General features: G+C 63.6%; 89 protein-coding genes and 1 pseudogene (2 of these 90 cut by a window edge). 29 read left to right on the top strand and 61 right to left on the bottom strand.

Annotated features, from left to right (window positions below; all coding sequences use genetic code 11):
• The 5 genes in view from L0U84_RS24500 to L0U84_RS24480 are tightly spaced (at most 10 nt apart) and all read right to left on the bottom strand, a layout consistent with a single transcriptional unit that may run on beyond the window.
• Positions 1-485, bottom strand: the 5' portion of a protein-coding gene (locus tag L0U84_RS24500) for a peptidylprolyl isomerase (RefSeq protein ID WP_233853488.1). The gene continues 304 nt to the left of window position 1, outside the view; only the first 485 of its 789 coding nucleotides appear in the window; the start codon lies at positions 483-485; its stop codon lies beyond the left edge, outside the window.
• A gap of 10 nt (positions 486-495) precedes the next feature.
• Positions 496-1,179 carry a respiratory nitrate reductase subunit gamma gene (narI, locus tag L0U84_RS24495; RefSeq protein ID WP_129959274.1) on the bottom strand — a complete coding sequence of 228 codons (684 nt, stop codon included), beginning with the start codon at positions 1,177-1,179 and terminating at the stop codon, positions 496-498.
• Entirely contained in the window at positions 1,172-1,924 is a 753-nt protein-coding gene (gene narJ / locus L0U84_RS24490) for a nitrate reductase molybdenum cofactor assembly chaperone (RefSeq protein ID WP_233853485.1), read from the bottom strand. The genes narI and narJ overlap by 8 nt, the downstream gene beginning before the upstream one ends.
• A gap of 1 nt (position 1,925) precedes the next feature.
• Positions 1,926-3,452 (bottom strand): nitrate reductase subunit beta, encoded by a 1,527-nt coding sequence (gene narH / locus L0U84_RS24485; protein ID WP_233853484.1) that lies wholly within the window; start codon positions 3,450-3,452, stop codon positions 1,926-1,928.
• Entirely contained in the window at positions 3,449-7,225 is a 3,777-nt protein-coding gene (locus L0U84_RS24480) for a nitrate reductase subunit alpha (RefSeq protein ID WP_233853482.1), read from the bottom strand. The genes narH and L0U84_RS24480 overlap by 4 nt, the downstream gene beginning before the upstream one ends.
• 246 nt (positions 7,226-7,471) lie before the next feature.
• On the opposite strand from L0U84_RS24480, the gene L0U84_RS24475 reads away from it, so the two are divergent.
• From L0U84_RS24475 to L0U84_RS24460, 4 genes are all read left to right on the top strand, one after another.
• Entirely contained in the window at positions 7,472-8,305 is an 834-nt protein-coding gene (locus L0U84_RS24475) for a class II glutamine amidotransferase (protein ID WP_233853477.1), read from the top strand.
• Between the two features lie 184 nt (positions 8,306-8,489).
• Entirely contained in the window at positions 8,490-9,782 is a 1,293-nt protein-coding gene (locus L0U84_RS24470) for an NRAMP family divalent metal transporter (RefSeq protein WP_233853471.1), read from the top strand.
• Positions 9,783-9,994: 212 nt separating this feature from the next.
• A complete protein-coding gene (locus L0U84_RS24465) occupies positions 9,995-11,356 on the top strand; it encodes a metallophosphoesterase family protein (RefSeq protein WP_233853470.1) in 1,362 nt (453 codons plus the stop codon).
• 145 nt (positions 11,357-11,501) lie between these two features.
• Positions 11,502-13,898 (top strand): EAL domain-containing protein, encoded by a 2,397-nt coding sequence (locus L0U84_RS24460; RefSeq protein ID WP_233853468.1) that lies wholly within the window; start codon positions 11,502-11,504, stop codon positions 13,896-13,898.
• Here the strand turns inward: L0U84_RS24460 and L0U84_RS24455 are convergent.
• The 9 genes from L0U84_RS24455 to L0U84_RS24415 form a co-directional block, all read right to left on the bottom strand.
• Positions 13,879-14,790 (bottom strand): LysR family transcriptional regulator, encoded by a 912-nt coding sequence (locus L0U84_RS24455; RefSeq protein WP_233853464.1) that lies wholly within the window; start codon positions 14,788-14,790, stop codon positions 13,879-13,881. The two genes, L0U84_RS24460 and L0U84_RS24455, sit on opposite strands and share 20 nt — an antisense overlap.
• A gap of 97 nt (positions 14,791-14,887) precedes the next feature.
• Positions 14,888-15,325: a type II 3-dehydroquinate dehydratase gene (aroQ, locus tag L0U84_RS24450; RefSeq protein WP_233853459.1), complete on the bottom strand. Its 438-nt coding sequence runs from the start codon at positions 15,323-15,325 to the stop codon at positions 14,888-14,890.
• A gap of 49 nt (positions 15,326-15,374) precedes the next feature.
• On the bottom strand, positions 15,375-16,208 hold the full coding sequence (gene aroE / locus L0U84_RS24445; RefSeq protein WP_233853456.1) for a shikimate dehydrogenase: 834 nt from the start codon (positions 16,206-16,208) through the stop codon (positions 15,375-15,377).
• Positions 16,208-17,428 (bottom strand): CaiB/BaiF CoA transferase family protein, encoded by a 1,221-nt coding sequence (locus L0U84_RS24440; RefSeq protein WP_233853451.1) that lies wholly within the window; start codon positions 17,426-17,428, stop codon positions 16,208-16,210. Before L0U84_RS24440 ends, aroE begins: the two co-directional genes overlap by 1 nt.
• The gene (locus L0U84_RS24435) at positions 17,428-17,889 is read right to left on the bottom strand and encodes a MaoC family dehydratase (protein ID WP_233853447.1); all 462 of its coding nucleotides are present in this window, start codon (positions 17,887-17,889) and stop codon (positions 17,428-17,430) included. The genes L0U84_RS24440 and L0U84_RS24435 overlap by 1 nt, the downstream gene beginning before the upstream one ends.
• A gap of 2 nt (positions 17,890-17,891) precedes the next feature.
• Positions 17,892-18,284, bottom strand: coding sequence for a VOC family protein (locus L0U84_RS24430; protein ID WP_233853444.1), 393 nt, complete (start codon positions 18,282-18,284; stop codon positions 17,892-17,894).
• Positions 18,281-19,231, bottom strand: a complete 951-nt coding sequence (locus L0U84_RS24425; RefSeq protein ID WP_233853440.1) for a ketopantoate reductase family protein — start codon at positions 19,229-19,231, stop codon at positions 18,281-18,283. Before L0U84_RS24425 ends, L0U84_RS24430 begins: the two co-directional genes overlap by 4 nt.
• Before the next feature lie 197 nt (positions 19,232-19,428).
• Positions 19,429-19,749 carry a DUF4148 domain-containing protein gene (locus L0U84_RS24420; RefSeq protein ID WP_233853438.1) on the bottom strand — a complete coding sequence of 107 codons (321 nt, stop codon included), beginning with the start codon at positions 19,747-19,749 and terminating at the stop codon, positions 19,429-19,431.
• 171 nt (positions 19,750-19,920) lie between these two features.
• Positions 19,921-20,676 (bottom strand): hypothetical protein, encoded by a 756-nt coding sequence (locus L0U84_RS24415; RefSeq protein ID WP_233853436.1) that lies wholly within the window; start codon positions 20,674-20,676, stop codon positions 19,921-19,923.
• Between the two features lie 205 nt (positions 20,677-20,881).
• On the opposite strand from L0U84_RS24415, the gene L0U84_RS24410 reads away from it, so the two are divergent.
• On the top strand, positions 20,882-21,124 hold the full coding sequence (locus L0U84_RS24410) for a hypothetical protein (RefSeq protein WP_233853434.1): 243 nt from the start codon (positions 20,882-20,884) through the stop codon (positions 21,122-21,124).
• A 59-nt stretch (positions 21,125-21,183) separates the two neighbouring features.
• Positions 21,184-22,944, top strand: coding sequence for a tannase/feruloyl esterase family alpha/beta hydrolase (locus L0U84_RS24405; protein WP_233853432.1), 1,761 nt, complete (start codon positions 21,184-21,186; stop codon positions 22,942-22,944).
• Positions 22,945-23,096: 152 nt separating this feature from the next.
• On the opposite strand, the gene L0U84_RS24400 is transcribed toward L0U84_RS24405, so the two are convergent.
• From L0U84_RS24400 to tssA (L0U84_RS24295), 22 genes are all read right to left on the bottom strand, one after another.
• On the bottom strand, positions 23,097-24,566 hold the full coding sequence (locus L0U84_RS24400; RefSeq protein ID WP_233853428.1) for a serine/threonine-protein kinase: 1,470 nt from the start codon (positions 24,564-24,566) through the stop codon (positions 23,097-23,099).
• Between the two features lie 40 nt (positions 24,567-24,606).
• Positions 24,607-25,485, bottom strand: coding sequence for a c-type heme family protein (locus L0U84_RS24395; RefSeq protein WP_233853427.1), 879 nt, complete (start codon positions 25,483-25,485; stop codon positions 24,607-24,609).
• 55 nt (positions 25,486-25,540) lie between these two features.
• The gene (locus tag L0U84_RS24390; protein WP_233853426.1) at positions 25,541-26,560 is read right to left on the bottom strand and encodes a hypothetical protein; all 1,020 of its coding nucleotides are present in this window, start codon (positions 26,558-26,560) and stop codon (positions 25,541-25,543) included.
• 433 nt (positions 26,561-26,993) lie between these two features.
• A complete protein-coding gene (locus L0U84_RS24385; RefSeq protein WP_233853422.1) occupies positions 26,994-27,545 on the bottom strand; it encodes a DNA/RNA non-specific endonuclease in 552 nt (183 codons plus the stop codon).
• Positions 27,546-27,612: 67 nt separating this feature from the next.
• Positions 27,613-28,572 (bottom strand): hypothetical protein, encoded by a 960-nt coding sequence (locus tag L0U84_RS24380; RefSeq protein ID WP_233853421.1) that lies wholly within the window; start codon positions 28,570-28,572, stop codon positions 27,613-27,615.
• Between the two features lie 21 nt (positions 28,573-28,593).
• The gene (locus L0U84_RS24375; RefSeq protein ID WP_233853417.1) at positions 28,594-29,199 is read right to left on the bottom strand and encodes an OmpA family protein; all 606 of its coding nucleotides are present in this window, start codon (positions 29,197-29,199) and stop codon (positions 28,594-28,596) included.
• Positions 29,200-29,386: 187 nt separating this feature from the next.
• On the bottom strand, positions 29,387-30,088 hold the full coding sequence (gene tagF / locus L0U84_RS24370; protein WP_233853414.1) for a type VI secretion system-associated protein TagF: 702 nt from the start codon (positions 30,086-30,088) through the stop codon (positions 29,387-29,389).
• The gene (gene tssM, locus L0U84_RS24365; RefSeq protein ID WP_233853406.1) at positions 30,085-33,630 is read right to left on the bottom strand and encodes a type VI secretion system membrane subunit TssM; all 3,546 of its coding nucleotides are present in this window, start codon (positions 33,628-33,630) and stop codon (positions 30,085-30,087) included. The genes tagF and tssM overlap by 4 nt, the downstream gene beginning before the upstream one ends.
• A 46-nt stretch (positions 33,631-33,676) precedes the next feature.
• Positions 33,677-34,966: a DotU family type VI secretion system protein gene (locus L0U84_RS24360; RefSeq protein ID WP_233853402.1), complete on the bottom strand. Its 1,290-nt coding sequence runs from the start codon at positions 34,964-34,966 to the stop codon at positions 33,677-33,679.
• Between the two features lie 24 nt (positions 34,967-34,990).
• The gene (tssK, locus tag L0U84_RS24355; protein WP_233853401.1) at positions 34,991-36,325 is read right to left on the bottom strand and encodes a type VI secretion system baseplate subunit TssK; all 1,335 of its coding nucleotides are present in this window, start codon (positions 36,323-36,325) and stop codon (positions 34,991-34,993) included.
• A gap of 20 nt (positions 36,326-36,345) precedes the next feature.
• Positions 36,346-38,115 carry a type VI secretion system-associated FHA domain protein TagH gene (gene tagH / locus L0U84_RS24350; protein ID WP_233853392.1) on the bottom strand — a complete coding sequence of 590 codons (1,770 nt, stop codon included), beginning with the start codon at positions 38,113-38,115 and terminating at the stop codon, positions 36,346-36,348.
• Between the two features lie 31 nt (positions 38,116-38,146).
• Positions 38,147-40,138 (bottom strand): type VI secretion system Vgr family protein, encoded by a 1,992-nt coding sequence (locus L0U84_RS24345; RefSeq protein ID WP_233853390.1) that lies wholly within the window; start codon positions 40,136-40,138, stop codon positions 38,147-38,149.
• A 1-nt stretch (position 40,139) separates the two neighbouring features.
• Positions 40,140-40,529 carry a DUF4280 domain-containing protein gene (locus L0U84_RS24340; RefSeq protein WP_233853383.1) on the bottom strand — a complete coding sequence of 130 codons (390 nt, stop codon included), beginning with the start codon at positions 40,527-40,529 and terminating at the stop codon, positions 40,140-40,142.
• A 27-nt stretch (positions 40,530-40,556) separates the two neighbouring features.
• Positions 40,557-43,349: a type VI secretion system ATPase TssH gene (gene tssH / locus L0U84_RS24335; RefSeq protein ID WP_233853378.1), complete on the bottom strand. Its 2,793-nt coding sequence runs from the start codon at positions 43,347-43,349 to the stop codon at positions 40,557-40,559.
• Between the two features lie 4 nt (positions 43,350-43,353).
• A complete protein-coding gene (gene tssG, locus L0U84_RS24330; protein WP_233853371.1) occupies positions 43,354-44,433 on the bottom strand; it encodes a type VI secretion system baseplate subunit TssG in 1,080 nt (359 codons plus the stop codon).
• On the bottom strand, positions 44,418-46,313 hold the full coding sequence (tssF, locus tag L0U84_RS24325; protein WP_233853369.1) for a type VI secretion system baseplate subunit TssF: 1,896 nt from the start codon (positions 46,311-46,313) through the stop codon (positions 44,418-44,420). The genes tssG (L0U84_RS24330) and tssF (L0U84_RS24325) overlap by 16 nt, the downstream gene beginning before the upstream one ends.
• A 4-nt stretch (positions 46,314-46,317) precedes the next feature.
• A complete protein-coding gene (gene tssE, locus L0U84_RS24320) occupies positions 46,318-46,830 on the bottom strand; it encodes a type VI secretion system baseplate subunit TssE (protein ID WP_233853367.1) in 513 nt (170 codons plus the stop codon).
• The gene (locus tag L0U84_RS24315) at positions 46,823-47,659 is read right to left on the bottom strand and encodes a type VI secretion system accessory protein TagJ (protein WP_233853365.1); all 837 of its coding nucleotides are present in this window, start codon (positions 47,657-47,659) and stop codon (positions 46,823-46,825) included. Before L0U84_RS24315 ends, tssE (L0U84_RS24320) begins: the two co-directional genes overlap by 8 nt.
• A 95-nt stretch (positions 47,660-47,754) precedes the next feature.
• On the bottom strand, positions 47,755-48,243 hold the full coding sequence (locus L0U84_RS24310) for an Hcp family type VI secretion system effector (RefSeq protein WP_233853364.1): 489 nt from the start codon (positions 48,241-48,243) through the stop codon (positions 47,755-47,757).
• 45 nt (positions 48,244-48,288) lie between these two features.
• Positions 48,289-49,785 carry a type VI secretion system contractile sheath large subunit gene (tssC, locus tag L0U84_RS24305; protein ID WP_233853362.1) on the bottom strand — a complete coding sequence of 499 codons (1,497 nt, stop codon included), beginning with the start codon at positions 49,783-49,785 and terminating at the stop codon, positions 48,289-48,291.
• 25 nt (positions 49,786-49,810) lie between these two features.
• On the bottom strand, positions 49,811-50,317 hold the full coding sequence (gene tssB, locus L0U84_RS24300) for a type VI secretion system contractile sheath small subunit (protein ID WP_211193434.1): 507 nt from the start codon (positions 50,315-50,317) through the stop codon (positions 49,811-49,813).
• Positions 50,318-50,404: 87 nt separating this feature from the next.
• A complete protein-coding gene (gene tssA, locus L0U84_RS24295) occupies positions 50,405-51,436 on the bottom strand; it encodes a type VI secretion system protein TssA (protein WP_233853356.1) in 1,032 nt (343 codons plus the stop codon).
• 793 nt (positions 51,437-52,229) lie between these two features.
• Between tssA (L0U84_RS24295) and L0U84_RS24290 the strand changes: the two genes are divergently transcribed.
• The 3 genes from L0U84_RS24290 to L0U84_RS24280 are packed head-to-tail and all read left to right on the top strand — an operon-like array spanning position 52,230 to position 54,678.
• Positions 52,230-53,006 (top strand): hypothetical protein, encoded by a 777-nt coding sequence (locus L0U84_RS24290; RefSeq protein WP_442794045.1) that lies wholly within the window; start codon positions 52,230-52,232, stop codon positions 53,004-53,006.
• Between the two features lie 33 nt (positions 53,007-53,039).
• Entirely contained in the window at positions 53,040-53,834 is a 795-nt protein-coding gene (locus L0U84_RS24285; protein ID WP_233853354.1) for a PP2C family protein-serine/threonine phosphatase, read from the top strand.
• A gap of 34 nt (positions 53,835-53,868) precedes the next feature.
• On the top strand, positions 53,869-54,678 hold the full coding sequence (locus L0U84_RS24280; protein ID WP_267939953.1) for a glycosyltransferase family A protein: 810 nt from the start codon (positions 53,869-53,871) through the stop codon (positions 54,676-54,678).
• On the opposite strand, the gene L0U84_RS24275 is transcribed toward L0U84_RS24280, so the two are convergent.
• The 3 genes from L0U84_RS24275 to L0U84_RS24265 form a co-directional block, all read right to left on the bottom strand.
• Positions 54,675-59,255: a beta strand repeat-containing protein gene (locus L0U84_RS24275; RefSeq protein WP_233853351.1), complete on the bottom strand. Its 4,581-nt coding sequence runs from the start codon at positions 59,253-59,255 to the stop codon at positions 54,675-54,677. The two genes, L0U84_RS24280 and L0U84_RS24275, sit on opposite strands and share 4 nt — an antisense overlap.
• 76 nt (positions 59,256-59,331) lie before the next feature.
• Entirely contained in the window at positions 59,332-61,005 is a 1,674-nt protein-coding gene (locus L0U84_RS24270) for a ShlB/FhaC/HecB family hemolysin secretion/activation protein (protein WP_233853350.1), read from the bottom strand.
• Between the two features lie 19 nt (positions 61,006-61,024).
• Positions 61,025-63,289, bottom strand: a complete 2,265-nt coding sequence (locus tag L0U84_RS24265; protein WP_233853347.1) for a CHAT domain-containing protein — start codon at positions 63,287-63,289, stop codon at positions 61,025-61,027.
• Positions 63,290-63,567: 278 nt separating this feature from the next.
• Here L0U84_RS24265 and L0U84_RS24260 point away from each other — a divergent pair, with 278 nt between their 5' ends.
• The 3 genes from L0U84_RS24260 to L0U84_RS24250 are packed head-to-tail and all read left to right on the top strand — an operon-like array spanning position 63,568 to position 68,206.
• Complete coding sequence (locus tag L0U84_RS24260; RefSeq protein WP_233853344.1) at positions 63,568-65,568, top strand: serine/threonine-protein kinase; 2,001 nt, start codon at positions 63,568-63,570, stop codon at positions 65,566-65,568.
• 47 nt (positions 65,569-65,615) lie between these two features.
• Positions 65,616-67,463, top strand: a complete 1,848-nt coding sequence (mltA, locus tag L0U84_RS24255) for a murein transglycosylase A (RefSeq protein ID WP_233853338.1) — start codon at positions 65,616-65,618, stop codon at positions 67,461-67,463.
• Positions 67,464-67,468: 5 nt separating this feature from the next.
• The gene (locus tag L0U84_RS24250; RefSeq protein WP_233853332.1) at positions 67,469-68,206 is read left to right on the top strand and encodes a lytic transglycosylase domain-containing protein; all 738 of its coding nucleotides are present in this window, start codon (positions 67,469-67,471) and stop codon (positions 68,204-68,206) included.
• A 51-nt stretch (positions 68,207-68,257) separates the two neighbouring features.
• Here L0U84_RS24250 and tssJ read toward each other — a convergent pair whose 3' ends face one another.
• The 12 genes from tssJ to L0U84_RS24190 form a co-directional block, all read right to left on the bottom strand.
• A complete protein-coding gene (gene tssJ, locus L0U84_RS24245) occupies positions 68,258-68,779 on the bottom strand; it encodes a type VI secretion system lipoprotein TssJ (RefSeq protein ID WP_233853326.1) in 522 nt (173 codons plus the stop codon).
• Positions 68,780-68,805: 26 nt separating this feature from the next.
• A complete protein-coding gene (tssG, locus tag L0U84_RS24240) occupies positions 68,806-69,954 on the bottom strand; it encodes a type VI secretion system baseplate subunit TssG (protein WP_233853316.1) in 1,149 nt (382 codons plus the stop codon).
• Positions 69,951-71,765, bottom strand: a complete 1,815-nt coding sequence (gene tssF, locus L0U84_RS24235) for a type VI secretion system baseplate subunit TssF (protein ID WP_233853313.1) — start codon at positions 71,763-71,765, stop codon at positions 69,951-69,953. The genes tssG (L0U84_RS24240) and tssF (L0U84_RS24235) overlap by 4 nt, the downstream gene beginning before the upstream one ends.
• A gap of 15 nt (positions 71,766-71,780) precedes the next feature.
• Positions 71,781-73,367, bottom strand: a complete 1,587-nt coding sequence (tssA, locus tag L0U84_RS24230) for a type VI secretion system protein TssA (protein ID WP_233853310.1) — start codon at positions 73,365-73,367, stop codon at positions 71,781-71,783.
• Positions 73,368-76,904 carry an ImcF-related family protein gene (locus tag L0U84_RS24225; RefSeq protein ID WP_233853307.1) on the bottom strand — a complete coding sequence of 1,179 codons (3,537 nt, stop codon included), beginning with the start codon at positions 76,902-76,904 and terminating at the stop codon, positions 73,368-73,370. It lies immediately after the preceding gene.
• Positions 76,905-76,929: 25 nt separating this feature from the next.
• Positions 76,930-78,189: a hypothetical protein gene (locus L0U84_RS24220; protein ID WP_233853306.1), complete on the bottom strand. Its 1,260-nt coding sequence runs from the start codon at positions 78,187-78,189 to the stop codon at positions 76,930-76,932.
• A 1-nt stretch (position 78,190) separates the two neighbouring features.
• Entirely contained in the window at positions 78,191-78,448 is a 258-nt protein-coding gene (locus tag L0U84_RS24215) for a PAAR domain-containing protein (protein WP_267939952.1), read from the bottom strand.
• 287 nt (positions 78,449-78,735) lie between these two features.
• Complete coding sequence (locus L0U84_RS24210; protein ID WP_233853304.1) at positions 78,736-79,254, bottom strand: hypothetical protein; 519 nt, start codon at positions 79,252-79,254, stop codon at positions 78,736-78,738.
• A gap of 5 nt (positions 79,255-79,259) precedes the next feature.
• Positions 79,260-79,868, bottom strand: coding sequence for a hypothetical protein (locus L0U84_RS24205; RefSeq protein ID WP_233853303.1), 609 nt, complete (start codon positions 79,866-79,868; stop codon positions 79,260-79,262).
• A gap of 12 nt (positions 79,869-79,880) precedes the next feature.
• A complete protein-coding gene (locus L0U84_RS24200) occupies positions 79,881-81,602 on the bottom strand; it encodes a LysM peptidoglycan-binding domain-containing protein (protein WP_233853297.1) in 1,722 nt (573 codons plus the stop codon).
• Between the two features lie 12 nt (positions 81,603-81,614).
• The gene (locus tag L0U84_RS24195; RefSeq protein WP_233853289.1) at positions 81,615-82,166 is read right to left on the bottom strand and encodes a hypothetical protein; all 552 of its coding nucleotides are present in this window, start codon (positions 82,164-82,166) and stop codon (positions 81,615-81,617) included.
• 2 nt (positions 82,167-82,168) lie between these two features.
• Complete coding sequence (locus tag L0U84_RS24190; protein WP_267939951.1) at positions 82,169-83,518, bottom strand: type VI secretion system Vgr family protein; 1,350 nt, start codon at positions 83,516-83,518, stop codon at positions 82,169-82,171.
• 121 nt (positions 83,519-83,639) lie between these two features.
• Here L0U84_RS24190 and L0U84_RS24185 point away from each other — a divergent pair, with 121 nt between their 5' ends.
• Positions 83,640-84,770, top strand: a complete 1,131-nt coding sequence (locus L0U84_RS24185; protein WP_233853284.1) for an IS110 family transposase — start codon at positions 83,640-83,642, stop codon at positions 84,768-84,770.
• 292 nt (positions 84,771-85,062) lie between these two features.
• Here L0U84_RS24185 and L0U84_RS24180 read toward each other — a convergent pair.
• From L0U84_RS24180 to tssB (L0U84_RS24170), 3 genes and pseudogenes are all read right to left on the bottom strand, one after another.
• Positions 85,063-86,493: pseudogene (locus tag L0U84_RS24180) on the bottom strand (type VI secretion system Vgr family protein); the annotation flags it as partial.
• 83 nt (positions 86,494-86,576) lie between these two features.
• On the bottom strand, positions 86,577-88,133 hold the full coding sequence (gene tssC, locus L0U84_RS24175) for a type VI secretion system contractile sheath large subunit (RefSeq protein WP_233853275.1): 1,557 nt from the start codon (positions 88,131-88,133) through the stop codon (positions 86,577-86,579).
• Between the two features lie 73 nt (positions 88,134-88,206).
• On the bottom strand, positions 88,207-88,719 hold the full coding sequence (gene tssB, locus L0U84_RS24170) for a type VI secretion system contractile sheath small subunit (RefSeq protein WP_233853273.1): 513 nt from the start codon (positions 88,717-88,719) through the stop codon (positions 88,207-88,209).
• A 610-nt stretch (positions 88,720-89,329) separates the two neighbouring features.
• Between tssB (L0U84_RS24170) and tssK (L0U84_RS24165) the strand changes: the two genes are divergently transcribed.
• The 13 genes from tssK (L0U84_RS24165) to L0U84_RS24105 all read left to right on the top strand — a co-directional run bounded on the left by tssK (L0U84_RS24165) (position 89,330) and on the right by L0U84_RS24105 (position 103,701).
• Entirely contained in the window at positions 89,330-90,682 is a 1,353-nt protein-coding gene (gene tssK, locus L0U84_RS24165; protein WP_233853270.1) for a type VI secretion system baseplate subunit TssK, read from the top strand.
• Positions 90,679-91,410 (top strand): DotU family type IV/VI secretion system protein, encoded by a 732-nt coding sequence (locus tag L0U84_RS24160; RefSeq protein WP_233853262.1) that lies wholly within the window; start codon positions 90,679-90,681, stop codon positions 91,408-91,410. The genes tssK (L0U84_RS24165) and L0U84_RS24160 overlap by 4 nt, the downstream gene beginning before the upstream one ends.
• The gene (locus tag L0U84_RS24155; RefSeq protein WP_233853260.1) at positions 91,407-93,152 is read left to right on the top strand and encodes an OmpA family protein; all 1,746 of its coding nucleotides are present in this window, start codon (positions 91,407-91,409) and stop codon (positions 93,150-93,152) included. Before L0U84_RS24160 ends, L0U84_RS24155 begins: the two co-directional genes overlap by 4 nt.
• Positions 93,153-93,330: 178 nt before the next feature.
• Positions 93,331-93,816 carry an Hcp family type VI secretion system effector gene (locus L0U84_RS24150; RefSeq protein ID WP_184062887.1) on the top strand — a complete coding sequence of 162 codons (486 nt, stop codon included), beginning with the start codon at positions 93,331-93,333 and terminating at the stop codon, positions 93,814-93,816.
• 156 nt (positions 93,817-93,972) lie between these two features.
• Positions 93,973-96,714, top strand: a complete 2,742-nt coding sequence (tssH, locus tag L0U84_RS24145) for a type VI secretion system ATPase TssH (RefSeq protein WP_233853258.1) — start codon at positions 93,973-93,975, stop codon at positions 96,712-96,714.
• 14 nt (positions 96,715-96,728) lie between these two features.
• On the top strand, positions 96,729-97,154 hold the full coding sequence (gene tssE / locus L0U84_RS24140; protein WP_233853256.1) for a type VI secretion system baseplate subunit TssE: 426 nt from the start codon (positions 96,729-96,731) through the stop codon (positions 97,152-97,154).
• 381 nt (positions 97,155-97,535) lie between these two features.
• A complete protein-coding gene (locus L0U84_RS24135; RefSeq protein ID WP_233853255.1) occupies positions 97,536-98,360 on the top strand; it encodes a transporter substrate-binding domain-containing protein in 825 nt (274 codons plus the stop codon).
• 117 nt (positions 98,361-98,477) lie between these two features.
• Positions 98,478-99,125 carry an amino acid ABC transporter permease gene (locus L0U84_RS24130; protein WP_233853253.1) on the top strand — a complete coding sequence of 216 codons (648 nt, stop codon included), beginning with the start codon at positions 98,478-98,480 and terminating at the stop codon, positions 99,123-99,125.
• Positions 99,126-99,135: 10 nt separating this feature from the next.
• On the top strand, positions 99,136-99,798 hold the full coding sequence (locus L0U84_RS24125; RefSeq protein ID WP_233853252.1) for an amino acid ABC transporter permease: 663 nt from the start codon (positions 99,136-99,138) through the stop codon (positions 99,796-99,798).
• A 14-nt stretch (positions 99,799-99,812) separates the two neighbouring features.
• Positions 99,813-100,673 carry an amino acid ABC transporter ATP-binding protein gene (locus tag L0U84_RS24120; RefSeq protein WP_326491199.1) on the top strand — a complete coding sequence of 287 codons (861 nt, stop codon included), beginning with the start codon at positions 99,813-99,815 and terminating at the stop codon, positions 100,671-100,673.
• Positions 100,670-101,821 carry an aminotransferase class I/II-fold pyridoxal phosphate-dependent enzyme gene (locus L0U84_RS24115; RefSeq protein WP_233853251.1) on the top strand — a complete coding sequence of 384 codons (1,152 nt, stop codon included), beginning with the start codon at positions 100,670-100,672 and terminating at the stop codon, positions 101,819-101,821. Before L0U84_RS24120 ends, L0U84_RS24115 begins: the two co-directional genes overlap by 4 nt.
• A 71-nt stretch (positions 101,822-101,892) precedes the next feature.
• The gene (gene hutH, locus L0U84_RS24110; RefSeq protein WP_233853248.1) at positions 101,893-103,455 is read left to right on the top strand and encodes a histidine ammonia-lyase; all 1,563 of its coding nucleotides are present in this window, start codon (positions 101,893-101,895) and stop codon (positions 103,453-103,455) included.
• Between the two features lie 18 nt (positions 103,456-103,473).
• Complete coding sequence (locus L0U84_RS24105; RefSeq protein ID WP_233853247.1) at positions 103,474-103,701, top strand: hypothetical protein; 228 nt, start codon at positions 103,474-103,476, stop codon at positions 103,699-103,701.
• 11 nt (positions 103,702-103,712) lie between these two features.
• On the opposite strand, the gene L0U84_RS24100 is transcribed toward L0U84_RS24105, so the two are convergent.
• The 3 genes from L0U84_RS24100 to L0U84_RS24090 all read right to left on the bottom strand — a co-directional run bounded on the left by L0U84_RS24100 (position 103,713) and on the right by L0U84_RS24090 (position 105,934).
• The gene (locus tag L0U84_RS24100; RefSeq protein ID WP_233853246.1) at positions 103,713-104,126 is read right to left on the bottom strand and encodes a polysaccharide biosynthesis C-terminal domain-containing protein; all 414 of its coding nucleotides are present in this window, start codon (positions 104,124-104,126) and stop codon (positions 103,713-103,715) included.
• Positions 104,127-104,701: 575 nt separating this feature from the next.
• Positions 104,702-105,016, bottom strand: a complete 315-nt coding sequence (locus L0U84_RS24095) for a hypothetical protein (RefSeq protein ID WP_233853245.1) — start codon at positions 105,014-105,016, stop codon at positions 104,702-104,704.
• Between the two features lie 621 nt (positions 105,017-105,637).
• On the bottom strand, positions 105,638-105,934 hold the full coding sequence (locus tag L0U84_RS24090) for a hypothetical protein (protein ID WP_233853244.1): 297 nt from the start codon (positions 105,932-105,934) through the stop codon (positions 105,638-105,640).
• Positions 105,935-106,696: 762 nt separating this feature from the next.
• Here L0U84_RS24090 and L0U84_RS24085 point away from each other — a divergent pair.
• The 3 genes from L0U84_RS24085 to L0U84_RS24075 all read left to right on the top strand — a co-directional run bounded on the left by L0U84_RS24085 (position 106,697) and on the right by L0U84_RS24075 (position 109,529).
• Positions 106,697-107,986 (top strand): cation:proton antiporter, encoded by a 1,290-nt coding sequence (locus L0U84_RS24085; protein WP_233853242.1) that lies wholly within the window; start codon positions 106,697-106,699, stop codon positions 107,984-107,986.
• Positions 107,987-108,439: 453 nt separating this feature from the next.
• On the top strand, positions 108,440-108,718 hold the full coding sequence (locus L0U84_RS24080) for a DUF1488 family protein (protein WP_233853240.1): 279 nt from the start codon (positions 108,440-108,442) through the stop codon (positions 108,716-108,718).
• 19 nt (positions 108,719-108,737) lie between these two features.
• Complete coding sequence (locus tag L0U84_RS24075) at positions 108,738-109,529, top strand: phosphate/phosphite/phosphonate ABC transporter substrate-binding protein (RefSeq protein WP_233853239.1); 792 nt, start codon at positions 108,738-108,740, stop codon at positions 109,527-109,529.
• A 13-nt stretch (positions 109,530-109,542) separates the two neighbouring features.
• Here L0U84_RS24075 and L0U84_RS24070 read toward each other — a convergent pair whose 3' ends face one another.
• The 4 genes in view from L0U84_RS24070 to L0U84_RS24055 are tightly spaced (at most 52 nt apart) and all read right to left on the bottom strand, a layout consistent with a single transcriptional unit that may run on beyond the window.
• The gene (locus tag L0U84_RS24070) at positions 109,543-111,612 is read right to left on the bottom strand and encodes an acetyl/propionyl/methylcrotonyl-CoA carboxylase subunit alpha (RefSeq protein WP_233853238.1); all 2,070 of its coding nucleotides are present in this window, start codon (positions 111,610-111,612) and stop codon (positions 109,543-109,545) included.
• A 52-nt stretch (positions 111,613-111,664) separates the two neighbouring features.
• The gene (locus tag L0U84_RS24065; protein WP_233853237.1) at positions 111,665-112,453 is read right to left on the bottom strand and encodes an enoyl-CoA hydratase/isomerase family protein; all 789 of its coding nucleotides are present in this window, start codon (positions 112,451-112,453) and stop codon (positions 111,665-111,667) included.
• A 49-nt stretch (positions 112,454-112,502) separates the two neighbouring features.
• Positions 112,503-114,110 carry a carboxyl transferase domain-containing protein gene (locus L0U84_RS24060; protein WP_233853235.1) on the bottom strand — a complete coding sequence of 536 codons (1,608 nt, stop codon included), beginning with the start codon at positions 114,108-114,110 and terminating at the stop codon, positions 112,503-112,505.
• 52 nt (positions 114,111-114,162) lie between these two features.
• On the bottom strand, positions 114,163-115,343 hold the 3' portion of the coding sequence (locus L0U84_RS24055; protein WP_233853233.1) for an isovaleryl-CoA dehydrogenase. The gene runs 1 nt beyond the window's last position; the window shows 1,181 of its 1,182 coding nt (coding positions 2-1,182); the start codon is cut by the window's right edge — 2 of its three bases fall inside, at positions 115,342-115,343; its stop codon occupies positions 114,163-114,165.

Below are 115,343 nucleotides of genomic sequence, written 5' to 3'. Positions count from 1 at the left end.
CCGCCCACCGCGCCGGATGGACAGTTCGACACGTCGCGGGCCACCGCTTCGAAGGTATCCGGCGCGGCGAGCACCGCGCCCAGCGTCGCTTCGGCCTTGCCGCGGATCAGCGCGAGCGGCGTGTGCCCGGTCACCGCGAACAGGATGTGGCTCGCGTAGACGATTTCATTGCGGCGAAAGCGCGATTCATGGCTCGCGTAGTAGCGCTCGCAGTCCGCGCGGGTCGCCGCCGGCACCGACAGCTCGCGTTGCAGCAGCCGATCGAGCGCGGCGTCGTCGAGCGCAATGGCGTCCTCGATCAGTTCGAGCGCGCAGGCGCGCTGCCTCAACAGCTCGCGGATCGCGAGCGCGCGCCGGCTCGCTGCGAGGGCATCGGCGGCGTCGGCGTGATGGCCTGCTTCTTCGGCGATCGCCGCGGCATCGATCTCGACGCCATTGACGCTCAGCGTGGGAGCCGCAAGTCCGGAGGTCGGCATGGTGCTCATCTCCGCCGCCTCAACGCTTGCGTACCAGCTGGTACGGACGGATCAGATACGCGAGCGACGCGATCCCGCTCCAGATGTGGACCATCCGCGTGAACGGCGAGACCAGGAAGATCGTGAAGCCCAGCGCGATATGCACCTGATAGGTCAGCGGCACACCGACCAGCAGGCCTGCCACGCCTGGCCGGAACGTGACGATCCCTTTCACGTAGTCGGTCAGTTGCTCGAACAACACGCCGTCCATATGGCGCATCGACAGCGCGACGGTGCCGAGACCCAGCGCGAGCTGCACCCACAGCATCAGCACGATGACGATGTCCCATGTGCGGCTGTTGCGGCGGATGCGCGCGTCGGTCAATCGTCGATGAATCAGGATGGTCAGGCCGATGATCGCCACGAACCCCGACACGCCGCCGGCCACCATCGCCACCAGTTGGTGACCCGTGGCGCTCAGGAACGGCGCCACCATCCAGTGCGGCGCGAGGAAGCCGACGAAATGGCCCATCACCACCACGAGCACGCCCCAATGAAACAGGTTGCTGCCGAGGCGCAGCTGACCGTGTCTCAACAGTTGCGACGTATCGCTCTTCCACGTGTACTGCTCGCGGTCGAAGCGGATCAGACTGCCGAGCAGCAGAACCGCGAGGCAGATGTACGGATAGATTCCGAACAGGAACTGATGGAAGTAGTCATCCATGCCGGTTCTCCTGAGAGCGATTGCGTGACGGTGTCGAGTGGGCGCCATCGCCTGGACGCCGATCGTAAAACTGGATGGGCTCCTGCGCCGGCGCGGGAGCGCCGCCGAAGCGCACCGGCTCGTCGACCCAGGCGGCGTCGAGCGCGTGATAGTCAGCCGGACCTGGCGGCGACTGCGCGTCGTCCTCGCTGATTTCGTGCGGCGTGTCGACCCCACGGATGCCCGCGAGTGCCGCCAGCGCGCCGACCACGAGGCCGTAGGCACTGCCCTTCTTCGTCAGTTGAGCCGCGATCGACTGCAGGATCTCCGCCGTTTCCGCGAGCAATGCGCGCGCTTCGTCGCCCGGCAGACGCGACAGATATTCGAGGAACACGGGCAGATAGTCGGGCAGTTCGCCAGAAGCGAGAAAGAGTCCGTGCCGCTCGTACATCTGCAGCAGGTCGACCATCGCCTGCCCCCGGTCGCGCGATTCGCCGTGCACATGCTCGAACAGATAGAGCGACGTGTTGCGGCCGCGGTCGAACTGCGCGACGTAGTTCTCCTGCAGCGTCATCAGATCGCGGGCTTCGCAGTAGTCGAGGAACCGTTCGAGTCCAGCCTTCGATTCGCGCGTCAACGCGCGTTCGCCGTTGAGCAGTAGACGGGCCTCGGGCAGCGCGGCGAGCAACTGCGCGTCGGGATAGTCGAGCAGTGCGCCCAACACCGAGTAGACGAGCGCAGGCTGCGTGACGGCGGTCGATTTCATGTCAAGGCTCCTGCCGGATGGGGATCGTGCGGCGGCCTTTCTTCGTGCTGAACAGGCTCAGTTCCGACTTGCCGTCCGAACAGCCGTTGCCGAACGAGAAGCCGCACGATGAACGCAGGTCGAACGCATCTTCCGCATACTCCCGATGCGTGGTCGGAATCACGAAGCGGTCTTCGTAGTTGGCGATCGCCAGATAGCGGTACATGTCCTCCACCTGGGGGACCGTCAAGCCGGCCTGGGTCAGCACACCGGGAACCTCGATCTGATCGACGTGGCGCGAGCGCATGAAGGCGCGCATGGCCAGCAGCCGTTCGAGCGCCAGCTTGACGGGCTCTTCCTTGCCGGCGGTCAGCAGGTTGGCGAGATAACGCAGCGGAATGCGCAGCGCATCGACATCGGGCAGATAGCCGTTCATGCCGAGCTCGCCGCTATTGGCCGCCGCGTTGATCGGCGACAGCGGCGGCACGTACCACACCATCGGCAGCGTGCGGAATTCCGGATGCAATGGGAAGGCGATTTTCCAGTCGATCGCCATCTTGTAGATCGGCGAGCGCTGCGCGCCTTCGATCCACGCGGCCGGCACGCCATCGCGCTCGGCCTGGGCGATGACCCGCGGATCGTGCGGATCGAGAAACACCGACAGTTGCGCTTCATACAGATCGCGTTCTTCTTCGACGCTGGCGGCCTCGCTGATGCGATCCGCGTCGTAAAGCAGCACGCCCAGATAGCGGATGCGGCCCACACAGGTTTCCGAGCAGACCGTGGGCTGCCCGACTTCGATGCGCGGATAGCAGAAAATGCACTTCTCCGCCTTGCCGGTCTGCCAGTTGAAGTAGATCTTCTTGTAGGGGCAGCCCGACACGCACATACGCCAGCCGCGGCACTTGTCCTGATCGATCAGCACGATGCCGTCCTCTTCGCGCTTGTAGATCGAGCCGGAGGGGCACGACGCGACACAGCTCGGATTCAGGCAGTGCTCGCACAGCCGCGGCAGGTACATCATGAAGGTGTTTTCGAATTGCCCGTAGATGTCCTTCTGCACGTTCTCGAAGTTGTAGTCTTTCGAGCGCTTCTCGAACTCGCCGCCGAGGATCTCTTCCCAGTTCGGCCCCCATTCGATCTTCTCGAGCCGCTCGCCGCTGATCAGCGAGCGCGGCCGCGCCACCGGCATCGCTTTCGTATCGCCCGAGTCCTGCAGGTTCGCGTAGTCGAAGGTGAAGGGCTCGTAGTAGTCGTCGATCTCCGGCAAATGCGGATTGGCGAAAATCTTGGCCAGCAGCCGCCACTTGTTGCCCTGACGCGGCTCGATCTTGCCGTCGCTGCGGCGCGTCCAGCCGCCGCGCCAGCGCTCCTGGTTCTCCCAGTCCTTCGGGTAGCCGATGCCTGGTTTGGTCTCCACGTTGTTGAACCACGCGTATTCCATGCCCTCGCGGCTCGTCCAGACGTTCTTGCAGGTCACCGAGCACGTATGGCAGCCGATGCACTTGTCGAGGTTCAGCACCATCGCGATCTGCGCGCGCACTTTCATGAGGCTTCTCCTTGCCGCACTGGCTGGACAGGCGGGCTCATCGTGAGCGGCGCCGTGTCGTCGAGCCAGTCGATGCGCTTCATCTTGCGCACGATCAGGAACTCGTCGCGGTTGGAGCCCACAGTGCCGTAGTAGTTGAAGCCATACGCGAGCTGCGCATAGCCGCCGATCATATGAGTCGGTTTCAGCGCCACGCGGGTGACCGAGTTGTGAATGCCGCCGCGCGTGCCGGTAATCTCCGAGCCGGGCGTGTTCACGATCTTTTCCTGCGCGTGATACATCAACACCATGCCGCGCGGCACGCGCTGGCTGACCACGGCGCGCGCGCACAGCGCGCCGTTCGAGTTGTAGCACTCGATCCAGTCGTTATCGACCACGCCGATCGCCTTCGCGTCCGCCTCCGACAGCCACACGATCGGGCCGCCGCGCGACAGCGTCAGCATCAGCAGGTTGTCGGTGTAGGTGCTGTGGATGCCCCACTTCTGGTGCGGCGTAATGAAGTTCAGCACGATCTCCGGGTTGCCGTTCGAGCGCGCCCCCGCCATGTGCTCGTAGCTGCCGGTTTCGATCGGCGGCTTGTAGACACACAGCGACTCGCCGAACGCGCGCATCCACAGATGATCCTGATAGAGCTGCTGGCGGCCGCTCAACGTGCGCCACGGAATCAGCTCGTGCACGTTGGTGTAGCCCGCGTTGTACGACACGTGTTCCGATTCGATCCCGCTCCAGGTCGGCGACGAGATGATCTTGCGCGGCTGCGCCTGGATGTCGCGAAAGCGGATCTTTTCGTCGGCGCGCGCATCGGCGAGGTGCTCGTGTTCGATCCCGGTCATCGCGGAGAGCGCCTCCCAGGCCTTGACGGCCACCGCGCCGTTGGTCTCCGGCGCGAGCGACAGGATCACCTCGGCGGCGTCGAGCGCCGTGTCGATGCGCGGCCGGCCATTCGCGCAGCCCGTTTCGGCGACCCGGTAGTTGAGCTCGCCGAGCATCGCGACCTCGTCCTTCGTGTCCCAGCTGACGCCCTTGCCGCCGTTGCCGAGCTTGTCCATCAACGGCCCGAGCGAGGTGAACTTCGCGTACGTGCCGGGGTAGTCGCGCTCGACCACCAGCACCGAAGGCATGGTCTTGCCGGGCACCGGTTCGCATTCGCCGCGTTTCCAGTCCTGCACGTCGAACGGCTGCGCGAGTTCGGCCGGACTGTCATGCGCGATCGGCGCGAGCACGATGTCGCGCTCGACACCGAGCTGGCCCTCGCTCAACTCTGAGAACCGCTTTGCGATGCCCTTGAAGATCTCCCAGTCGCTTTTCGACTGCCAGGCCGGATCGACGGCGGCCGACAGCGGGTGAATGAACGGGTGCATGTCGGACGTGTTCATGTCGTCCTTTTCGTACCACGTCGCGGTAGGCAGCACCACGTCGGAATACATGCAGGTGGTCGACATGCGGAAATCGAGCGTGACCAGCAGGTCCAGCTTGCCGCGCGGCGCCTCGTCGTGCCACGCGATCTCCTCGGGACGCGGGTGCCCGGACTTGAAGACCTCCTCGCCCTGTACGCCGTTGGTCGTGCCGAGCAGATGCTTCAGAAAATACTCGTGCCCCTTGCCCGACGAGCCCAGCAGGTTAGAGCGCCAGACGAACAGGTTGCGCGGGAAATTGACCGGATGGTCCGGGTCCTCGCAGGACATGCGCAGGCTGCCCGATCTCAGATCGCGCACGACCGTGGTCGCCGCCTGCGCCGGGTCGTTCAGCGCCCGCCCGTAATCGAGCGGGTTGACCGCCAGTTGCGGCGCGGACGGCAGCCACCCCATGCGCTCGGCGCGCACGTTGTAGTCGATTGGCGCGCCATGAAAGCGGCTCGGGTCCGCCAGCGGCGACAGCAGCGCCGTGGGGTTCATCGGGTCGTAGCGCCACTGGTCGGTATGCGCATAGAAGAACGAAGTCGCGTTCATATGACGCGGCGGACGGTGCCAGTCCAGCGCGAAGGCGAGCGCGGTCCAACCCGTTTGCGGGCGCAGTTTTTCCTGCCCGACGTAGTGTGACCAGCCGCCGCCCGATTTGCCGATGCAGCCGCACATGATCAGCATGTTCATGATCGCGCGATACGACATGTCCATGTGGAACCAGTGATTGATCCCGGCTCCGATGATCACCATCGACTTGCCCTGGGTCTTGTGCGCGTTCTCCGCGAACTGGCGCGCCACCGAGATCACATCCGCGCGCTTGACGCCCGTGATCGCCTCCTGCCATGCCGGTGTGTAGGGCACATCGTCGTCGTAGCCCGTTGCGATATCCTCGCCGCCGAGCCCCTGGTCGAGCCCATAGTTGGCAACGAAGAGATCGTGGACCGTGGCGACGAGCATCTCGCCGTTGCGCGTGGCGATCCTGCGCACGCCGATCCGGCGCGACAGTTGCGACGCATGGGTGGTGTGGTGGAAATGCGGGTGCTCGATATTGCCGAAGTATGGGAACAGCACGTTGACCACGTCATCGTGCGCATCGGCGAGCGAAAGCCTTGGCGTGACTGACTCACCCGTAGCCGCTTCGGACTTCAGGTTCCATTTGCCCTGGTCCTCGCCTTCCTTTTGTCCCCAGCGAAAACCCACCGAGCCGACCGGCACGACGAACTCATTGCTCGCCGTGTCGATCGTCACGGTCTTCCACTCGGGATTGTTGGCCTGACCGAGTCCGTCGTCGAAGTCCGACGCGCGTGCGAGCCGTTCGGGCACATAGGCGTCGCCGTGCGGCACGAGGCGCACCAGACACGGCATGTCGGTGAAACGCCGGCAGTAGTCGACGAAGTAGTCGCTTTTCCCGGCCAGGTGGAATTCCTTCAGGATCACGTGGCCCATCGCGAGCGCGAGCGCCGCGTCGGTGCCTTGCTTCGGGTGCAGCCAGATGTCGCCGAACTTGGCGCCTTCCGCATAGTCGGGAAAGATGGAGACGATCTTGGCGCCCTTGTAGCGCACCTCGGTCATAAAATGCGCGTCCGGCGTGCGGGTCTGCGGGACGTTCGACCCCCACATCATGATGAACGTGGAGTTGTACCAGTCCGCCGATTCCGGCACGTCGGTCTGCTCGCCCCAGGTCTGCGGCGAGGCGGGCGGCAGGTCGCAATACCAGTCGTAGAAACTCAGGCAAACGCCGCCGATCAGCGATAGATAACGCGAGCCCGCCGCGTACGAGACCATCGACATCGCCGGAATCGGCGAGAAGCCGATCACCCGATCGGGTCCGTGATGCTTGACCGTATAAACGTTGGCGGCCGCGACGATTTCGTTGACTTCGTCCCATGTGGAGCGAATGAAGCCGCCAAGGCCCCGGCGGCTCTGATAGCCGCGCCGCGCCGCCTCGTCCTCGACGATCGACTGCCAGGCTTGCACGGGATCCAGCGAAGCGCGGCGCTCGCGCCACAGCTTGACGAGCGCGCTGCGCACCAGCGGGTATTTCAGGCGGTTCGCGCTGTATAGGTACCACGAATAGGATGCGCCTCGCGAGCATCCACGCGGCTCGTGATTGGGCATGTCGGGCCGGGTGCGCGGATAGTCCGTCTGCTGCGTTTCCCACGTGACGATGCCGCCCTTGACATAGATCTTCCACGAGCAGGAGCCCGTGCAATTCACTCCATGAGTGGAGCGAACTATCTTGTCGTGCTGCCAGCGCTTGCGGTAAGCATCCTCCCATTGCCGGTCTTCATCTGTGACAGCTCCGTGACCGTCCGAAAACTGCGGACGAGGGGCCGTAAAGTAACGTAACCTGTCCAGGAAGTGGCTCATGTGCGTCCTGCCTCCATCAGATTGGGTCGGCGCAAGGTCGCGAAGGGATTTGAAACGGACCAACTACGGCTGACGTCCGCTTCGTGCCTGGAAGGCTGCCTTGATGCCCGGCACGAACGCAACTTAGCACGCAACTTCTTCGCCAATGGTGACATGCATCAAGTCCTGCTCAATCGGACTTTGGTCCTACAATCGCCGCGCGCAACTGGTGTAGGGTTGTGATGCGCACCCGACAGGAGAGCAATCATGTGCCGCTGGCTCGCATATACCGGCAATCCGCTTCAGCTCGAAACCGTGCTGTTCAACGCCCGGCATTCGCTGATCGACCAGAGCATGCATTCGCGGCTCGGTGCCACCACCACCAATGGCGACGGTTTCGGCATCGGCTGGTATGGACATCCCACCGACATTCCGTTTCGCTACCGCTGCATCCAGCCGGCCTGGAGCGATCGCAATCTACGCGAGGCCGCGCGGGCGATCCACTCTCCGCTGTTCGTCGCGCACGTACGCGCGGCGACCGACACGCCGTCGCAGGAAACCAACTGTCATCCGTTCCGCTATGGCCGCTGGCTGTTCGCGCACAACGGGCTGGTGCGCGACTTCCCGAAGGTGCGCCGCGATCTGATGGTGAAGATCGACCCCGACCTGTTCCCGTCCATCGAAGGCTCGACCGATTCCGAAGTGATGTTTTTTCTCGCGCTGACCTTCGGGCTGGAGCTTGCGCCCGTCACTGCGCTCGAACGGATGGTCGGCTTCGTCGAAGCCACCGGACGCCAACATGGCGTGGCTGAACCGCTGAACATGACCGTGTGCGCGACCGACGGCGAGCAGATCGTCGCGGTCCGCTATTCGAGCGAAGGACAGTCGCGCTCGCTGTTTCACAGCACGTCGTTCCGTCATCTGCACCAGCTGTATCCCGACGACGAGCGCATCATGAGGGCCGGCGAGAATGCGTTCCTCGTGCTGTCCGAGCCGCTCGCGGACTTGCCGGGGTGGTGGCAGGAAATTCCGGAGAGTACCGCGGTGGTCGCGCGCGGCGGCGAGATTGGCCAGTATGAGTTCAAGCCGAAACTTAACTGAACCGCGCGCGTTCATCGCGACAGACAAGCGGTCGCATCGCAAACTCAATTTCCATTCACGCTGAATGGGAACCCGTCGGATCGTCCTCTTCTGCCGAACACAGAGGCAGCCGGCGTGTGATCTTCGACACTGACGCACACGCCCGGGCCCGCAATTTGCTAAATGTTGCCGCGAGGTGACATTTATGAGCGACGAAGAATTAGTCGAGCCGGAATCCGCGGTTTGCGACCCCGTCGAGCGATCCTGGATCAAACGGCTGGGCCCTGGTCTGATCACAGGCGCCGCTGACGACGATCCATCCGGAATCGGCACCTATTCGCAGGCCGGCGCGCAGTTCGGGTTCAATCTGCTGTGGGTGATCCTGATCACCTATCCGTTGATGACCGCGATACAACTGGTGAGCGCGCAGATTGGCCGGGTGACCGGCAAGGGCCTCGCGTCCAACATGCGCGCGCATTATCCGGCATGGATGCTATACGGCGCGGTCGGCCTGCTCGTCGTGGCAAACGTGATCAACATCGCCGCCGATTTGTCGGCGATGGGCGCTGCAGCGGGATTGCTGCTGCCAGGTCCGCAGCACGTTTATGTCGTCGGCATTGGCGTGCTTTCGGTCGTTCTGCAGATTTTCGTCCCCTACGGAAGTTATGCGCGCATCCTGAAGTGGACCGCGCTATCGCTTCTGGCGTACGTGGCGGTCGCATTCATCGTTCCGATCCCTTGGGGTGAAGTCGCACGCGCCATCGTGTTGCCGCGCGTCTCGCTGACGTCGGACTATTTGACCATGGTCGTGGCGGTGCTAGGTACCACGATCAGTCCGTACCTGTTTTTCTGGCAGGCGTCGCAGGAAGTCGAAGAAATGCGCTCGGCGCCGCAACAGGCTCCGTTGCGCCGCGTCCCGCATGCGGCGCCCGCGCAGTTGCGCAGGATCCGTTTCGATACGTGGGTCGGCATGGGGGTGTCCAACTTCGTTGCATTCTTCATCATGTTGACGGCGGCCGCTACGCTTCATCTGCATCACCTCGACGTAAAAACCTCGGCCGATGCCGCGCGGGCGCTCGAGCCGTTTGCCGGACGATTTGCTTACGTCCTGTTTGCGCTCGGGATCATCGGAACCGGTCTGCTCGCGCTGCCGGTCCTCGCCGGCTCGGCCGCCTACGCCGCCGCGGGCAGCTTTCGCTGGCGCAGCAGTCTCGCGTTGCAACTGACGCTCGCGCGCGAATTCTATGCGGTGATCGCGCTGGCGATCCTGGGCGGCGTGGCCATCACCTTCATGCATTTCGACCCGATCCGCGCGCTGTACTGGAGTGCGGTGATCAATGGCGTTACCGCGGTGCCGATCATGGTCGTCATGATGCTGATGGCCCGCAGCCGGCGGATCATGGGACAGTTCGCCGTTACGGGCGTGCTGGCCTGGGGAGGCTGGCTCGCCACGCTTGCGATGGCGGTAGCGGCAGTAGGTGTATTCGTGCCGTCGTAACCAATCCGTGCCACCGCGAACCATGCTTTCGCATGGCACAGCGGTGCTCCGCATTTCGCTGCGATCGCGTTGCGCAACGACCACCGGATCTGAACTTCCTCCTCGCACGTTCGTCTGAACGGTGCACCCGGCCAGCAACAGCACCGTCACATGCTGACGGTTTGCCGACAACCGCGTGGCCGCCCCCGTTCGACGATCAAGGAGAATTGCACATGCCGAAGAAGCGTTCAGACGAATCGTCAGCCGCACGCGGCAATCGCAACGGCAGGATTCTCGCCGCGCCCGTTTTCTCGCAACCGCAACCCACGCCGGACCCGCAAACTTTCGTGGTCAGGCACGCATCCGATACCGCCGCCTACAAGGTCATCGACGAACTGAACCGCGAGCACAAGCTCAAGGCGCTGCCGTTTCCCGCGCCACGCGGCGGCACCGAGCCCCGGCTGACATTCGCGGAGGTGGTGGACAACAACCAGACGCTCCTCGATACGATCAGCGCGAGCGGACAGATCGTCTTTCACGCCACCGGCGATTGTGGCAGTACCAAAGGTCCGGCTACCCAGAATCAGGTCTCGGACAAGATGGTCAGCGACTTCGACGAAGCCGATCCCGCCGAGGTGCCGCAATTCAACTTTCTGCTGGGTGACATCGTCTACAGCTTTGGCGAAGCGCAGTACTACTACGATCAGTTCTACGAGCCGTACCGCAACTATCACGCGCCGATTCTCGCCGCTGCCGGCAACCACGACGGAATGGTTTCGCCGCTGGAACATGAGAAGAGCCTGCAGGCGTTTCTGAGGAACTTCTGCTCCGACTGCTTCCAGGTCTCCGCCGATGCAGGCCACCTTTCACGCACGGCACAAATTCAGCCGGGCGTTTTCTTCACGTTCGAGGCACCGTTCGTGCGCATCATTGCGCTGTACAGCAATACGCTGGAGGACCCCGGTGTCATTGCCGACCGTCACGTCGGCAACAGCCAGCTGAAATTCCTGAAAGCGGCGTTATTGCGAGTCAAGAAAGAGAACTACCGAGGCGCCTTGCTGTTCGCGCATCACCATCCGCCCTATGTGGCGCGCGGCCGTCACGGCTGGAGCGTCGAAATGCAACAGCAGATCGATGCCATTTGCCACGAGGTCGGTATCTGGCCGCATGCCGACCTCGCGGGACACGCGCACAACTATCAGCGTTTTACGCGAACCCGTTCGGACGGCACACATATCCCTTACATCGTTTGCGGGAACGGCGGTCACGAGGTGCAGCCGCTCACCACCAACGGACAGCCGCCCCTTCGGGCGCCGCAACTGATCCAGGCCGCATCGAAAGACACGGATGCCGTTGTCCTTGAAAGCTACGACGACCGTAACTACGGGTATTTACGGCTTGTCGCCAACGCAAAGCAACTGCGTATCGAATACCATCCCGCCATCGACGGACCCAACACGAAAACCCCCGACGATCAGGTGACCATCGATCTGGCCACCCGGCAGGTCGCGCACTACGTCGCACGCGACTCGGGAATACCCGCACTTGCCGAGCGCATCCGGCAGTTCACGCAGATCAAGCCCCGCAAAGGCTGATGGCCACCCAATCCGCGCTGAACTCATGTGCTCCTCGGTACCCGCTCGGCGCGGACTAAAGATCTCCGAATTCCTACCGTAATAGTAAAAGTGAGGCGGCTCGCAGCGTTCGAGCCGTTGCTCAACCAGGTAGTCGGAGAACAGCGTGAGATTCAAAGCGGCCTCGTGCCCTAAAAAAACCAGCCCGACTGAGTCCCGGGTCGATCGAGACGCCCACGCCAATGGTTGGTCAGCCCGGAACCAGCAGTTTCTTTCCTATTTCCTATCGCGCTATGGTCAACGCAAGACCATCCCGCTGACGAGTCTCTGCATTGCCGTCGTTGCCGGCGTGGGCGTCGGTGCGCTGGTGCATCAAGCGGCCAGTGAAGCGGCGACTACCGTGCGTATTGCATTGTCGATCGTGTCGGGCATCGCCGGCCTCGCGATAGTCCGTCGAAAACTGGGCGTTGATCACGCCCGGCAAACTGCCGCCACCGCACTGGCGAGTGGGCTTCTGCACGCGAATCGCGACTGCCTGAAGGTGCTCGCTACAGACGGAAAAATGCTGCGGGTGTCGGAGCACGGCGCCGTGTTGATGGACGCGGAGTCACCGGAGCAACTCTACGGCGCGGACTGGCTCGCTTTCTGGACCGGCGAGGACCGCACGGCGGCCGAGAATGCATTGGCGGGCGCCGCGTCGGGCAAGAGCACATCGTTCACCGGAAGCTGCGCGACGACGAGGGGACGTACCAAATGGTGGAACTCCACCCTCACGCCACTGCCTGGCGACGACGGTATGGTCACCGCGCTGCTTTGTGCTTCAGAGGACGTCACCCAGCAATCCGAGCTGTTGAAGAGACTGCGCGAACGCGATGAGCTGATGCACGAGATGGAATTGCATGTCCGGCTCGTGTTCTATTCGTATAGCTCGCATTTTGAACACTGTCATCATGTCAGCGCAGGTGTCGCAAGCGTGTTCGGCATTACGCCTGAAGAGCTCCGCAACAGGCCGTCCGCGTGGCTCGATCTCGTGGTGTCAGAGGATCTGGAGCCTTTGCTCGCCGAGATGAACCGTATCTCATCCGAAGTGGCGGAAGGTCGCTTCGAATACCGAATCCGCCGCCCGGATGGCTGCCTGCGCTGGATCAGAAGCACGGCCTATCCCGTGTGCGATGGCTTCGCGAACGTGGTGCGCATCGTCGGTGTCAGCGAGGACATCACGCTGGAACAGGAACGCCTCGCGGCGCTCGATCATCTGGCCTACACCGATGGGCTGACGGGTTTAGCCAACCGCGGTGCGCTGATCCGCCAGATGAAGACGCTTTGCCGGCAGAACCTCGCCTTCGGTTTGATGTTCGTCGACCTCGACCGCTTCAAGGTCCTCAACGATACGCTCGGCCATACGGCCGCCGACCGTCTGTTGCAGGACATCGCCAAGGTCATTCAGGGCGCGCTTCCGCCGGATGCCTGCGTAGCGCGCCTCGGCGGGGACGAGTTCGCGGTCATCGTCAGGGGTCAGAGCGACAAGGCCACGTTAGCGGCGTTGGCGCAGACTCTTCTGAACCTTTTCTCGAGCGACGTTCGCAAAGATCACGCCGCGCCGTTCGTGACGGCGTCGATCGGCATCTCGATCTTTCCCGAACACGGCCGCGATCACGAGGCGCTGCTGACGAGCGCGGATGTCGCGATGTATGCGGCGAAAAAAGGCGGTCGCAACGGCTTTCGCTTCGCCGATGAAGCATCCAGCGATGTGCTCGGAGATTTCGAACTGGAGTGCAGTCTGCCCACGGCGCTGGCGTCGAACCAGTTCGTCCTCCATTTCCAGGGTATTCATGAGCCAGCCTCTCTGGCGGTGAAAGGCGTCGAAGCACTCGTCCGATGGAATCATCCGGCGCGAGGCATAGTCCCTCCTGGCAGCTTCATCCCGATCCTGGAAGAGAGCGGGTTCATCGTCGAAGTCGGCGCGTGGGTCGTGGACGCGGCCCTCGCTCAACTGGCCGTCTGGCAGTCCGCTGGAAGAAAAGATCTGTCCATGTCGGTGAACGTGTCCGCGCGTCAGTTGAGGGATGACTCGCTGGTCGCGATAGTCGATGAGGCGCTGCGAAAACATCGGGTGCTCCCGAGCTGCCTTCAGATCGAACTGACAGAAAGCGCACTGATGGAAGACCCCTCTCTCGCGCAAGACACGCTGATGGCGCTCAAGCGCCTCGGCGTGCGCATCGCCATCGACGACTTTGGAACGGGGTACTCCAGCCTGCGTTATCTGGCCGATTTTTCGCCGGACATCGTCAAGATCGACCGGTCGTTTACGGCCAGGCTGAGCCGCGACTCGGCGGCCGCGTCGATCGTCCGGGGCATCATTCAGATGTCGCACGAACTCGGCATCAAGGTGACGGCCGAAGGTGTCGAAACGCATCAACAACTGCACGCGCTGCGCGACTCGGGCTGCGACTACGTGCAAGGGTTCTTTTTGACGAAGCCGATGATGGCGGAGAATCTCGCGCTCTGCGAAAGCGCCGTGCCCTTGTCCGCGGTAGGAGCAACTAGCTGCTGCCCCTACTGAGAAACAGATCCGCGACGACCGAGCGCAGCCAGCGATTGCCGGCTTCGTGATGGTACTTCGCGTGCCAGTGTTGGCGCACCGCGAACTTGTCCACCGGAAAAGGACACGAATGGACCGCGACGCCATTCGTCCGCGCCAGCGTTTCGCCGATGTGTCGCGGCAACGTGGCGATCAGATCGGTCGACTTGATGATTGATCCGAGTCCGAGGAATCCGGGCAATTCGAGTACGACGTCGCGTTCGATGTGCTCGCGCAACAACGCCTGTTCAAGCAATTGGCCGCCCGTGCCAGCCGCAATGACGACGTGCCCCTCGGTACCGTATTGCTTCAAACTCAGCCGCGCACGCACGCGGGGATGATTCCGGTTGGCAAGGCACACCCAGTCCTGCAGATACAGCTGTTGCTGGTACATACCGCCCCCGAGCCATGGGACGTGCCCGATCGCAAGATCCGCCTCGCCGGATTCGAGCGCCCGCTCCGTATTGCCGTCGATCCTCGCCGCTTCCAGCCGAACGCCTGGCGCCTGCGCCCGCAAATGCGCCAACATTCGCGGCAGCAGCGTAATGTGGCTCGCGTCCGTCATGCAAATACGGAACCGTCGTTTGGCGGTGGCGGGATCGAAAGAGATCTCCCACGCAGCGAACCGACGCAGCGATTCCAGAATTTCCCTGCACGGTCCGATCAGCGCGTCCGCCTGCGGCGTGGGCGTCATGCCGCCCGGCGTGCGAACGAACAGCGGGTCCTGCAAATGCTCGCGCAAGCGACCCAACCATATGCTGACCGTCGGCTGACTTTGCCCGAGTTGCTCAGCGGCGCGCGTGACACTTCGCACGTCGTAAAGCAGGTCGAAAAGCTGAAGCAGCTTGAGGTCCGGGAGGTCGGTGGTACTCATGGCTGTATTGTCGGATGCAATATCGCCATTGTAGCCATTGCATTCCGTCTATGGACGGACATCCAGCACGGTGCGCGTCACTGCTCGTCGGCGATTCTCAGGCAGCGGCAGATACGGCCGCCCGCAGTCCGAGCAGATAGCTTTCGATACCGAAACCGCAAATCTGCCCCTTCACGATCTCCGCAAAAACCGACTTGTGGCGGAACGCTTCGCGAGCATGGATGTTGGACATGTGAATCTCGATCACGGGTACGGTCAATATCGCCAGCGCATCGCGAATGCCGTAACTGTAGTGCGTCCACGCGCCCGCGTTGATCAGCACACCGTCGACGTTGTCCGTGAAAGCCTGGTGAATCCGTAGACACATGTCGGCTTCGCTGTTCGTCTGGTAGCTCTGCACCGCAACGCCCAGCTCGTCGGCTAGAACCCGCAGTCGAGCGTCGATGTCTTCGAGAGTGACCGTCCCGTACTGAATGGGATCGCGTTTGCCGAACATGTTGTGGTTGATGCCGTGCAGCATCAGAAACTGTTTCATCATGTTGATCCAGACTGGTTGGAAACAGGCGGGCGTCCGCCCGCGTGCGTCAGTTGAGCGGAACGGTCAGCCGGTCGATGATCGCGTGCGTCTGCGGACGAACGCCGCGCCACCACTCGAACGCCTCGGCGGCCTGCTCGACGAGCATGCCGACGCCGTCGGCGATGCCCTGCACCCCCGCATTTCGCGCGAGCCGCAAAAACGGCGTGAGCCCCTTTCCATACGCGAGTTCGTATGCGGTTCCGGCTGGACTGAACACGCCCGGCGCAACCGCAGGCAACTGACCGGTGAGGCTCGCCGAAGTCGCGTTCACGACGAGATCGAACTCCCCCATCTCGTCGAGTTCCCGGTAGCCGCAGGCGATCAATGGGCTCTTGCTTGCCACTTGCGCGACCAGCGCCTCGGCCTTGCGCACATTCCGATTCACGACCACCAGTTGCGCCGGCCGCGCCGCGATGAACGGCAGCAACGCGCCCCGCACCGCTCCGCCCGCGCCCAGCACGAGCACGCGCTTGCCCGCCATCGGCTGACCGAGGTTCACTTCGATGTCCCGCACGAGGCCGACGCCGTCGAAGTTCTCGGCAATGATCCGGCCGTTTTCGAACTTCATCGCGTTGACGGCACCGGCGAGCGCGGCCCGTTCGCTGCGCTCGTCGGCAAGCGCGAACGCTTGCAGCTTGAACGGCGCGGTGACGTTCATGCCTCTGCCGCCCCCTGCGATAAAAGCCTTCACCGTATCTGCGAAGGCTTCCGGCGGCTCGATTGGGCCCTCGATGGCCCGGTAATTGATGTCCTGCCCCGTTGCCTCCGCAAACAGCCCGTGAATCAGCGGGGATTTCGTGTGCCCGATCGGATTGCCGATCACCGCGTATTGGTCGCTCATCACGCACTCCTCTTCGAAAACAGCACGCCCTGGGTCTGCATCGCGTCGATCTGCGCGGCGTCGAAGCCCAGCGACTGTGCGACTTCCACGTTGTGCTGACCGAGGTCCGGTCCGACTTCGCGAATCGACGTGTCGCAGTCGGAGAAGCGGAACGGCAGGTTCGGCAGACGCAGTTTCCCGAAGCGCGGATGGTCATGCTCGATCACCATGCCACGCGCGACGATCTGCGGATCGGCAACCACTTCGTCGATGCGCTGCACTTTTGCGCAAGGCACATCGACACCGTCGAGCAGCGCCAGCACTTCAGCGACCGGCCTGGCGGCAACCCACGGCTTCACGACGGCAAGGATTTCGTCGCGGTGGGCGTTGCGTCCGTTCAGCGAGTGGAACCTCGCGTCGGCGCCGAAACCGGCCGGACCGCCGTGCTGTTCGACCAGCGACGCGAACCGCTTCCACGAGTCATCGACCTGCGCGGCGATCACGAGATCGCCGTCGGCCGCGCGAAACACGCCATACAGCGTCGACGTCGGCATGTCGTGGCCGGTCTGCTCGGGAACGACGCCCTGCATCGTGTAGCACTGCACCGCGTATTCGTGCATCGATACCAGCGTGTCGTACAACGCCATGTCGATGTGCTGGCCGCGACCGCTCTTCACGCGGCCGAGCAGCGCGGCGTTGATCGCGGCCACCGCGTGGATGCCGGTGTACATATCGCCGAGTGAAATACGCATGAGAGGCGGCGGCTCGCCGGGATTGCCGATCATCTGCATGATGCCGCTCTTCGCCTCGGCGATGAGGCCGAAGCCGGCGCGATGCGCGTCGGGTCCGGTATGGCCGTATGCAGAGATAGAGCAGTACACGAGGCCCGGATTGCGCCCGGACAGCGCGGCGTAGCCAAGACCGAGCTTGTCCAGCGCACCCGGTCGATAGTTCTCGATGAACACATCGGCGGAATCGCAAAGACGCTGCATGAACTCCTTGCCGCGCGGATCTTTCATGTCGACGCTCACACCGCGCTTGCCCATATTTAGCTGCAGGAAGTAGGCGCTTTGCTGGTCGTCGAGAATCGTGGCGTGCTGGCGTCCCGCGTCGCCGCTTCCCGGACGCTCCACCTTGATGACTTCGGCGCCGAGCGCCGCGAGGCAGCGGCCCACATAAGGACCGGCGAGAAAGTGGCTGTAGTCGACGACGCGAATACCTTCGAGGGGACGGGCTTGCATCAGTTCGCTCCCGGACGGCGCGGGATCATCAACCGATGTTCGCCACGCTGGACGACCTGGCCGTCCTGATTGATCAACTCCGACGGCAGCACGACGATGCCCCAGCCCGGACGACTCCTGCTCGCGCGCATGTTGCCCACGTGGAACTTGACGTGAAGCACATCGTTGACCTTGATCGGCAGCAGGAAGTCCCACGTCCAGCCGAGCGACATGCCGGGCAGGAAGCGATAGTCGCTCCGCGTCTTCAGCCCGTCGGCGATCGACAATCCGAACAGGCCGTGCGCCACGATCGAGCCGAAATGGCTCGCGTTGGCATATTCCTCGTCGACATGCACCGGCGTGTGATCTCCCGTGAGGTCGGCGTAGGCCAGGATGCGTTCTTTCGTGACGGTGTAGGTCGGGCTCACGCACTCGTCGCCTTCCTGCGCATCGTCCCAATACTTTTCGATGATGGTGCTCATGCTTACGCCTCCGCGCGTGGGTTGATTGCCAGCGCTTGTGCGACGCACGTGGCCGGCTTGGCCTGAATGAGTTCGACGGCAAGCCCGTCGGGCAGACGCAGCCAGTTGCGCCCTTGCGGCATCTCGGTAACGCCGAACGCCTGAGCGGCGGCAATTGCGGCTTCGAGGTCCTCGCACATCACCCCTAGATGGGCGAGCCGGCCCTCAGGTCCCTCATGGCGCGGCTCATTGATGAACTGCAGACCGCCCAACGTCCAGTACTGACGCGGCTCCTCGCGCGTGCCGTCGACTTCGCGCATCGTCATGCCGAGCACCTGCTCGAAGAAGCGGATATGCCAGTGGATGTCCTTCACCCAGATGGCGACGTGCTCCAGATAGGCTTTCGGCGCGCTCATGTTGCGGCTCCTTCTTTCTGCCGGTCCAGCAGCGCGCGTTCGATGCCCTTGATGCAGGCCACGAGCGTCGAGTTCACCGGCGTCGGCACACCGAGGCGTTCGCCCCAACGCACGACCGCGCCGTTGATGAAGTCGATTTCGGTGACGGAGGACTTTTCGAGGCTCTGCAGCATCGAGGTCTTGAATGCGGGCGAGAGTCCTTCGGCGGCCAGCGTCCAGGCTTCTTCCGCTTTCGTCATTGATAGCTGGATGCCGGCGGCCTTCGCGGCTGCCATCGCTTCTTCGATCGCCGCCAGTGCGGCGGCCTTCAGAACGGGCTCTTCGTACAGTTGCCCATATGTCAGACCGGTGATGCCGGTGATCGCGCCCGTCGCAACGTTGATCAGCAACTTGTCCCACATGGTGCCCAGGATGTTGTCGCTGACCGTGGTCATCAGACCGGAGCCGTTGAACGCGTCGGAGATGGCGCGGGCGCGGTCGGTCACCTGACCGTCGAGCTCGCCGATGATCGTCAACTTTCCATTCACGCCCGACTGGATGTGTCCGGGCGCCTTCAGCACGCCTCCGACATAGGTCTTGCCCGCCAGCACGCGCTCCCGACCGACGATTTCGCTGAGCACGTCTTCGTGGCCGAGACCGTTTTGCAGTGACAACACGAGCGTGTCGGGTCCGACGAGCTCGAGCGCGCCGCGCATCGCCGAATCGGTGTGAAAGGACTTGACCAGCACGATGACGAGGTCCACCGGTCCGACTTCGGCGGGGGTCATCGTCGCACGGACTTTCACGCGACGTGAGCCGTTGGCATCGTCGACTTGCAGGCCGTCGCGACGCATGGCCTCGACGTGTGCCGCAAAGCGGTCGACCAGCCACGTCTCGTGGCCACCCTCAGTCAGGGCGGAGCCGATCGCGCAACCCAACGCGCCGGCTCCCAGGAATGCGATCTTCATAGGTGTCTCCGTGATATGGAGACCAAGATACGATTCCGACCTCATGCTGGCAATGCAATGAACGCAATATGATCATTGCGTATCGCAATGTCGCAGTGAGCCACCGCCGGTGAATCCGTGTTTTTGTCTCAGCGGTCAACACCATGGACATCAGTGCGCGCAGCAGCGGGATACCGTTGCGGCTCCCGCTTTGCGCGTCAATGCGTGCGCACCGTCTCCCCGCTCTGTCCCGCGCTCGTCGCCGCCGCTCTTTCCGCTCGATGCATGGCGGCCACCTTCGCTTCCGCGGCCTGAATATCGGCGGGATACGAACCATCATCGCCCAACGACGGGTTGTAGCCGGCCGCCTCCAGCTCTTCGAGTTCGTGCATGACCTCCGCACGCGTGACTTGATGAGGCGCGGGCTCCGACATGGTTTGCGCATTCACGTTTGCCGAACCCGCGATCGACATCACAGCAACGATCACGAGGCTCAGCAGCGGGGTAACCGCGTATTGATTCAACGATTCCGATTTCATGATGTACTCCTTTTGACCTGAAGATGTATTCGCGCATCTGCAATCACCGCGGACCGTCATGTCAGAGCGTGAGTGTTACGCGATGCACATCCGGTAGACGGAGATTGGTCGTTGGATATTCCCGATCTTCAGGTCAAAGAGCACTGTGACGAGAAAAATACTTCCGGATGCCTAAATAGAACTCTCACGCAATTTCCGGCGTTCGATGCCGTTGCGCAATTGACCCGCGACGAACGCGCCGACGATCAGCGCCAGATATAAGGCCACGAGATCGTGACGCCAGGCATTCAGCGCGAGCTGATGCGCAATCAGTTTGGGATCGGGACTCCCGAGGATCGCCCGCTTCGCTTCGACGGTCCGCATCATCCGGACAAAGCCTGCCGCCGACAGCAAAGGAAGCACGATCACCCATGTCAACAGCACGGGCTTCATGCGAAGCGCCAATGGGAAGTGACGCAAACGAAACCAGAGCCCGAGGCATCCGTGTATCCATCCGGGTGCGAGCAGCGCAAGCTGCAAGCCTTGCGTACCCGTCGTCAGCAACTGGATAACGACGCGCTCGTAGTCCGGTTCGAAGCCATAGAGCGACGACGCGAGCCGCGTCGTCACTGCATGACGGATCAACAGCAGCGGCAGGCTCAGTCCTGCCCACAGACGCACCCATTCAGCCGGAGGCAACGCCCAGTGACGGCGCGCGTAGATCGTGCGCAGCGCGAGCGCAAAATGCAGCGCGGCCGCCCCGTACAACGCGATCGTTCCAGGCGCGCTGCGCCAGAGCCGCAGCGCCAGGACCAGACCACGTCCGGCGAGTTCGAGCGACCAGATTCCGAGCGCGTGGTTGAGTAGATGGAGAAAGAGGTAGACCAGCAACACCACGCCGGAGCCGAGTTGCAACCGACGCAGCGCGGCTTGCATCCGCACCGTCATGAGAACGACCCGCTGGTGTCGCGCGCCGTGTGTGTGGCAAACGCAGCCTCGCTGACGACCGCTCCCGATGCGCGGGCCATATCGACGATGTTCATTTGATCACCTATCCACTGTCAGTCTTACCTGCAAGACCGCGGGGATGCGGTGGTTATTCCCGATCCGACTCACGCGCCCTGATAGTTTCGAGCGCGCACGACACTCTGGCGTGCCCGCGATGACGATTCGGCGTGTGTTGCGCGAGTTAGCGACTATGATTGATTGGTTGATTCTGGCCGACCGGAACCACATCGACAGGCCGATGAAAGACTTCTACCAAATCGAAAGCAGGTTCGGATATGCGGTGTCGGGCGGTATTGCGCGCAACGCGCCAGGTAACGTTGCGCAAGCGGTGACCGCGCTGTTGACAAGAACAATAAAGGTCAAAGGTCATGGGTACGCCGCGGCATAGGAGGCTGATGCCGCGACGTCCGGTGCCGTCTCCAGGCCTCATCGGAAGGAGACACGGCGATGAACTTGAGCAGAGAGTTGGGGCGCGTGCATGGGCGCGTGCCGTCGTGGGTGGGGGCGTGCTGCGTGCTGGCGCTGTGCGCGATGTGGGGCCACGGCGCGAACGCGGATTCTCCAGCAGACCGATGCCATGGCGAGGCATGCAAAAAGCACGAGCCACCGCCTCGATCGAAACTCAGCTGTCCGAATCTGAATGGAATGACCATCCGCGCCCACGAGATCGGTCTGCCGACGACTGGCGCGCTCGTCACCTCGACCACACAGGTAGCGGCGAGCGGCAGCGGCGCGACGGCTACCGGGTCGTACTGCCTCGTAGCCGGCGCGATTCATCCTGTCGATCCGTCCGCACCGGACATCCTGTTCAACGTCGCGTTGCCGGACCAGTGGAACGGCAAGATTCTGATGCTCGGCGGCGGCGGCTTCGACGGCTCGATTCCCGCCATCACGGGTAACGTGCCGAGCGCGCCGGCCGATCTGCCGGGACCGCTGTCGCGCGGCTACGCGGTGTTCGCGAGCGATTCCGGGCACGAGGCGACCAACGGTGGGGTGAACGGCGCGTTCTCGGTCAACGCCGAGGCCTACGACAACTTCATGGGCGAAGCGCTGAAGAAGACGCGCGATGCCGCGCTCGAGATCATCGACGCGCACTACGGCACGCATCCGTCCAGGGCGTATTTCGCGGGCGGCTCGACAGGCGGGCGCGAGGCGCTGACCGTCGCGCAGCGCTGGCCGCAGGACTGGGACGGCATCATCGCGTTCTATCCCGCGTATGACTTTACGACGCTGAGCCTGCAGCAATTGCGCGTGACCGAAGGCTTCGCGGCGCCGGGCGCTTATGTCGACACCGCGCAGCGCGCGCTGCTGCTCAACGCGGTGATGCAGGCTTGCGACGGGCTCGACGGCGTCGTCGACGGACTCATCAGCAACGTGCAGGCGTGCAATGCGACGTTCAATCCGGCGACGGCCCGCGTCGACGGCAAGCCTTTGCGTTGCGCCGGCGGTATCGCGCGCGGCGACACCTGCCTGTCGGACCGGCAGATCGACGCGCTGAACACGATGAACACGCCGCTCGTGTTTGCGTACCCGCTCGAAAGCGGCGAAACGCAGTATCCGGGCTATAACGTGTATGGCGCCGATCTCGGGGTGGGCAGCAGTTCACCGCTCGAAGCAACGGTCACGACGCTCGCGCTCGGCACGACGCAGCCGTCGTATCCGCTGCAGAGCACCGCGATGTTCGACGGCCAGATCGCCGACGACTTCGTTCGCTACACGGTGATGGACAACCCGAACGCCGACTCGCTGACGTACAACCCCGCAGTGTCCGGTCGGTGGTCGGGGCGGGTCAGCATGCTGTCGGGGCTCGACGCAACCGACGCGAACCTGACGCCGTTCATGCGGCACGGCGGCAAGTTGCTGATGGCGCACGGCACCGTCGATCAGACCGTCAGCACGCGGGCAACCGAGATCTACTGGCAGCGCATGCTGGTGACGATGGGCTTCGGCGCGGTCGGGTCGTTCGCGCGCTTCTATGAGATCCCGGGGTTGCAGCACGCGGTCGGCACCGAGTTCAATGCGTCGTGGGACTCGCTGACGACGCTGGAGAACTGGGTCGAGCACGGCACGCCGCCGGTGCATCAGGTGGTCACCGACACCGCGGGTGTACCGGGACGCACGCGGCCGCTGTGTCAGTATCCGGCGTGGCCCAGCTATAACGGCGCGGGCGACGTGAACAGCGCGACGTCGTTTACCTGCGTGCAGTGAAGCCCACCATGGAGAGGCTTGAGGGCCTCTCCATCGGTGGTCTGAAAGACGGTCACAGCGTGACCGTCACGCCGCCATCGACCTAAAGAATGTGACCGTTGACGAAGTCCGACGCGCCGCTCGCGAGGAAGATCAGCGTTCGATCCGTGACGCTAACCGGATGCATCGACATCGTGCCTGAATTGACGGCGCTGCTCGGCGTCGGTGATGCACCCTTCGACCCGCTGGACGAACTCGTCGAAATTCGCGGCATGCCGCGCCTCGCGAGTGGCGATCATCTTCGCGATCGGGCCCAGATAGACGGCCAGTTTGACGGCGACGGCATCGATACTGGCCTGATCGATCGCACTGGTCATTGGCGTGCCTGTGGCGGTCGCCGGCGAGACAGCCGATACCTTTGCCGTGGCCGTGGCCGTGGCCGTCGCGGCACGCGCGCCCTGCGTTGACGACGTGATTATCGACATCTCGGGCAAGCCAGCCGTCAAGCGTGCGAAGGCCTGCTCGAATTCGAGCCGTGCGGTGTCCGGCAACACCGCCGCCAGTTGTGCGCCGAGCGCTGGCAGGTCGTTCGCCTGGGTGGCCGCGCGTCGCACCAGCAGGCTCGCGAGCGGGCCCATGTGGATCGCAAGTTGGCGTTCGATGCGCGCGAGCACCTCAGGCGGCCAACTCTGCGGCGCCGAAGGCGCACGCATGGGTGGGTTGCCGCCGCCCGTCGCGAGCGCCGGCGAGAACGAGGACGCGGACAAATAGGCGGACGGCGTCACGATGGTCCGGTCATCGTCGGCCGCGGCCGATGAGACGGCCAACAACCTCAAGCTCGCGAGCCATTGCGCGGCCGAAGCAAAGCGGTCTTCCGGCCGCCTCGCAAGCGCCCGGGCGACCATCGCATCGAGCGCCGGCGGCAACGCGGAGACGATTTCCGATGGCGGGGCCGGCGTATCTTTGATGATCTTCTGCCTGATGGTCGCCGGCGAGCCGACGAACGGCTGACGCCCCGTCAGCATCCGGTACAGCACGACGCCGGCCGAGAACAGGTCCGCGCGGGCATCGACGGATGCGCCCTCGAACTGCTCGGGCGACATGTAGCTCGGCGTGCCGATCATCCACCCGGACGAAGTCGCGGCGGAGCCCACGCGCGCGACGCCAAAATCGGCGACCTTCAGCAACCCCGCCGCCGTGACGAGCAGATTCGCAGGCTTGATGTCGCGATGCACGACGCCGGCTTCATGCGCATACGCGAGCGCCGCGAGCAGTTGCGCCAGCCAGTGAAAAGCCTCTGACAGCGGCAGCGCGTGGCCCGGCACCAGCAAGGTATCGAGGCCATGTCCGGCGACGTACTCCATCACGATATAGGCCGTGTCGCCGTCTTCACCGAAATCGTGGACCGTGACGATGTTCGGATGCGCGAGCCGACCGGCCGCGCGCGCCTCGTTGCGAAAACGCTGCAGCATGTCGCCGCTGCGGTCCTCGCTGGCAAGCAGTTCGCGACGCACGGTTTTCAGCGCCACTGGTCGTTCGAGGTGCGGGTCGAACGCGAGATAGACGACGCCCATGGCTCCCGTGCCCAACACACGGTCGATACGGTATTTGCCAATCTGCGTAGGCGTTGCTTCGTTGCTCATTCGCGTTCCGATCGAGGGCCGCGTGGCCGATCATGCCAGCTTACGCCCCCAGCATCCGCAGCGCTTCGACGAGGCTCGTTTTCATGCGGTTGAACGACACGGCGAGCGAGGCGATCTCGTCACCGCCCCGGGTCGAAAACGACGCCGTGTCGAGCTTGCCGAGACTGACTTCGTCGGCCGCGCGCGACAAAGCCTTGAGCCGCTTGGTCACGAGGAAATGCACCATCAGGTTCAGCGCGATCAGCACGCAGCCGAACACCGCGGCGAACGACAGCATGAACGTGCGCCAGACGCTGTGCGCCTGTCCCAGCGGCAACGACATCGGCACGGACACGACCTGCGCGCCGATCGTTTCATGCAGAGGCCAGTTGAAGCCGTTCGCCGGCCCGTACTTGTCGAGCATCGTGCGCGGCGCCGCGGAGGGCGTGCTGTGGCATTCGAGGCAGGCGGCCGAGTCGATGCGGGTAGGCCGCGCGATGTAAAGGCTCGGGCCCGACGGCGTCGCGCGTTCGCCGATCAGTTCGGGCAATTCGGGGTGGTCATGCAGGCGCCGGATCACATCGGTCTCCCAATCCGTGGCGCGGTCGCGCGGATTGGTCGGATCGAGCATCGCGCTCTTGTACGAGAAGCCCGGAAACTTCTTCTGGATCGCGAGCAGGCTCTCGACGGCCGAATACGCGGGGATCGACTGCGGGACGAACGCGTATTTGATCTGCGTGGCAAGCAGCGGCGTCACCTGTTCGGACGTGTAGTTCTGCGCCGCGGTGGCGGCTTCGATCATCAGGCTCGCGTCGCGCACGGTCGTCTGCACCGCGTTTTCCTGCAACACCCGGTCGGCCACGAAACCGGTCGCGGCGAATCCCGCGGCGAACACGACGAGGAAGGCGAGATTGAACTTCAGAGTCAACGACAGGTTCATGGCGGCTCCACGCGAATGGTGTGCAGGGCGTCAACGCCTGGTGGTGCATGGTATGTCAATGATGTGCGTCTTCGTCCGCCGTGGGTTTGTCCCGGTAGATCGATCCGGGGCCGTATTGCGGACGCGCTGGCGGCGGCGCTTGCGCGGGCTGTTTGTGTGGCTCGCTCGCAGGCCGCGGCGGCGGCGGATGCAAGATCGGCCGCCATTCCGGCAGAACGTCCAGGTGGGCATCGACCTGCGCGCGAAAGGCAGGCGTTTTCAGGCGCGGCACGAAGCGTTTGACGAAGGTGCCGCGCTCGCTGACGCTGCTCGTGAGCCAGTCGGAGACGTCGGCGTAATCGACGGCGCGCAATGGCGCGGCGAGTTCGTGCCTGCTCGCGAGCCGCCCCGCTACCCCGACCAGAGCATCCCGAAAGCCCGGCGGCATCGTGCCGATGAACTCCGCGGACGGCCGGGGCTGCGCACGCAGCGGCTCATCGGCATGTCGTTCGAGGTACTGGCCCGCGCGCAAGGTCAGTTTCGGCGCCTGGGCAGGAGCGCGAACGACGACGATCGCAGCGTCGCCGGACTCCGCGAAGATGGCGGCCCGCTCGGCGGTAGCCATCGTGACGACCGACCACGGGCCATTGCCTGAAGGTTTGATGTCAAGGCCGTGAAGCTCGATCGACAGCGGCGGTTGTGCGGCTGCGCTCACGTTGCAGCCGACCTTGAGCCAGCCGCTCAGCAGCGTGATCCGCAATGGTCCCGCCGCGGCGTTTTGCGGCTGCGCCGGCGTTTTGAGCAGTACTTGCGTCTGCGGCCCGAGGGCGATCAGCGTCCCCGCACTGTCTTCGAGTTGCGCGGATTTGCCGGCGTCGGTTTCGACGATGTCGTCGTCGCGCAGCCTCGCGCCCTCGCCCGTCCGATACAGCGACGCGCCTCGAATCACCGACACGGGACTCTCGGCGAACGCGACGACCACCTCCGCGTGGGCAAGCGGCAGCATCGACGCGAACAGCGCCAATGCGCCGCCAGCGCGTGCGCGCAGCAAGGCTGACGCCAGCATGACGAGGAAACGGCGAGCGGATGGCATCATCAGGGTCCGTTACGTCGGTGTCTGCGGTACTGTCTATCGTAGACGGTCCGATTCGTCGAGGGGTTAACCGACGCTGGCGGACACACAACGTATTTGCCCCAATTGCGGCGCGCTGCTTTCAAAAAGACTACTAGGGCCTGTTCACGCTAATAACGGGCTTGCGAACGTGCCTTTGCGCCTGTAGTGCAAGGAGCGAGGAGCGCCGTTTGGCCGAGCCAAACAAGCGACAACCGACGCCGCAATACGGGCGGAAAGACACGTTCCCCTGTTCGAAAAAAAAATCCATCGCGGGGCTGGCCCGTTATTAGCGTGAACAGGCCCTAGCGACATCGTGCCCGGCAATCGCGTGCAGATCAGAACTATTTTCAAAATCCGCACGGCTGATTCGTCTATTCACCGTGCATGGCGCGCGGTGCGGACCGTCGCGCATGCGTCAATTCCCGAACGTCGCCAGCCTGAACGTGCACGCGGTCGCCCCCGGCATCAGCAGCCCCTGCTCCACGCCGACGGGCACCTGACTATTGCCCGGCCCGTACAGCCAGTAGGTGAAGTAAAGCGCTCCCGCATGACTGACCGCGAGTCGTTCCAACGCCTGGAACGGCCCCGAATTGATCTTGCCCAACTGCGGCACGAGGTTGATATCGGTCGAACCACCGAGCGTGTGCGGAATCGCGTGTCCCCGGTGGTAGGTCCCGCCGTTGGCGAGCGGGTGTCCGCGCATCCGCGTCGCGATTTCCTTGCGCGGCACCGTACTCTTTCCCTGACTGATTCCCCACGCCGCGACGAGGCGTTCGGTCGACATGTCGAACAGATATGAAAACTGGCCCACGGACGTTTCGAGCAATTCGCACGTTGCGACGCGCCGGACATAATCGTCTGCCCATAGCTCCACCAGCAGCGGTGCGATCTCGTCGCTGAACGCGTCGGCCGCATGCGCGTTCGACAAGCGCGGCAAGATGCGGTTGAGTTCTGCGTAATCCGTCATGGGTCACCTCGAAAGCGTGTGTCGCGCCGGCCACGCGGCTCGCTTCGCCCCGCTCGCTTCGTCCTCTTTATCCGCCCGCTTTCGCGACCGCCTGCTGCAAGCGCCGCCGCACCTTGGCGACATCGATGCCGCCAGGGCCCGGCGTGTCGATGATCGGCATATAGCGCGCGGGCGTATGCAGCAGGTAGGCCTGCATCTCGTCGATCACGATCCGGTCGCTCGGGTCGTAGCCGAGGTTCTCCAGTTGCCGGGTCAACTCCGCGCGTTCCTCGTAGCTCAACACCTGCCACCAGAACGCGCGGCACGCGTGCGCGTACGCGGCGTCCGAGAAGTACTGCCAATGGCCCAATTCGTGACTCAGGATCGCGGCCCTGACGGTGGCGTCGATCGTCTCGCCGCCCGGGGCGCGACCGAGGCCGGGAATGGTGATCAGAAAATCGTGTGAGCTCGCCGCTTTCCAGATCCCCTGCTCGTCGCGAATCAGGCGCCATCGCACGAGAATCGTCTGCAACGTGCGCTCGCCCTGGTTCAGCACCACGCCCTGCTCGCGCGCGACTTCGAAGAAGTGCGTCAACTCCGCCGTGCTGAAGTTGTTGCCCGCCGTCAGTCCGGCCGGATCGGTGCCAAAGCGACGCGCGTGAGCCGCGATGGCCGCCGCCGACACCACGCGGTCGCGCGGCATGTCGCGCCGTTCGAGCAATGCCACCACGCGCGCGAACATGGCGCCCTGTTGCTCGAGGCTGGCCGCCTGCATCACATAGAGACCGGGTTGGTCCGTCACGGTGAACAGTTGCAGGCGCGCATCGGGTGCCAATGCGGCGGCGAGGCGGTCAAGCGGCAAGCGCACGGCCCCGGTGTCGTCATCGACGGCCGCGGGCACGGGCTGCGCGTCCGATGCGCGCGGCGCATCGGCGGCATTGTTCGATGTCTGTGGACCGGCGGCGGTGGCGACCGCGATCGTGGCGACGCACGCGAACAGCAGCACCGCGCGCGTCGCCACGTCGCTACACACGCGATAACCTGTCATCGGTGGCAACCTCGCAAACGCCTAGTCCGTGATCGTGACGATCGTCACCCGACGATTCTCCGGCGCCGTCGGATTGCGCTTGTTCAACGGATCGGAAGAACCCTTGCCGAGCGACGATAACCGCTCGGCCGCAATGCCGTCCTTCTGCGTCAGATAGTCGACCACCGCGGCCGCGCGGTCTTCGGAGAGCTTCATGTTGGCATCGGGCGACCCGCGCGGATCGGCATGCCCTTCGACGCGAAACCGGTAGGCCGCGAGTTTCTCCGACTGCAACGCACCGGCGACCTTGTCGAGCGCGGCCTTCGCGCTGTCGGTGAGCGTGGCCGAATTGGTGGCGAACGTAATGAGGATTTGCGCGGAAGGCTTTCTCGCGGGCTCGGGCCGCGGCGCGGCGGACGGCGGCTTGTTCGACAGCACGAAGCCGCGCGTCACGACGTTGTCGCCCGACTCGCTCGACTGGTCGGGCTCGAGCGCGCGCGTGACCGCCTGCTCGTTGATGTCCTTCTCGTTCAGGACCGGCTCGGCTGCGCGCGTGGCCGTGCACAGCAATGCAAGCAGGCACAGCGCGGCGGACAGAGCGCCGCTCGGAAAGCGTCGTGCGGAACACGAATGGGTCAGGCGTGACATACGGCGATCTCCGCGGAAAGGAGTTGCGGTGAAGCCGCCAGCGCCCCGTCACGGACCGTCGGCGAACACCGGCGGGAACCGGCGTATGACAGCCTCATCCTTTAAAGACGAATGATGGGAAGTCAATTTGAAACGCTTACCCTTGTCCTTACCCTGACCCGCGGCGGCCGCGTCAGTCAGGCCGTCGCTACGCGCCCGCGTTCGCAATCACGCCGATCACCGCATCCCACTCCTGCATGCCGACGTCGAGCAGACTCGCGAACTGCGAGCCGGTCGCCGCGCCCGCGGAAATTCTCGCCGAAGCCGCGACCGCTGGCGATCCGTCGCTCCACCAGATCGCGTGTCCCATTGCGACGGTCTGTTCGAGCAAGGCGGCGAATCCGCCGTCGGCCGCATCGGGGATGGCGAGCCGCCACGGCATCGATGCGCGATCCCCGCTGGACAGGCCCTCGGCTCGCAACGCCGCGTCGAATCCATCGAGACCGAATTCCGGCGTCAGTGTCGACAATGCCAGTCCTACCAAACGGTCATACCAGGCCTGCGCATCGGCCAGTCGCCGTGCAAGTTCGGCGCCGTCGACCGCCTGAGCGATCGTGAACGGAAAATAGCGTCCCACACGGTCCACGCCGGGCGTCAGAACGCCCGCCCAGGCGTTCGGGCCATACAGACCCGCGCCGAGTGCGAAACTCCACACAGGGGCGTTCAGATACAGTTCAAGCCACTGCGCGCCAAAGCGCTGCCGCGCCTGCACCATGCCTTCCTGCAAGCCCTGATCCCAACGCGCGACGAACTCGGCCGGCAAGCGCCGTCCTACGAAATCGCCATGCGTGCGCACCTTGCCGAAGAAACCAGGCGCAAGCGTCGGCTCCCGTGCAGGCTCGCCCCTCATAGCCGATCGGGACAGCGGAACTGCTCGAGCATCGCGCGACGGAACGGATTCACGATGCTGCTGGCCGCCAGTTCGAACTCCGCGCGCCGGCCATCGGAGTCGAAGCTCAGGCGGAAGCGGTCGGGTTGCGCGGTTGGTTGCAGATGCGCGTCGTCCATCAGATGCAGCAGTGCCCACGGTCCGTCGGCGCGCGCAGCCGGCGCGCTGCCCGCCGGCGTGAACTCGACGTGCGCCTGGCCGGTGCCCTTGCCGCTCGGCCACTGGAACACCATCGATTGCGGGCTGTCGGGTTTGACGACCATCTGCTGCCCGTCGATGTCGAGCGTGAACTGCGTGATCGACGGATCGATGCTGACCGGCTTCACCGTGAAGCGTACCGACACGTCCCGGCCGCCGGCACGGAAGAACGCATCGCGGATCTGCGCCGCGCGCTGGAATTGCGCGAGCACGTCGACCGGGATGCCGAGCGTATCGACGCCGCTGCGCCATTTCCACTGCGGTCCCGACATGTCGACCATCGTCGCGAGATTCTTCTGGAAGAAGTCGTCGATCAAGCCGCCCGGGCTCAGCAGCCTGCCGAAATCGTCGGGCGCGACGTCGCGGGTGGAGCCGCGCACGAGCGGATAGCGACCGTCGAGCGCCTGCCGGCACAGCTGCGCCACGTTCGCCTGCCACAACGCGTTCAGGCGCGCGCGCTCGCCGCCCACCATCAGCGACCCCGCCCCGCTGGCGACGTTGGTGGCCACCGCCGCGAGTGGCGGCGGCGCCCCCTGGGCCACCAGCTTGAGCTTGTTCAACGCATCGCCGGGCGGCGGCGGCAAGCCCTGACGGCGCGCCGAATCCGCCGCCTCCAGATAGGTCGCGGCGTCCTTCAGCGCGGCGAGTTGCGTGTCCAGCGGAACCGGACCCTGCGCGCCGGGTTTGCCGGCCAGCTCATGCAGCGCCTGGAAATGCGCGTCGACCGGATTGAGTTCGGCCGGCGGGGGCGGCGCCGCGTCTTCCGGCTGATTGCCGAGCGCGCTCTCGAGGCGCTTTTTGGCCGCATCGAGTTTGTTGGTCAATGCGCTCACGCCCTGCTCCGTCAGCGAACCGCCGGTTCTGGTGCTGCCCAGCGTGGTCTCCTGCGCCGCGGCCAGCATCAGCGAGCGCAGTGGCGAGTCGGGCGCCGCAAGCACAGTGGCCACGCGCGCCCCCTGCTCCACGCCGTCGAACGGCACCACGTCGATGTCGTTGAGCAACGCGTCCCATTGGCGGATGTACTCGTCGTAGTAAAGCCGCGTGATGCCGGCCTTCAGATCGTCGATGCCGTTCGGCGTCAATACCGATTCCTGACGGCCGAGCACCCAATCGTCCTTCGCGATATCGATCACCGCCGCGTCGCGCAACTGGCCGAACTTCTGATAGCCGGCTCGCGTGTACGCGCCTGAAACACCGCGCGTCAACGGCGCGCCGCTCTTGCGCACGAGCACCAGCGCGGCATTGCGCCCCGCCGCGTTGGCGACGCTGAACTCCGGCAGTCTGCTCTGTTCGAGATCGCGTTTGACGCGGTTGAACAGGCGCTGCGTCAGCGGCATTTTGGCGAGCGTCGCGCGCGCCTGCGCGATCAGATCCTTGTCGAGCGGTAGCGACGCGTCGAAGCGCGCCGGCTGGAACAGCGCGGCGAGATGGCCGTCGATATCGTTGCGCTGCTCGTCGCTGGCATCGCGCAGCGGCCCGCGCCGCCAATCGACATCGGCCCACAAGCGCACCGAGTCGGCGTCGAAGTGCAGCGAGTCGCCGAGCATCAGATACGCGCGCAAGACTTCGTACTGGAAGTCGGGATTATTCGCGTCGCCGCGGCGCAATTCGTCTTCCATGCGGCTCACGACCAGAGGCAGCAAAGTCTGCCGCAACAGCCGCCGGTAGCTGTTCTGCGCTTCGAGGCCGAGCTTGTCGCCCTGAAAAAGACCAAGGCGCGACAGCCACGGCGCGCTCTTGTCGCGCTCCGCATAACCGCCGGGAAGGTCGCGCGCGGCGTTGAGCAGCGGCAGCAGCGCAAGCGGGTTGTCGCTCTGCTGGGTGGTCTGCGCGAGCTTCTGCAAGTCGGTGACATGCTGCTGAACATCGGCGACGTAGGCGCGATTGCGTTGATAGCTGACGAAGAACAGCACCAGCGCCAGCACCGTGACGACACCAATCGCCGCCAGCGCGGCGCGCTGGAACCACGCGCGGCGCCGCTCCAGCTTCTGGTTCACGCCCGCGAGTCCCGCTTCCTCGAAGATCACGCCGCGCAGCAAGCGCGTGATGAAGTACGCGCGTCCGCTCGCCGGATCGGGCAACACGGCCTGTCGCTGGAAGCCGAGCGCCGAGGCCACCGCGCTCATCACGCGATCGATTGGCCGGCCTTCCTGGGTGCCGCTCGTGAAATACACGCCGCGCAGCAACGCCGACTGCTCGAAGCGCGAGGTGCTGAAGGTTTCGTCGAGAAAGCCCTTCAGCGCGGCTTGCAGACCCGCGAACTGCTGCGGAAATCCATACACCAGCGCGCGCCGGCGAACGTCCGTCTCACGCTGCATGCGGTTCAGCACGCGGGCTTGCAGCTGCTTTGCCAGCGCGTCGAATTCGGCGGGAAACGCGGCCAGTGCGTCGTCGGGCGAACCTTGTTCGGTGAACGGGAACGTCATGCCCCAGACCTGTTCGCGCTCGTCGCGGCCGAGATCGTCGAAGAATTCGGCGAAGCCCGCGAGCAGATCGCATTTGGTCACGATCACGTAGACCGGAAAGCGCATGCCAAGCTGGCCGTACAGTTCCTTGAGCCGCTCGCGCACGGCTTGCGCCTGCTGCGCGCGTTGCGTGTCGGACAGTTGCAGCAGGTCGCTGGTCGACAAGGCCACGATGACGCCATTCAGCGGCCGGCGCGGACGATACTTGCGCAGCAGTTGCAGGAAGCCGGCCCACGCGGCCTGATCGGCTGGGGCGAAACTGTCCTGGGTGGTGAAGCGGCCCGCGGTATCGAGCAGCACCGCATCGTCGGTGAACCACCAGTCGCAATTGCGCGTGCCGCCCACGCCGCCGATCGACTGCTTGCCGAGCCGCTCGGCCAGCGGAAACTTGAGCCCTGAGTTCAGCAGCGCCGTGGTCTTGCCCGTGCCGGGCGCGCCGACGAACATGTACCACGGCAACTGGTACACGTACTGACTGCCGAAACGGCCCTTGACCCGCGCCTTGCGCAAGGTCGCCATGGCGGCTTCGAAACGCTGCTTCAACGCGGCGATGTCGGCCTCGGATTCTTTCTTGCCGGGCTCGGGCTCGGCCGGTCCCTCCGCCACCACGCGGGTGAACTTGATGTTGGCGACGCGCACCGCGATCCAGCGCACGCTCCAGTACACCGCCCACACCAGCAGCAACACGATGATCACGGCCCAGCGGCTGCTGTTGCTTTCGAGCGGCTCGTTACCCGCGTATGAGACGAGCGGCCCCTCGACCCAGACGATCAGCGACAGCGCGAGCACGCCGAGCAACGACAGCACGATGGCTCGTCTCAGCCAGCCAAAGATTTTCATACCCGGCTCCCCTGGGCCACGGGCCACGGACTCGTCAGCGAGGCCTTCACGATGCCGCTCCCGGCGCCAGCACCGTGATATCGACGCGGCGGTTGCGCGCCCGATTCGCGGCGGTGTCGTTCGGCGCGATCGGCTCTGCGTCGCCGCGCCCTTCGGCGCTGAAACGGGCTGGGCTGCCGGCACGCGACGCGAGCATGTCGCGGACCGCTTCGGCGCGCGCCTGCGACAGATGCCAGTTCGATGGAAAGCGCGCGGACAAGACCCGCTGGTTATCCGTATGACCGGCGACCACCACGTTGCCCGGCACTTCCTTCAACGCATCGCCGATACGCTGGATCAGCGGCACGAACCCCGCGGCCAGATCGGCACTGCCCGACGCGAACAGGCCGTCGCCGTTGATCGTGACGACCGTCCGATCGGGCAACTCGGAAACCTGCACGAGACCGCGGGCAATTTCCGGCGCAAGAAACTGCGACAGCTTCGGCGCGGGCTTGGGCGCGGCCGCCAGTTTCGAAGCCAGCACGGGAGCCGGCGCGACGCGGATACCGTGCAGCGCTTCGAACACGCGGTCGGACATGTCGTTGAGCCGGAAGCTCAACACCAGATGAACGATCACCAGTAACAGGCAAGCGATCGCCGCAGCCACCCACAACGGCACGAGTTGCAACAACGGCTTGCGCTCGACCTTGACCGGCAGCCAGTGCGGCGACAGATCGCGCTCGGCCGCGCCACGCTGGCCGCGAATCATCTGGTCGAGGCGTTCGCGGATCGTGTCGAGTTGCGTGCGGCCACCGTCGATCAGACGGTAACGTCCTTCGAAGCCGAGGCCGAGAATCACGTAGATCAATTCGAGCACGTCGATGTTGCCCGCGGGATTCTGCGCGAGACGCTGCAGGATCAGGAAAAAGCGCTCGCCGCCCGAAGCCTCGTTGTGGAACGTCACCAGCAGGCTGCGGCTGCCCCACAAGCCCGCGCCCCACGGCGTGCTGGCGATCGCTTCGTCGAGGAAGGTGCACAGGCAGTAGCGCGAGGCGCCCAGCTTCTCGTCGTCGATACCGTTGGCGCGGCCTTGCGTCTCGAAGTTGCGCACCATTTGCATTAGCTGGCTGCGCAGGTCCTCGACATTCGGATGAGTCGGCAACTGGCGCAGCGGCAGCGCCAGTTCGATCAGCGGGTTGGCCGCGCGCAAGAGCGGATTGAGCCCGCCGCCGGCAGGCAGCATCGGCGCGGGCGTCGCGGCGGCGCCCATGAACGCCGCCCGCGCGCCGCCCGGTGTCGGAATCAGGATCGTCGCGCCGGGATCGTCGGCGGGGCCACGCGGTTCGTCAGGACTCACGATGAACTTCCCCAATCAAATGCGTCAGCGGCGAATTGCCCAGAACTCCATCGTCAGCCCGGGAAACTCGCCGGCGACATGCAACGCCATGCCCGCGGAGGTCGAGAACTGCTTCCACAGTTCGTTGCCGCGATCGAGTTCGAAGTAGGTAAAGCCCGCATGGAACGGCAATTGCCGCGGCGCCACCGGCAACGCGCGCAGCCCGACACCCGGCAATTGCAGATTGACGAGATCGCGAATGCGTTCGATCGGTCCGATCTTCACCTGCGGCGCGAAGCCGGTCAGGATATGCTCGGCCGGCATTTGCGCGCGCACCGCGAGCACGAAGGTGGCGCCGGCGAACAGCGTCTTGTCCGGCACGATCGCCACGCGCAGGCCGAACTTGCGCTCTTCGAGCGGGATCGACACGGCGTGCGGGTCCATCACCATGCTCAGCGACGCGCGAATGTCGTCGATCACCGGTGCGAAGGTTTCGCGCAACCACTCATGGCGATACACCGGATACGCCGGCGGCCGCTTCGACGCCTGGCTGAAGGTCGCCAGCTCGCCGGCCAGCTGCACCGCCACCTGGTACAGCGCTTCGGGATGCAGACCGGTCATCGTCGACAGATGCGCGGCGAGCGGCTCATGGCGATTGATCAGTTGCAGCAACAGGAAATCGGCCACTTCCGCGACACCCGTCACGCCGGGCTGCGCGAGCCGTCCGGCCAGCGCTTCGCCGCGCTGATGCAGAAGACCCACGAGGTCGTCGACGAACGCCGCAAGCCGGCGCGCCACCCGATAGTCGAGACAGGGCGGGCTGTAGTCGTTTTCGAGCACGACGCGGTTGTCGGGCAGACGCTCGAGCACCCGCGCGACGCCGAGAGCCGTATAGGCATTCGCCACTTCCGGCGCGAGCGCGAGACGCACCCGCAGTTTGCCGATCTGCAGCAACGCGGCGCCGGCATTCGGATCGTTGCTGTCGCTGACGTCGAATTCGGCGACACGGTGCCGCGCGAAGTTCTCCTCGCTGGCTTCGTTGCCGGTTTCGGCGACGCCCGGCCTGCGCACCGGCAACGCCAGTTGAACCAGCACGTTGCGGGTGCCTTCGGGAATCTCGAGCGGTTCGGGCAAGTCATCGTCGGCGGGCAGATCGAAGGGCGTGCCGTCCGGCATCACGCCGGAGCACGACAGCAGCGCGAGCTTGCCGAGCTTGAGCAGCGGCTCGTCGATCTCCAGCGCGGTGAAGCCCCAACTGTACGGACGCAGGCCGGCCGCGCGCGTTTCCAGTTGCCGCTGCAGATAACGGTCGTGCTGCTGCAAGTGCTGGGGCTGAAGAAACATCCCCTCCGACCAGATGACTTTGCTGTTCCAGGACATGTTGTCTCGTTCAAATGTTTCTAGGTGGGATCGGCGGGGTGCTTCGGCTGACGCTCGCGGGCCGCGCTCAGTTCGTCGATCTGCGCCTCGTACGCGTCATTGAACGCCTGACCGAAGAGTTTCTGGAAGTCGTCGTCGGCTTCGCGCGTGACGGCGCCCTGCAATTCGACGAACAGATCCCACAGTCTCGCCTTGCGGTTGGACAGGACCTTTTCGAGCGCGCCGGGGTCTTTCAGCCGCGCTTCGATCGAGGCGGGATCGAACCGTCCGAGCACGTGCGCGAGCGCCGCGCGCATCCCGGCGAGGACCGCGAGTTCGTGCGCCTGGATATCGTCGAAGGCACGCCTGAGCGCTTCGTCGGGCGGCAGATAACCGGCCGCGCGACCGGTCAGCATCTGCGCCAGCGCGCTGTCGACGTCGGGGAAGAATTTGAGCGGGTTGTTGTCGCGCGCGACGATCATCGTCGTGTCGAGGCGGGCTTCGCGTTTGGTCATCGAACGCGCGCGCAGCACGTCCATCGTGCCGCGCAGCGCATCGCGCAGCATCGTGCCGATGAGGCGCGCGAACTCCGACTCGGGCAGGTTCGGCGCGCGCGACGGGTCGAGCCCGAGGCCTTCGAGCAGCGCCCGCAGGGTGGCGGGGTTCTGGCTCGCGGCGGGGACGGCGTCGGGGCGTACCGGAGCCGGCTGCGCAAGCGGCGGTGGTGACGCGGAAGGCGGTGATGTGATCGGAGCCGAGGCCGGAGCCGGAACCGGCTGCTGAACCTGCTGCTCAACCTGCTGCTGAACCTGCTGCGGATCGGGCTGCACAACCGGCGAAGGCGAAGGCACCGGCGCCGCCGCCGGCACGGCGACCCGTGAGGTGGCAGCCTGCGGCGCGACCACGGGCACGACCACCGGCACCACCGGAGCCAAAGGGGTCGACGGCGCGAACTGCGTCGACGGCACCGACGGCGACCCGAACAGATCATCGAACGGTGTCACGGCCGAGCCTGCCGGGCCGGGGTCCAGCAATCCCGGCGGCAAGCCGGTCGGGCCGCCCAAAGGCGCGGCCGCCGGGGCGGGCGCGGTGGGCCATCCCGGCAAATCGTGCGCAGGCTGCGCCGCAGCCGGCGACGCACTGCCCGCCTGCGAGGGCGTTTCCCACTGCGCCAACGCATCGGCGAGCGGATCGTAGTCCGCCGGGATGCCGCCCACGGGCGTGGCCGGCCCGGCGGGATCGGGCCGAGGCGCCTGCGGCGGCGCAAACGCCTGCAACTCCGGCGACACATGATCGCTCTCCGAGCCCGCAAAGCCCGGCCGCGACGAGATCCGCTGCGGTTCGCCGAAGCCCGGCTGCCCGAGCGGATCGAGCGCGCCGAGCTGCAACGGGTCGCCTTGCGAATCCGCCGGCAACGGTCCACCGAGCACCTGCGCGGCACGCAGCGGATCATGCCCGCCCGTCAGACCGCGCACGCTCGCGGCCTGCTCGCCGATCGACACTTCGAGCAGATACGGACCGATCAATAACTGGTCGCCATTTGCGAGTCTTGCCTCGCGCGTGCCACCGAGCGCGCGCTGATTCAGCACGCTCGGATTGCTGCCCAGATCGCACAGCAGATAATCGCCGCCACGAAACTCGACGCGCGCGTGAATGCGCGAGATCGCGCGCTGTTGATCGGGCAGCACCAGCGTGCAGTCGTTGGCACGGCCAATCGTGCCTCCGGCGGCGCCGAACGCGACCACGATCGGCTCGGCGAGCGTCTCGTCGTTGAATCGCGCAACCCGCAGCGAAAGAATCGGATAGTTCACTTGGCTCCCCACAACCCTTCAGGTGCATCGCTCAAGATTTGATTTTTTTGGTGCCGTCATCGGCGTCTTTCGGCGCGCTCGGCGCGGTCGGCGACGAGCCGCTGCCGGAGCCCGCCGAGCCGCCCGAATTGAGCAGGATCGGCGTGCCCGACACCGCCACGCTGACCGGGCCCACCACCACGAACGCGCCGCCTGCCTTTAGCGTAATACTCGCGCCCGCTTCGATCACGACGTTCATGCCCGCCTTGATGTGGATATTCATGCCGGCGTCGATCGCATAGTCCATGCCGACCTTCTCCTGCAGCTTCTGCCCGACCTTCAGCGACGCGTTGCCATCGACCTGGGCATTCTGGTCGCCCGTCACGGCGTCGTGGCGCGCGCCGGTGATCGCCACGAACTCGTTGCCGGTCACTTTCAGATGCCGATCGTTGCCGACATTGCTCAGCATGTCGTTCTTGACCCAGGTCTCGTGGTCTTTCTCGGCATGGAAGAACAGTTGCTCGCTGCCCTTGTCGTCGTCGAAACGCATTTCGTTGAAACCGCCGCCGCCCTTGGTCGAATTGCTCTTGAGCGTCGAGAACATCTGGTTCGCCGGCAACGCGTACGGCGGCATCGTGTTCGCGTTGTAGACGCAGCCGGTGACGAGCGGCCGGTTCGGATCGCCCTCGACGAACTCGACGACCACCTCCTGACCGACTCGCGGCAGGAAGAACGTGCCCCAGTTCTTGCCGGCCCAGCTCTGCGACACGCGCACCCAGCAGCGTTTCATGCGCGAGTCTGAATCGGCCGGCGGGGCGAACTGCTCCCAATGAAACTGCACCTTGATGCGGCCGTATTTGTCGGTGAGAATTTCTTCGCCGTCCGGGCCGACCACCATGGCGGTCTGCGGGCCCGCCACGACCGGCTCGGGCGTCAGCCGCTCCGAGCGGAAGTGGTTCTCCTTGCGCAACGCGGTGAACGCACAGTCGAAAAACGGCAGCGAAGGATCGTTGCGCACCGTCGACATATAGACATCCGAATTGATTTCATACTCGGCGCTGACCACCAGGTAGTCGTGATTCTGCGCGTCGCAGGCGTGATTTTCGAGCTTGAACTGACCGCCCGGCCAGATGCCGCGCGCGCTCGAGCGGCCCGAGATGCTGTCGTTGCGCGCCTGACGGATCTCGATGCCGACCTTCGCATAGCGGTCGCCATCGCTCGCCTGCACGTGGCCGCTCAGATGTTCCTGCATCGCGTACACCGGCGGATCGTAGACTTTCGGCCGCGTCGCGCGCGAGAGCAGGCCTTGCTGGTTGCTCAACGTGGGTTTTTCGAAGTCGTAGTCGTTGACTTCGTACTTGCCGGTCTGCAATTCCGCGCCCGAACTCCACGCATACACGCATTCCTTCTCCTTCGAAGGCTCGTACCACGCATCGTACGAAATCGTCGCATAGTGTTCGATCGGTCCGTGCACGTCGCTCGAATCGGTCAACACCAGCGTGTGCTTGCCGCCCTTGTGCTCGAAGTAGTAGTAAATGCCCTCGTGCTCCATCAGGCGGCTCACGAAAGCGAAATCGGTCTCCCGGTACTGCGCGCAGTGCTGCAGCGACGGATAGGTCGCCTGGCATTTATTGCTGACGTCGATGCTGTAGTCCTGCAGCACGCCGGTCACGATATCCAGCACACTCTTTTCATGGAAAAAGCGGCTGTGCGACGCGCGCGTGAGCAGCCACAGCCGCGGACGCACCACCGCTTCATAGCGCGCCATGCGGTTGCGGGTGCTGTCGCCCGGCGCGACGATCCGGAACGCCGTGACGATGCCGTTGAATTGCCGCTCGCCCTCGGCCGGCAACGACAGCGCAATCGAGATGTCATGGCCGAGCAGATCGCCGGCTTGCAGATCGTTGCGCTTGCTCAGCAGATCGAGCCGCCATTCGCACAGACGTCCCAACTCCTCGGTGCCGCGCAGATGCAGAAACAGCAGATCCTCGCCGGCAGGCGCGCAACTGACGGTGACGTGGCGGCTCTGGTTTTGCGTGGTCATGTCACGGAATCATCGTCTTGACGGTTGCCGGATTGACGATCGTGACCACGCCGCCCCAATTGCACATGCATTTGGAGACGTTGTCGAGCGACGGCTGGTTGCCGAGCAGCACGGTCGGCGCGCCCGGCGTCCACGGCGTCATGGTGGCCGGGATGCACGGCATCGGCGTCAGCACGCCCGCCTTGGCCGCCGTCGCGGCGGCGACGGTCGGATTGGAGGGCGCGCTGCACGCGCCGAACGGCATGATGTTGACGAGCGGAATGTGATCCATGATGTTGGCCGCGGGCGGCCCTTCGCCCATCACCCGGTTGATCGGCAACACCACGAGCGTCGAAGGCGCCGCGCCGAACGAACATTGCAGCGTCGCGCCCATGCTGACTTGTTGCGGCATATGTAGGCCTCCTCCCCGTCGGCTGGATCAATCGAACGTATAAAGAAATTCACCGTCGCGCGCGCCGATCTGCACCTTCGTCACCGGGCTTCCATTCATCATGCGCGTCAAAAACTCCGTGCTGATGCGCGGCAACAGCGTGTTGGTCAGGATCGCGTCGATCATCCGGCCGCCGCTTTCGAGTTCGGTGCAGCGGCTGCCGATCAGCTTCACGACGTCGTCGTCGTAGCTGAACGGAATCTTGTGCGACATGCGGATGCGTTTCTCGATCCGGCCGAGTTGCAGCCGGATGATCGCGCCGAGCATCTCGTCGGACAGCGGAAAGTACGGAATGACCACGACGCGTCCCAGCAAGGCCGGCGGAAACACCTTCAGCAGCGGCTCGCGCAACGCCTTGGCGATGCCCTCCGGCTCCGGCATCAGCTCGGGGTCCTTGCACAGGCTCGTGATCAGATCCGTGCCGACATTGGTGGTCAACAGGATCAGCGTGTTCTTGAAGTCGATCACGCGGCCCTCGCCGTCTTCCATCCAGCCCTTGTCGAACACCTGGAAGAACAGCTCGTGAACGTCGGGATGGGCCTTCTCGACTTCGTCGAGCAGCACCACGCTGTACGGACGACGGCGCACCGCCTCGGTCAGCACCCCGCCTTCGCCGTAGCCGACGTAGCCCGGCGGCGCGCCCTTCAGCGACGACACCGTGTGCGCTTCCTGGTATTCGCTCATGTTGATCGTGATGACGTTCTGCTCGCCGCCATACAGCACCTCGGCGAGCGCCAGCGCGGTCTCGGTCTTGCCGACCCCCGAAGTGCCGGCGAGCATGAACACGCCGATCGGCTTGTTCGGATTGTCGAGTCCGGCGCGCGAAGTCTGAATGCGCCGCGCGATCATCTCCGTCGCGTGAGCCTGGCCGATGATGCGGCGGTTCAGGTTCTCCGCGAGCTTCAGCACGTTTTCGATTTCGTTGCGGACCATGCGGCCCACCGGTATGCCGGTCCAGTCCTGCACGACGGAGGCGACCGCCTGCTGGTCGACGGTCGGCAGGATCAGCGGATCTTCGCCTTGATGCTGCGCGAGCTGTGCCTGCAACTCGCGCAGCTCGGCGAGTCGCGCTTCGCGCGTCGCGGTATCGCTGGTGGGGTTCTCGGTCGCGCCGGGTGCGGCCGTCGCGTTTGCGCCTGCGTTTGCGCCTGCGTTTGCCGTTTCGCTTGCCGCTGCGTTCGAGCCGTTCACTAGCGCCGCGCCTTCCACCTTGCCGGTTTCGCCGCGCAGTTGCGCGCGCAGCTCGAGAATCCGCGTCACCAGTTCCTTTTCCGCCTGCCAGCGGGCGTCGAGCGTGGCGAGACGCGCCTGTTCGGCGGCGAGCTTTTCCGCGGCGGCGGCTTCACGCTCGCGCGTGTCGACGCCCACCGCGCTCTCACGGCCGATGATCGCCAGCTCGGTTTCGAGCGCGGCGATCCGCTTGCGCGAATCGTCGACCGACGCCGGCGTCGCATGCTGGCTGACCGCCACCCGCGCGCAGGCGGTGTCGAGCAGGCTGACCGACTTGTCGGGCAACTGCCGCGCCGGAATGTAGCGATGCGACAGACGCACCGCGGCTTCGAGCGCTTCGTCGAGCACCTGCACCTTGTGGTGCTGCTCCATCGTCGAGGTGACGCCGCGCATCATCAGGATCGCGCGGGTCTCGTCCGGCTCGCTGACCTGCACGACCTGGAAGCGCCGCGTCAGCGCCGGGTCTTTCTCGATGTGCTTCTTGTATTCGGCCCACGTGGTCGCGGCGACCGTGCGCAGCGTGCCGCGCGCGAGCGCCGGCTTCAGCAGATTCGCCGCGTCGCCGGTGCCGGCCGCCCCGCCCGCGCCGACCAGCGTGTGCGCTTCGTCGATGAACAGGATGATCGGCTTCTCCGAGGCCTGCACTTCCTCGATCACTTGCCGCAAGCGGTTTTCGAACTCGCCCTTCATGCTCGCGCCGGCTTGCAACAGACCGACGTCGAGCGTGCGCAACTGCACGTCGCGCAGCGACGGCGGCACGTCGCCCGCCGCGATGCGCTGCGCGAAGCCTTCGACCACCGCGGTTTTGCCGACGCCCGCCTCGCCGGTCAGGATCGGATTGTTCTGGCGGCGGCGCATCAGGATGTCGACCACCTGGCGAATTTCCTCGTCGCGCCCGACGATCGGATCGAGCTTGCCGCTGCGCGCCTGTTCAGTCAGGTCGGTAGTGAAGCGCCGCAGCGCTTCCTGCTTGCCCAGCGCGGCGGCCGGCAGCGGGCCGCCAGCGGTGTCCGCATCGCCGCCTTCGCGCTGCGCGCCGCCCGCCTGAAAACCGTCGCTCGCGCTCATCGCCGCTTCCGGCGACTCGCGCAGCAGACTGTGGAATTCGTCCACGAGCGAATCGAGCTTGATGCGCTCGAACTGGCGCGAGATGCCGTACAGCCCGTTACGCAGCGACGGCGTCTTCAACAGGCCCACCACCAGATGACCGGTGCGCACCTGCGACTCGCCGAACATCAGCGAGCCGAACACCCAGCCACGCTCGACCGCTTCCTCGACTTGCGACGAGATGTCGGTCACCGAACCCGAACCGCGCGGCAGGCGGTCGAGCGCCTCGGTCAGATCGCGCGCCAACGCTGAAGGCTCGAGCCCATAGTGTTTGACGATGCGGTGCAGGTCGGAGTCCTGCAGTTGCAGGATCTGGTGAAACCAGTGCGACAGTTCGATATAAGGATTGCCGCGCAATTTGCAGAACACGTTCGCGCTCTCGATTGCGCGGAATCCGAGCTTGTTCAGCTTGCCGAACAACGCTGCCCGTTTGATCTCGGCCATTTTTCTATTCCCTCGATGATGTCGATGGCGGCGCCGCCGCGGACGCCTCGCGCGCCGCCGCGGCAATCCGTGAACGGCCGTCAGGACCGCTCGGCCGCAACACCAGCTGGCGCTGATCGCCGCGCGCCGGCTGGCCGAGCGTCCAGGTGGTGTAACCGAGCCGCGTATGACGCCCGAGCTTCAGGCGTGGCACGTCTTCCTGCTTCAGCACCAGCCGCAGGTCCCAATCGAGCCCGTCGCGCGCGTAATTGCGCACCCAGTCGACGAGGCGGTTCAGACTCTCGCCGCCCGGCAGCAAGCGCTCGTAGTCGGCGCGGCTCAACGGTCCGATGACGATGCGGAATTTATGCTGGCAATCCCACACCCGCGCGCCGAGCAGCGTCGACACGCCGAGCGAGGCCGAGCCGTCCGCGGCGCCCAGACGCAACAACGAGTTGGCGGGCAGCGTCATCCAATGGCCGACCCACTGCTCGATGTCGACCGGCAGGTTGAAAAAGCGCGCCAGCACGAGTTTCAAACCGGCGGCAGGACGGGTCGGGCCGCCCAGCAAACCCGCAAAGTGCAGTTTGGCGAAATCGGGCACCGCGTCGCGCTCGCGCAGCGTCGCCTCGCCGAGCCCGAACATGCTGCCGACATAAAACGAAAAGCGGTCGCGCCCCGGCCGGTCGAGACTCACGGCCGGTTGCGCATTGGCCCACGCGCGATAGAACAGCGACACCATCCGGTGGTGGAACACATCGAGAAACCGCGCGAAGGTCGGATCGTTCGCGTTGCGGGCGCGGTCGCGCGCGTACTCGGTCAGATGGGTGGGCAACGGACCATGCGGTCCGAGCAGGCCGAAGAACTTGACCGCCAGGCGCGCGGCGTGACGCTCTCCAGCCGGTGTGAAGGCACCGAGCGTCGTTGGGTGGAAAACCAGTTCGGGCTCCTGCACGAAACGGATCGCATCGTCGCGCGGCTGCATCGATTCGCCGACGCGCGGCTTGTCCGGATAAGCGTTCTCCAGCAGTCGCACGACCTGGAAGAAGTCGAAGCGGCGCGCATCCTCTTCGAGCCGGCGCAACAGTGTCAGAGCGTCCGGCATTGTCCGACCCTCGCTGGCCAGCGCATGATCTCGCCGCGCGAAAGCGTCTTCACGACGGTCTCGGTGAACGAGTTGATCGATACGTATTGCGCGAAATAATGCGCGAGCACGGCGCCGAGCAGGAACGCGCCGGCGCCTTCGAACGCGGTTTCGTCGAGCGTCAACGTCACTTCGAGACCGCGGCCGAACACGATCGGTCCCGCGCACGGCAAGCGTCGTGTCACCGAGCGAGAATCGATCGAGCGCACGCCTTCGATCAGCCGCTGACTCGCGATCTCGTCGGCCGGGCAGTAGAGGCTCAGCAGATCGCGCAGCGCGCGGGCGCCCTCCTGCGCGTCGCTATCGAGCAGCGACGAATAATTCAACGACAGGTGGCTCAACAGCCGCCACGCCACGGCCCCGTGCGCATACGACGGCAGCGGCCGGCTCGGGCCGCTCACGCAGCGCACGCTTTGCACCGGCGCTTCGACATCGAGCGTGAAATCGGCGGGGCCGACGCCGACCGGCATCGTCAACGGCAAGTCGCGGTTCGTGCACAGCACCTGCAAACCGAGTTGGCGCAGGTCGGCGCGAAACGGCGCATTGCTCGCGTCCACCAGCGCGATGAACATCTCGCTGCCGAGGTAGCTGGTGCGCGGGCCGCGTTCATGCTGACGCGCCGACGGCAGACGCTTTTCGCGGCGCACCTGGTAGTAAGCGCCGGCACGATAGGTCGCGCCGAGATCGCGCGCGTGATAGAACGGCTCGAAGCGCTGCTCACCGCCGGCGCCCGCGCTATAGCCGGTCGCAGTCTCGATCTGATAGATCTCGAAGTCCATTGGCCTGGTGCGATCGGCCACCACGTGATATTCGAACTGTTCGTCCGACAGCGCGATGCGATCGGTGCGCCTCGAAAAGAGATTGATCGCGGGCGTGCAATGCAGCGCGAAATTGTTGGCGTCGAGCGATTGTTCGAGCAGCGGGTCCCCGCGCTTGAGCAGCACGATGACTTCGATGTCGGTGTCCGCGCAACGCCGCAACGCCGCTTGCAAGCCGTCGATCGCCAGAAACATGAAGCGCTGCGGAAAGGCGAAATACTCCTGCAACAGCCGGTAGCCCTGGAACGACTGCCGGCTGACCGGCAGCAACGCTTCATCCTCGGCAAAACCGACCGGTCGCAGCGCGCTCGCCGGCAACTGCACATGCCAGGCCGCCGGACGTTTGGCCGGCATCACGACGATGCCGCTCACCGAACCGAGCAGACGCTCGTGAATGCGCGTGGCCATCCCGTCCGTGCCGCGCAGATACAGCGTCAACCGGTCGAGTTTCAACTGGTTGAGTTTCAGACCGGCGGTGGCGCGCAAACGCAGTCTGAGGCCGGCCTTGACACCAGCGCCGGCCGCCATGCTCGCCGGTAACGCGCTGTCGGTGCCGCCGAGCGAGCCTGCGTGCGTAAAAAACCGGGCCTCCGCGATTTCGAGCGGCCACAGCGCCAGTTCATGCGCGCTGCGATATTCGCAGCGCGTCGAGCCGTTCTTGTCGAGCACGCTGCGCAGCGCGCTGCCGCGTGGAACCCGCACGCCGTCCGCGAGATTCGAACTGGTCAGGTCGGGCTGGATCTGCACCACGGCCATCGACGGCGTGGGCGCGAGGTAATGCGGGTAGACCAGTTCCGCGAGATGCTGGGTGAAGCGCGGAAACTCGTCGTCGATTTTCAGTTGCACGCGCGCCGCGAGGAAACTGAAACCTTCGAGCAGACGCTCCACGTAGGGGTCCGCGCATTCGAGGTTTTCCAGTCCGAGGCGCCCGGCGATCTTCGGAAATTCGCGCGCGAACTCGCCGCCCATCTCCCGAAGATGCTGCAGTTCCTGGCTGTAGTATTTGATCAGGTCTGGATTCATGGCTTCAGCGCGGCCCGCCCTGGTCGATCACGCGGATTTCGCCGGCCTCCAGATCCAGTTCGGTCCTGAAGTAGAGCCGCTCCGGATACGGCTGCGCCCACAGATCGCCCTCCACCAGAAACGACACGGTGTTGTGACGCCCGGTCGTTTCTTCGAGTTGCATCGAACTGACCCGCACGGTATCGCGCAGAATGCGCGGCTCGAACGCCCAGATCGCATCGCGCACGAGCCGTTCGAGCCGCGACGGATCGATGCCTGAGGCAGTCTTGCCGGCAATGTCCGGCAAGCCGAAATTGATCACCGAAGTCGCGACATACGGATAGCCGCCCAGCTCCTGGACCGACGCGAGGCCGTTCGCATTCAGCAGCCAGCCGAGGTCGCGCTGCACGCTCTCGCGCAGCGCGCGCATCGACAGAACGCGGCGCTCGCGCGTTTCCTGTTTCACTTCCGGTTCGAGATCGGTCAGCCGATCGAGCAGCGACGGTTGCAGGCGATCACGCGCGGTCAACTCAGCCATGATCCGGCACGGCCGCGCCGTCCTCTGCCGGATTCGCGTCGCCGCTCGTCAGCTCGATGGTGCGCACGTCGAAGAGCGCGTAGTCGTTCGCATCAGAGGCGAACATGCGCTGTCCCACCGGCCGCGCGAGCGCGGGATCGTCACCGATCCATTCGGTCAGGCGCGCGAGCCACAGCGCGCGATTCGCTTCGGCGAGCGTGCCCGGATAACGGACCGGTATCAGACCGGCGGCCTGGCCGTCGTTGGCCCACGTGAACACGGCCGGCATCCAGACCCGGTCGCGCAGGTCGGTCGGCGGTTCGATTTCGATGCGCTTGATGCGCGAAAAAGGAATCCAGTAATAGCGGCCGTTCAGTACGGCTTCGAGTGTCGGGCCGAGCCGGTTGTCGGCGTCGGCGAGCCACGCGAACGGCTCGCCGTTCAATGCGCCGGCGGTGGCGGGCGCCTCGTCGAGCGCCTGCGCGCGCGCGGCCGCCGCCGCGGTGCTATCGCCCGCGGCATCGAGCCGCAATGCTTCGACGAGCAACGCGAGCCAGCCGGTCGGCTCGCCGAAGATCAGCGGCGCGCGCTCGCCTTTGAATACCGCTTCGCGCAGCGCCTCGCATTGCAGCGCTTCACGATAGGTTTGCACCATCGGCAACGCGGCCGCGTCGAGTTCGCCGACGACGTTCAGTTGCGTCAGCGCACGGTCCCAGGCGCCCGTCACCGCGAGCAGCTGGAACAGAAAGACACGATAGGCGGCTTTCGACGGATCCTTGCGAACCTGGTTTTGCAATTCGCGCAGACATCCGTCGAGATCGCCTTCGCGCAAATATTCTTCTGCGTTCATGCCGGTTCGCTCCGGTCTGTGTGAAGTCGTCCCACTCGCCGCCGCACCGCGCCGGCCAGGCCGCCGCGGTGCAGTCGCCCTTTGCGATCAGCCGATCAGCTCTCCGCGTTGGCGGGGATGTTCCATTTCACTTCGACCACGCCGCCCTCCTTCGCGCCCTTGGCGTTTTGCGGCTGGTACTCGACATGGAATTTTTCGAAGTTCAGCGTGACGTTCTCGGTGAAGCGCTCCTCGCCGCCCGAGCCGCCCGTCGAATAGGAGCTGATCAGCACGCCGTTCAACGTGATCTTGTAGTACTCGAGCGGATTGTCGCCGCCTGCCTTGCGGACAGTCAGCAACACCGTGTCGATGTGCGTGCCTTTGGTGCAGGCCGCCATGATTGGCGGACTCGCCTTGTCGCTGTATTTGGTAAATGACAGGTCCTGCACCGACACCTTGCCGGCGCCGCCGCCCGTGCCCATATGCATCGTGCCGCTCTGGCTCAGGCCCCAGCTCCACGCGAGCACTTCGATCTCTTCCTTGTGGGTCTTGTCCTGCGACTCGCCCTTGATGTCGCCCAGCTTCATGAACATGTCGATGGCCATCTTCTTCTCCGCTCAGAACAATTCGTCACTGCATGGGGATTTCCGTCATGCCGCCTTGGCGGACGGAAGCTTCGATACCAACCGTAGCGATACGGTCAGGCCTTCCAACTGGTAGTGCGGACGCAGGAAAAACTTCGACGTGTAATAACCGGGATTGCCTTCGACTTCCTCGACGACCACCTCCGCGGCCGCCAGCGGGCGTCGCGCCTTGGACTCTTCCGTCGAGTGCGCCGGATCGCCGTCGACGTACTGGAGGATCCAGTTCTGCAGCCAGCGCTGCATGTCGTCCTTCTCCTTGAAGCTGCCGACCTTGTCGCGCACGATGCATTTCAGGTAGTGAGCGAAGCGGCTGCACGCGAACAGGTAAGGCAGCCGCGCGGCCAGGTTCGCGTTCGCGGTGGCATCGGGGTCCTCGAACTCGGCCGGCTTGTGCAGCGACTGCGCGCCGATGAAGGCGGCGAAATCGGAGTTCTTCTTGTGCACGAGCGGCATGAAGCCGTTCTTCGCGAGTTCGGCTTCGCGGCGATCGCTGATGGCGATTTCGGTCGGGCACTTCATGTCGATGCCGCCGTCGTCGGTGGGGAAGGCGTGCACCGGCAGATTCTCGACGGCCCCGCCCGACTCGATGCCGCGAATCCGCGAACACCAGCCGTACATCTTGAACGAGCGGTTGATATTGGTCGCCATCGCATAAGCCGCATTCGCCCATGCGTATTTGCTGCTGTCCGCGCCGGCGGTGTCTTCCTCGAAATCGAATTCCTCGACCGGATTGGTCTTGGCGCCATACGGCGCGCGCGCGAGAAAGCGCGGCATCGCGAGCCCCACGTAGCGCGCATCCTCCGATTCGCGCAGCGAGCGCCACGCGGCATGCTCAGGAGTCTGAAAGATTTTCGTCAGGTCGCGCGGATTGGCCAGCTCCTGCCATGAATCCATCAACATCACCGAGGGATCGGCGCCCGCGATGAACGGCGCATGCGCGGCGGCCGAGATCTTGGCGATCTGCGTGAGCAGATCGACGTCGGGCCCGCTGTTGTCGAAGAAATAATCGGCCACGAGGCAACCATACGGCTCGCCGCCGAACTGGCCGTATTCCTCTTCGTAGAGCTTCTTGAAGAACGGGCTTTGATCCCACGCGGTGCCCTTGTACTTCTTGAGCGTCTTGTACAGATCGCCCTTCGATACGTTCATCACGCGAATCTTCAACGTTTCGTCCGTCTCGGTGTTGTTGACCAGATAGTGCAAGCCGCGCCACGCGCTCTCGACCTTCTGGAACTCTTCCGAGTGGATGATCTGATTGACCTGGGCGGTCAGCTTCTCGTCGATCTGCGCGATCAGCGATTCGATCGTCGCGAGCACGTCGCCCGAAATCACATTGGTATCGCGCAGCGCCTGTTCGGCGAGCGTGCGCACCGCCGTCTCGACGGCTTCCTTCGCCTTCTCGCTCTTCGGCTTGAATTCCTTTTGCAGCAGATTCGCGAAATCGCTCGTTTCAAGCGACGCCTCGCCGGGTTGCGCTTGCCCTTCGGTGCTGGGTTCAGCCATGGTCAGACTCCCCTGTAGATCACGCTCATTCCTGCGGCTTCGGTGCGGACGCCAACGACTGCAGCAACGCAGGATCGTTCAGCAGTTTCGCGATCAGCTCCTCGGCGCCGGTCTTGCCGTCCATATAGGTCAGCAGGTTCTGCAACTGGCCGCGCGCCTCGAGCAGCTTCGCCAACGCGTCCACCTTGCGCGCGACCGCCGCGGGCGAAAAATCGTCCATGCTCTCGAAGGTCATGTCGACCGCGAGGTTGCCCTGACCGGTCAACACGTTCGGCACCTGCACGGCGACGCGCGGTTTCATCGACTTCAGACGCTCGTCGAAGTTGTCGACGTCGATCTCGAGAAACTTACGATCCGCCACCGGCGCGAGCGGGTCCGCCGGTTGACCGGAGAGATCGGCCAGCACGCCCATGACGAAGGGCAGATTGACCTTTTTCTCCGACCCGTAGACTTCGACGTCGTACTCGATCTGAACCCGCGGCGCTCGATTGCGCGCGATGAATTTCTGGCTGCTTTCCTTGGCCACGACCATTCCCCTGGTTGACGCCGCACGGCCGCGAGCAGCATGGCGCATGACTGGCGTTGCTAGAAGCGAAAAAGCCCATCCCCGCCTGACTGCTTACTCGTTTTCGATACCGCCGACCTGCCGGGCCTGGCTCATGCCTTCGGGCGCGAGGTCCTGCAGAATTTCCATGAAATTCTTGTCGACCAGCCGGCGGGCGCGCTGCAACAGCAGCGGCACCGGGCTGGAGGGTTCGTGACGTTCGTAGTACGCGCAGATCTTGTCGATCATGCGGATCACATCCTGACGGTCCGTGATGTCGCCGGACACAGGCACGGCCGCCGGCGCCGCGCCCACGCGTTCGCCTGTGCCGGCCTCGCCGTCCGATGAGGCCTCCGGGGACCCGGCCGCGTCGTTGAGGCGCTCGCCGAGAAAGTCGGCGGCGCGCCGCAGCAGCTTCGTGAGCGGCGACAGGTCGATCGAACGCGCCGCGCCGACGCGCTCGGTCAATACCGTCTCGATGCGCATTGCGCTATGCGACGCCGCGAGCAGGGCCGTGTGCGCGTCGCTGGCGTCTTCGTGAGCGTCGGCGATCACCGCGTCGATCGAACTCAGCGACGGCGCCTCGATGCCCTTCGCGAGCGGCACTTCTCCGGTCGCATATTCGATGTCGCGCAAACTGACGACACCGTGCGCGCGCGACGACGCGAGCGGCGCGTCGCGCACGTCCACCAGCATGCCGGACGTTTCGACGAGCGCGGCTAGCGCGTTGACGCGGGCGGTCGGATCGTTGTCGTCGTCGGCATCGAGTTGCGGATAGACGTGGTCCCAGCGCTGCTCCAGCAGCCCTTCGACGAGCGCGAGGCCCTCGGCGAAGCCGGCGAAACGGCGGCGATTGAGCAGCGCGCGCGCCAGGTGCACCGCGACACGCAAGTCGCGGCCTTTCGTTAGCAAATCGAGCGATAGCGCTTCGGCCACTTTCCAGTCGGGCGGCGTGGCGGCGACCATGGTCTCGCCGAACTGCACCTCCGGCTTGCCGTTGACGACCTGCTCGAGCGCAAGGAAGTCAGGGTCGTACTCGAGGTCGTCCCCGCACGGACTGGCAGCTGATATGTCGGCAAGCATTTCGCCCGCGAGAAGCGTGGCCATGTCTGGTATCGGTCTCGGATGAGTAGTCTCGACGCACCGTAAGTGACCGGCACGGGTTGCCCTTGCCCGCCGGGAATCAGCGTTCCCGGAAATACGTGTTAACTCCAATTAGATTGCCCGTGCCAGCTATTGCGGTGTTTTTAGCGAGCGTGGCCCTTTCTCGGCGGCAATCCGATATGAGAATAGCACGCAGCCCGGAAAATCAAAGCCGGATAGCAATAAAAGCGGATTCCGTTTAATTAAGCGAAACAGTATATGTAATACCATTCAACTCAATAAACATTTAAAACGGTTTAACCTTTTCGATCAGGCACCATTAACAGTCCCGAAGTCCCGCGGTCGTCTTACGACCTCACCAGGCACCCCGTCAGGGCGGTCGATTGGTGGGATTGCCCGACATCTAAGTAAACGAACCAGGTGCGCGATTTTTTTAAAAAATTTGCACTTTCCGGGTTGTCGGTAAGCGTTTACATTGCGTTTAGGGGTTAGTCCTGATAGCGATAGAGCACCCCGCCAAAGCGGTGAATAACATATTAAGTTTTACCTTGTAATAAATAAAACGGGCCAATAGACTAACTCTGTTTTCCAATCATTGCGCCGGTTGCACGGCGGAATCTCCGGTATTGCATGCGTTTTGGCACACGCATCTACCCAATACGGCGGCAAAGCGAGTGCCGCATTCATTGGGGACAGCAAACCGGTGCACCACGGACGCGGCGAAATGGCGAAATGGGTAGTGTCAGCAGCCGGGCTCCGCCCCTAAGAAGCGGGGCTCACCACCTCGGGGTGAAAAGTGGCAGATATCCAAAGCGCAGCAATAGCCGACCACGCTGCAGAAAGCGCACTGCCCGACCTGTGGCAACGCCGCACCTGCCTGAGCCACGACGAAATGGCATCGATCTACACGATCGTGCGCCGCGCGCTGACCGGCTACCATCCGTCGGAGTTGCAGGCGCTGGGAGAGGACAAGGAGGAGCTTATCGCGCAGTTCCTCTATTTCAAGGTGTTCCGCCTCGATACCGCGCCGACGGCCTTGCCCACCTTCCCGCTGCACAGCGCGCCCTCCACCAGTCATGCCGTGTGCGCCTACTTCCGCCGCTATCTGATCGACTGTCTGCGCAGCGCGAGCCACCAGCGCAACGTGTCGCTGGAGGAAGACGACGTGATGCTCGAGATCGACCGGCAAACCGCCTTTCACCCCGATCCGATCGGCTCGGTCCTGCTGCAATACGGCCTGCACGAAGCCGAAGTGCGCGAATCCGCGGCGCTTTTCATCGCTTCGCTCGACGACGCGAACCGGATGCTGCTGGCCGGCAGTCTCGGCTGGCTGTCGAACGAGAAAGGCGGTCTGTCGCAGGTGGCCGCGCGTTACGGCATCGCGTCGTATCACTACCGGGCGCGCAAGCTCGGCGTCACACTGAAAAAAGGCTCGATACCCGCCGACTTCGCCCGCACGGAAATCGGCAAATGGATCGAGCAGAGCCTCGGCATCGACATCGCGCCGGGCAATCGCATCGTCATCCTGCTGGTTCTGGGCATTCTGTCGGCGCAATCGCACGCACAGGAATGAGGTCGACGGACACGAGCATTTGAGAGGTCAACGGTGCAACTTGACACCGCAAGTCTGACCGACCAGGGCGGCCGCCCGCGCAACGAAGATTCGTTCGGCGACTGGTCGAGCGAACGTCTCTACTATTGCGTCGTCGCCGACGGCGCCGGCGGACACGGCGGCGGCGACACCGCGTCGCGCGTCGTCGTCGATTCGGTGCTGGCGGATTTGCGCTACCTGACCGTGGCCGAATTGCCGCCCACTGGCGAACGCCTGATCAGCGCGCTCACGCATGCCAACGAGAACATCGTCGAAGAACAGTTGCGCGGCACGGGCAATGAAAAAGACATGCGCTCGACCGCCGTGGTGCTGGCCATCGATCGCGAATGCGCGACGGCCGCATGGGCCCATTGCGGCGACACCCGCCTCTACTGTTTCCGCCACGGTGAGATCAGCGCTCGCACGCGGGACCACAGCATGGTTCAGCAGATGGTCGACGCGCACCTGCTCGCCGAGGAGGAGATGCGCCATCACCCGCGCCGCAACGTGCTATATGCGGCGTTGGGCACCCGTGACCCATTGCCGATTGCGGGTCTCGACGGCACCTTCGCGCTACATGACGGCGACGCTTTCCTGATCTGCACGGACGGCTTGTGGGAGTACGCCGACGACGCCGGCATCGCCGACGCGCTGGCCCACGCCGCAACGCCGGGCGCCTGGCTCGACGCGCTCGCGCAACTGGTGCGCGCGAGCGCCAGCACGAATCACGACAACTTCACGGCGCTCGCGGTATGGATCAATGATGACGCGGAGGCGACACTATTGATGCCGGGCCCGGCACAGGCGTAACGCCGCCGATCAGCATCACAACGGGGCTTGCATCATGCCGATCTCGATCATCGTTCCCTGTCTGCAGATGGCGGCCACGCTTGGCCGCGCACTGGAAAGCTGTCTGATCCAGCCGGAGGCGGCGCAAATCATCGTCGTCGACGATGGCTCGACCGATGCTTCGATCGACGTCGCGCAACATTACGGGCGCCTCGATGCGCGCGTGGAAGTGCTGCGCATGCACGTGAACGGCGGCGTCGCCGCCGCGCGCAACTGGGCCGCGATGCACGCCACCCAGGAACTGCTCGCCTTCATCGACGCCGACGACGAATATCTGCCCGGCGCGCTGGCCGCCGCGAGCGGCTATCTGCAGCGCTGTCCGGGGGAGGCATCGGTGCGGCTCGACGTCGACTATGCGGGCTTTCCGCGCGCGATCGTCGAGCATCCCGATTTCGAAAAATATGCGGCAATCCTGAGCAACACCGTGCCGAGCAGTCTGGTGATCCGGCGGGCGGTGTACCGCGCGCTCGGCGGGTTTCCGCTCGACGCGTTGTTTCGTCGCGTCGGCGGAGAAGACGGCGCGTTTTCATGGGCATTGAGCCGACTGTTCGGCAACCGGCGACTGATCGACGCGAAGCGCGTGCGCCAGCATTACCACCCGGCCATTCACGCTGAACGCTTCTTCCGGATTCACCTCGGCATGGAGCAGCCTGTCCATCAGGACGTCGTCGAAGCATGGCGGCTCTCGCAGCGGTTCGTCGCGGACGCCGAGGCCGCGATCGCGCAACTGCGCGCGCTGCATTCGCCGGAAGGCGCCCCTTCGTCCGTTCCGCCCGCACCGCCCGCTTCCCCTCGCCCGCGCTAGAAGTCGCCGCAGCCGTGCTCGGCGTTGATCAGCATGCAGCTGTTCAGGTTCGGCTGCGAACGCACCCGCTTCCATTCGACCGCGAGGATGTCCTGATTCTCGCCCGGCGGCGTGGTGGTGAAGAGCGGCTGATTCGAGCCGATGCAAATGTTGGTGCCCTGCAGATTGTTTTCGTAGACGAACGTCTGCTCCTCGCTGCCGAAAAACGTCTGCAGACCGCTTTGCGCGACCGGATTGGGGATCGCGGAGTTCCCCGGCGGAATCGGGATTGAGGGCGGAAACGGCGTCACCGTCAGCGTGCCGGGCACTTCGTTGACGATATAGCCGACGTTGGAAGTGAAGTTGGGATCGATCGGATAGCTGCCCACCGGTGAGGTCAGAGTGGCCGTCGTCGTCTCCGAGCCGCTCAAGGTGCCCGCGGCCGTATCGCCGTTGATCAGGCCGCTCGTCGTGTAGGTGAACGCCGGGTTTTGCGTGCCGACGAAGCGCGTCGCGCCGTCCGCGGTCACCGTGACCGTCGGCCGCGCGGCGTAGACGTAATGATTGCCAGTGCTGGGCACCGTGCCGCCCCAGCTACAGCCCGAGCCGAACAGGCAGCCGTAGAAATTGGGCTGCGCGGTGTTCGGCTGCACGTTGCCGCGGGTCTCGCCGTTCCACGTGCTGGCCCAGATTCGCCATGCGTTGCCGGCGCTGAGCGTGCCGGCGCCCGCATCGACGAACACGCCGTTCTCCATGACCAGGTCGATCGAGCCGCCCGCGCTCAGATTCGTATTCGGAGCCGTCGCGGACGGCGTGCTTGCGCCCAGCCCGATATTGCCGGTCGCGGCGGTCGCGACGAGGTTGCCGGTCAGCGTGGAGTTCGTCACGCTCATCGGGCTCATCTGGCTCGCGGCGGAGTCGAACGTACGGCTCGTCAGCGGTCCGATCACGAAGCCATGCGAGTTCGAGAAGTCGACGTTGCCCGCATTGGCCATCGCCAGCACACCGACGTCGTTTTGCGGATCGGTCAGCGTGAAGGTACCCGGGCCGGCGAGGATCAGCCCGGCACTCTGGATGCCGCCGGGGTCCGTGACGGGACCGGCCGACAGCAGCATTAAGGTCTTATCCGGGGTCGAGATGCCGAAGGTCAGCACGATCCCTTGACTGCCCGCACCCGGGTTGGACAGCGTCAGATTGTTCGCGAAGTCCGGACGCGACGGCGTGCAAGTCGAGCCGGCCGATACGCACTGGCCGTTCACCGTGATGAGCCCGGTCTGCGTGCTGGAGCCGAGCACGATGTTGGGGATCGACGCGAAGGTCGAGAACGTCGGGGCGTCGATGCTGAGGCCGCCGCCCGTGCCGAGCAGCGTGATCGGCGTCGCGTTCTGCGCGGTGATCGCAAAGCTCGACGGGTCCACCGACCCCGGCATGATCGCCAGCACGCCGCCCGGCGACGTCAGCGTCGCCAGCGTGATGGCGAGGCTGCTCGCCGCGCCGTCGTTGAATGCGCGCAACACGAGCGAACCGGGACTCGTGGTCGAGATCGTCACGTTTTCGGTCGGGGCATTGCCGACCGCACCCGTGAAGCCGGTGCCGCCGGTGCCGCCGGTGCCGCCGGTGGTCGTCAGCCCGAACTCGCTTTGCTCGGTCTCGGGCACCGCAAGGCCGATTGCGACGCCCGGATCGGACGTCGTGGTCGAACCGGCGATGCCGATGGTGGTGGTACGCGTCCCGGTTGCGCTGATCGTGCCATTGGCGATCAGCACGCCATAGTCGTTCTGCAGGTTCGGACTGCTGCCGGCCGGGCCGCTCACCGCGCCGCGAATATCGATCGCCCCGCCGTTGGTCGACGTGATCGTCGTGCCGTCGGTGATCAGCACACCCTGCACGAACGGACCGGTGCCGCTGCCGAACAGGCTCACCGTGCCCGATCCGGTCGTCAGCGATACGGGCGCGGTCTGGATGCAGTCCACGCATAGCGTGTTCTCGAACATCAGCCCGATCACCGAGTCGCCGCCGACCGCGGCGCCCACGGTCTGACCGGTGAACTTGATGTTGCCGCTCGTCGACTGGACCGACGAGCCGTGCATGTCGAGGCCGATACTGACGTTCAGGTTCGACGACACGCTGCCGGCGGCGGAGATGTCGCCGCTGCCGGTCCTCAACGTGGTGCCATAGAAGAACACGCCATCCGCGAAGTTGCCGCCGGTGCCTGTGTCGGTGACATTGCCCGTCACGCCGATCGCGCCGGTGGTGTTGGAGATCGTGGTGTTCTGAATCTCGACACCGAAGCCCCCTTGCGCGGCTTGCGCGGCTTGCGCCACGCTACCGTTGACCGCGATCGCGCCGCCCGAACTGCTGAGCCCGGGCTGCGGCGTGGAACTCTCGCCCACCGTGGCGCCGCCGGTCAGGAACACGCCCATCGCGCTGTTGCCGGAGGAACTGCCGTTCACGCTCAATGCTCCGCTCGTCGTGCTGGCGGAACTGGTGGACAGGAACACGCCGATGCCCTGAAGCTCGATATTCGAACTACCGGCGCCGCTGATGGTGAGCGCGCCGCTGCCGGTTTGAATCGTGTTGTCACCTTGCGCGAGCACGCCGTCGTTGCCACCGCCGCCGGCGGTAGCCGTGCCGGTGATGCCGAGAGCGCCGCTCGTCGTCGACAGCGCGCTGACGCCTTCGATCGTCACGCCGTTGGCGCTCGCGCCCAGTGCGGTACCGGTCAGCGAGAACCGGCCGGCTTCGGTGGATACCCTCGACGCGTCGATGAAGATGCCCGACGACGACGTGACCAGATAGCCGATCGCGACGCCATTGAGCGGGAACGTGCCGGTGACAGTCAGATCGCCGCCCGCCGTATCGATGCTCGAGTTCTGGATCAGCACCGGGCTCGGGCCGCCGCTGCCCAGCGTCACGCTGCCGCCGTTGGTCTTCACCGTGACGCCCTGAAAGGAGACCAGACTGAGCGGACTCGTATTGCCCACGTTCGCATCGAAGACGAGGCTGAGCGGCCCCGCGCTCGACGAGATGGTGTTGTTGACCAGCACCGATCCCGACGCGCTCAGCTTGAGCGTGGCGGGCAACGTGCCGGTCGTCAGGATGAGCGGCGCGTCGACGACGATGCTGCCCGCGCCCAGTTCAGGATCGGTCCCTGTCAGCACCGTCACCGACGTGCCCTGGCTCAGCGGACCGGTGAGCGCCGTGTTCAGGATGAACGTGCTGCCAATAATCGGCCCGAACGTGATCGTGCTGGTAGCGGATGCGGCTTGCGAGGAGACCGACTCCGCTGTTACACCCGGTATCTGCGTCACGATGTCGACCTCGAACGGATCGAGCAGCCACCGGCCGCCCTGACCCTTCGGCGCCGACGCGTCGATGCTCATGCCGGTCGTATCAAGCGTGTGGCCGGACGTTTCGATCAAGCCGCCGTTGCCGCCTTGCGACCCGCCCTTAGCGGACAAGGTGCCGTAAATGCGGCTGGCCGTTTCGCTGTAAGCCACGACGTTGCCGCCGTTGCCGTCGACGAGCGCATCCGCATGGAGGCTGGCGCCCGGCGACATCCAGATCGCATTGGCGTTGCGAACGGACGGGTCCGCGCCCGCCGAGCCGCCGCCGAAGTGCACGGTGCCGCCGCCCGCGGCGCCGCTCGCATCGACGTACGCTCCGGGGAGCAGTGCCACGTCGTAGCCGGTCACGTCGATCCTGCCGCCGGTCTGCCCCGCGCCGCCGCTGGCGTCGAGCGTACCGCCCGCCTGCGTGACGCCGCTCGTGCCACCGTCGAGCAGAATGTGGCCGTCGTGCTCGCTCAGGCTTTGTGCGCGCACGATGCCTTGCTGGTTGATGACCGTGCCGGCCAGCGCGTCGGCCGTCTGTGCGCTCATCACCACGGTGCCGCCGTCGGCGGCCAGCGTGCCGGTATTGCCGATCAGCGCGTGCGCCGCACCCTGATTGATCTTCAGCGTGGTCAAACCGTCGCCGGCGAAGTCGACGGTGATGTCGTTGCCCGCGCCCAGCGCGACGGTGCCCAGTTTCGCGTTGACCGTGCCGCTATTGCTGACCGTGCCGCCGAGCAACGCAATCGTGCCGCCCGCCGCGGCCGTCAGCGACCCGGCATTGCTCACCGCCGCAGGGGATGCGCCGACGAAATGGAAGTTGCCGGCGAGGAAATCGGCATTGGAAATATTGAGTGTCGAGGCGATCATCGAGCCCACGTTCACCGACGATCCCGGCGCGAAGATCACCCCCGCCGGATTGACGAGAAACACCTTGCCGTTGGCTTGCAGGCGTCCGGCGATCACGCTGGGATCGTTGCCCATCACGCGGTTGAGCAGCGCGGAGGAAGCCGACGGCTGCGAGATCCTGACCGCTTCGCCGCTGCCGATCGAAAACGTGTTCCAGTTGACGATCGCGTTGGGCGAGCCCTGCGTGATGTGCATCTGCCCCGCGCCCGGCGAATTGATGCTGACCGTGCCGGCCACCACCTGGGCCCCGCTCGGATTCGCGAGCACGATCGGCATATACGATGCCGCGAACAACGCGGCGACCGCGCCGGCGATCGTGCTCGCATGGCCCGGTCGCACATTGCATGGCTTGTTCATCGCACACCTCGGCACAGATTGCTGCTGCTTGTCGTTGCGTTGCGTTTCGTTGCGTGTCGCCGCGTTCGGCTGCCTGCTAGAACGTCTTGGTCAGCTGCACATAAAAGCGCGGCAGCTTGTCGTTGCCGGTCGTATCGGGCCCGGTCGTGCGCCATGCGACCGTGCCCTGTAACGAAATGCCGCCCGGCGCGGCCCAGAACGCGCCGAGACCCACGCCGCTGCGCGTGATCATGTTCGGCCCCTGGTTCGGCCGCGGCGTGGCGTTGTACCAACCGGTACCGAAGTCGAAGAAGGTGAACACGGTGGCCCGCGCATCGATGGCGAAGCGTCCTTCGAGGCTGGCGACGAAACCCTCGTCGACCAGTGCCTCGGACGGCGAATATGCGCGCACCGCGTGCGGGCCGCCGAGCAGGAAGCGCGACGAGCTGTCGAGCGTGGTTCCGGCCCACTGGCCGGACACGCCGGCGAATACGCTGAGCCGCTCGGTGATCGCGTTCAGGCGGTTGGCGAAGAAGGTGGCCCGCACTTCGGTGCCCTGCGTGTCGCGCCCGAGCGGCGACGCGTCGAGTTCCGCGGCCTGCGGGTTGCGGAAATGCAGCGTGCCGATCAACAGTTCGACATCCGCGCTGTTGAAGCCGCCGCCGAACAGCGCGTCGCGGCTTTCGTAGCTTACGCCGATGCTGCCCTCCAGCAGCGATCTGGGATTGTGTTCATCGACGACCCCGACGTTGTCGATCAGGTCGCGATACTCCAGATTGACTCGCCCCAACAGGCTCTGATTGCGGGTGCGGATCAGCGGATGCGTGAGCGTGAAGTCCACCACGGTCGCCTCGCCCTGCGCGTCGAGCGACGCGAATTCCTGGCCGAGCACATAGTTGAGCCGCGACACCGCGACACCGACGCGCGTGCCTTGCGCATTGATCGGCGCTTCGTAGCCGAACCGCCCGTACAGGGTGTCGCCACGTTCGCTGGCAAGCAGGCGCAGGTCCAGGTTGTCGCCGATCATGAACGGCGAGTTCAGGCGCGCGAGCGCACCGAGCCGCCATGTGCCGGCGGACTCCGCGCCGAAGTTGTCGACATCGAGCGCAAAGGTCCAGCGTTTGGCCGGCGCGACGCTGACGGTCAGATCGACCGTGCCCGGCTCCTCGCCCGCTTCGATTGCCGAGGAGACCTGAATACCCGGCAGATCGGACAGCAGCAGCATGGTCCGCTCGAGTTCGTGTTGCTGCAGCGGCTTGCCCAATGGAATCTGCGCGACCCGCTCGCGCAACAGGTCTTCGCGGATCGGCGTGCCGGCCGCGATGTCGAGCCGCACATGGCCGACGCGCCCTTCGAGCACGCTCATTTCGACGTTGCCGGAGGTGACGTCCTGCGGCGGGATCACCACCTGGGCCAGCAGATAGCCGCGCTCGCGATAGACCTGGGTGATACGCGCGGCGATCGCTTCGAGGCCCTCGAAACTGGTGTCCTTGCCGAGCTTGTCCTGCACGGGCGCGAGCAGCGCGCCGCTGTCGATCGTGTCGTTGCCCTTGAGCGTGATGCTCTTCAGCAGGAAGGTCGGGCCGGGCGCCGTCACGGGCGCCGCCGGCGGCGGCACGGCGGGCAACGACTGATTGCCGCCCGGCGGCGCCGGCCGGGTGTCGCGCGGCGCCGTCTGGTTCAGGATGCTGCCCGCGTTCGGCAGCGTCTGGCCCCACGCGAGCGCACTACTGCAGGACACCGCCGCGGCGATCAGTCGGAGTCTGTTCATCGGTCTATGGTCTGTCGGTTCATTGCTGTGGCTGACGCGCGATGGTCAAACGCCAGCCACCCATCAGATCGAACGGCGCCCAGAAGAACGGATGCGCGAAGCGCGGCGTGTGCAGAACCGCCAGTTGCGCGGTGCGCATCGCGTCGATCGCGTCCTGGCCTTGCGAGAGTTGCCCGTAGAAGGTCCGCATCGTCAGCGCGCTCGATTCGTCCGCGACCGGCCACATCGACACGATCAGGCTGGTGGCGCCGGCATAGAAGAACGCCCGCGTGAAGCCGAGAATCTCGTCGCCGCGCGCGATCCGGCCCAGTCCGGTCTCGCAGGCCGACAGCGTGACCAGCGAAACGTTGTTGAGCTTCAGGTTGTAGATGTCTTTCGCCAGCAGCGAGTCCGGGCCGTCGGCGGGCTGGGTCGCGGGCGCGAGCAGGATGCTCGAGTGCAACGGATCTATCGTGTCGGCCTGCGCGTGCGTCGCCACGTGCAACACGCGTCCGGCGGGCGCGTTGTCGCGAAAGCTGACGCGCGTGGCATCGCCATGCAGAAACACCTCGTTGCGCGCGAACAGCGGTGCGATGCCCTGCACTTCCGCCTCGGCGCCCGGCAGCGCGTACGCGGGCGTGATGGTCGGATTGCCGAACGCGACCAGATCGCTGGCGATCTTCTGCTGGCGTTGCGCGAGCTGCACCGCGACGCTCGCCGACGGTTCGAGCGCAATCGCGTGGCGTTCGATCAGAAAGCCGTCGGCATTGTGCAGTGCCTGAAACGGCAGATAGTGCAGCGCGCCGTGCGGCACGATGATCAGCCGCTCGTTCGGGCGCAAGCCGAGCGGCGCAATCAGCAGCGCGTCGAGCTTGTCGCCGTAGGTCAGCGCGGCCGGTCGCCGGCGCACGATCGCATTGCGCAGGTCGGTGACGGCGGCATCCATGTCCGCGCGTGCGATCGGCAAGGTGTGGCCGGTCAGGCCATCGCTACGCACCACCCAGACGATCAGTTCCTTGTCGAGACTGTGAAACTCGACGATCGCCTCGTTGGGCTCGAGCGCGTTGCGCGTCGCCGCGAGGCTCGGCACCTGCCCGTTCAATTGACGGTCGTCGACTCCGGCATCGACGCGATTACGCACGACGTCGAGCAGCGCACGCGCGCGGCTGCGTTCGGATAGATCCCACGCAATCGCGTAGTCGCCGGTTTCGACCGTCAGCGCAATCGCCTGTTCGAAGACCGTTTGCGTGTCGCCGAACAGCGCTGTCTTGAACTCGTCGCTGCGAAACCGCGCGCGGATCTTCTCGGAATCGTCGACGGCCTCCAGGTAGGCTTCGCGCGCACCCGGCTTGTCGCCGAGCGCGAGGTCGGCACGGCCGATTCCTTCGTGAGCCCACAGGCGGTCGTAGTTGGCATCGCTGGAATTGCCGCTTTGGCTCACCAGCTTTTCGAACGCGTGTTTCGCATCCGCCGGCTTGCCTTCGGCCAGCAGCAGATTGCCCTGGATGCGCTGGTAGGCCGGCGCGAGCTCCGCGGTGGCCGGTGCGCCGATCGCATCGAAGGTTTGGCGCGCGCCAACCATGTCGCCCTCGGCGAGCTGCGCGTTGACGATCGACATCAGCACCAGCGGTTTGTAACGCGGCGAGGCGGTCGTGAGCGCGTCTTCATAGGCGGCCAGCGCCTGCTGCGGCTTGTTCCGGCGCAGCGCGACATCGCCGAGCACCTTGTTGGCCGGAGCGAAGACCTGCTCGGGCGCCTTGGGCGTCGAAGCGAGGGCGTCGCGGGCATAGCGTTCGGCGTTGTCGAGGTCGCCGGCATAGCTGTAGGCGATCGCGAGGTCGCGTTTGGACAGGGCCGCCAGATCCGCATTGTTGGTCTGCCCGGCCACCACCAGCGCGCGGGCCGCGGCATCGACGCTGTCGCGGAAGTCGCCCCGCTCGGCGGCCGCGACGGACATGCTGCAATAGTCGTAGGCGGGCAGTTTGACGCGGTCGCGCGACAGCAGCAGACGTCCTTCGGAGGTCAGCGTGTTGATCGTTTCGGCGTCGCGTTCGCGTTCTTCGGCCTGCCGGAAGCCGAACGACTCGGGCGCAAGGGCCACGGCGCTCGCGGGCCGCGCCGCGGCGGCGGACGCGCCGGCGGCCAGCGTATGACCCGCCGCGCCGAGCAGCATCGAGCCCATGACGAGCGCGGCCGTGATCCGCGCGGCATCGATCCGGTGTGCCCACGCGACGGGCTTGCCCCGCGATTCGCGTTGCACGACGCTGCTTGCCATCCCGTTCGATAAGCCTTGGCGCTCGTTCACTTTAACTTCCTGCAAGAAGGCAAAAGGAAGCGGCTGGGATGGAATGCTCGTGCAACCCGCAAGCTGCACGCAGCGGTTGACTAACACCGTAAAGACGAATCCGGCCTGCCGATTTTGAAACCCGCGGCCACACGCGGCGCACCGCTCAGGCGCGCGCGCCCGCCTGTTTTTCAAAAAATGGCCCGCTTGATCGTCTTTAGGATGGACGCGCCTGCGCGTGAGGGTGGCGCTCGCGTGTGCCGGGCTCTGCCGTCGTACCCTCCAGGGAGCCAAAGCCGATGAGCAGCCCCGACGACAAAACCGTGATCGCGCAACGGGCGTCCGGACCGGACGGCCAGCAGAACCCCGCCGAAGCGGCGGACGCCGATCGTACAGTCGTCACCCGCCCCGCCGCGCGGGGTTCGAACGCGCAACATGCGCTGCCCGCCGGCACACGGCTCGGCGAGTTCGAGATCGTCAATCTGATCGGCGAAGGCGGCTTCGGTATCGTCTATCTCGCCTACGACACCCAGCTAGGCCGTCACGTCGCGCTGAAGGAATACATTCCCGCTGCGCTCGCCACGCGCGTCGGCGCGGCCGAAGTGTCGGTCCGCTCGGAACGTCACGAAGACACCTTTCGCGCCGGCCTAAAAAGCTTCATCAACGAGGCGCGGCTGCTGGCCCGCTTCGATCATCATTCGCTCGTCAAGGTGTACCGGTTCTGGGAAGCCAACGGCACCGCGTATATGGTGATGCCGTATTACGAGGGCGCGACGCTGCGCGACGATTTGCGCCGCATGAGCGCGCCTCCCGATGAAGCCTGGCTGCGCGCGCTGCTCGCGCCGCTGCTCGAAGCGCTGGCGGTGCTGCATGCGGCACAGTGCTATCACCGCGACATCGCGCCGGACAACATCATGCTGCTCAAGGGCAGCGGCCGCCCCGTGCTGCTGGACTTCGGCGCGGCACGGCGCGTGATCGGCGACATGACCCAGGCTTTGACGGTAATTCTGAAGCCCGGCTATGCGCCGGTCGAGCAATATGCCGAAGTGGCGGCCTTGAAACAGGGGCCGTGGACCGATGTGTATGCGCTTGCCGCGGTCGTCTATTTCGCGATTCAGGGCAAGACACCGCCGCCGTCGGTCGGCAGACTGATGAGCGACACGTATGTGCCGCTCACCACGGCGGCGGCCGGCCGCTATAGCGAGCGGTTCCTGCGCGCGATCGACCACGCGCTTGCGGTGCGCCCCGAACAGCGCCCGCAAAGCGTTCAGGCGCTGGCGAGCGAACTGGGCATTGCCATCGAGTCGCCTGATGACGCGGGAGAGTCTAACGAACCCATGCCCCGCGCCTCCGTTGAGACCGTGGGTACCACTGCGCCGCGAATGGCGACCACGACGACGGCGACAGCGGCGAACGTCGCGACGAAGCGCAATGAGTCAGAGCCGGCGGCCGCTGCCGTGGGAACGGGCGGTCAACGGAAACGGACCGGCTTGATCGCCGCAGGTGCCGCTTGCGTCGTCGCGCTGGCGGCGGTCGGTACGTGGTTTGCGATGCGCACGCCACCGGCCGCGAGCACCGCGGTCACGGCAAGCACGGACGCGCGTAGCCAGGCGTCACCGAAGCCGGCCGACACGGCTGCGCCGGCAGCTGGTAACGCGGCTCAAAGCCCGGCAACCGTCGCAGCTGTTACCCCAGTTACCCCAGTTGCTCCTGCCGCGCCTGCCACGATTACCGCGCCAGCCACCCCGCCCGCACAGACCGACAGCCTCGCCGCCTACACACCCGCCAGCGAACTCGAGCGAATCGTCACGCTGGCCGATCCGTCGATTCAGGTTACCGCGACACCGCGCAGCACGTCGGCGACGATCGGCAAGGATCATCTGCAGTTCAAGCTCGACAGCAACCGCGCCGGCTACGTGTATGTGTTCATGGTCGATCCGGACGGTCAGTACCTGATGCTGTTTCCGAACGGACTGGATCGCAACAACCGGATCGCCGCCGGTCAGACGCTGTCGCTGCCGCGCGCCAGCTGGCCGATGATGGCGGGCAACCCGCCTGGCCCCAACCACTTTCTGACACTGGTGTCGACGACGCCGCGCGATTTTTCCGACGGCGGACTGAAGCCGGTGGCGCCGTTCCAGTCATTCCCCGCCGATGCCCAGCAGCAAGCGGCCACGCGTCGCGGGCCGCGCTATTCGCCGTTCGCGGGCAAGCCGCGCTGCCCGGCAGGCAACGCGGATTGCGCCGACGACTTCGGCGCCGCCACGTTCACCATCGACGCCGTCAAGCCGCCAGGCTAGCGCCCGCGAAGTCCGCGACGCTCCGCGATGGTCCGCAAGGAGGCCGCATGCAAAGGGCTCAGCTTTTTCCGCTTTTTCCGCTTTTGCTGCTTGCGATGACAGCCACGCTCGCAGCTTGCGCGAGCAACACGCCTGCGACCAGCGTGGTCCTGGGGGACGCGAGCCACGCCAGCGCATCGCCAGTCGAGCAGGCGGTGACGACGGCACCCGTACTGCCACCCGCGCCACCCGCGCCGCCCACTGGGCCAGCACTGCCCGCACGCGAGCCGCCCGCGCAGACGTTCGCGCCGCCGACGACGCCTGCTCCGACGCCGGCTCCCGCAACGACACAAGCGCCGGCATCGGGCACGCCCGGCGGCTCCAATAGCCTAAGCACCAAGCCCGCGCCGAGTAGCGGCTTCGCCACCCGCCACGCTTACTACGAGCCGACCGCTTTTGCCGACCTGCCCGGCTGGGACACGGACGACGTCACCGCGTCATGGGAAGCGTTTCGCCGCAGTTGCACCGTGCTCGGCGCGCGCAGCGGCTGGTCGGAACCGTGCAATGCCGCGCGAGCCGTGGACGTCGGCAACGTCGCGGCGATCCGGCGTTTCTTCGAAACGTATTTCAACGCGTATCAGATCCGCAATCCCGACCGCTCGGTCGACGGCACGATGACCGGCTACTACGAGCCGCTGCTCAACGGCAGTCAGCAGTACGGCGGCGCCTACCTATACCCGGTCTATGGCACGCCGGCCGATATGCTGTACCTCGACTCGCGACGCCTGCCGGACCTCGCGCGCGGCGGCGTGAGCGCGGCGCGCATCGACGGACGCAACGTGATCCCGCTCGGCGAGGTGACGAGTGGCGACCTCAAGGGCGTCTACGCGCTGGACCTGCGCGACAGCGTGCCGGATATTCGCGACAAGAAGATCCGCCTGCGGCTCGATGGCGCGCGCATCGTGCCGTACTACACCCGCGCCGAGATCGAGCGCGGCGCGCTGAAGGCGCCGATCCTCGCGTATGTCGACGACCCCGTGATGCTGTACTCGATGCAGTTGCAAGGCGCGGGCAAGGTGCGCATGAGCGACGGGTCGATTCGCCGCTTTGCCTACGCTGAACAGAACGGCCGGCCCTTCTTGCCGCCGCTTGCGCACAGCGGCAATGCCGCAGCCGGTGCGCATAAGCTCGTCGTGCGCGGCATGGAGATGGAGGTCGACGTCAGCGACGACGGCACACCCGTCTCGAGCAACGCAGGCAACGCAGGCAACGCAGCATCCGCGGATGGTGACGACGATGCACCCTCCTCGCCCCTGCTACGTGGCTTCACCCTGGCGACGACCACACCGACGACCGCGGGCGCGATCACGCCGGCGGTAACGGCCACCGCCGGTGGGCACGGCACAGGTAATGCGACCGGAGCCGGAAGCAACGAACATGCGTCGAACGCGGCGCGGCCTCATCCCGTGTTCGCGGTTTCCGATCCGAGCTATGTGTTCTTTCGCGTCATTCCCGATTCGCCGAATGGTCCGCTCGGTGCGTTGGGCGTGCCGCTGTCGGCGGGTCGCTCGGTGGCCGTCGATCCGCGCACCACACCTCTCGGCGCGCCGGTGTTCGTGTCCACGCGCGACGATCCTCAGGCGCCGGGCGCGATCAATCGACTGATGCTCGCACAGGATTCGGGTGGTGCAATTCAGGGCGCCGTTAGAGCCGACTACTTCTATGGCTTCGGTCAATCCGCGCAGTCGCAGGCAAGCCACACCAAAGAACGGCTGCGCATGTGGGTGTTGTTGCCCAAAGGTTTGCCGATCACCGCGCAGCAGACGTCGCTGAAGACGCGTGGCGGCGGCCCTGCCGCATCCGATGCGGATTGTCTGGTCAGCGATCCTGTGCTGTGCGTGGACGATGCGCCGTAGAGGTCATGGGCGACGACCCGCGCGAAGCCGGCGACGGATGGTTGGTGGCTCCAGACTTGCAGGTATTTACACCCTTTTTACGCGTACTACTGATCTTTTTTGAAGACTTCAACGAGATCGTCTTTACAGTGCATGCATCTGGGCTCACCCCTGACCCTATGCACGGACCAAAACATGCGGCTGCCAATGCGCGCCGCAGATACACGCTACTGCGGCTTGCCTTGATGATGGTGGCCCTCGCACTCTGCAGCCTCTTGCACTACGCCAATGCGCAAACATCAGGCGCCGCTGAGGCGACCGAGGCCCCTCCGTTGTCGACGCCCGACGACATTGCCGCCGCGCTGCGCGCGCAATCCCGCCTGTCGGCTGCGGATTCGTTGAAGATTGCACAAGCCGTCCTGACCGAAGCGAATCGCTATTCGATGCCTCCTGTTCTGCTGCTGTCGGTGATGGCTGTCGAATCCGGCTTCGACTCGCATGCGGTGAGCCCGGTCGGTGCCCGTGGGCTGATGCAGATACTGCCCGCGGCCCATCCGCAGGCGTTCGCCAGCGTGAAGGAACTCGACGATCCCGTCGTCAATGTCCGCATCGGCTCGTCGATATTGCGCGCCTGCCTCGACGCCTCCGGGGGCGACGTCAACGCCGCACTGTGGCGGTACAGCGGTGGAGGAAGGGGCTATGCCCGCCGCGTGGTTATGCATATGCAGCGCTTTGCGCTATTGCTGCGCACGCAAAAGGAGTAATGGACGGTCCGAATCAAAACCCCTTGAGCGCCGATTGAGATGGCGGGCCGCTCAATCGTGGACCACACTCCCCGCCGTCACCAGAAACTGATCCATCAACGAGATCTTCAACGGCTCGTCCGCATCGAGCTTCTTCTTCTCGATCACATACTTCCAGCCATCTCCGTTACCGGGATTGCGATAGAACGCGACGACCGCGACATACTTCGTATCGGCTTGCATTGGTTGCGACAGGCTCGCCGATGCCCCAGGATTCAGCACCGATGCCATGCTCGCCTGCAAGTCCTGCGCGAGCAGCGTGCGGTCGCTTTTCAGCAGATCCTCGTACGATGCGCCGTCGAACATCTTGCGGTCCTTCAACTGATACACGCGCACCGCAACCGATGTCGCGCGGCCGGCGTCGTCGGGATTCAGCGCGTCGCGCGCGGACAGGTCAACGTCGAGCATCTTGATCTGCTTGAAGAACACCGCGCGGTATGCGCTCGACGACGCGTCCGACACGGATTGCCAGGCGCCGCACGCCGACAGCAGCGCAGCGGACGCAAAAGTGGAAACGATAAAGCGAAGCTTCATGAATAGTCCTTTGGGCGCGTCGTTCATCACGCGGATCGAGTCAGGTACGGATTGGCCGCGGGTTTCGGAAACGCCTGATACACCCCGAGCGCGACGTCGATCAGGCGTTCGTTCACGGCGGGCAGCACGGTCGTCCAGCCGAGCCGCGGCGCCGGTCCTGCCGGTCCGCCATCGACAGCGCGAGCCGAGTTGATTGCGGGCGATGGCGCGAGGCGCGACGACATTTCCATACGCAGATGCACGTCGGCCTTCAGCCCCACATACAACTGCACGAACGCCATCAACTCGCGATGCAGCCAGGCACCCGGCAAGAGATCGTGCGCCTGAGCGGCATCGGCCGGCCGCAACGTCACGCGCACCGCGCGACTGCGATACGCAAGCCGCTGGCCCAGCACATAGCCGCCGCCGAGGCCGCGACGCGCACCGTCGTTCGCCGCACCGGCACGAGCGGCCGACGAGGCGAGCGGCCGAGGCTTGCCGGCGCGCGCGAGCACAGGAAAGAACTCATCGACACGTACATCGACGCCCGGCACCGCGAGCGCGATCACGCCCCCCAGTCCTTCCGGTGTGCGCGTGCGCTGGATCAGCAGACCGAGCAGCGCGAGCATGCGCGAATCGGGCAGGCCAGCGCGTAGCGGCTTGTCGCCCCAGCCGAAACCGGCGAGACACAGCAGGTTGCGCGAATGCGCATCGGTGCCGCCCGCGCGAAAGCTCTCAGGGTAGCGGTACTTCTTCCACGCGCGATACAACAGCGCGACGAAACGATGATTGAACTGATCGAGAAAGGCTTCGACCACTTCATGCCCTTCCTCGCGCAACACGATCTCGTCGATCATGTGCGACGGCATTGCTGCGTCGACGCCGTAGAGACCCATGAACGTCGTGCGCACCGTCGGTGTGGCAACAGATCCGATGGAACCCGAATCGTCGGCGAATTCGACTGCGGCAATCTCGCCCGCCGGAAAGCCGGTGCGCGCGCGGGGCCGGAAACGTACCCGTTCGTGCTCAGGGGTATCGCACGTGCCGAAGCCAGGATGCTGCGGCGCCTGCACTTCGAGCAGGCGGCACAACTGCATGAAGTTCATCCGCGGTGCGCGCGCGAGCAGTGCCGCGACCAGCGGTTCGAGATCCGGCGGTTCTTTGTCCGCTTCGAGAGCGTTTGCGTAAGCACTCATAGTGGTGCCCGTTGCGCCTTGCTGCGCGGCCAGACCGTACGAGTCTGCGACGGCAGGCTCACGATCGACAGCTTCGTGAACAGATTGATCTCCGCGTACAGCGCGAAAAAGCGTTGCAGCAATTCGCCGAACAGCATCACGTCGCCCTCGCCCGCGAACGCGTGTGAATCGAGCGTCACCTCGATATGCACGCCACGCTCGACCGAACCGCCCGACACCTCCTCCAGCAATTCCTGCGACACCCACAGAATGCCCGCGAGGCGCCTGCGGTTCAGCTCGTCATTGGTCCAGTCGTATAGCGCGAGCGCGCCGCGCAACACTTCCGCGCTCATCATCGACAGGAAGTTCGGCGCGAGATGCGACAGCACCCGCCACTGAAAGCGATCGCCGGTCGGCGGATAAAGCGGCAATGTGGGTGCGACCAGATTCTTCACGCCGACGATGTTCGGCGTGCTAGTCGCGAGTTCGGTGATGCTCGCTTCACGCAGGCCCTTGCGCGGCAGCATGCCGTTGGTGCCGGTGACGCGCAGCGACAGGCTTTCCTCGGGCAGCGTGTGCATCGTTTCCCACGCGTGACCGCCGAGCACGACCCATGTCTCGTGCAGACTGGCGACTCCCGGCCGCACCCGCGCATGGAAGTAGCGCTCGGGCGCTTCGTGCCGCAGCATGCCGCCGCGATGCCGGAACGTCGCGAACGGCACGTACTCGTAGCGCTCCGCGGTGTCGTGATCGAAAGCCTCGATCGCATCGACCGAGTAGGTCGCGACGTGCTCGCCCTGATGGCCGGCGGGCAACACGCGGTACTCGGCTTCGTGATGATCGATCTCGATCGGTTCGGCATCGAGTTCGAACAGATTGATGACCGGCGTGCAGAAAAGCCGCAGGTTTTCCGCGCTGAAACGCTGATCCGACGGGTAGGAGTGCTTCAGTACGACCTCCAGCTCGAAGCGCGTTGACTTCTCGGGCAGCTTCGTCACGTCGAGTCCGCACAGATCGACGAACAGGAACTTCTCGCGGAACGTGAAGTATTCGAGCAGCAATTGATAGCCCGAAAACGCCGCGTCGGCCTTCGGCCACAGACGTTCGTCGGCCGAGAAGCCCGCGGGCTCGATCGTCAAGTCGGAGAGCGGCTGCGCTTCGCCGTCGCGCACTTCAGGAATGCGCCAGTGGATCGCATCGACCTCGCGCGTGAGCGCAAGATGCATCGCGAACGCGGTCGGCAGATCGGCGCTCAGATGCAGCCGCAGGCGCGACAGATCGATTTCCTTGCGACGCGCGGATCGATCGAGCTCGAAGCCGAGCCGGATGATCGAGCGGCCGTCGTGGCGCACGGTCGGGCCCGCGTGCGTGATCGACAACGGTTGCAGCGTGACCGGCTGCGTGGTCCGGTACAGACATTGCACGGTCTTCGGCGTCGCGCCCTCTACGCCTGCCGCGTTCGGCACCGCGATCGGCGCCGAGCGCACCGGTACGCCGGCCGGCACGATCTCGGTTCGCTGCAGTTTTTCCGCGAGCGGAAGCAGTTCGACGATCGACAGCGACGGAATCATCCGCAGATAGTGCGGCCACAGCAGGCTCACGAGGCCTTCGGTCAGTTCAGGTAATTCGTCGTCGAGCTTCTGCTGAAGACGTCCGGTTAGAAACGCGAAGCCTTCGTGCAAGCGTTCGACATAGGGATCGCGGTCGCCGACCCGGTCGAGGTTCAGCATGCGCGCGCGGTCGGGATGCGCTTTTGCGAACTCCTTGCCGGCCTCGCGGAGGTAGCGCATTTCGGCTTCGTAGTAGCGCAGGATGGGGTCGTCGTGGTCCATGCTTCGGTATTGTTATCAGAAGATCAACGCCCGCGCCGGGTCCAGCACGGTCAGTTCGGCTTGCAGTTCACCGATGCGCCGTGCGAGCGCAGGTTTGTCGGCATCCTTGCGGTTGCTCAATGCTTTCAGCGCGCGCAGCAACTGCTGCTTGACCTCGAAGACGAGCGCCGGCTCCCAGCGTGTGAGCGGCAACGAGCGTGCGCTCGTGTCGAGTTCGGCGAGCAACGCAAGCGCCGTGTCCGCGCGCCCCGCATGGTCGGCGAGGCGCGCCATCACCAGACGTTGCAGGTAGCGATGACGATCGGTACGAATGCCGGGCAACGCTTCGAGCCAGCCGAACGCGGCCTCGATGCCGTCCTGCCCCGCGAGATCGCGCGCCTGCGCTTCGATCTCGGGCCAGTCGCCGGTCGCTTCGTCGTCGTTGCCGGCCGACACCGGCAGCGGTGCGACGCTCTCACCCGCTTCGAGATTGCGCACGACCGCGTGGCGCGCGATCCATTCGAGCGACGCGTCGTCGGCGAACGGTGTGCCGTCGTCGAACGCCAGACGCTCGATGCCGGGCAAACGTTCGAGAAACAGCGCGAAGTCCGCGCGCAACTGTTCGCGCCATGCGCTATAGGGAGCGCCGACGTGATCGAGCGCGACGTGCTGGAAATATTGCAAGTCGAACCACAGGTGATTGACGCCCTCCATGAACGCGCCCTCGACGCGTTCGAGCAGTTCATGCCACTGCTTTTGCAGCACGAGCCGCTTCATCTGCTGGCGCAACTCGCCGCGCGGGGGCGTCAGACGCGTGCGCGAGGCCGCATCCGCGGGCGGCACTTCGTGCACCGTGTCCCAGCGAACCGTGCGCACGAGCCGCACGGATGGTAGATAGCCGTTTTCCTGGTCGCGTAGCCAGAGTGCCATGGCGCGGGCCTGATCGAGCAGATCGCGGGTCGATGCGATTGACAAGCTCGAATTGGCTGAAAGAGCCGTACCCATCGACGCGGGTGACGTTGCCGAATCGAGCTCATTACCGCGCGCCGATACGTCGTGTTGTTCGAAGCGCGCGACGAGTGCGCCGAGATTCGGCCGCGCCGCGTCGGGCCACGCGGCGGTGCGCGTGACGAGCAGATCGAGTGCGGCGATCGCGCGTTCGAGGTCGGCCGGCGCCAACTCGCCGCGGCTGTCGAGCAGGTCGATGATGCGTCCGGTGGCGAGCATATCGAGCGCGCCCTTCTTCGCCTCGGCGCGCGCAGGCAGCACGTTTTCGCCGAAGCGTTCGACGAGCGACGCCGCGAGTTCGAGTCCGTCCGCGAATCCAGCCGGTCCGTCCACACGCAGACGCGCGAACGCGTAGTAGCCGGCGAGGCGCAGGTCCTTGCCGGTCTCTTTCAGCAACTGCTCGCACGAACGGACGATCAGGCCGTCGTCGATACCGGAGAGCTTTTGCGTTTCCTCGCGCAGCGCGAAGAACAGATCTTCATAGCCCGGATCGCGCCCGCAGCCATGCTCGCCCGGCAACGGTTGCAGCCACGCGCTCCAGGCATCGAGACGCGCGCGCACCTGCTGCTCGTCGTCGCGCGACGGGAATAGCGTCTTCAGCAAACTCGACAGCATTTATTCGACCTCCGGCGCAGAACCGTGCGGCAATGGCATGGCCGCATGTTTGGCCGCCGCGAGCGCGGCGGGAGGCAATGGTGGTGGACCACCGTCCGAAAGCTTAGGCGCCGATTTTGGAGCACCCGTCACAAAGATGCGCGTGGGCAGCGCAAAGTGCCGCAGTTTCAGCACGTCGAGCGGACCGGCGCCCACATCACTGCGCAACTGGGCCTTGAGCGGAATGCCCTGACTCGTATCGGGAGACCACGTCAGCAGATAGCGCGCGTTGTCCTGCTGGGACGACGTCGCGCGCTCGAGCAGCCGGATCAGGCCGAAGCGCCCCTGCACGTCGAGTGCGGAACGCAGTCCGCCCTGTTCTGTCTGCCACTCGATATGCGACAGGTTCTCCAGCGATTGCCCCGGCCATTCAAATGGCACCCACTCTTCTTTCTGATTGAAGTAGTCGAGGTTGCGTCCCGAGAGCACGAACTTCGTGCTGGTGACGCCCGGGGTCGCCACACCTCGCAGATCGAACCGGATATGCGCGTCGCCCGACGGGAACAGCACCGTTGAGACACGCATCAGCCGGTTCAGGCCTTCGAGAAAGCCCGGGTCCAGCATCAGTGTTCCGCGATCCGCGCCTTGCGCAGCCACCCAGTGATCTCCCTGACGCTCGACGACACCAGCTAGCTGCGTAGTCACGAACTGCGCGATCACGCCGTTGTCCAGGCGCATGAAGCGCGCCATTTCGGGCAATGAGGCGTCGTTGTCCGAATCAGCAAATGGGTAGCGGCCGCCGAAGGCCTGATTCCAGTCGGCGAGGATCGAATTGCGCCAGATGTCGTTCAGGCTCGACGCCGCGGGCTGCACTACGGCCTGCCACGTCTGGTTCAGCGGCGCCTGCAGCAACCCGCCGAATCCCGCCCATTGTTCCCCAAGACTTGCGGCGACACGGCTCGCGTAATCGCGGCTATCTGCGATGTCCGACGTCCTGCCCTGCAGCACCGACTGCGCCGCAATGCGCGACATGGCATCCGTATCTGGGCTGTTCACCATCTGCTCGACCTTCAACCGCATCGCCGTTACCCGTTCGAGGTACCGTGCGAGACTCAGGTCGCCGGTCGCTGCCAACTGCGCGGCGGGCTTGCCGCCCTGTGTCGGTACGGCCGAGCCGAGATCGCTACCAGCCAGTCGCAGAATGGGACCGAATGCGGTCGCGAGGGGGGCAGGCTGGAGCTGTGTCTGCTTCGATGGATTTTTTTCGTCTGCGCCGACGAGCTGTTGCGCCTTGCTGACCAGGTTGTCGGTGAGCGACTGGGCGCTTGCCCCGGTACCCGCCTGATACACGATCGCATTCATGAGCGCGACCAGCGGCGAGCGTTGCGGGTCGCCGAGCAGAACGAGCTGGTCCGCCGTCGCGGACAGGGACGGGGCGGACTGCCAGCGCAGGCTGTTGAGGAACTGTTCCCATGCCCGTGCGTAATCGTCGAAGTAGCGCTGCCGCAATTCCGCTTTCAGCGTCGAAGGAGCCTGGTTCACTGTTTTGGAGTCTGAAAGCACCCAGTCGCCGGCGACATTGCCCTGCTCGCTTGCATCGTCGATCGCTTTCGAAATGCGTTGGTCCCACGCCTCCCGAGTGAAGACGCCCGGGATCGTCTGTGTCGTGTTGAAGAGGCCGCGACCCGTGGTGTCGCCTAGCAGGGTGGCCAGAGAAAGGGGCGGATATTTCGGCTTCGCGTCCTCAAGGATCTGCTGGTAGACCGCATCAGTCGAGTTCTGGATACCGCGCACGCTGATGACGGTCTGACGGGTGGCTGCGATCAGGCCGCTATCCGGGACGATCGCCAATGAAGAGCTGCTCGTCGATGCCCGGCGTCCGAGGTGATTCGCGAAAAACGTGATGGCGTGCTGCCGCAGGTCTTCCCACGTACCGGCAGAAAGCGGTGAGTCGACGGGGCGAGCCGGCGCGTTCGTCGCGGACAGTTGAGGGGTCAGGAAAGCGGCGACGGCCCGTTCCGGCTTCGCAAGCATCAGGTAAGCCTTGAGCGTGTCGTAGGCGGCCTGTGTCTGCGTGCTGCCGCCGCTCGCGATCTCGTTGTCGGACATCGAGGCGAGCTGATGCAGGCGATCCTCGAGCTTCTGACGGATCGGGCCGATGAGGATTCGGTTTGCGGCGCCCTCGTAGCCGGGCCATAGCGTGTCGAGTAGTGCGCTGTCGCGGTTCAGGGCGAAGCGGGTAGTCCATGGTGCGCCGTTGTGTTGGCGTGTCTCAAGTGTGTCGATCTGTTTGTCGAGGCTGTCCAGAGTCTGCATCGCCTTCGTCGGATTCTGGGTGCCCGACAGCATGGCGAGTGTGTCCCCGGCGGCGCTGATCGTCGCGCGGTTTGTGAAACCCGATACCATCGTGCCGACGATGCAAAAACCGATCACGGCCGTTGCGGTCCACGCGGCAGTCGTCGAGAACGAGAGACCAACACGGTGGCCATGGATCTTGCGGCTATGCTCCGCTACGGTCCGCCAGATCGTCCGCTGTTGCTGCGCAACAGGATCGTCCTCTGCAACGCCAGTCTTCGTTTCCGTAGCTGCGGGTGGCGTCAGTTCCCGCACCTTGAACAGTGGTGTGAACAGAAGGCCGTGCACTGCGTGACGCCAGTGGCGCGAGCGCGCAGTCTGCGACACGAGTCCCGACAACTCGCAACCCAACGCCTCGATGTGCGTCGACAGCTCGGCAGGATAGCGTTCAGACTTGTCCTCGGTAAGGCGCATGACACCTGCGTCCGCGAGGTTATGGACGAGGTTTTGCAGCGTCACGGCTATTTCGTCGGCATTCACGCGGGAGTTTGACCAGGTGAAGCCGATCGCCTCATCCGGACTCTCGTCTTCGGGGCCGAATTCGGTCACGTTGAGCAGATAGACGGGTGCGGCCCACCGCAAGGCACGGGCGTGTCGCGCAAGCCGCCCGGCGAGCGCGTCGGTGTCGAATGGCGTACTGCCCGCGCTACGGTTGCGTGTTACCGCCACGATTGCGTCGACTGGACGACGACTGCGCAAGCGGCGAATCTCGTCGAGCCAGTCGGTATCGAGCTTGTCGGTAGTCTGGCTTGCGTACAGCAGGACGGCGTCGCCGGTGATGGCATAGCCATTTTCCGCAAGCCCCGGCGCCAGGCGTTTGACGAGCGGTTCGTCGCCGGCGACGACCACCCAGCGGTCGCGGTAACGCCAGCGCGAGCCGTGGCGATCAACGAGCAATTGCTTCAAAGCCGCAACACGGACTGCAGCCTCATCGGAATCACCCGAGCCCAATATCGGCGACGCCGGATGGGCGTGCTCGAGTACCCACTGACGAACGGAACGCCATGCCATAGCAGGTCGCGAGGAGTCGCTAAAACTGAACGCAAGCAACAGGACTACGAAAACGACGCACAGCACGACAATCGCTGGACCGCGGTTCGCGGGCGCGATGCCAATCCAACCTGACCTCATCCAGATAATCAGGCCAGGTAGCACGACGAGAAGTATGATCCCGAGTAGATCGAGTCTGAATTTCCGGTTCATGTGAATCGAATGGATCTTTCAGTGGTTACGGTGCGGCAACGACTGTCGACACAATGTCGCTGGCATGCTGCATGACCACCAGTTGAGGGCTTCCTAGTTGCTGAGAGCTGGCAGCAGCGCAAGCAAGCGCGAGCCAATCGGCAGCACTGCCAGCATGGCCAACGGTCCGATCCAGGTTCAGTTCAGGAAGAGGGGTGTCTCGCGCGCTCGTAACGCCAACTTCTCGCAGCGCCGCATGGAATACGGATGTACTCGCAGCATTCAAGTTATTTAGCCATGAGCGACCAATCGAAAGCGGATCGGCCTTCCCCCACCTCAACGCATAGCGCAGCACATGAGTCAAACTATCCTTGGAGCCTGTCATCGGTCTATGAATGCGAGCAATAGGTTCCAAACGGTGATGTTGAAGAAGGCGCTCGGGCACAAGGAGGACAGCTGCGCAAGTCTCTGCACTTCCTTCTGGGGGATTTTTACCCAATATTTCGTTTAGTTGGACAACAACCACAAGCGTTGCATGCGTCTGGAGCCGGGAATCCGAGCTATCCAACCAGGAGTCGACATCCATCAAGCCCATATCTTCCGGTTCGATGACAACGGTAGACGGAGGCAACGACAGTTGACGCCAACGCTCATTCCACAGCGATCCCCAATCGCCCTCGTAAGCGTTCGCCACCACCTTGATCCTGACAACAAGAGGTAGGTTGTCCGGAAGCTTTGCCAACGCATTGCGTGATCGGTACAGCAATCGATCAAAGACCCAGACAAGTACCTGCGCCTGACGAACAGTATCTGGTCCACGTAGCCATGCCTTTCGTTCGAGCGCATCAGGCGCGAACCATCGAGCCGACACCGTGCCCTGTTCAGCAATGGCTGGCTGTGCCTTTAGTACCAGAGTGCGTTCCGCAATAGCGCTAACATTGTCGAGTTTTTCGTCATCGATAAAGCTGAACGCGGCTCCAATCACGGCGAACGGTATGCTTGCCCGATCAAAGAGATCTTCAATATACCGCTTGCGTTCCTCATTCCATGCGTGGACATCCAGCCTATGGCCTTCGTATACAGAATAGCGACGCGAGACTACAAACGCACTGGTGCCTGCCGGATACAGCGCTATACAAACCCAGAACCAGGATGTTTGTGTAGGCTCATCCTTTGGCCAAAGTAGCAACACGACGAAGACACCCGCGAGCGTCAATAAAAAAAAGACAATTGTCCAAACAAGACGTGACGGCGGATCCTTCGGTATATCCTGCTCTGGCGGAAGCAGAGAGAAGTCCACAGCCATCTTACCGGGGTCCGCTATTTGGTAGTGAAGTGATCAAGTAGCAACCACACTCACATAGATCGCCATGCTTCGCGACCTCAAGTCCCCCATCGAATGCTTTCGTAGTCGCTCTGGATATACGGTTATCACCATGGAGAGGGCACGCGACTGGATCCCCAACTCTCGCGATCGCACGCCCCATAAAGAAACGCTTCGCAGAGCCACGCAACACTTCACCACCGGAGTTGGTCCGATCGCCTTCTCGAATTATTCCTGTCATAACGGTATCGTCAGAACGACTAAAACAGCGTTCAATTATCTAACAACGGGAATCGAATTTATTTTTCATTTCACGGAATCATTCTGAAAAATTATTCAAATCCCGATCTTCTGGCAACCAAGATCATTCCACCGGAAATGACTCTTCTGAAATCCAACTCGTGCCGGCTTAGAGGATTCCGCATCCATCGTTCGATTCGCGCATCGGCGCATCCAATCGATATTCACGCGATCAAATCGATCCACTTTTGAATTAGATAGTCTTGATTTGCACACACCCATGAGACTTCAAAAAAATTTGTCTTTACAATTCGGCTCCAAATCGACGCCAAGGTATTTGTAGATATCCACTATCACCTTCCCATCTGACTTGCGGCGCGTGAAATAGTGAACGCCCTCAGCAGATGTGCAGCTGGACAGAATAACTTGCACCCCATCTACAGTCGCCTTGATACTTCGCCCAATTTTCTTAACCGCAATTTTTTTTGGAATGCCTTCCCCTTCCAAGCCCTTCACCACACCTGGAGAAACGGTTATGGCGTACGCGTAGACTGTCTGATCATTAATTCCATCAACAAAATTCGGATCATCACTGATTTTTGCATACCCCGATATTGTTGCGCAACAATGTACGTTTCCGAGAAAATCAACAATATTCAATTGACCTCCAGTCTTCACAGATGGACTTGTGGCATAAAAATATTCATCGCTAACTAACCCTATCGATTTAATCTCGGTTTGCTGCGCATATCCAATATTCACAACCAGACACACAATACAAATAACAAAAAATTTTATAACATTCATTTAATTTATTCGACCGGAAAAGACTTCTCGGAAAAACTCAGTCGCCTCCCCTTGTAATCGAAATTATATTTCATGACATTTAAATTCTCATCGTAGGACGAAGAAAAATAACTCTCAGCGCCATTAATCGTGAGCTTCCCGCGAGCCATCTTGACGTCCCCTTCATCGCCGGAAATCAGACCCGACGAGAACGGAGATAGATCGCCCATGTGCCCAGTCATACTCACGAGCTCTCTCATGTTGTTGTTCTGCTGGGCCTTGTCCACGACAATCGCCTCGTAGATGTAGCGCCATCCTTTAATGCTTTTAAGATGTTCAATATCGTCGGGTGCCCATCTGTATTTAGAAATCAAGTCTTCCAGAGAAATAGGGGTTGCATTATCTACTTTCAGGCAACAAATTGGTCCATTGTATGCATTAGAGATTCCACTAAAAATTTCCTGATGAACAACCGGCTTATCTACGAAAAGAAAATCCCTTCGCATTGGCTTGTCCTTGGAATTCGTGGACGCCACCACAAGTTGCTCCCACACTCCAAATATTGGTGTTCCGGTGGCTCGGCAAATGTTGGAAAAAAGAGCGACAATCAGGAAAAACCAAATTCTTTTTCTCATTTTTTTACCCAATTAATGACCACTGTCCGACCAATGCATATTTTCAACGGGAAAATACCTAACCCCATAAGATCTCCCGATTTCCACCAAATCCGAGAATAACTTTAAAGACACCTCATTTCCGTCAGCATCTTTCACCGTCTTGCCAATGAAATTGTAAATATTCATGTCTATAGCAGCGCCGAAATTATGACGCGACGACCACGCTTTCCCCACCACCTGCTTCTCACTATTTAAATTTAGTCGGTAGCCACCGCACATCTCAATAGCCGCTTTCTTTGAGGCGTCAAGATCCATCTTCCCATCAGCGCCGCGATGAACCCAATCAATATTCACTCCGCCAAATCTTTCTACTTTATCTGGACTGATCTTTCCTTTGGCAATGTAAAATGCGTTGTACATCAAATATGATCGTTCCGGCGGTCGATAGGTAGCCCCTATCTTTATATCGCCGGCTGCGATACCTGCTTCTTTTAAGGCCGAGAAAAAAGAGTCCACTTTTGATCTGAAGGACGAATCCAAGGAGTCAAGTGACTTTAGCCCGGGGAACCTCGAACACCATCCTTTCCCGCTAAGCTCAAGCTGTCTAGAACTGATGATCGTCTCCGGATGGAAATTCTGATTTCGTTGACTCGTAACATTCAGCTTCTGTTGATTTATTTCCGAACCATTCGACGATTTACCGTTTCCGACAGCATGCATTTGAGCGATGCCATTCCCCGGACTGCCTTTCGCGGAGCCAGCCTGTTTTTTCCCGCCTGCCTCTGATTTCTCTGACGACGGTGCGCCAATCAGAGTCGCTTCTCCAGCGCCGTCCCCGCCGCGTGGAATACGAACATGTTGACGCGCGTAAATGTGGTTGGCGTCTGACAACGAGTTCTCCTGCACAATCGCGGCGACAGTGGTTCCATGTTTCGACGCTATGCTTGAGAGCGTTTCTCCGGGTCGAACGATGTGAACAATAGGCCGAAATTTCTCATTTGCCTCATGAACACGTGGTTGAGCAGTCAACAGATAATATGGCGCAGTAAATGTATATGCTGGCGCCTTTGTCGCGGTAGAAAATGTACCAATTTTCTCATGATCATCATTTTCCCTTGCGTAGTAGAGGTTGATTTCGTCGCCAAGCAATCCACTATAGAGCCAAGGCAACTGCCCATTGGCGTCCGATTTAGTTTCGAAGTTCTTGCCAGAGCTTTTGATATTAATCTTCTGATCAGCGAATGGTTGAGTTACCTTGTCAAAGAGTTGGACCCGCAGCGGCCTTCCGAGTTGCCTAATTATCCCAGGAACCCAACCTTCCTGCTTTTCCATTGCCGATGTAACACCAGCGAATTTCTCTGGCGACAGAGTACCGACAACATCACTTGAGGATACGCCAGCCGCCTTCGTAACTGTATCGATATACCCATCCGTATTGTTTTCCGACGGCGGAGCATACTTTGTAATCATCCCCTTGATCGTGCTGTCACCGTACACCGATTTCAACACCTTCTGATGCGCCGCCATACCAGTCGCCCGGTCAGGGAAAATTACGAAACGCCCTTTAGACGTGCTCGTTCTCTGAGCGTAACCAATTGCTCCATCCATCACATAGGTTGTCGGCTTCGTGAGATTACCAGGGTTGTTCGTACGCCATGCGAATGAGCCTCCAATGTAAAGCGTTTCATTTCCGTTTTCATCGAAATAGTGGACAGTCTTCTTCTCGCGATCATATGTTGCATTTACAAACATGTCTGTCTCTTCCTATTTCCTGAAGAATTCCTTTGTTATGGCGTCGTTGGCATCCTCATATGCTGCTGCGCTCTGGAACATCGCGACCTGATTAAACCGCGCTACGTCTGCATTCCCGTTAAACCGGAATACCTTGAATGTGACGTGAGCCGCCTTCAGGTACAAATCTGGTGCTTTGAGTCCAGACTTGGCTGCCTGGACTACGTATACAGCACCATTGCGCTCTCGATAGACGGCAATGGCTTGCACCGTCGAGTCGGCGGATTCCTCTGTCCTGAAGTCGGGAAAATCTTCGTCAGGGAGGTCAATCAGAACGTGCTGCCACGCGGATCCAGATTTTTCAGGTAACAAATAGCTTGTGTATGTCTCGTAACCGTGAGCGGTCAATGTCCCAACAAAAGCTTTGACAATTCTTAGCGTTCCCCCAATGGTTGCTACGTCGTTGAAACCATCAACAAGCCTGATTTCCGCTGTTACCGTGGGCTTAACGAAATCATCAGCGCGCGCATCGGCGGCAGAGATAGCGATGACCACTAGCATTGCAAATCGAATTAGAACCTTCACTGTTACTCCTCCCCGTCCAGAATCGCCTGTGCCACCGTCGGGTCCCGGTACACAAAATGTTCGAGAAGGGACAATCGATATTCATCTGCCCCTTGGTCCTCTTTAGTCCCGCCTGGCGTGGAAACCTTGGACTGCAATGGCACACCGGCCTCCTCTACGTCTGTCGGATTACTCGGCATATCTGAGTTATCCAACGTGAAATCCGCGAGGCCGATCGTCGTCTCAGGAGAGTGATCATCAGCGCATCCGCACCCTTCATCGTCAACTTCGCTCATGGACCAGGAGCCCTTATGACCAAGCAGGACCGTTAGCGACCCTGCCTCTTTGTGATAAACGCGCTGGGTTGCTCCGTGGTCGTCAGTCATCCCTTTTGCAATAGCAACGCCATCCGAGTCTACAAATTGATACGGAATCGGAGAACCTTCCCCGATCCACTCTTCAAGTTGTTTATCGAGGAGGACCTGTGTGCTAAACATCGCCGGAATCTGTCCAGGCCAGGGAAAACTCGCTTCAGGAAGATTTGCGGGTCCCTCCCAGTGAAAATTGCCGGACTTAAGCGTGATATCTCCTGGGCAACCTAGTTCAATACTGCCGTTGTCGATCTTGATGTACGCTCCGCCGCTTGTCAGCGTCAGTGCCTGTTTCGATGCAATCGTGGTCTTGCCGTTGATACTACTCATCGTTACATCCTTACTGGAACTAAGCGCGAGTTGCCCATCCTGAGCCTGGGCGATCAAGTCCTGAGTACCTGCGATAAGTTTTACTCCACCCGTTTGCGCAAATAGGGACAACGCGTTTCCCGCGGCGACCCGTACGTCTTTCATTGCACCGAAATCGATACTTGTACCCGCTGTAGCTGCCAAATATTCGCTCGCGTTTATTTGCAGGTGGTAACCGCTGGTAAATGCCATTCCGTCCGGCGCACTCGCAAGCAATACAGACTTCTGAAGGCCAGACAACCTATCCTCCAGCAGGCGTTGCTGATTCTGGATGTCACTGGCAATAGCCTGAGCAGCTTGAGCAGCTTTCGACAAAGCTTTCATTTGGACGAGAGATTCTTCCAACTGGGACTGCGCAGCGGTCATATCCAACTGTTTTCCGGCAGCCTTCTCCTGTCTCTCGGCGGAAACCAGGACACCTTTCGCCCCGCGCAGTGCCACGTGCTCATCTGTGCGCAACTCCGCCCCTCGCCCCCGTTCCTTGCCGTCCCCATCGACCATATGCCCAAGATTGAGCTCACTGGTCTGAAACGGCGTCATCAGATGAATATGCTCAACACCTTCCTTGTCCTCCATCCGCAATTCATTCTGCGCAGCAGTGCGAATAAGATTGCGGGTGTTATTAAGACACAATGACTTTCCGTGAGGCAGGAGGCTGGCCCACCGTGAGGAATCAGACGCGGGTTAGCATTGCTGCCAGAGCCGCACGGTGTGGACGGCGCCACACCCGGCGATTTCCCCCACGGAGGCCAGCATGGAACACGATAGCACGCTGTACGTCGGCCTTGACGTTCACAAGGACTCAATCACGGTCGCCTATGCGCTCGGCACGGGCGAAGTCGAACTGCCCGGCAAGATCGGTACGACGAAGACCGATATCGATCGCCTGGGCAGGCGTCTTCAATCGAAAGCCCGACACATACGCGTCGTCTACGAGGCAGGGCCATGTGGCTACGGCCTCTACCGGCAACTGGTCCAGAAGGGATTCGACTGCATGGTGTGCGCACCGTCGCTGATTCCCAGAAAGCCCGGCGAGCGCGTCAAGACGGATCGACGCGATGCGGTCAAGCTTGTGCGGTCCCTACGGGCTGGCGACCTGTCAGCTGTGCACGTGCCGACCGTCGAGGACGAGGCATTTCGCGATCTCGCCCGTGCATGGATGACGGCCAAAGACGATTTGAGGCAGGCGCGGCAGCGGCTCAAGTCGTTCCTGCTTGCACACGATGTACGCTATAGCGGTCACGCCGACTGGGGACCTGCTCATCGACACTGGGTGAGCCAGTATGCGTTCGACAGCGAATGGCAACAATTCGCGTTTGAGGAACTCCGGCGCACGATTGAAGATCGGCTCGCGCAATGCCAGCGTGTCGAAGTAGCCTTGCGTGAGGCAGTGACAAACTGGCGGTTCTATCCGGCCGTCCTGGGCCTGCAGGCCATGCGCGGTGTGCAGTTCACCACGGCCGTTGGAATGCTCGCTGAACTCGGAGATCTGTCGCGCTTTGACCATCCGCGTCAGTTGATGGCATGGCTCGGCGTCACCCCGTCAGAGCATTCATCGGGTGACAAGCGCCGGCAGGGAAGCATCACCAAGACCGGCAATAGCTATGCAAGAAAATTACTCGTCGAGGCTGCCTGGAGTTACCGGCACCCGGCACGTGTAAGTCCCGACATTCAGCGTCGACAGGAAGGCATTCCCAAGGCCATCATCGATCGCGCGTGGGACGCGCAAGTTCGACTATGTCGGCGATACCGGAGGCTGGCCGCGCGTGGTAAGCATGCGAATACCGCAGTCGTGGCCATCGCCCGTGAACTGTCGGGTTTTATCTGGGACATCGGGCGTCTGGCGATATCGCTCGCGTTACCTTCTGGCAGGGCTCCGACCTGATTACAAAGCACCACGGAGCACACCCCATAGATCCACAAGTTTCCTGAAGGCGGCGTAGCCCGGCTACTCGAGTAACCCACGGCATAACCCCGCAACGGATATCCTCCGACTTGCGGCTTAAGAATGTGGCAGGCTCATGAGACGGTCCACTGTAATGCGGTAACCAAACCCGCGCATATCAGGATGATCCACCGTCGAGATTTATTGCCACGCCGCCCTCAGGGAATTCATTCATTCGCCTATGGGAACACTGAACAACACCATAAACTCCGATTGACATGGAAAGTCATATCAGGTTATTGACGAGATCCGGATGCAGACTGTCATGCATCGCGCCCATGATGATGGGCCTATTCGGGTCGCCAGCAGTAAACAGCAGAGCCACTTCCGCGGAATCGATCAACGGAAAATGATGACCATAGTTGTCCCCGCTGTACGGCTTGGCAAAGCGCACGGGACGGCTCGTTCCACCCGGACTCCATTCGTCCAGATCGAAAGGCAGCTTGACGACGTACCAGCCTTCCTCGGTCAGATACGAGTATTTATAGTTCCCGGGCGATGTAACACGCGCCGGCAGGATGCCCTCTATCACCGGTTTCGGAATCGACTCCATCGGCGTGCGCCAGACCCGGTCCGAAGGAATACCCTCGAACGTCACCCGATACGATTTGCTACGCGCGCCATGCGAGCGCACTGACGTGATGAAGATGCCGTACTTCGCATCAACCTGCACCGGATCGATCTGCATGACCTCTCCGGCCTCCAGCCAGAACGGATTGCCGGTACCAATGAAGCTGATCTGACTCGCCAGATGCGCCTCATGCCGCAGACCCGCGATACGCTGGCCTTCTTCCGGCGTCTCGTAATGCTCGCCCCAGTGATAGTCGACTGCGTTGGTTGTCTTGTCGTTGGGTGCCGTGTTGTTCTCCACCAGCAGCGACACATCGGCCTGACGATGGTTGTAGTCGTGCAGCTTGACCGCTTCCGGCACCCGCCTGGTGCGCCGCCTGAGCGTCTTGATAGAGTCGGCACCGACGCTTTCGAGTCCAGAGTCGCGACGATACCGCGTCGTGCGCGGTTTGCGCGCATACGCATCCAGATCGTCGCCGAATACGAGCGCTGCGTAGTCTTTCTTCTGCTCCCAGCGGAACCATATGCCCTCTTCCGCGCAGATCCGCTGGATAAATGCAAACGTTGTTTCGTGATACTGGGTGACGTATTCGTGCCGTTTGTATTCACCCCGCAATCTGAACACGAAGTCGACGCCGGCCCGGTAGCCTTCATGGCGCAGCGTATCGGTCACGATCTCCTCAACCGACTGCCGCTGGTACAGACGACTCGTTACCCCCCGGTCGAGATCGGCAAGTTTCGGTTCGAGGGTCACCCGATAGCGCGTCTCGTCGACCGAGGTCTCGAACTCATCAAATTTCGTGATAATGCCGTGCACCGTCTGGGCCGGCGCCTTGTTGCTGAACTGCTCCGCGTTCGCGCCGAACATCCGCTGCAGATTGCCCATGTCGGGGTCGATCGGATAGGTGATGAATCGGGCCGGACGCCCGAGGACCTGATCCATTGGAATTCCAGCCGTCGGGCTTGTGAATTCAATCTCATACCTGTACAGCTGGCTGATGCGGTCGACACCAGCGAATTTCAGGACAGAGAATGGCGCCGGATGCGGCGCGAGCTTTAATTCATAAGCCTGCAGGGGCATTACCATCGACATCGAATTCCTCCCGGATACGGGATCACAAAAACACCGCCAGGGCATTCATGGGTGCCCTGGCGGCCTGCACAGCGAACGTCAGATCAGCTCTTCGCCTTCGGCATCTGCGACACCAACGACAAACCGATATCCATCCCCTCGACCTGGAAGTGCGGAATGATGAAGAGCTTGATCCGGAAGAACCCCGGGTTATCGTCGATATCCTCGACAGTAACCTTCGCCTCACGCAGCGGATGCGATGCCTGCAGTTCATCGCCCGGATCCTTCATTTCGGTCACAAGACCCTTGATCCAGTTATTGAGCTCGATCTCCAGCAGACGTCGATCCTTCGTCGTCCCGATGTTTTCGCGCTGGATCAGCTTCAGGTAATGCGCGATACGCGACAGCAGGAAGATGTACGGCAGACGCGCATTGATGCGGCTATTGGCCGTGGCTTCCGTGGTCTCGTAGAGCGCCGGCTTCTGCGTCGAATTCGCCGAGAAAAAGCACGCGAAGTCGTGGTTCTTGTAGAACGACAGCGGAATGAAGCCGAGATTCGCGAACTCGAACTCGCGCGTTTCCGGAATCAGCACTTCAGTCGGGATCTTCGGCTGCACGCCGGTGCCGAGGTCGTACAGGTGAACCGGCAGGTCCTCGACCTTGCCGCCCGCCTGCGGACCGCGAATCTGCACGCACCAGCCGTTGTTCACGAAGCTGCGCGTCATGTTCGCCGCAAACGCGAACGATGCGTTGACCCACAGGTAGCGGTCGTGGTCCGGGCCCTTCACCGCTTCCTCGTAGTTGAACGCGCGCACTGGCGTCGTGTCCTTGCCGTACGGCAGACGACCTAGCACGCGTGGCATCGTCAGACCGACGTAGCGCGCGTCGTCCGTATCGCGGAAGCTCTTCCACTTGATGTACTCGGCGCGATCGAAGTAGTTGCCGATATCCTGGATCGCCGCAACCTCTTCCATCGACTTCTTGCCGAAGAACGCCGCGCCGACCGAGCCGATGAACGGCATGTGCGCCGCCGCCGCGACCTTCGAGATATTGCGCAGCAGCGCCACGTCCTGCGGCGAATTCGCGAACTCGAAGTCGCTGATCAGCGCGCTGATGGGCTGGCCGCCCGGCGTGTCGTATTCCTCGATGTACGTGAGCCGATAGAGGCCGCTCTGGATCAGCTCAGGCGTATCTTCAAAGTCGCGCTGCAGCGCATCTTTCGACACATCGAGCACTTCGATACGCGCGTTTTTGCGGAAATCAGTGCGCGACACGAGCATCTTCAGACCACGCCAGCGGCCTTCGAGCGCCTGAAACTCCGGCGTATGCAACACCGCGTCGAGCTGACGGCCGATCTGGCGGTCGAGCTGGCCGATATGAAAATCGAGCAGCGATTTGTCGAGGCGCTCGACCGGCTGGCTCGATTGCGCAACCAGTTCGAGAAACGCGCCGATGCCGCGCGCGATGCGCTCGTCGGCCGACGCTTCGGACAGCATGTCGTTATCGCGGAACGCCTCGAGCGGACGCGCCTCGGCAACGGGCTTCAGGTTGATCTTGTTGCACAGCGACGCATAGACGCTGTCGCCGGAGAAGGATGCGTCCTGCGCGGCATTGAGCACAACGGTCTCGGTCGCACCCTGACGGGATTCGTTCTGTTCCATTTGTATTCCTGTCTGCGTTCTTGCAGCGATGTAGTGACGGAAGGCGGCGAAGGCTTTCTTCGCCCGTCCCCGCTCAGGCATGACCTTCCGGCTGGGTCGCGGCCGTCGCGATCTGCGCGAGCTCTCCGCGCAGCTTGTCCGACAGGCGCTTGTCCTTCAGGACTTTTTCGAACTCGCGGCGGAACGTGCCGTTATCGAGCAGATTCGATTTCAGGTCGCGCAGCAGATTGCGCATCGCCAGCAGCGCTTGCAGCTCGGGAATCTGGCGTGCCACCTGCTCGGGCTCGAAGTCTTTTATCGAGCGGAACGCGAGCTTGACCGGCAGCTCGGAACCGTCGGCGGCGAGCGTGTTCTCGGCGGCGATCTTCAGATTCGGCGCGTAGTCCGCAAGCACAGCGTCGAAGTTGTTCTTGTCGATGTTGACCTTCTTGCGCTCCGCCAGCGGCGCCTGCTCCCGGCCCGCGCTGAAATCGCCGGCGACGAGCAGCTTCAGAGGCAGCTCGACCTTCTTCTGGGCGCCGCCCGTGTGCAGGTCCAACGTGATCGAGACGCGACTCTTCGGAATTTCGCGCTGAAAGCTGTCCATTCGTATTCCTCGTGTAATCAGATTCGAGACACCCCGCAGATCTCGCCCGTTGCGATGCGGTGACTTCAGTCGCGCACATGCCCGCAAGCGCGCATAAACGGATATGCGCAACTCACAAATAAATTACGACGACAATACCTCATGGCACGGTCTCGATTCGTGCGATCTTTTTAATGCAGACGGTATTAAAACAGGTTTATCGATGTCGCGTCAAAGCATATTAGTCAGTTCCGCAAGCAGCATTATGTCAACAATTGTCACCAAAATTCATTTCCACCCCAATCTTGTTGCAGCATTTCCTTCCAGCCCACGCTCACATTCATCAGCCCCCTCCAATCCCTTACCCACAGCCACATTTCATGAATTACAAAGATTTAACAATCCTGAAAAATTCGTTAATTCGTTGCACATATATTTAACATCATCTCGAATTAACTAGAGCTCCCTCGAGATAAATTTCGCTCACAGCTCAAAACACCAATTCTAAATTTTTGTCATTTTTCAAATATCGATATAAATAAGCGTATACGATCGCCGATTACGGCATATAAAATCCGACGTCCCGGTAAATCCGGATTAAATCAACAACGAGCGATAGACCAAAACATCTATGCGAATCGACAAACCGCTCTGGCATGAGGGCCTCATCCTCACGCAGCAGCACTTCCAGCAGCAGGAACGGTGGGCCGGATTCGCGCTGCAACAGTTCGCGACCTCGGCGCTTGCCGAGCCGTGGGGCACGCTACGGGTCGAGGTCGACGAAGAAGCATTGGCAACGGGCCGCCTGAAGCTCACCCGGCTCAAGCTGCGCTTTGCGGACGGCACCCCGATCGACACGACGCTTACCGATGCGCTGCCGCCCGCGCGCGATCTGACGCAGGGTGTGCCGCCCGATCTGCAAAGCGTCGTCGTGCTCGCGGCGCTCGCGTTGCCCGATGCGAACGGCAACAACTGCCGGTTCGATGAAACGTCGCTCGCGCGTCCGCGTCGCGCGTATCGCGAGTTCGTCAAGGTCGTGGATCTGAACGGCGGCAGTGAAACCGAGATCGCGTCCGAACGCCACGCGCTGCGCCTGCTATTCGATTTCGAATCGCATGCCGACGACACGGTCTGTGCGATCGCGCGGCTCACGCGCACGACGAGCGGCCAGTTCCAGGTCGATCAGCGCTTCGTGCCGCCGTGTCTGACGCTCGGCAGTCATCCGCTGCATCTCGAACGCGTCAATCGTCTCGCCGATATCCTGCAGGCAAAGAGCGTCGCGCTTGGCGCGCGTCGCAGCGAGCGGCTCGAACAGGTCGCCGAATATGGCGTTGCCGACGTGCAACTGTTCTGGCTGTTGCACTGCATTCACGCGGCGTGGCCGCAATTGCGGCTCTACGCGACACATCCGCGCCGCCCGCCCGAGCAGTTGTACACCACGCTCGTGCAACTGGTCAGCGCGTTGATGACGTTCTCCACGCGCGCGCAACTGACCGACATTCCCCCTTACGACCACACGCGCGCCGACGAGGTGTTCACGAACCTCGAAGCCACGATCCGCGAATTGCTCGATGCCATCATTCCATCGCGCGTCGTGTCGATCGGTCTCACGCGTAAGAGCGCGACCACATGGTCCGGCCGGTTCCTCGACGAGCGCATCGTCGACGGCGCGGCCGACTGGTACCTGTCGGTCAACGCGCCGATGCCGGCGTTCGAGCTCGCCGAGCAGTTCCCGCGCCTGTGCAAGATTGGCGCGCCCGACGATGTCGAGCACATCATCAATTCGGCGCTGCTCGGCATTCCGCTCAAGGCGGTGCCGCGCGTGCCGGCCGCGATTCCAGTGCGGCTCGACAACCAGTACTTCGCGCTCGACCCTACCAGCGTCGCGCACGCGAAAATGCTTGCCGCGCGCGCTTGCCAGATCTATCTGCCGGCGTCGGTGCCCGACGCGTCTCTTGAACTCTACGCGGTACTGCGCTCATGACCGCCCTGCCCCGAAGCCACAACGAAGCGGCGTTGCTCGACAGCGCCCCCAGCGCGAACCGCGCGTCGCGCGGAGGCATTCGCGATCTGCTGCGCGACACCGCTCTGTTGGTCACGACGCTCGCGCCCGGCGGCCATGCCGATCACGCAACCGACTTCCGCAATCGCTGCGGACAGCTGATCGCCAACTTCTCGAGCGCACTCGAGCGGCGCGGCTATCCCGACGACGTGCGGCGCGAAGCGCTGATCGCGCAATGCGGGCTGCTCGATGAAATCGCGCTGCGTCATCTGCCGGCCGAAAGCCGCGCGGGTTGGGAACTGAAGCCGCTGCAAGTCGAGCTGTTCAATCTGCACGACGCGGGCGAGCGCGTGTTCGAACGGCTGGAGATCCGCATGCGCGAAGCGGCGCCGCACGTGGACCTGCTCGAATGCTACGCTGCGATTCTCAGCCTCGGTTTCGTCGGCCGCTTTGCGCGCGACGGCGAAGCGAAACGCACTGCGCTGATTACAGCGTTGCATGGGCAGCTGGAAAAGCTTCGCCCGGCGTCCACCCACACTTTCATCGCCGACCGCCCCAATCGCCGCTGGTCCGACTGGTTCTATCGGCTCTCGCCGTGGGCGGTCGCGGGGCTCGCGTGCGCGGCCGCAGTCATCGTCTGGCTGGTCTGGTCGACCGCGCTCGACGCCCAGCTCGCGCAACTCGTGCACGCGAAGGCCGCCCAGCCGTGAAGTCCGATCTGCCCGTCCTGGCCGCGACGCCAACCCACACGCCCGACCGCGCATACGAGGGACTCGGTTACCCGTTGCGTGCGATGCTCGTGTTCGCGGCCGTGCTGGCGCTCTCGGTGATCTGGTTCGTGTTGCCGGCCGGACGCGGCGTCACATGGGCGCTGACCGCGATCGTCGGCTTGCTGGTGGGCATGATGGTCGTATGGCGCACGCTCTGGCTGGCACGCGCGCGCGAGCGGAGCGTGCAGGTATTGACCGCGCTCGGCGCCGCGACTGCCGAGATTCCGCCGCGGCTGCGCACCCGCATGCCACTTGTGCTCGTCACCGGCGACGGTCTGCCGGCTCTGTTCGATCGCAACGACGAGCAGCGCTTCGCACACGTCGGCGACGGTGCAATCTGGTTGCGCGTCGATCATCCGCAGCAGTTGCCGCGTCTCGCGGTCGCGGTCAGGCATTGGCGCGACGGCCGTGCGCCCGATGGCGTCGTGCTGTCGGTCGCGCCCGCGCTGCATGCCGGCGCCGACATGCTCGCGCAGAAGCTGCGCGTCGTGCGTCAGGCGCGCGCCGATGCGGCCCGCACGCTCGGCACGCGCCTGCCCGGCTATGTCGCGGTCTATCAGCGGCTCACCACGAACTTGCCCGGTCTGTCGGTGCCGGCGTGGTATGGGGTGTCGTCGGCGACGCGGATCGTCGATGCCGAGCGTTTCGAACCCGTGGTCCGCGCGGCCGAAGCTGAAATTCAGCACGTCCCCGGCGACACCACCGGTGCCACGGCCTCCATTAGTGCCGCGCGTGCGGCGGCGCTCGCGTCGCTCGTGGGCTGGACGCAGCGCGTCGTGATCGGCACGCTGACCGACCGGCAGCAGCCGGCCACGCCGTGGGCGTTGTTCGGCGTGGGCTGGATCGATTTCGGTCCGGCAAGCGGCTCGGCCGATCTATGGGACCTCGACGTGCAAATGCAAACCTGTGTGACCCGCGCGGCCGTCGTTGCTTCGCCGCCACCGTGGCCACTGCCGCAAGCACTGATCGAAGCGATACCGCGGCGCTACTGGAGGTCGCCGCGCCGCGCGGCCTGCGCGCATGCGCTAGCGTTGCTCGCGTGCGCGTTCGCCGTCGCGTCGTGGTCCGCCGCGAAAAACAACGAAACGCTGCTCGCTCGCATCGGCGCCGATCTCGGACGATATTCGATGATTCCGGCCGCGCATGACAACGCGAAACGCAACGCGCTGCAAGCGCTCGTCGCCGATCGCGATCAGCTCGACCGTTACGCGCGCATGGGGGTGCCGCTGCGGCTATCGCTCGGCATGTATCGCGGCGCGCAACTGCTGCCGGCGCTCGATAACGCGATTGCATCGTACGTGCCGCCTGCACCGCCGCCGGCGATCGTCACGCTCGACAGCATGTCGCTATTCGATAGCGGCCGCGCGCAACTGAAGCCCGGCTCGACTCGCGCGATGGTCGGTGCGCTCGAAATGATCAGGACGCATCCCGACAAACGGATTCTGGTCGCGGGACACACCGACAACATCGGCAATCCGCAGAGCAACCTCAAGTTGTCCACGGCACGTGCGGAAGCCGTGCGCGACTGGCTGATCGACGTATCGGGTATCGCGGCGACGCAGTTCGCGATTCAGGGCTACGGCGATACGCGGCCGATCGCAAGCAACGATACGGACGACGGACGCGCGCAGAACCGGCGCGTCGAAATCACGCTCGTACCGGACACCCCGGCAAAACAATGAGAAAGCACGTCGGCACCAGGCCTCTCGCATGCACCACACCCAAGGCCCGCTCGACGTCCGCTGCATCCACGCAAAGAACTGCGGTCTTTAGCCCCTGAAGCATCGCGCTTCGGGATTCAGAAGCTCGGGGGTGCTCCGGGCAGTTGTCGTAGTAGCAGAAAAACGAGGAGTAGAGAGTATGGCAATTCCAGCCTACATGTGGCTCAAGGACGATGGCGGCGCCGACATCAAGGGTTCGGTGACGGTGCAAGGACGCGAAGGCAGTGTCGAGCTCGTCGCGTTCGATCACGGCGTGCATATTCCGACCGACGGCAATACAGGCAAACTGACCGGCACGCGCGTGCACAAGCCGATCACGCTGACGAAGGAAACCGACGCGTCGACGCCGTATCTGTACAAGGCAGTGACGAGCGGTCAGACGCTGAAGTCGGTCGAGATCAAGTGGTACAAGATCGACGACGCCGGCAAGGAAAAGGAGTACTTCAACACGAAGCTCGACAACGTGAAGATCGTCGCGGTCAAGCCCAAGATGTTCGACATCAAGAACCCCGACTACGAAAAGCACAACCACATCGAAGACGTCGAGCTGCGCTACGAGACCATCACGTGGTCGTACAAGGACGGCAACATCATCCACAAGGACACCTGGAACGAACGTTCCTGATTTCCGCATCGCAAGCGGGACCGGCGCGCCGCCGGTCTCATGACACGCGTCGACATGCATTGACGCGTCTGAACCAGTTCGCGCGGCGAGCTGGTTCCTTTTTCTCGGCGAGTGCATAGCGCGCTTGCCGCCTCCCTCCGCGACCGGACTGCCGACATGACCTTGCGCGACGACCGAAGAAACGTCCTTCGGAACACCCCTCACCTGCTGCGCCGACTCAACCCGTACTGCGCGCAGGCGCTCGAAGCGGCCGCGAGTCTTTGCCAGACGCGGCTGGCTGACGAGATCACGGTCGAGCACTGGTTGCTGAAACTGATCGAAGCCGGCGACGGCGACATCCCCGCGATTCTGCAGCATTACACGATCGATATCGACGCACTCTGGGATGCGCTGCTCGGCGCAATCGATCGTCTGCCGCGCAACCTGCGCGGCAAGCCCGCGCTGTCGCCGCAACTCGCCGCGCTGCTCGCGGATGCATGGCTTCACGCGTCGTCGGAGAACGACGATGTCCACATCCGTTCGGGCAATCTGCTCCAGGCGATCACTGATGCGCCATATATTTTGCGGGCCCACAACGCATGGCCATTGCTTGCCGTCAGCAGCGCGCAGATCGAGCGTCTGCTGCCGCGAATCGCGCATCGGTCGTGCGAGAGTGAAATGGAAAGCGAAAACGAAGGCGAAGTTGAAGGCGCCGAACAGCAATCCGAAACGCCGCAGCCTAAGGCAAACTCGCCGGCAGCGAACCCCGTTTCCGCTTCGAAGCAAGCCATACCTGCCAGCGCCGACGCCCTCGCCCGCTTCGCGCTCGACCTGACCGACAAGGCGCGCCGCGGCAACATCGATCCAGTGTTCGGGCGCGATCGCGAGATCCAGCAAATGGTCGACGTGCTCGCGCGCCGTCGCAAGAACAATCCGATCCTCGTCGGCGAACCGGGTGTCGGCAAGACGGCGCTCGTCGAAGGGCTCGCATTGCGGGTCGCCGAAGGCAGCGTGCCGAACGTGATCCGCAACGTGCGCATCCTCACGCTCGATCTCGGCCTGCTGCAAGCGGGCGCGGGCGTGAAAGGCGAATTCGAGCAACGCCTGAAGAACGTGATCGACGAGGTGCAGGCTTCGCCCGTGCCGATCCTGCTGTTCATCGACGAAGCGCACACGCTGATCGGCGCGGGCAACGCGGCGGGCGGCGCCGACGCCGCGAACCTGCTGAAGCCCGCGCTCGCGCGCGGCGAATTGCGCACGATCGCGGCGACCACGTGGTCCGAATACAAGGAATTCTTCGAGCGCGACGCCGCACTGGAGCGCCGCTTCCAGATGATCAAGGTCGACGAACCCGACGACGACGCAGCCTGCCTGATGCTACGTGGCCTGAAGAGCCGCTACGCCAGCTACCATCACGTGCATATTCGCGACGAAGCGCTGGTCGCCGCGGTCAAGCTGTCGCGTCGCTACATTCCGGCGCGGCAACTGCCGGACAAAGCCGTCGATCTGATCGACACGGCCGCCGCGCGTGTGCGCATGGGCCTCGAAGCACCGCCGGCCGAGTTGCAACGCGCGCGTGCCGCGCTCGCCGCGCTCGACCTCGAACACGCGACGCTCGCAGACGACGCACGTGCCGGCATCGATGTCGCAGAAGCACGACGCGACGCGCTGGACGCCGCGCTCGCGAACGCGACGACCGAACTCGCGGCGCTGCAAACACGTTACGAGCAGGAACTCGAGCACGTCCAAACGCTGCACCGCCAACGCGACAGCAACAGCGACAACGACACCGCCACGCGCGACGCCACCGGGTTCGCGCAAGCACGTCGCGCGCTCGCGACCGTACAAGGCAAGGCCCCGCTGATCTTCGCCGACGTCGACGCCCGGGCGATCGCACGCGTCGTTGCCGAGTGGACCGGCGTGCCGGTCGGCAGCCTCGTCGAAGACGAACTGCAGAGCCTGCTGACACTGGAGACGCAACTCGCGACACGCGTCGTCGCGCAGCACGACGCGCTCGCCGCCCTGTCCGAAAGTCTGCGCACCGCGAAGGCGGGACTCAAGAATGAACATGCGCCGCTCGGCGTGTTTCTACTCGCCGGTCCATCGGGTGTCGGCAAGACCGAAACGGCGCTCGCGCTCGCCGATTTGCTGTTCGGCGGTGAAGCCGCGCTGACGACGATCAATATGTCCGAGTACCAGGAATCGCACACGGTGTCGCAGCTGAAGGGCTCGCCGCCCGGCTACGTCGGCTACGGACGCGGCGGCATCCTGACCGAGGCGGTGCGGCAGCGTCCGTATAGCGTCGTGCTGCTCGACGAAGTCGAAAAAGCGCACCGCGACGTGCTCGACATGTTCTACCAGGTGTTCGATCGCGGCATGATGCGCGACGGTGAGGGACGCGAGATCGACTTTCGCAACTGCGTGATCCTGATGACGTCCAATCTCGGCAGTGCGCAGATCGACGAGACCACCGCGGAAAACCCCGAGGTCTCGCAGAACGAATTGCTCGACGCGATTCATCCGCAGCTGGTCGGCCACTTTCAGCCGGCGCTGCTCGCGCGCTTCCAGACGCTCGTGTATCGCCCGCTCGATGCAAGCGCGCTGGCCTCGATCGTGCGCCTGAAGCTGGCTAAAGTCGCGCAGCGTCTGCATCGCCAGCACAGCGTCGAACTGCGCTGCGACGAGTCGCTGATCGATGCGATGGCCGAGTTGTGTCTCGTGCGCGAATCGGGCGCGCGCAACGTCGATGCGTTTCTGAATCAGCGCATTCTGCCGACGGTGTCGCGCGAACTGCTCGCTCGCATGGCATGGGGAATCGCGCCCGCCAGGATCCTGCTGACCAGTTCCCCCGAAAGCAATCTGACGATCGAATTCATCGATCGCGAACAAGCCGTCGCTGAACACGCGGCAATCGGCTGACGGAGCGCCACGCGATGCCGGCGGGACCCTCCCTCTACGACATGCTGCTCGGTCAGATCGGCGGCGAGCCGCTCGACGCCTACGACGACCGCACGCTCGAATGCCTGAGCGTCCAGCAGAACGTGCAACGCATTCTGAACACGCGCGCGGGAGCGTTGAAGCACTTGCCCGACTATGGCCTGCCGGACATGACGAACATCTACAGGGCATTGCCGTCGTCGGCGCACGCGCTGAAGCAGCAGATGGAAGCGACGCTGCTGAAATATGAACCCCGTATTCGCGCGATCGACATCGAGATCCTCGAGGACGACGACCCGGGCGTGCTGGTCAGCTTCGAAATGACCTGTCATTTGAAGAAGGCCGGTCTGGTGCGCTTCGGCACGTACTTCGAACCGCCAGGGCGCCTGCATTTGCGACGCCGCATGCAGGGGCGCAGCTAATCGGCTCAACGCGCAGCCCACAGCGCATCCCACCACTTGCCGCTGGAGCCTCACGCCGCTCCGATCCACTCGCCTCAAGACGCTCAGCGGTTCAGCGGAGCGGATGACCCGCCAACACGAGAGCCGTGGCCCCGGTCATTACCACCGCCCGCCACGCCGCGACACAACCCTTCAGAAAACAAACGGACCGAAGCGGCGGAAACACGCCTGAAAGGAATCTCCGTCCGCCAAACATGCGGTATATACCGCGGTAAATAAAACCGCAAGCACTCGTATACGATGGCGCAAATCCCTGCGATTTCCCAAAATTCGCGGTATATACTGCGCTCCATCGATCCGGCTGAAGCCGGCCGTACGCCCCTCATCCCTCAGGAGAATTCGATGAAACTGGTTGCTGGCTGGAAGAGTTGTGCAATGACGATGGCATTGTGTGCGGCAAGCCTGTGCGCGCACGCTGACGACCTCGCGAACGTGCGGAAAGCGGGCGAACTGGTGGTCGGCACCGAGATGCAATTCGCGCCGTTCGACTTCCTCGACAACGGCCAGCAAGCCGGTCTGAACAAGGAACTGTTCGCGGAGATCGGCAAGGAACTCGGCGTCAAGGTGCGCTTCATCGACCTGCCCTGGCCTAGCGTGCTGCCGGGTCTCGAAGCGCACAAATTCGACATGGTCGGCGGACCGCTAACCGTCACGAAGGCGCGCATGGACCGTTACGCGTACACGCTGCCGATCGCCGACGCGACCGACGCGCTGCTCAAGCGCACCGGCGACGGTTCGATCAAGCAATCGTCCGATATCGCCGGCAAGACCGTCGGCGCGGGCAAGAGCACCGCGCAATACGAGCAGTTGAAGGCGTGGGCCGCGACGCTGCCGCAGCCGCCGGAAATCCGGGAATACGTCGACTTCAACGAGGCCTACTCCGACCTCGCCGCCGGCCGCATCGTCGCGGTCGCGAACTCGGTCACCAACATCGCCTATGTCGCGAAGCAGCGTCCGGACACCTTCAGCGTCGTGCAGCCCGCGTTCGGCTCGAAGGTCTATTACGCCTACTGCATGCGCAAGGACGCGGACAGCAAAGCGCTGCTCGACGCGTTCAATGCCGCGCTGCTGAAGATCAGCCACGACGGCCGCCTCGCCGCGCTGCAGAAGAAGTGGCTCGGCGTGGCGATGGAAACGCCCGCCGCGCTGCCGACGCCGAACTACTAAGCGCGCTCTCGCAGGGTCTGTACGCCAGGCCTGATCGCCCGGTCGCGCGCATTCCGTCCATCGATGCACGCGACCGCCCCGCTTTCCCCGCTTTCCCCGTTCGCCATGCTCCCGACCATGTTCAGTCCGTCCGTGTTTGCGCAAGGCTTTCCGCTGGTGCTGCAAGCGGCCATCGCCACGGTGAGCATCTCGCTCGCCGGCCTCGCAATCGGCTTCTTCGTCGCGCTCGCGGTCTGTGCCGCGCGTCTGTCGGGCCGCCCCGCGTTGCGCGCCGCCGCCGGCGCCTATGTGTTCGTGTTCCGCGGCGTGCCGCTGCTCGTGCAACTGCTGCTGGTCTACTACCTGCTGCCCTTCATCGGCATCAACGTGCCGCCGCTCGTCGCGGCAGTCAGCGCGGTGTCGCTGTGCTCGGCCGCATATGTCGCCGAAATCCTGCGCGGCGGCTTCCTCAGCATTCCGCATGGCCAGGTCGAAGCGGCGCGCATGCTCGGCATCCGCTCGTTCGACATGCTGCGCCGCGTGCAGGTGCCGCAGGCATTCCGGCTGACGTTGCCGTCGCTCGCGAACGAAATGGTGCTGCTGATCAAGGCGTCTTCGCTGATCTCGGTAGTCGGCGTCGCCGAAATCACGCGCACCGCGCAGAACATCGCCGCGAGCACCTATCGTCCGCTCGAAGCCTATCTGGCTGCCGGCCTGATCTACTTCGTGATCAACGGCACGCTTGCGGCGCTCGCGCATCTGGCCGAACACCGGCTCCACGCCTGAGGCTCCCACGATGAAACAGTTCGACTTCGCCGTCATCACGCACAACCTCCAGCCGATCGCGTCGGGCTTCGCCAACACGATCGGCACGTGGACCGCCGGCGTGCTGATCGGCATCGCGCTCGGCTTCCTGATCGCCGTCGTGCAGCTGTTCTGCGGCACCGCGATCCGTGCGGCGCTGCGCGCCTACATCGAGTTTTTTCGCAGCACGCCGTTTCTGGTGCAGCTGTTCCTGCTCTATTACGGCGGCCCGTCGTTCGGCCTCACGCTCGAACCGATGACGGCCGGCGTGCTCGGCCTCGGCCTGTACGGCAGCGCGTATTTCGCCGAGGCGTTCCGCTCGGGCTTCCGCGCGGTGCCGAAAGGCCATATCGAAGCCGCGCAATGCCTCGGACTCACCCGCTGGCAAACGGTGCGTCGCGTGCAACTGCCGCAGATGCTGGTGCTGATCGTGCCCGCGCTGACCAATCTGATCATCGTGCTGAGCAAGGAAACGGCCGTGCTGTCGATCGTCACCGTGCCCGAACTCACCTTCGTGCTGACCGGCATCGGCTCGGCCACCTTCGCGTTCGTCGAAACGCTGCTCGTGCTGTGCGTCTGCTACCTCGCGCTCGTCGAATTGACATCGCGCGCCGGCGCATGGGCAGAAACGCGTCTCGCCCGTTTTTCCGCCTGACAGGACTCTCCCTCATGAATGCGTTCACTGAAATTCCCGGCGCCGCCGCTTCCACGAGCGCCCCCGTGCGTCGGTCGCTGATCGAAGTTCGTCAACTCGGCAAGCGGTTCGGCGACATCGAAGTCCTGCGCGGTGTCGATCTCGACGTCGACAAATCCGAAGTGGTCTGCATCATCGGCCCCTCGGGCTCGGGCAAGAGCACGCTGCTGCGCTGTATCGCGGCGCTCGAAACCTACGATCGCGGCGACGTGCTGGTCGAGGGTGAGCTGCTCGGCTACACCGAGCGCAACGGCCGTCGCGCACGCGCCTCGCAAGGCGAGATCAACCGCGTGCGCCGCAACGTCGGCATGGTGTTCCAGCAGTTCAACCTGTGGCCACACATGACCGCGCTCGGCAACGTGATGGAAGCGCTGCAACGCGTGCGCGGCATGTCGGCCGACGAAGCGAAACAGCGCGCCATGAAGATGCTCGATACGGTCGGCCTCGCGCACAAGGGCGATGCGTATCCGGCGAAGCTGTCGGGCGGCCAGCAGCAACGCGTCGCGATCGCGCGGGCTCTGGCGATGGAGCCGCACATCATGCTGTTCGACGAACCGACTTCCGCGCTCGATCCGGAACTCGTCGGCGAAGTACTGCAGGTGATGAAGCAGCTCGCGCGCGACGGCATGACGATGGTGGTCGTCACGCACGAAATGGGTTTCGCCGCGCAGGTGGCCGACAAGGTTGTTTTCATCGACCAGGGCCGGATCGCCGTGCAGGGCGCGCCGCAACAGGTCTTTCACGACGCGTCGCAACCGCGTTTGCGCCAGTTCCTGCAGAACTACTTCGACCGCAACGCGTTCTGGACGCGCAACAACGACACGGAGCCCGCATGACCCTAACCGATGCACTGATCCACTCGCTGCGCGCCGAAATTCTCGCCCTGCCCGCGTATAACGCCGGGTTGTCCGCGGCGCACGTGCGCCAGCAGTTCGGCGTGTCCCGCATCGCCAAGCTCGCCAGCAACGAAAACCCGCTCGGCGCGAGCGCGCGTGTCAACGAGGCGCTGGCCGGCGCGCTCGTCGACGGCGTCGCGGTCTATCCCGATCCGGCCTGCGGCGCGCTGCGCGCGGCGCTCGCGGAACGCTTCGGGGTCGACGGCGCGCGGCTGGTTTTCGGCAACGGTTCCGAGGATCTGCTGTCGGTCGCGGCGCACACCTTTCTCGCGCCGGGCGACGAGGTCGTCACCGTCGTGCCGTCGTTCGGACTGCACGTGATCTGCCCGCAAAGCGTCGGCGCGCGCGTGGTTACCGTGCCGATGCGCGGTCTCGAGTTCGACATCGATGCACTCTGCGCGGCACTGACACCGCGCACGCGCATGCTGGTGATCAGCAATCCGTCGAACCCGGTGGGCTGTGCGATGGACGCGGCGCAGATCGAGCGTCTGCTGTCGTGCGTGTCGCCCGGCACGCTGGTGCTGTGGGACGAAGCGTATTACGAGTATGCAATCGCGACGCCGGGTTACGCGGACTGCGTCGCGCTGCTCGCGGAATCGGGCCTGCCGTGGCTGCTGCTGCGCACGTTTTCGAAAGCCTACGGGCTCGCGGGGCTGCGCATCGGTTACGGCCTCGCCTCGGATGCGCGGCTCACCGATCTGATGAACCGCGTGCGCACGCCGTTCAACATCAACCACCTCGCGCAGTGCGCGGCGCTCGCGGCGCTCGCCGACGTCGCTCACGTGAAAGCGAGCGTCGAGCATGTGAGCGTCGAGCGCGAGCGTATGCGCGAAGCGCTCGTTGCACTCGGTTACGCGCCCGCGCGTTCGTGCGCGAACTTCCTGTTCTTCGATGCGCACGAACCAGCGCTTGCGCTTTCGCAGCGTCTGCTGCGTGAAGGCGTGATCGTCAAGCCGTGGCGCGAACCGGGATATACCGGTTGCGTGCGCGTGTCGATCGGCAGCCGCGAAGATAACGTCATGTTTATCGACGCGCTCGAACGCGTCGCGCAAAGGCACAGCAGCGGCGTGCCCTTCGAACTCCTCTGAGCGCATCGGTTCGCGCATCGCGCGACCGTGTATCCGTGCCCGCCTCCACTCAATCCCTTTAGCAGACAGTCATGACTCCAGTCGACAACGTTCTTACTCTCGTGCCCGGTGAAGTCTCTCTCGATCAGTTGCGCTCCGTGCTGCGCGACGCCAGACCGATCGCGATCGATCCACGCGCATTTCCCGCGATCGAACGCAGCCACGCGGTGGTCGACGACGTGATCGAACGCGGCGCGGTGGTCTACGGCATCAACACCGGCTTCGGCAAGATGGCCCAAACGGTGATTGCGCCGGACAAGCTCGCCGAGTTGCAACGAAACCTGGTGTTGTCGCACAGTGCCGGCACCGGCGATCTGCTGCCCGACGACACCGTGCGCCTCGTGATGACGCTAAAGGCGATCAGCCTCGCGCGCGGCCATTCCGGCGTGCGGCCCGACGCGGTGCACGCGCTGGTGCGCCTCGTCAACGCGGGCGTCTATCCGTGCATTCCGTCGAAAGGCTCAGTTGGCGCATCGGGCGATCTCGCGCCGCTCGCGCATATGACGTCGATGCTGATCGGTCTCGGCGATGCGCGCATTCGCGGCGAGCGCGTGACGGCGCTCGAAGGTTTGCGGTACGCCGGGCTCGAACCATTCCAACTCGGTCCGAAGGAAGGGCTCGCGTTTCTGAACGGCACCCAGGTGTCGACCGCTCTCGCGCTGGTCGGCCTGTTCGCGGCCGAAGACGTGTTCGCGTCGGCCATGCTCGCGGGCGCGCTGTCGCTCGAGGCGATCAAGGGCTCGCTGGTGCCGTTCGATGCGCGCATTCACGCGGCACGGGGCCAGCGCGGTCAGATCGACGTGGCCGCCGCGTACCGCGCGCTGCTCGACGATAGCGGGATCGTCGCGTCGCATCGCGATTGCGGACGCGTCCAGGATCCCTACTCGATCCGCTGCCAGCCGCAGGTGATGGGCGCGTGCCTCGACCAGTTGCGTCACGCGGCCGAGGTGCTGCGCATCGAAGCGAACGCGGCATCGGACAATCCGCTCGTGTTCGCCGACGAAGGCGACGTGTTGTCGGGCGGCAACTTCCACGCTGAACCCGTGGCGATCGCCGCCGACGACATCGCGATCGCGATCGCCGAAATCGGCGCGCTGTCCGAGCGTCGTCTCGCGTTGTTGCTCGATTCGAACCTGTCGGGTCTGCCGCCGTTCCTCGTCAGCGATGGCGGCCTGCATTCGGGCTTCATGATCGCGCAGGTGAGCGCCGCGGCGCTCGCGTCGGAGAACAAGTCGCTCGCGCATCCGGCGAGCGTCGATAGTCTGCCGACGTCGGCGAATCAGGAAGATCACGTGTCGATGGCGACCTACGCTGCGCGGCGTCTTGGCGACATGGCGGAGAACACGGGCGTGGTGGTCGGCATCGAGGCGATGGCGGCCGCGCAAGGTATCGACTTCCATCGACCGCTGCGCTCGACCTCGACGCTGGAGCGCGTGATCGGCCGGATTCGCGAGGACGTCGCGTTCTACGACAAGGACCGCTACTTCGCGGACGATATATACGCGATGAAGGCGTGGGTGTCGACGATCGAGGCGCCCGACGTGGTGGCGCGGCTGCTGCCGAGCCATCGGGCGGCGAGCATTCGCGGCGCGTGATTGCCGGAGCGTTCTCCCATGACAGGAACTCGCGCTCCCGTCTCATCTGCGCGCCGGCAGTTGCAGGTGCGCGACAACGAGCAACGCACACGCTTTATCCTCGTCTGGGCCGATGCCGCCAACGGTCATGCGGAACTCGCGATGCCCCGCTCGTTTCGCACGATCCGCGCAGCAATCGCCGAAGGCATCACGCGTTTCGGCTTGCTGCCGGTGCGCTGCAAGCTGACCGTGTCGGGCGCGGCGTAGCCCGCGCAGCCTCAGCCGGTTTGCGGCGCGGCCTGATTTTGCATCTGCCGCAGTTCGCGGCGCGCGACGCGCGCGAGGTTGCCGTAAAGGCCGCACATCGCGATCGCATAGGCCAACGCGGCGCCCGTCGCACCCATGCGAGGAACCAGCAGCAACAACAACGCGACCTGCACGCACGCGGCCGTTGCGACGCTTGCATAGATCGCGCGGTTTTGCCCGCGGTACTTCAGATACGTCGGCGCCATCGCGACCAGCACGATGAACGCGGCGCTCAACGCGAGCACCCGTAACGCGACGATGCCTGCGTCCGCGAACTCGGGGCGAAACAGGGCGAGCAGTTCGCGCGTCAAGCCGCCTTCCGCACCAAGGACAACCCGGATCAGTTCGGATTGGGCGTGATCACCTTCGAGGGCAAGAAGTTTCATCGCGACAATTTCCTTTTCGATCGACTTGTCGTGCCGGCCTTATTCATTGCAATGCCGGACGCGACTCTCCTTCTCCAGGGGATTCGCGCGCAAGCAACCGTGGGTGCAACTTCAGGGCTCGTATTTGTCACAAATCATGACATTGCGCGGTCGGGAGTTTGTGAACTTTTTTGACGCTCCCGGCACCGTATGGATGCAGAAAAGAAATGTGTAGTGACGTCGACGTGCGTAGGAGGGAGAAGCGCGGGCAACTGTTAAAAGACAGTCGCTGTGATTCCTTGAACACTTGAAAAGACGGACGCTCGATTTAATGATGAACCGCAATATCGGATCACTGCATCGACAATCCTGGCTAGTCGAATCCCGCGTTGCGATTCTGATTTATTGGTGAATTTGCTGGCCGATCCGATTGCGACATTTGTTCACAATTATTCGACGGGTAACTCGCTATAGTGGGGAAGGTCGATCACGGGTCCGATCGATCTTACCGACAGGTATTCAGCCTGTCTTTTGGCAGCCTCGATCGCGCCCCGCGTTCGAGGCTCTTTTCTTTTGCTGCCCTGTTTGTCGAGCGATCACGTGGCCAGTGTCCCGTCCGCGGCATTCATCCGCGCGGGCCGTTCGTGAGGATCGGGACTATCAGTCTGCGTCGTCTCAGCGACGGAGATGAACTGCACCATCAGGCACAGCACGATACCAATCAGTTGCAGATTTCGCGTGGCGGAAAAGAAGCTGTTCTTGCGGCGAATGAAGAGTCTCACCGCGCCGGCGCGTGAAACCATGCCGGCGCCATAGCTCGATTTTTCGGTCGGCCCCTGCAATGCATCAGGACTGTTGACGATATATCGCGCCAACAGAAACGCGCCGACGAACGCCGACACGATGTGCAATCGGACTATCCAGTGAGGTTGAGCGACTGTGTCGACAGCGCCTTGGCCCGATAGGTTAGCGTAGGCCGAGATTGCCGCGGCCGCCACCGCGACAATAGCGGTAAGCAGTAGAGAATTTCGAATAATCATTATTTACTCCGCCTGCCGTTTCACCCCGGCTTCACAAAACCGACATAAATATCGTGCGAAATATTTCATCTTATTTGCGCGGCTTGCAATTGAAGACTAGATAGTCCGTCTTCAGCCATTATTTTTGAGCTGCTCGCTCGACTATAACGATTAAGCAAGATGCGCAATGTCAAAGAAAGTTAAAGCCGTTGCTGTTTCTTCTTGCCATGTGGATGCCGGCAATGGGTTATCGAGCGTGCTGAATGTCCACTGACAAAAAAAATCCCGCACAGGGGAGAGCGGGATTAAAACAACAGGACGCTGAGGAGACGAGCACGCCCTGCCTGGACCCACACGCACCACAGGAATGCGCGTGGTTATTTCTTCGCTTGCCACGACCGACGACGGTAGTCGACGGTCGATGATCGTGAGTGCCTTGAAGCGCCGAGCAGCTTGCGCCTCCCTGTGCCCGGTCACACCTGCCCTTTGCTATCGGGGCCCATGTTGTTGATCTCAGGCCGCCTTGCGCGCGACTCCATCGCCCATCACGCTCACCACGTCGTCGACGACCTGAGTGGCGGCCGCGAATCCACCCGCGAGCACTTCCCGCAGATCCGTCGATGCACGACCGGGTAGCGAACCCACGCGGAAAGCAGTCGACCACTCGCCGCCGATCAGCCGCGTCTTTAACGTAACGCTCGCCACGTACGCGCGCCGCGCCGTGGCGTCGCCGACGAGCGTGGACGTATCGGCGGCGCGCAGCGCGTTGACCACGATCTCGAAACCTCTATAACGATAGGTTTGCTCCATGCTCTTCTCCGTCTTCAGCCATTGCTACACAACAACATTTCGCCATGTATTGATGCTGCATCATTCTCGACTAACGTTTGTCAAAAATCGTCATATCCTGGGCGATTTTCGATTAGGGCTTTCCCTGCTCTCGACATGCGAATTCCAGCGTCAATCACGCGCAATGACGCGCGAAATGGTTTTATCGAGAGATTAAGATTTGCTTAACGCATTTTTCAATAATTAATCACAATAATCTATGCAATATTAAGTCAACGGTCGGCAAATTAACATTACGAGTTCATGAACATCAATCAGATATAATTCAATGACGGATCAGGCCTGCAGCGCAGGTCTCGAAATAAAAAGTCACATCCCAAATTAAAGACCGGAACTCCCCCCACGCTTCAGTAGTCCGAACACTATGATCGCCCATCGTGGCGCCAATCTGGCGAGCCTAGCCCCATCGGTTCGCCATCATCCGCTCGTAGTCCGAAAAAAGTATGCTGCGTCTGATCACGTCGTCCGTCGCGTTTGAATAAAGCGTCCGTACCGGTACATCGCGGTATCGCCAGCGGCAAGGATCGTGTCATTGCAGACCGCTGATCGCTTATCGGATCGAATGAGCCTGAATAAGGAATTGCTGGTGAAATATCTCGCTGGTTCAATGTCGCAATCGCGGCGGCTTTCTCTGCCTGCCGGTTTTATGCCTTGTCGCGCAAACTACCCCGGTGCCAACGTGATTACGCGTTCGCGCCGCCCCGAAGCGCGGGAGCGTGGACGATGAGCGTGTTCCAGATTGCCGGTGCGCTGTTCGCCATCGTCGCGCTGTTCGGCATCATCAATTACCGGTTCATCAGGTTGCCGGACACGCTCGGCATCACCGCCGTCGGGCTCGTCGTCTGCGTCGGCATCTCGGCGCTCGGCTTCTACTATCCGGCTATGGCGATCGCAGCGCGCAAGATCGTCGTGCAGATCAATTTTGCCGACATCGTGTTTCACGGCCTGCTGAGCCTGCTGCTGTTCGCCGGCGCGCTGCACGTCGATCTGTCGAAGATGCGCACGCAACGGCGCGCCGTGCTGATGCTCGCGACAATCGGCGTATTGATTTCGATCGCGGTGGTCGGCTTCGGCTTTTACTACGCGGCGCAATGGCTCGGCCAGCCGGTGAGCCTGCCGTGGTGCCTCGCGTTCGGTGCGCTGATCTCGCCGACCGATCCGATCGCGGTGCTGAGCGTGCTCAAGCGCGCAGCGGCGCCCGAAAGCCTCGAAACCAAGATTACCGGCGAATCGCTGTTCAACGACGGCACGGCCGTCGTCGCGTTCGTCACGCTGGTCGGACTCGCGACCGGCGCGAACGAGTTTTCCGCGGGCGCGATCGCAGTCGATCTGCTGCGCGAAGTCGCTGGGGCGCTCGTGCTCGGCGCGGCGCTCGGCTTTGGCGCGTCGCTGCTGCTGAGAGGCATCGACAGCTATCCCGTCGAGATCCTGATCACCTTGGCGCTCGCGACCGGCGGCTATAGTCTCGCCGAAGCGTTGCATGTGTCGGCCCCCCTCGCGGTCGTGATCATGGGGCTCGTCATCGGCAATCACGGCGCGTCGACGTCGATGTCGGAGAAGACACGGGAGCATCTGTTCAACTTCTGGGATCTGCTCGACGAGTTGCTCAATCTCGTGCTGTTCGGGCTGATCGGACTGGAGATCATTGCACTGTCGCTGCGCCTCGAGATCGTCTGGCTCGGGCTCGCGGCGATTCCGGTCGTGCTGTTCGCGCGCGGCGTCAGCGTCGCGATTCCGCTGCTCGCGCTGCAGAACTTCCGGCGGCTCAATCCGCATTCGGCTGTCGTGCTAACGTGGGGCGGCCTGCGCGGCGGCATCTCGATCGCGCTTGCGCTGTCGCTGCCAGAGTTTCATGGACGCGACATGTTCATCGGCGTCACTTATCTGGTAGTCGTGTTCAGCCTGCTGATTCAGGCAACCACATTAGGCCCGCTGATCCGCCGCCTCAGTTTCGCCGACGCTCACCCGAAGAATGCGTCGCCGCGACGCATGTACGCTGCGGCAAGAGAATAATTTGTCCGCCGCGTTGGCACGGCGCGTGGCCTTTAAGAATCAAGTCGCCAGCCCCGCCGCGCTCATCGTCTGCACGAAATGCGCGCTGATCGTAAAGTGGATACCTGCGGGAAGCTACAGCGATTCGCGCGTCGATTTCAATGCTGGATTGGAGCGTCTGATTTAAGCGTCTTCTGAGCAGTGCCCGCCGCGATTCCAACCCGCGGCGTCCCATCACGAGGCAAGGCCGGCGGCAAGTCGAACCGCTTCCGTCTTCCCTCCGGTCACGGTTCACACCGCGGCCCTGGCTCGGGCTTGATGGTCCGCCGCCAGTTTCTGGCTTACTTTCCGCCAGCCTCCGGACCGTCGCGCCTGCCGCGGCCCCGGGCATTTTGCCGTCAATGCCGGTTCTCCCACATACCGAGCAGGCGCGGTTTGTCATCCTGTCGGTTCAGGCGTCCGAAGGAGTTCGCCATGTCGGTCTATGTCGATGAAGGGTTCCGGCCCTGTGTGACGGAATGCGCGACGGTCGCGTTCCGCGTGTGCTGCGACGATCGCGCGCAGATTTTTGAAGTCAGCGCCGACGCGCTGGTGGAGTTCTGCGGCGCCGTGAGCCGTCGCAAGCAGGACCTGCTGGTCGCGTTCGAGGATGCGCAGGACGAGATCCTCTCCGTAGCCGCGCAGCGATGGCAGTTCACGCCGAGCGAGCCGGTGCGGATCGGTCTCGACGAATTCAAATTGGTCAGACATTAGGCGTGCGAGAAACGCCTTCATGAGCTGGATCGCCGCCCTGCCGATGTACAACGTGACACCCGCGCTCGACCTCGAATGGCGCGAGTGGCTCGACGACGTGCTGCGCCGGGTCAAGCCCGCCTGCCGCATCGTCGAACCGGACGAGGAACTGCACGGCTTCTGGCGGCGCCCGAATCTGCTGATCTCGCAGACCTGCGGTTATCCGCTGATGCAGGGGCTGCACGCGGAAGTGCAACTGGTTGCGACCCCCTGCTTCGATGCGCCCGGCTGCGACGGCGCGCATTACTCGAGCATACTGGTCACGCGCGCCGACGCGCGCTTCGACTCACTTGCCTCGTGCCGGGGCGCGCGCGCCGCCTACAACCAGGACGATTCGAACAGCGGCATGAACGCGTTTCGTCACGCGGTCGCGCCGCTCGCACGCGCCGGCATGTTCTTCGGCGCGGTGCTACGCACCGGCTCGCATCTCGGCTCGCTGCGCGCGGTCGCCGACAACCGCGCGGACGTCGCCGCAATCGACTGCGTGACCTTCGCCTTCGTTTGCGACGTGCTGCCGGAACTGGCGCAGCGCGTGCGCGCGATCGGCATGACCGCCGCGTCGCCGGGCTTGCCGCTAATCGCCGCGGCCAATGTGCCGCCGGCCACGATCGCCGCGCTGCGCGACGCGCTGAACGAGACGCTGAGCATCCGCCCCGAGCGCGCAAAACGCCTGCGTTTAACGGGCTTTTCGACGCTACCGCTGACCGACTACGCGCGCATCAGCGAGCTCGAAAGCGAGGCGCGCGCCGCGGGCTACGCGCGGCTCGCCTAGTTCGCCCGCACGCTCATTCACCCGCCTGCTGCACATCCAGCACCAGCAGCTGCGCGCCGTCGGTGACCTGATCACCGACCCCATACAGCACCTCGGCGACGGTACCGGCCGTTGGCGCGCCGATCGTATGCTCCATCTTCATCGCTTCCATCACGATCAGCGGCGTGCCTTTCGCGACCACCGCGCCCGGCTCGACCAGCACCGCGATCACCTTGCCCGGCATCGGCGCGGTCAGACGGCCTTCGCCATGCTCGGCATCCGCGGCATGCGCGAGCAGGTTCTGCCATTCGAACGCGAGCGTCTCGCCGTGGCAGAACACGTGGAACCTGTCACCGTCGACAAACACACGCCCCGTCACGCGCGCATCGCCGATCGTCGCGCGGAATTCGTGAGCGCCCGTGCCGACCGACCAGCTGAAGTCCTCGCGCACGCCATCGTGTTCGAGCGTTTGCACGAGCGCCTGCGCGTCACCGTTGCGCGCGAACACGACCTTGAACGCGTCGTCGCCGTCGTCGTTGGCGCCGTCGTCGATCATGCGCCAACCGAGCGTTTGCGTATAACCGCTATTGAGCCGCCAGTGCGACAACGCGTCCCACGGCGACGCGCCGTGCGCGGTGCCGCCCTCGCGCGTCAGCAATGCGGCGCACGCAAGCGCGAGCGCTTCCTTGAACGGCTTCTGTCCCGGCGCGAATAGCGCGTCGTGATGACGCTCGATCAAGCCGGTGTCGAGATCGCCGCTCGCGAACGGTTCGCTCGCGACGATGCGCCGCAGAAATTCGACGTTCGTATGCGGCCCGACCACCTCGCAGGCATGCAGCGCACGCGCAAGGCGCGCCAACGCCTCCTCGCGGGTCGCGCCATGCACGATCAGCTTCGCGATCATCGGATCGTAGAACGGCGTGATCGTGTCGCCCTCGCGCACGCCGCTGTCGATCCGCACCGGGGCCTTGCGTCCCGGCTCGCCGAGCCCGGCCGCGTCGATCGCGAACTCGACGCCGTCGGGCATGCGCAGATGCTTGAGCGTGCCGGTGGACGGCAGGAAACCACGCGCCGGATGTTCGGCGTAGATGCGCGCCTCGATCGCGTGGCCGTCGAGCTTCAACTGCTGCTGCGTGAGCGGCAGTGCCTCGCCGGCGGCAACGCGCAGTTGCCATTCGACCAGGTCCTGCCCGGTCACCATCTCGGTGACCGGATGCTCGACCTGCAGCCGCGTGTTCATCTCCATGAAATAGAACTCGCCGGTCGGCGTCATGATGAACTCGACCGTACCCGCGCCGACGTAATTGACGGCACGCGCGGCGGCCACGGCCGCTTCGCCCATCGCGCGCTTGACCTCGGCCGCGAGCCCTGGCGCGGGCGCTTCCTCGAGCACTTTCTGATGACGCCGCTGCACCGAGCAGTCGCGGTCGAACAGATACACCGCGCCGCCGTGCTGATCGGCGAACACCTGGACTTCGACGTGACGCGGCCGCGTCAGATACTTCTCGATCAGCACGCGATCGTTGCCGAAGCTGCTCGCCGCCTCGCGCTTGCACGACAGCAGCGCGGCCGCGAAATCCGCACTGCGCTCGACCACGCGCATGCCCTTGCCGCCGCCGCCCGCGCTCGCCTTCAGCAGCACCGGATAACCGATCGCGTCAGCCTCGCGCTGCAATAGTTGCGGCTCCTGGTCGTCGCCGTGATAGCCGGGCACGAGCGGCACCGCGGCCGCGTGCATCAGCGCCTTCGCCGCGGCCTTCGATCCCATCGCGGCGATCGCTTCGACCGGCGGTCCGATAAAGACGATCCCGGCCGCCTCACACGCATGCGCGAAGTCTTCGTTTTCCGATAGAAAGCCGTAGCCCGGATGCACGGCCTGCGCGCCGGTCGCGCGCGCCGCTTCGATGATGCGCTCGATGCGCAGATAGCTTTGCGCCGCCGTCGAGCCGCCGATATGAACCGCTTCGTCGCAGGCGGCGACGTGTTTCGCGTTGGCGTCGGCGTCCGAATAGACGGCCACGCTCGCGATGCCGAGCCGCTTGCAGGTCGCCGCTACGCGGCACGCAATCTCACCCCGGTTGGCGATCAGGATCTTGTTGAACATGAGTGTCTCGATGAAATAGGCGGTACGGGGCGGTTGTCGTTAGCGGGGCATGTCAGTTGCGCCAGCCCGGCGCGCGTTTTTCGAGGAACGACGCGACGCCTTCGCGGCCCTCGGCGCCAGCCCGCGTTTTCGCAATGCGGACGGCCGTGTCCTCGATCAGCGCGTCGCTCAGCTCGCGGCCCGCGATGTCCTGCACGAGCCGCTTGCAGGCGCGCACCGCTTGCGGGCCGTTCGCGCACAGTGTCTGCGCGAGTTGCGCGACCGTTGCATCGAGCTGCTCGGCGCTGTTGACCGCTTCGCTGACCAGACCGAGGCGCGATGCGGTGGCGCAGTCGAACGCCTCGGCGGTGACGAAGTAGCGCCGCGACGCCTGTTCGCCGAGCGCGCGAATCACGTACGGCGCGATCGTCGCGGGAATGAGGCCGAGGCGCGCTTCAGACAGGCAAAACTTCGCAGTATCTATTGCCACGACGATATCGCACGCGGCGATCAGGCCCATGCCGCCCGCGTACGCGTCGCCGCTTACGCGCGCGATCACCGGCTTGTTGCAGCGATACACGGCGGACAGCATGCCCGCGAGCCGCATCGCGTCGGCGCGGTTCTCGTCGTCCGAGTAGCCGGCCATTTTCTTCATCCAGTTCAGGTCGGCGCCTGCGCAGAACGCCTTGCCGTTCGCGGCGAGCACGACCGCGCACACGTCGTCGCGCGCGTCGAGCGCTGTGAACGCGGCAGTCAGCTCGGCGATCATCGTTTCGTTGAACGCGTTGCGCACGTCCGGCCGATTGAGCGTGACCGTCGCGACCTGGCCGGCAACTTCGACCGTCAGCGTTTCGTATTGCATGCGTAGCACTCCTTTGCCTGGCTTCTTCGCATCGCGGCGACGCGGGACATCACATTCTGAACACGCCGAAGCGCGTGTCTTCGATCGGCGCGTTCATCGCTGCCGACAGGCCGAGCCCGAGCACGTCGCGGGTCTGCGCCGGGTCGATCACGCCGTCGTCCCACAGCCGCGCGCTTGCGTAGTACGGATGGCCCTGGTGCTCGTATTGCTCGCGGATCGGCTGCTTGAACGCTTCCTCTTCCTCCGCGCTCCAGTTGCCGCCCTTCGCTTCGATGCCGTCGCGCTTGACGGTGGCGAGCACCGACGCCGCCTGCTCGCCGCCCATCACCGAGATGCGCGCGTTCGGCCACATCCACAGGAAGCGCGGAGAATACGCGCGGCCGCACATGCCGTAGTTGCCCGCGCCGAAAGAACCGCCGATGATCACCGTGAACTTCGGCACCTTCGCGGTTGCAACGGCGGTCACCATCTTCGCGCCGTTCCTCGCGATGCCTTCGTTTTCGTACTTGCGCCCGACCATGAAGCCGGTGATGTTCTGCAGGAACACGAGCGGAATCTTGCGCTGGCAGCACAGCTCGATGAAGTGCGTGCCCTTCAGCGCCGACTCCGAAAACAGAATCCCGTTGTTCGCGATGATGCCGACCGGGTGCCCCCAGATATGCGCGAAGCCGGTCACGAGCGTGGTGCCGTAGCGCGCCTTGAATTCGTCGAACGCGGAATCGTCGACGATGCGCGCGATCACCTCGCGGATATCGAACGGCTTGCGCGTGTCGACCGGAATCACGCCGTAGATGCTCTGCGTGTCGTAGCGCGGCGGCTTCGGCTCCTGCAATACGAGCGGCGCCGGCTTCACGCGATTCAGATTGCCGACGATGCTGCGCGCGATCCCGAGCGCATGCGCATCGTTCTGCGCGAGATGATCGACGACGCCCGACAGACGCGTATGCACGTCGCCGCCGCCGAGATCTTCGGCGCTGACCACTTCGCCGGTCGCGGCTTTGACGAGCGGCGGCCCGCCGAGAAAAATCGTCCCCTGGTTCTTCACGATGATCGACTCGTCGCTCATCGCCGGCACATACGCTCCGCCCGCGGTGCACGAGCCCATCACGACCGCGATCTGCGGAATGCCCGCCGCCGACAGATTCGCCTGGTTGTAGAAGATGCGGCCGAAGTGATCGCGATCGGGAAACACGTCGTCCTGGTTCGGCAGGTTCGCGCCGCCCGAGTCGACGAGGTACACGCAGGGCAAGCGATTTTCGCTGGCGATTTCCTGCGCGCGCACGTGCTTCTTCACGGTGACCGGATAGTAGGTGCCGCCCTTCACGGTCGCGTCGTTGCAGACGATCACGCACTCCTGTCCCGCGATCCGGCCAATGCCGGTGATCACCCCGGCGCCCGGCGCGTCGTCGTTGTACATGCCGTACGCGGCGAGTTGCGACAGTTCGAGAAACGGCGTGCCCGGATCGAGCAGTTGCGCGATCCGCTCGCGCGGCAGCAGTTTGCCGCGGCTCGTGTGCTTGTCGCGCGCGGCCTGGCCGCCGCCCTGCGCGAGCTGCTCGATCTTCGCGCGCAGATCGGCGACGAGCGCTTCGAGCGCCGCCGCGTTCGCGCGGAAGTCGTCCGAGCGGGGGTTCAGTTTTGATTCGATGATCGGCATGACGTGGCTTCTCCAAAGTGCCGCGTATTGATAGGGCTCACGCGCGCTTGCATCACAGCGTTTCGGCAAACAGCTCCCGGCCGATCAGCATGCGACGAATCTCGCTCGTGCCCGCGCCGATTTCATAGAGCTTCGCATCGCGCCACAGACGCCCGACCGGATACTCGTTGATATAACCATTGCCGCCGAGAATCTGGATCGCCTCGCCCGCCATCCACGTCGCCTTTTCGGCCGTGTACAGAATCACGCCCGCGCAGTCCTTGCGCACCTGGCGCACATGGTCGTTGCCGAGCGTGTCGAGCTGGCGGCCGACCGCGTACAGATACGCGCGGCACGCCTGCAAGGTCGTGTACAGATCGGCGACCTTGCCCTGGATCAGCTGGAATTCGCCGATCGACTGGCCGAACTGCTTGCGGTCGTGGATATACGGCACGACCGCGTCCATCACCGCGACCATGATGCCGGTCGGACCGCCCGCGAGCACCGCGCGCTCATAGTCGAGACCGCTCATCAGCACCTTGACGCCGCCATTGAGCTGGCCGAGGATGTTTTCCTCCGGCACCTCGACGTCCTGGAACACCAGTTCACCGGTGTGCGAACCGCGCATGCCGAGCTTGTCGAGCTTCTGCGCAACCGAAAATCCCTTCATGCCCTTCTCGACGATGAACGCGGTGATGCCGCGCGAGTTCGCTTCGGGATCGGTCTTCGCATAGACGACCAGCGTGTCGCAATCGGGACCGTTGGTGATCCACATCTTGGTGCCGTTCAGCACGTAACGATCGCCCTTCTTCTCGGCGCGCAGCTTCATGCTGACCACGTCCGAGCCCGCGTTCGGCTCGCTCATCGCGAGCGCGCCGACGTGCTCGCCAGACACGAGCTTCGGCAGATACTTGCGCTTCTGCGCGTCGGTGCCGTTGCGATGAATCTGGTTCACGCACAGGTTCGAATGCGCGCCATACGACAGGCCGACCGATGCCGACGCCCGCGAGATTTCCTCCATCGCGACCATGTGCGCGGTATAGCCCATGTTCGCGCCGCCGTACTCCTCGGAGACCGTCATGCCGAGCACGCCGAGGTCGCCGAACTTCTTCCACAGGTCCATCGGAAACTGATCGGTGCGATCGATTTCCCCCGCGCGCGGCGCGATTTCTTTGGCGGCGAACGACGCGATGCTGTCACGCAGCATTTCGACCTCTTCGCCGAGCGGGAACTGCAAACCTGGCAGATTGAGCA

This window comes from Paraburkholderia sp. HD33-4 (assembly GCF_021390635.1).
Classification (GTDB): domain Bacteria; phylum Pseudomonadota; class Gammaproteobacteria; order Burkholderiales; family Burkholderiaceae; genus Paraburkholderia.
The sequence above is the reverse complement of the archived record's forward strand: the minus strand, read 5'-3'. Positions and strand labels throughout refer to the sequence as shown.

Coding starts and splice junctions, on each gene's coding strand:
- L0U84_RS24275 (WP_233853351.1), bottom strand. CDS start 59,255: ATGAACAAGCCATGCAATGTGCGACCGGGCCATGCGAGCACGATCGCC.
- L0U84_RS24400 (WP_233853428.1), bottom strand. CDS start 24,566: ATGAGCAACGAAGCAACGCCTACGCAGATTGGCAAATACCGTATCGAC.
- L0U84_RS24315 (WP_233853365.1), bottom strand. CDS start 47,659: ATGAACGCAGAAGAATATTTGCGCGAAGGCGATCTCGACGGATGTCTG.
- L0U84_RS24385 (WP_233853422.1), bottom strand. CDS start 27,545: ATGACGGATTACGCAGAACTCAACCGCATCTTGCCGCGCTTGTCGAAC.
- L0U84_RS24480 (WP_233853482.1), bottom strand. CDS start 7,225: ATGAGCCACTTCCTGGACAGGTTACGTTACTTTACGGCCCCTCGTCCG.
- tssH (WP_233853378.1), bottom strand. CDS start 43,349: ATGGCCGAGATCAAACGGGCAGCGTTGTTCGGCAAGCTGAACAAGCTC.
- mltA (WP_233853338.1), top strand. CDS start 65,616: ATGCAAAGGGCTCAGCTTTTTCCGCTTTTTCCGCTTTTGCTGCTTGCG.
- L0U84_RS24160 (WP_233853262.1), top strand. CDS start 90,679: ATGACCGCCCTGCCCCGAAGCCACAACGAAGCGGCGTTGCTCGACAGC.
- aroQ (WP_233853459.1), bottom strand. CDS start 15,325: ATGAAACAGTTTCTGATGCTGCACGGCATCAACCACAACATGTTCGGC.
- tssA (WP_233853356.1), bottom strand. CDS start 51,436: ATGGCCACGCTTCTCGCGGGCGAAATGCTTGCCGACATATCAGCTGCC.
- L0U84_RS24065 (WP_233853237.1), bottom strand. CDS start 112,453: ATGCAATACGAAACGCTGACGGTCGAAGTTGCCGGCCAGGTCGCGACG.
- tssA (WP_233853310.1), bottom strand. CDS start 73,367: ATGCTGTCGAGTTTGCTGAAGACGCTATTCCCGTCGCGCGACGACGAG.
- L0U84_RS24280 (WP_267939953.1), top strand. CDS start 53,869: ATGCCGATCTCGATCATCGTTCCCTGTCTGCAGATGGCGGCCACGCTT.
- L0U84_RS24115 (WP_233853251.1), top strand. CDS start 100,670: ATGACCCTAACCGATGCACTGATCCACTCGCTGCGCGCCGAAATTCTC.
- tssK (WP_233853270.1), top strand. CDS start 89,330: ATGCGAATCGACAAACCGCTCTGGCATGAGGGCCTCATCCTCACGCAG.
- L0U84_RS24465 (WP_233853470.1), top strand. CDS start 9,995: ATGCCGAAGAAGCGTTCAGACGAATCGTCAGCCGCACGCGGCAATCGC.
- L0U84_RS24225 (WP_233853307.1), bottom strand. CDS start 76,904: ATGAACCGGAAATTCAGACTCGATCTACTCGGGATCATACTTCTCGTC.
- tssM (WP_233853406.1), bottom strand. CDS start 33,630: ATGAAAATCTTTGGCTGGCTGAGACGAGCCATCGTGCTGTCGTTGCTC.
- L0U84_RS24345 (WP_233853390.1), bottom strand. CDS start 40,138: ATGACCACGCAAAACCAGAGCCGCCACGTCACCGTCAGTTGCGCGCCT.
- L0U84_RS24200 (WP_233853297.1), bottom strand. CDS start 81,602: ATGTTTGTAAATGCAACATATGATCGCGAGAAGAAGACTGTCCACTAT.
- tagF (WP_233853414.1), bottom strand. CDS start 30,088: ATGAGGGGCGAGCCTGCACGGGAGCCGACGCTTGCGCCTGGTTTCTTC.
- tssF (WP_233853369.1), bottom strand. CDS start 46,313: ATGAATCCAGACCTGATCAAATACTACAGCCAGGAACTGCAGCATCTT.
- L0U84_RS24435 (WP_233853447.1), bottom strand. CDS start 17,889: ATGAGCACCATCATCGAAAAGTATTGGGACGATGCGCAGGAAGGCGAC.
- L0U84_RS24440 (WP_233853451.1), bottom strand. CDS start 17,428: ATGCAAGCCCGTCCCCTCGAAGGTATTCGCGTCGTCGACTACAGCCAC.
- L0U84_RS24220 (WP_233853306.1), bottom strand. CDS start 78,189: ATGGCTGTGGACTTCTCTCTGCTTCCGCCAGAGCAGGATATACCGAAG.
- tssK (WP_233853401.1), bottom strand. CDS start 36,325: ATGTCCTGGAACAGCAAAGTCATCTGGTCGGAGGGGATGTTTCTTCAG.
- L0U84_RS24415 (WP_233853436.1), bottom strand. CDS start 20,676: ATGACGGTGCGGATGCAAGCCGCGCTGCGTCGGTTGCAACTCGGCTCC.
- L0U84_RS24260 (WP_233853344.1), top strand. CDS start 63,568: ATGAGCAGCCCCGACGACAAAACCGTGATCGCGCAACGGGCGTCCGGA.
- tssC (WP_233853275.1), bottom strand. CDS start 88,133: ATGGAACAGAACGAATCCCGTCAGGGTGCGACCGAGACCGTTGTGCTC.
- narI (WP_129959274.1), bottom strand. CDS start 1,179: ATGGATGACTACTTCCATCAGTTCCTGTTCGGAATCTATCCGTACATC.
- aroE (WP_233853456.1), bottom strand. CDS start 16,208: ATGAGCGACCAATACGCGGTGATCGGCAATCCGATCGGGCACACGAAA.
- L0U84_RS24420 (WP_233853438.1), bottom strand. CDS start 19,749: ATGAAATCGGAATCGTTGAATCAATACGCGGTTACCCCGCTGCTGAGC.
- hutH (WP_233853248.1), top strand. CDS start 101,893: ATGACTCCAGTCGACAACGTTCTTACTCTCGTGCCCGGTGAAGTCTCT.
- L0U84_RS24210 (WP_233853304.1), bottom strand. CDS start 79,254: ATGAATGTTATAAAATTTTTTGTTATTTGTATTGTGTGTCTGGTTGTG.
- L0U84_RS24120 (WP_326491199.1), top strand. CDS start 99,813: ATGAATGCGTTCACTGAAATTCCCGGCGCCGCCGCTTCCACGAGCGCC.
- L0U84_RS24100 (WP_233853246.1), bottom strand. CDS start 104,126: ATGAAACTTCTTGCCCTCGAAGGTGATCACGCCCAATCCGAACTGATC.
- L0U84_RS24425 (WP_233853440.1), bottom strand. CDS start 19,231: ATGAAGATCGCATTCCTGGGAGCCGGCGCGTTGGGTTGCGCGATCGGC.
- L0U84_RS24105 (WP_233853247.1), top strand. CDS start 103,474: ATGACAGGAACTCGCGCTCCCGTCTCATCTGCGCGCCGGCAGTTGCAG.
- tssB (WP_233853273.1), bottom strand. CDS start 88,719: ATGGACAGCTTTCAGCGCGAAATTCCGAAGAGTCGCGTCTCGATCACG.
- L0U84_RS24085 (WP_233853242.1), top strand. CDS start 106,697: ATGAGCGTGTTCCAGATTGCCGGTGCGCTGTTCGCCATCGTCGCGCTG.
- L0U84_RS24395 (WP_233853427.1), bottom strand. CDS start 25,485: ATGAACCTGTCGTTGACTCTGAAGTTCAATCTCGCCTTCCTCGTCGTG.
- tssH (WP_233853258.1), top strand. CDS start 93,973: ATGACCTTGCGCGACGACCGAAGAAACGTCCTTCGGAACACCCCTCAC.
- L0U84_RS24310 (WP_233853364.1), bottom strand. CDS start 48,243: ATGGCCATCGACATGTTCATGAAGCTGGGCGACATCAAGGGCGAGTCG.
- tssE (WP_233853256.1), top strand. CDS start 96,729: ATGCCGGCGGGACCCTCCCTCTACGACATGCTGCTCGGTCAGATCGGC.
- L0U84_RS24215 (WP_267939952.1), bottom strand. CDS start 78,448: ATGACAGGAATAATTCGAGAAGGCGATCGGACCAACTCCGGTGGTGAA.
- L0U84_RS24405 (WP_233853432.1), top strand. CDS start 21,184: ATGAACTTGAGCAGAGAGTTGGGGCGCGTGCATGGGCGCGTGCCGTCG.
- tssF (WP_233853313.1), bottom strand. CDS start 71,765: ATGGACCACGACGACCCCATCCTGCGCTACTACGAAGCCGAAATGCGC.
- L0U84_RS24270 (WP_233853350.1), bottom strand. CDS start 61,005: ATGAACAGACTCCGACTGATCGCCGCGGCGGTGTCCTGCAGTAGTGCG.
- L0U84_RS24075 (WP_233853239.1), top strand. CDS start 108,738: ATGAGCTGGATCGCCGCCCTGCCGATGTACAACGTGACACCCGCGCTC.
- L0U84_RS24080 (WP_233853240.1), top strand. CDS start 108,440: ATGTCGGTCTATGTCGATGAAGGGTTCCGGCCCTGTGTGACGGAATGC.
- tssG (WP_233853316.1), bottom strand. CDS start 69,954: ATGAGTGCTTACGCAAACGCTCTCGAAGCGGACAAAGAACCGCCGGAT.
- L0U84_RS24090 (WP_233853244.1), bottom strand. CDS start 105,934: ATGGAGCAAACCTATCGTTATAGAGGTTTCGAGATCGTGGTCAACGCG.
- tssB (WP_211193434.1), bottom strand. CDS start 50,317: ATGGTCGTGGCCAAGGAAAGCAGCCAGAAATTCATCGCGCGCAATCGA.
- tssG (WP_233853371.1), bottom strand. CDS start 44,433: ATGCCGGACGCTCTGACACTGTTGCGCCGGCTCGAAGAGGATGCGCGC.
- narH (WP_233853484.1), bottom strand. CDS start 3,452: ATGAAAGTGCGCGCGCAGATCGCGATGGTGCTGAACCTCGACAAGTGC.
- L0U84_RS24375 (WP_233853417.1), bottom strand. CDS start 29,199: ATGTCACGCCTGACCCATTCGTGTTCCGCACGACGCTTTCCGAGCGGC.
- L0U84_RS24340 (WP_233853383.1), bottom strand. CDS start 40,529: ATGCCGCAACAAGTCAGCATGGGCGCGACGCTGCAATGTTCGTTCGGC.
- L0U84_RS24205 (WP_233853303.1), bottom strand. CDS start 79,868: ATGAGAAAAAGAATTTGGTTTTTCCTGATTGTCGCTCTTTTTTCCAAC.
- L0U84_RS24250 (WP_233853332.1), top strand. CDS start 67,469: ATGGGCGACGACCCGCGCGAAGCCGGCGACGGATGGTTGGTGGCTCCA.
- L0U84_RS24475 (WP_233853477.1), top strand. CDS start 7,472: ATGTGCCGCTGGCTCGCATATACCGGCAATCCGCTTCAGCTCGAAACC.
- L0U84_RS24125 (WP_233853252.1), top strand. CDS start 99,136: ATGAAACAGTTCGACTTCGCCGTCATCACGCACAACCTCCAGCCGATC.
- narJ (WP_233853485.1), bottom strand. CDS start 1,924: ATGAAATCGACCGCCGTCACGCAGCCTGCGCTCGTCTACTCGGTGTTG.
- L0U84_RS24150 (WP_184062887.1), top strand. CDS start 93,331: ATGGCAATTCCAGCCTACATGTGGCTCAAGGACGATGGCGGCGCCGAC.
- L0U84_RS24380 (WP_233853421.1), bottom strand. CDS start 28,572: ATGACAGGTTATCGCGTGTGTAGCGACGTGGCGACGCGCGCGGTGCTG.
- L0U84_RS24185 (WP_233853284.1), top strand. CDS start 83,640: ATGGAACACGATAGCACGCTGTACGTCGGCCTTGACGTTCACAAGGAC.
- tssC (WP_233853362.1), bottom strand. CDS start 49,785: ATGGCTGAACCCAGCACCGAAGGGCAAGCGCAACCCGGCGAGGCGTCG.
- L0U84_RS24130 (WP_233853253.1), top strand. CDS start 98,478: ATGTTCAGTCCGTCCGTGTTTGCGCAAGGCTTTCCGCTGGTGCTGCAA.
- L0U84_RS24390 (WP_233853426.1), bottom strand. CDS start 26,560: ATGATGCCATCCGCTCGCCGTTTCCTCGTCATGCTGGCGTCAGCCTTG.
- tssE (WP_233853367.1), bottom strand. CDS start 46,830: ATGGCTGAGTTGACCGCGCGTGATCGCCTGCAACCGTCGCTGCTCGAT.
- L0U84_RS24470 (WP_233853471.1), top strand. CDS start 8,490: ATGAGCGACGAAGAATTAGTCGAGCCGGAATCCGCGGTTTGCGACCCC.
- L0U84_RS24430 (WP_233853444.1), bottom strand. CDS start 18,284: ATGAGCGCGCCGAAAGCCTATCTGGAGCACGTCGCCATCTGGGTGAAG.
- L0U84_RS24135 (WP_233853255.1), top strand. CDS start 97,536: ATGAAACTGGTTGCTGGCTGGAAGAGTTGTGCAATGACGATGGCATTG.
- L0U84_RS24060 (WP_233853235.1), bottom strand. CDS start 114,110: ATGCCGATCATCGAATCAAAACTGAACCCCCGCTCGGACGACTTCCGC.
- L0U84_RS24455 (WP_233853464.1), bottom strand. CDS start 14,790: ATGAGTACCACCGACCTCCCGGACCTCAAGCTGCTTCAGCTTTTCGAC.
- tssJ (WP_233853326.1), bottom strand. CDS start 68,779: ATGAAGCTTCGCTTTATCGTTTCCACTTTTGCGTCCGCTGCGCTGCTG.
- L0U84_RS24070 (WP_233853238.1), bottom strand. CDS start 111,612: ATGTTCAACAAGATCCTGATCGCCAACCGGGGTGAGATTGCGTGCCGC.